Origin of the sequence: Hymenobacter rigui, from assembly GCF_003944715.1 — a bacterium.
Classification (GTDB): domain Bacteria; phylum Bacteroidota; class Bacteroidia; order Cytophagales; family Hymenobacteraceae; genus Hymenobacter; species Hymenobacter rigui.
On the sequence record NZ_RWIT01000006.1, the window covers coordinates 1 to 115,343 of the forward strand.

Genomic DNA, 115,343 nt, shown 5'->3' on the forward strand with positions numbered 1-115,343 from the left:
CCGGGCCTTTCCGAAGGAAAGACGGGGGCGGCTAAAAGGGCCGGGAGGCGAGGAAGACGTTTCGCGCTGGTGGCCCGAAGGTTGGCAGCGGCCCGCTCCGCGTTCCGGATTGGGAGTGCAAAAGTGGCGGGTTGCCGCGGCATTTCCAAACCCACCGGCGAAAAAACCCGTTCAAGGCCGGCGAAGGGCAGCTTTCTGCCAGATTATCAGGTAGATTAATTTACAGACTATTTGTAAGATGGGCTTAGACGCTACATTGATGGTTGCTACGCTGCTTATATGCCCTTGTGAAGGGGTAAAACGGGCTCTTATCATATAGGTATGATGAGGGCCCGATCCACACAAGTGGATCGGGCCCTCATCACCTATATTAAGTATTACCGGGCTTTACTCGGCAATCTTGGTCACCTTGAATTCAGTGCGACGGTTCTTCTGGAATTCGTCTTCTGTTTTGGCGTTTTTGAGCACAGGGCGGCTTTCGCCATAGCCTTTGGCCGTAATACGTGATTTGTCGATGCCTTTTGATACGATGTAGGCTACTGCTGACTCAGCACGTTTTTGCGAGAGAGTCATATTGTAGGCGTCTTTACCCCGTGAATCGGTGTGCGAGCTAAGCTCAATGGTGATTTTGGGGTTATCGTTGAGCGTTTGCACCAGTTTATCCAACTCTACGGCTGCATCAGGACGGATATCTGCCTTGTCATAGTCGTAGAAGATATTCTCGACGACAATGGCCTTATTCTTCACGATTTTGGTGAGCGTGAGGGTTACGGGCACTTTCACCTCGTTCATTAATTCGGGCAGAGCATCCTGAGCGGGCTTGCGGCCAACGGTGCTGACGGAGTTACGGGCGGTGAAATACCCGTCGCGGTCAGCCATAAGGGAGTAGTTGGCGGCAGCAGTATCCAGTTTGATGCTGAATTTACCATCGGTACCCGTTGTTACCTCCTGTAGCTTCTGACCTTTGCTGTCATAGAGCGTAACGGCTTCGTTGGCAACCGGGGCTGTTTCGCCGGTTTTATCGTTGCGTTCCACCAGTGTACCGTCGGCGTGGAAGGTTACCAGTTTAATGGGCTTCTCACGGAACATGTACAGATCGTCGGAGCCTTTGCCACCGGCGCGGTTTGAAGAGAAGACCCCCGCTTTTTTATCCGTGAAAAAGGGAGCGAAGTCGTCGCCGTTACTATTAATAGGAGCTCCGAGGTTGACCACTTTACCTTTCTCTACCTTAAAGATGTCGAGCTTACCCAGGCCGGGATGCCCATCGGAGGAAAAGTACAAGGTGCCATCGGGGGCAACTGCCGGAAAGTTTTCGTTGCCGGGCGTATTGATCTGGTCACCGAGGTTTTCAGGAGTAGAGAAGCGGCCAGGGCTTTCCATGGTTGCTTTATACAGATCGTTGCCGCCGGAGCCGTTTTTACGGGTTGAAGCAAAGTACAACGTCTGACCATCGGGCGAGAAGACAGGTGAAAACTCATCGGCGGTACTACTATTCACCCCACGCAGGATTTCGGGCTCCGTCCAGGCGCCGTTGCGGAAGTAGGATGCCCATAGATCAACGCTGAGATACCCCTTCTTAGAGCCGTTATTGGAGCGGGCAAACACCATCATCTTACCATCGGGCGAATAGGTGGCACTGGCTTCGTGCTTGTCGGCGGAGTTGATAATGGGGTCAAGCTTCCGTACAGTACCACCGGTCATTTTCTGCTCATCATCGAATTTGATGGCATAGAGGTCATTAAATCCCTCACCATTACCGGGGTATATTTTGCCTTCGCGGCCGGAGGCGAATACCAGTTCCTTGGTATCGGGAATGCGCGTGGTGCTAAACTCGGCGGCCGGCGTGTTGATCTGATCGAGCGGCATCACCTCGTTATTGGTGCGCATGGCTACGATGTTGTTGGCGGCCTTGGCGTTTTTAGCTTCTACTTCGGCGCGGGCCGCCAGTGTACGGTTGCCGCCATTTTGCGCGTAGTTCTCGAACAGAGCGGCTGCTTCATCAAACTTTCCGTTAGCCCGCAATGCCTGGGCGTAATAGTAGTTGGCATCAGCATTCTTAACTCCTCCATCGACTGCTGCTTTATAGTATGACTCGGCTTGCTCGATACGATTAGATAAGCGGTATGATTCAGCAAGCCGGTAATTGGCCATGGCAACATTCTTACCCTTGGCCACATCAGCCTTATAGAGGGCAATAGCCGACTCATATTCACCGCGAGCAAAACGCTTGTCGGCCTTACTCATGCCGCCGGAAGCTGCACAGCCGGTTAGCACGGCAGCAGAACCTACGGTAGCACACAGCAGAGTAAAATTTCGCATGGAGGAAAGGAAGGAGGTTTGGACGGAATAGGTGACCCGCATTTTGGCCAACTTGGCGCTAATAATACTACTATTATGCAAATTTTCAGGGTAAATCGACTGTTTTTCCATCACTTTAAAAATATCGAGCAAGCCAAGTAGAAGCAGCAGGTGCCGGCCACCCCGTCTGCAGTTGAGCCTGCGTACCGATGGTATTATCAAAATAGGGAGTGCCGGGGAGCAGCATTCCGGAAGATACGGCCTGCTTTAACTCTCGACGGTCGAGCAATTGAATTTCATCTTGGAGTAGAAAGGCCAGCCGGGACTTATCCAGCAATTCAATCCCAAACTGTTCTTCTACCTGCCGGACAAACCGCACTGAGGCATCAATAGAGCAGCCACTGGCATCGGCCACTGCTTCATCCAGACCGATTACCAGAAACCGATGATGAAAAACGGCAGCAGAGGCGGCCAAGGCACGCCCGTGACTAGTCCAGTCGGCGGCGAAATGCTGCAATGCGGGCTGCAGTGCCTCTACCTCGGCAGTAGTGAAGGGACGATTAGCCTGATAAATCCAGAGCCGGGCAGAAGCTGGCAATTTGGCGAAGGGAACGTACATACGACGAGTAGAATCTGCTTTAATATACAAAGAAACAGCCCCGCTCGGAAGTTCCGGCGCGGGGCTGCTGTTTCGTTATCAGTTGCCAGTTGCTAGTTCAGTTGTCCGGACGATGCTGACAACTGACAACTAACTACGCGTTGAGGCCTTCAGCGGAGGCAATCAGCTCGGCCAGGTCGAATACCTGCACGTCCTGTTCACGCTCTTTATTCTTTACGCCGTCGGCCATCATGGTCATACAGAAGGGGCAGGCCACGGCAATCACGCTGCCGCCGCGGTTGGAGCCGGCGGGCAGCACGGGAGCGGTGCTTTCCACGCCCTGCAGGTTCAGCAGCACGTCGGCGTCGCCGTCGAGGGTGGCCAGGGCTTCCTCGGCGCGCTCCACGTTCACGTCTTTTTTGCCGGGCTCAGGCTCTTTCCACATCTGGGCACCGCCGGCTCCGCAGCAGAGGCCGTTGGTTTTGCAGCGCTTCATTTCCAGCAGGTCGGCGTCGAGCACCTCTAGCACCTCGCGGGGCGCTTCATAGATGTTGTTGGCGCGGCCCAGGTAGCAGGAGTCGTGGAAGGTGATGCGGCGGCCTTTGAACGATTCACCGCCCTTGGCCGTCACCTTGCCCTCGTTGATGAGCTGCTGCAAGAAAGTGCTGTGGTGAATCACCTCAAATTCGCCACCCAACGCAGGATACTCGTTTTTGATGGTGTTGAAGCAGTGCGGGCAAGCCGTTACCACCTTCTTGATGCCGTAGCCATTGAGGGTGGCAATGTTGGTCATGGCCTGCATCTGAAACAGGAACTCGTTGCCGGCGCGCTTGGCCGGGTCGCCGGTGCAGGATTCCTCCATGCCCAGCACGGCGTAGCTCACGCCCACGTGCTCCAGAATACGAACGAAGGCGCGGGTTACGCGCTTGTACCGGTCGTCGAAGGCGCCGGCGCAGCCTACCCAGAACAGGATTTCCGGCGACTCACCCCGGGCGGCCAGGTCGGCCATCAGCGGAACAGATACGGGACGCTTGGCAGTTTGCTCAGCCATTATATTGAGGTGGTTAGGGTCGTCATGCAGAGGCGGAGCCGAAGCATCTCGCGTGCTGATGTCTGATTAGGATTACAACGCCAGCCCGCGAGCTGCTGTGCTCTGCGTGGCGCGGCGGTCTGCTTGTACTAGGCCGTTACCGGCGTTTTTTCCGTCACGAACAGGTCGTCGGCCCAGTTGAACCGGTCGGAGGGCGAGAAGGCCCACGGCGCGCCGTTGTTTTCGATGTTGCTGAACATCACGTTCAGAGAGTTGGGGGCGGCTGACTCTTCCAGCACCAGGAAGCGGCGCATCTCGATGATGCTTTCCAGAGGATTGATGTTCACGGGGCAGGCTTCCACGCAGGCGTTGCAGGTGGTGCAGGCCCACAGCTCCTCGGGCGTTACGTAGCCACGCAGCAGGGTGTGGTTTTCCTTGTCGAGCTGCTCCTGGGGGTTGTGCTTGGCCTCGGGGCCGTACAGGCTGGGGTGGAAAATCAGCGGCGAGTTGTACTTCTCCTCTACCCTATCCCGGGTATCCATGATGATTTTGCGGGGTGAGAGGAGCTTGCCGGTGAGGTTGGCCGGGCACACCGAGGTGCAGCGGCCACACTCGGTGCAGGAGTAGGCGTTGAGCAGGTTGGTCCAGGCCAGGTCGTCCACGTCTTTGGCCCCGAAGGGCGTGGGTGCGGCGGCCGAGCCATCGGGGTTGGTGGCCGGGGCGGGTACCTGGTAGCTGGGGTCCATCATGGCTTTTACCTCGTGGGTGATGCTATCCACGTTCGAGAACTGCCCCTGCGGCACCAGCCGGGAGTAGAACACGTTCGGGAAGGCCATGATGATGTGGAAGTGCTTGCTGCTGGGCAGGTAGTTCAGAAAGCAGAGGATGCCTACAATGTGCGCCCACCAGCCCACACGCTCCAGTACGGCCAGGGCTGTTAGGTTATCCGGGAACAGGCCCGTGAGCAGGCTGCTGATGGGAAACGCGCCGGGCAGAGCCTTGCCTTCCAGCTGGTGCAGCTTCAGGTCGGCGGCATTCATGGTGAACAGAGCCACCATCAGAATAACCTCCACGTAGAGAATCACGTTGGCGTCGAGCTTGGGCCAGGCCCGTAGCTCGGGGCCGGTGAAGCGGCGCACCACGCCCACGTTGCGGCGCCACCAGAAGGCCACCACGGCCAGCACCACCAGCGCGCCCAGCACCTCGTTGGTACCAGTCAGGGCCGAGTACAAAGGCCCCAGGAACTGCAGAAACCGGTGAGTGCCGAACAGGCCGTCCACCATGATTTCAATGACTTCAATGTTGATGACGATGAAGCCGATGTAGACAATCAGGTGTAAGAAGGCCGGCGTGAGCCGCTTGAACATCTTCTGTTGCCCGAAGGCCACCAACAACGTTTTCCAGAGGCGCTCATTAACGTGGCCGCTCATATCCCGGTCGCGCCCGACGAGGATATTGGCCCGGATCTTCCGCGCCTGCCAGGCAAACAGGCCGAAGCCCGCTACCGCCACCAGCAGGAAGAGGATGTTTTGGATGGAGAAGTGCACGGGAATTTGGGTAGGTTTGGGGTTCAGCCCGAAATATACTCGGTATGCATAACAAATTACAGCTTTTACAACCGTTAGTTTCGCTCCAGAAAAAAAATCACGGGAGTTCTTGCAGGTTGAAAAACCTTTACTACTTTTGTGCTCCCCAAAGGCGGTAACGCTCTTAAGGACGCCCAGAGCTGGTAATGTAGCTCAGTTGGTAGAGCACAGCACTGAAAATGCTGGTGTCGTTGGTTCGATTCCAATCATTACCACTAAAAAGCCCGTTCCTGATCCAGGAACGGGCTTTTTGTTGTTTCACTGCCGGCAGTTATACTGCTCTGCTGCGCCTGCACTCTGGCGGCATTAGCGTAACATTGATTGAAACCGTTACCTTTCTTACCTACTACCCTACTCTTTATGAAATACTTATACACTACCAGCCTGCTCAGCGCCGCATTGCTTCTTACCTCCTGCGGAAAGGATTCGCCCCAGCCAGAGCCCCAGCTGCAGGGCCGCTGGCACGCGGTATCCAATACGGCTTACAACTTTAGTGCGAGCGGTCAGCTCATTAGTCAGGAGGAGACGCCAGATAACAGCTATTACCTAGTGATTACGCCCGATTCCATGCACTATCGGGACATTCGGGACGGTAATTCCTGGGGAAGCAATGCGTACACCCGGCAGGGACAGGAAATTAGCTACGGCAGAGCCCGCGCCACCATCATCGAGCTGACTGACCATACCCTTTCTCTCCGCTTCCAAGACACGGGCCGCACACCGGGCATGCCCTATCAGGAGGTAGAAGACCACTACAGCCGCTAAACGGTTTATTACGCTGTATCCACCAGCGCCTGTGCGGCCGGGGGCAATGCCAGTACCCCTGGCCCGGCGTTGTTAAGAGAGCATGGGCAGGGAAGAATGTATGGCGGAGGAAATCAGCACGCCGCGGCCGCCGTGCCGCTGGAAAAACTTCTCAATTTGCTGGCTGAGCAGCCGAAAGTCGTTGGTTTCCAGTTCAGCCACGATATGCTCCAGGGCAGAAATATGCCGCTCAGTAGTAAGCAGAATCCCTGGTTCCTCCACCCAGGCATAGGCGTACAGACGGGTACCATCGGCAGCCACGGTCTGGTGGAGGTAGCGCACGTCGGTAATCGGGATGAATGCGGCCTCCCCGTTTCCTACCGGATAGTCCCAGGAGCGGTACAGGGAAATTCGTGTAAATCCCAGCTCACACAGATAAGCATCTTTGGTATTGGTAGAGAGCATAGTCCGGCAGAAAACACAGTGAAAAGAAGCGGCACTGCTGGTAGCAGTAGCCACTTATGCAAGGTGCAGGCTTACGCCTGTGGCGTAAAGGAAGGATACCAGCCGTTTGTGACATGTGTTGCGCCCCCCTGAGGCCTGCTCTAGTCTGTATTTTCGGTGCACATACCAGACGGAAAGCTATTTGAGAATCTGTAGAACTCATATAGGCCGTAGTAATGGTACCGAATGTGACATAGCGTGACCCGCATATGCATTCGGCTAACGGCACCGCGCGGAAGCCCGTGGCCGGGGAAAAGTATTTGGAAAATAGCTGGAGTTTCTCGTGCGGAACTGTGTACTTCCCAGCCCATTCCTTTCCCACCTTTCCTGCTACCTGTTATGTCAACTACCGCTGAACTCCGCGCTGAGCGTTTGTCCACTACTATTTACCCAGACTCGGAACTGGCCTCTATTGCCGTAGCCCGGCAAATTGCCGACCTCATCCGGCAGCGGGCTGCCGAAAACCGCACCTGCGTACTGGGCCTGGCCACTGGCTCCACTCCTACCCGTTTGTACGAAGAGCTGGTGCGGCTGCATCAACAGGAGGGTCTCAGCTTTCGGAACGTAGTCACCTTCAACCTCGACGAGTACTATCCCATGCAGCCCGATTCGCTGCAGAGTTATGTGCGTTTCATGCACGAGTACCTGTTCGACCACATTGATGTACGCCCCGAGAACGTGCACATTCCGGATGGAACCCGGCCCCAGGAGCAGGTAGCCGAGTTCTGTCGGCGCTACGAGGAGCAGATCCGGGAAGCCGGAGGCATTGACCTACAGGTATTGGGCATCGGGCGCACCGGTCACATTGGGTTCAACGAGCCAGGCTCGGGAGCCGCTTCTCGCACCCGCCTGATTACCCTCGACCACATTACTCGCACTGACGCAGCGTCGGACTTCTACGGGGAAGAAAATGTGCCCCGTCGGGCCATAACGATGGGGGTCGGCACTATTCTGGAAGCCCGGGAAATAGTGCTGCTGGCTTGGGGCGAGGGCAAAGCCGCCGTGGTGAAGCGCATGGTGGAAGGCGAGCCCACTGACTCGGTACCGGCCACTTACCTGCAACAACATCCCAACGTGCGGGTAATTCTGGATGAGGCGGCCGGAGCCGAGCTGACGCGGGTGAAAACGCCTTGGCTGGTGGGCCGCGCCCTCAACTGGCAGCACGCGCCCACGGTGCGCAAAGCCGTGACGTGGCTGGCGCGCACCCTGCAGAAGCCCATTCTCAAGCTTACCGACGAAGACTACAACGAAAACGGCCTTTCGGAGCTGCTGGCGGAGTCGGGGCTGGCGTACGACATTAACATCCGGGTATTTCGGCAGCTACAGCGCACTATTACGGGGTGGCCGGGCGGCAAACCCAACGCCGACGATACGGACCGCCCCGAGCGGGCAGCGCCATTCCCGAAGCGGGTGCTCATCTTTTCGCCTCACCCTGATGATGACGTTATTTCCATGGGCGGCACCCTGTTGCGACTGGTAGATCAAGGCCACGAGGTGCACGTGGCGTACCAGACCTCCGGCAACATTGCCGTGTTTGATGATGAGGCCATTCGGTTTGCGGAGTTCGTGGCCGAGTATGACAGCATGTTCCGGCTGGATGATCAGCCTGCCGAAACCCTGTATCACCGCGTGGCCGATTTCCTGCGCAACAAGCTGCCAGGCCAGGTAGATTCCGATGAGGTGCAGCAGATTAAGGGCCTGATTCGGCGGGGCGAAGCCAAAAGCGCCTGCCGGTACGCCGGCATTCCTGACCCGAACATTCACTTCCAGGATTTGCCGTTCTACGAAACCGGCCGGGTGCGTAAAAAGCCGATTGGCGAAGAAGACATCCGCCTGACGATGGATTTGCTGAACCAGGTGCAGCCCCAGCAGGTATACGCCGCCGGCGACCTATCGGACCCGCACGGGACGCACCGGGTGTGTCTGACGGCTATTTTTGAGGCCATCCGCCGGCTGAAGGCCGCCGATACCGCTTGGCTCGCTGACTGCCGCGTATGGCTGTACCGGGGGGCCTGGCAGGAGTGGGATGTGGACCAGATTGAAATGGCCGTTCCTCTTTCACCCCAGGAGCTGACGCGGAAGCGGCGCGCCATTTTCAAGCACCAGAGCCAGAAGGACCGCCCGTTGTTTCCGGGGGCCGACCAACGAGAGTTCTGGCAGCGGGCCGAGGAGCGCAACCGCACCACCGCCCGCCTCTACGACCAGCTGGGCCTGCCCGAATACGAAGGTATCGAGGCCTTCGTGCGCTGGCATTTTTAAGTGGGCAGGGCGGAACTGCGCTGGCGTAAACGAAAAATCTATGCTTCGGATAAAGCCGCGCAACCTTTCGGTTTGGCACAGCGACTTTGTGGCCTACACACTGACGTTTTCCATTACCAGACAGGCTATTAGTTCCGCCCTACCTTTCCATTTTTCAGGCTTGTCTGGTCGCAGCCGTACCTGAGTGGGTTTTGGTGCCATTTACGCGCCACAACCGCCCAGAGTGCGGCTGCTGTAGTTAGGAAGTGCCTGCGGCCAACGGCCAAGCCTCGCTCAGCAGTCGGCAATATCGGTGCCTCAACGCCCTTGCTATTCCAAAAAAGCGTTTCTATTGCGCTATCGGGGCTGCTATTGAGGTACTCCCAGGGCGGCAGGTTGAGTCCTGAGCAGCGCGGGCAAACTCGTAGCCCTGCACGATGGCCCGCCGAAAATATTCACACGCCTGCTCCGGCTCCCGCTGCTGCTGCGCCACCCGACCCAACAGAAAATACACCTGTCCACTGCGTGGGGTGATACTAAGTACCTCCCAATAGTCACTTTGAGCGGCCTCATACTGCTTCAGCTTGAATCGGGCCAAGCCTCTGAAAGTAAACAGCTTGCCCCGAAGCCGCTCCGCGACGGGAGCATATTTCAGTCCTTGGCTGAAGAATGAATCGGCCTGCTGATACTGCTCCCGTTTAAACAGATAGTATTCGCCCCGCAACAGCCAGGCGCGGGCCAAAGTGGCGTCCAGAGTCAGGGCGCGGGCATAAGCGGCCTGAGCAGCCTGGGGCTGGCCGAGCGCCGCCCGGCATTGTCCCAGGCGAAGCCACAGTTGACCTTGCTGCCGCAACGGAGCGCTACTCAAAGCCTGCTGAAAATCGTCAAGAGCCTGGGCGTAGCCGTGCTGGGCCAGCTGCTCTATCTCGCCCCGGCGCTGCAGGGCAGGACCATAGCCCGGTTTAAAGTGTAGGGCATCGGTGAAGTAGCTGTGCGCGCCTTCCCAGTTATGCTGTCCGTAGGCCCGTAGGCCCCGCTCGTAATTGCGCACCCCCGATACATGGTCCATGGTAATCTTTACAGATATAATGAACAGCAGAAACCCCGCCACCAGCAGAGCCGCCATCCAATAGTCGCGGCGGGTGAAACTGACTTTCTGGCGCGGAATAGGTCGATAGTGTCGCTCGTGAGCCCCTGCCGGCGGGCGTGTCCGCAGCGGAGCGGGCGGTGGCATGGGCACGCCATACACTCGTTGGCTATGGTTGCGATACTGCTGCTGCCGCCGGGCCTCTTCAGCGCGACGCGCGGCTACCTGCAGCTGGAAATCGTACTGAGCGCGGCGGCCGGGGTCACCCAATACCCGGTAAGCCGCCGCTACCGCCTTAAACAGCTCTTCGTACAGCGTGTTGCCACCGTGCTTATCAGGATGATACTGCACGGCCAGCCGTTTGTAGGCCACCTTGATGTCGTGCGCCGAAGCGGAAGCGGAAACGCCTAATACCGTGTAATGATTCTGGCTCAACGAGTAGATGGTATATAGTAAAAGTACGCCAATTTTCAGACACACCGCGCCCTTTTCCGTAAGAGGTTGCTACCGTGAAACCGGTAGCCAGATCATTTTCCCCTGGTAACCCTGTAACGTTGTTTTCCGCAAATTCTCTCCCAATGGCCCTATTCTCCACTGAAGACGACACGTCCAAAACACCCCGTACCGATAACCTGATGGGAAACCTGATGGGTTACCTCGATACGCGCATTGACCTGGTACGCCTGGAAGCACAGGAAAAAGTAAAGACCGCCTTCGTTGGCACCGTACACGGAGTTACCCTGGGTCTCATTGGTCTGCTGTTCTTTGTATTTCTGAACCTGTTTATAGCCTTGCTGCTCAATGATGTGCTGCATAGCCCTTACTGGGGTTTCGGTATTGTGGCAGGCTTTTACCTGTTGCTGCTGGTCATTTTTCTGGTTGGAATAGATAAGAAGCTCTTCCAGGGCCTGGCCGACAAGCTCCTGAACAACACTATTTACAAATCCGACAAACGCCAAGCCTAACCCTGTATGGCCGATCTGCATAATCCACTGTTCGAGGACGAAAAAGAGTTTCTGGAGCGCCAGAAGCAGGAATACGAGCGTGCCCTGCTGGGCGACGTCGAGGAAATTAAAGCCAAAACCCAGGAAGTAAGCAAGTACGTGGCCATCGGGGCCGGGGTACTGGGCGGTATCTGGCTGCTGAGCAAAGCCTTCGGCGGTAAAAGCAGCAAACACCTGGCTCACGCCGATGAGTACGACCGGCACCGCCTGAAAGCTCCCCGCACCCGCCGCCCACCAGCTGCCACCGCCGTGGATACGGCCGTGGCCGACGATCTGGGCTTTGGCTCCGGACATCATCAGTTTGATCGGGGCCGGACGCACACAGCACCTGCTTCGGAGCGGGCCGATATTGCCCCCGACGTATATCACACGGATGCCGACCCGTTTCAGCCGACCCCGGCGTCGGTGCCGGCCCGCGCTTACCGTCCGCAGCCCCAGCCGCAGCCGCAGTCCGGCGAAGCATCCTCTATTCTTGCTTCGGCCGTGAAATCCTTTCTGCAGTCGGATACCGGCAAGATGCTGGTGGCACAGGCCTCGGCGGTTTTGATGGCCTATATTGCCAAGAAAGCCGGCGACTACTTGCCAATCCTCAAAAATCCCGACCTTGCAACGGCAAGTACGCTTCACGCGGAGCCCGAAACCAAGGATATCGAGTTTACTTATCACCACGACGACGCGGATGCGCCTCACCAGCCTGTATGATGCCCTGAGCAAACGCCGGACAAACGGCCAGAAGTCGTTGGCGGTCCTGCTGGACCCCGACAATCTGGACGAAGCCGGTTGCCAGCGCCTACTAGAGTTGAGTGAAACACATACAGTAGATTACTTTTTTGTGGGCGGCAGCCTGGTGACGAGTGCGCACCAGGCTGCCCTCATTCGTTTTATCAAGAGCCGCTCGGCGGTGCCGGTACTACTGTTCCCGAGCCACAGCCTGCACCTCGATGCGCAGGCCGATGGTATCCTGCTGCTTTCCCTGATTTCGGGCCGCAACCCCGATTTTCTGATTGGTCAGCACGTTATTGCAGCGCCACTGTTGCGCGCTAGTAACCTGCAGATTCTGCCTACCGGTTACATGCTGGTAGATACCGGCCGCCAGACCACGGCCAGTTACATCAGCGGCACTACGCCTCTGCCCTACGATAAACCAAGTATTGCCGCCTGCACTGCTATGGCCGGCGAGCAGTTGGGCCTGCGACTAATGTATTTGGATGGGGGTAGCGGGGCCATGTACCCCATTTCCCCCGCCATGATTCGGGCGGTGCGCCAAGCCGTTGAAGCACCGCTCATTGTAGGCGGCGGCATCAATACCGCTGAAAAAGCCTATGCGGCTCTACAGGCCGGGGCCGATATCATTGTCGTTGGCAACCAGATCGAAAAAGACCCGGGGTTTCTGGCCGACATGTCGCGCACAGTACATCAATTCAATCAGACCACTGATTCCACTGATTTTTCGACGGGTACCGCAGATTTCGTGAATGATTCAGTTGGCGCTTCTGGCCGCAATCAGTAACAGCCCCACCCACCTCGACACAACCCACTCAAAGCACCAAAAGGTAAGGCCACCGTTCTGGATAGAACGGTGGCCTTTTTTCGATCGTCCACAAAATCCGCGGAATCAATAGTACTAGATGTTCATGGCCGATTCGCGGCGGCGCATTTTACCGGCCGGAATACCGAACATCATCTTGAAGCGGCGGCAGAAGTAGGCGGTGTCTTTGTAGCCCACTTCCTTCCCAATATCACGAATGCTCTTCTTGGTGGTACGCAGCAGGAACACGGCGCGCTCCATGCGCTGGTATTCAATATAGTCCTGCGGGTTGATGCCGGTCAGCATTTTAAAGTACTGACCCACGTAATCCTCGCTCACGTTGGCCACGCCCGACAGCACTTTGTTCGATAGGTCGCCGCCAATGTTCTCCTTGATGTAGTTGAACAGGTCAATGAGGCGCGGGTCCTTGAAGTAGGTGCTGTTGGTAGCCAGCTGCTCCACGAACATCTTGTTCTTGAGGATGTAGCGCACAATTTCCACCACGATATTCTCGGTGTAAATCGTAATCAGCCGCTCCCGGCCGGGCAGTTCCTGCAGGCTCTCCTCTACTACCTTAATCACCAGATTAGCCAGCTTGGAATTGCCGGTAATGAGGAAGGCTGGCACATCCAATGAAGCAAAGAAGTTCACCGAATCGAACACCTTCGCCTCAAAGCTCACGAAAGAGTGACTCTCCTCCGCATCGCCAATGAGGTCGAGGTTGGAGTTGGAGTGGAAGAACTTGTCCTTGTTGGTAATCAGATCATCATTGGTGATGCTCTTATTCGAGGTTTCGCCGTAGGTCACCTTCGTGGCCCGGCCGCCCGGAATAAACAGCATTTCACCTTCTTCAACTGCCTGATCTTCATCGCCAAAGGAAATACGACCTTTGTGCAACAGAATCAGGTTATTGCCTACATCGTATGAGTTTTTTACGGTGAAGGGCTGCTGCAACACTAGGTTTTTCGCTTTGATGTAGCGAACCCCCAGTGACTCTATTACTTTATTATAATCTTCCATCTTTGGCGGGTGGTTTGTTTTGGCTCAATGTGGCCGGGAAATAGTACCCCGGACTTATGTAATACAAAATAACATATAAAAATTCACAAAAACACAAAACCCAGCCAATATTTGACTGGGTTTTGTGCAACAAGTCTGACTTTTAGGCAATTCAGATCTTATTTGAGAATTTCCCGAGAGATTACAATTTTCTGAATCTCAGAGGTTCCCTCGTAAATCTGCGTGATTTTGGCATCCCGCATCATGCGCTCTACATGGAATTCCTTGACGAAACCGTACCCCCCATGAATCTGCACAGCCTCTACAGCCGTATCCATGGCCGTTTTGGAAGCGAACAACTTCGCCATAGCGCCCGATTTAGCGTAGTCGTGGTGGCCGTCTTTATCGTGAGCAGCCTGTAGGCACAGCAAACGGGCAGCATCAATGTTCGTTGCCATGTCGGCCAGCTTGAACTGGATGGCCTGGTGCTGCGAAATTGGCACCCCAAAGGCTTTGCGCTCTTTTGAGTACTTCAACGACAGCTCGTAGGCTCCCGAGGCAATACCTAGTGCCTGCGCGGCAATGCCGATACGGCCGCCGGCCAGCACCTGCATAGCGAACTTGAAGCCGAAGCCATCCTCACCGATGCGGTTTTCCTTGGGCACTTTCACGTCGGTGAACATGAGGGAGTGCGTGTCGGAGCCACGGATGCCGAGCTTGTTTTCTTTCGGGCCGATTACAAAACCGGGGGTATCACGCTCCACAATCAGGGCGTTGATGCCGCGGTGCTTTTTCTCGGGGTCGGTTTGAGCAATTACCAGATATACCGATGCGGAGGAACCGTTGGTAATCCAGTTTTTGGTGCCGTTGAGCAGGTAATGGTCGCCTTTATCCTCGGCGGTGGTGCTTTGGCTGGTAGCATCGGAACCGGCTTCGGGCTCCGACAGGGCAAAAGCCCCGATGATTTCGCCGGTAGCCAGCTTGGTCAGGTATTTCTGCTTCTGCTCCTCGGTGCCGTATTTCTCCAGACCCCAGCACACCAGCGAGTTGTTCACCGACATGATAACGGAGCAGGAGGCATCTACTTTGCTAATTTCTTCCATGGCCAGCACGTAGCTCACGGTATCCATACCGCCGCCGCCGTACTCGGGGCTCACCATCATACCCATGAAGCCCAGCTCACCCATTTTCTTGATTTGCTCGGCAGGAAACTTCTGGTGCTCGTCACGCTCAATTACGCCGGCCCACAGTTCATTCTGCGCGAAGTCGCGCGCGGCGGCCTGTACGGCCAGTTGTTCTTCGGTGAGCTGAAAATCCATGCAGTAAATAAGGGGTGGGGTGGGAAAAATGCGACTGGTTGTGCCGAAGCGTAAATTCGCTGGCGACTCAAAATTAACCCGCAGATTTTGCAGATTAAGCAGACACCACAGATTTTTTCTAGGAACCGACCTGTATAAGCCCGGAAGCCGGATTTTTGTTTCGGAGCCCTGGTAACAACATCGGCAGTGGTATAGTGCCGTTTCGGCGCCCACGGAAACAGCCAGGCCGCTTTTGTAGAATTTCAACACTGCCCATTGGTGCATCGTTGGTAAACAGAAGAGCCACCCCGGTTACCCAGGGTGGCTCTTCTGTAGTGTCAAATACTTAGCGGCGACGCCCCATCAGCATGGTGGCATAATAAAAGAGCGTAGCCAGTGAGCCCAAGGCGGCAACCACGTACGTCATGGCAGCCCACCACAGCGCATCTTTGGCCATCGTGTGTTCCTGCGGGGTTACGATGTTGCGCTTGTCCATCCAGGCCAGCGCCCGTTTGGAAGCATCAAACTCCACGGGCAGCGTTACGAAGCTGAACAGGGTAGTGAGGGCGAAGAAGGCCACGCCAATGGTCAGAGGGAGGGCTGTAGTGCGGAGCATAACCACCCCCAGAAACAGCAGAATAGGCATGAACTTCGACACGGCGCTCAACGCGGGTACCATGGTCGAGCGGAACTGCAGGGCGCTGTAGGCGGTGGCATGCTGCACAGCGTGGCCGCACTCGTGGGCCGCTACGGCCGCTGCCGCCGCGCTCCGGTCGTTGTATACAGTCTCGCTCAGGTTTACCGTCTTGTCGGCGGGGTTGTAGTGGTCGGTGAGTTTGCCTTCGGTACTGATGATGCGCACGTCGGTGATGCCGTGGTCGGCCAGCATCAGTTCGGCAACCTGCCGGCCGCTCAGGCCGTTGCGCAGGCCTACCCGGGAATACTGCTCAAATTTACTGCGGAGGCGCATCTGAATGAGCCAACTGGCCAACATCGTGAGTAGCACGATAATCATGGCCGGATTCAGGTGGTACATGGGAAAGAGGTTCGGGTGAAAGTGAATGCCCGACTCCTACCCAAACCGCACCTTCTCGGATGCTTTCGGGGCTAGGCGCCGCGCAGGATTCGCTCAACAATGCGGGTGGTACTGTAGCCGGCTACCAACGGTACGGTGAGTACCTGGCCGCCCTTCTGTAACACCACTTCGTGGCCCACAATTCCACTGATCTGGTAGTCGTCGCCCTTTACCAGGATATCGGGCTGTACGGCTTCAATCAGCGCAAGCGGGGTTTGTTCACCGAAGAGCACTACGGCATCCACGAACAAAAGAGAGGCCAACACCCGCGCACGTGACACTTCGTCCTGCAGTGGGCGGCCCGGCTTCAGGCAGCTTACCGAAGCATCCGTATTCAGCCCGACCACCAGCCGGTCGCCCAAGTGCCTAGCTTTTTCCAGGTAATCCACATGGCCCAGGTGCAGCAGGTCGAAGCAGCCGTTGGTGAACACCACTTTCTCGCCGGCGGCCTGCCACTGCGCCACCATGGGCAACAAGGCCTCGCGGCTCAGTATTTTCTCTTTCGTCCACTGCATTGGTTCAGGGGTATTATCAGATGGATAAGAAAACCGGCACGGACGTTTAGGCAGCTACCTTCGGCAGGGCGGCCGTTTTGCCCGATTTCATCATACTGGCCACAAAGCTGATACCGCCCATCAGCACGACCAGCAGCGTCTGGGAACCGTGCACTACCAGGGCGTACGCAATACCGGCCTCCTTGCTGATACCGTAGGCCAGCAAAATGCCCTGTACCATCACGTGGAACGGCCCGATGCCGCCCGCTACCGGCGCAGCCATGCCAAATGCCCCGAAGGTGAGTACCGCCAACGCCGCCCGCATGCCCAGGTCATAAGTGGCCGGGAAGGCGAAAAATGCCAGGTAGTCCATCAGGTAATACACGGCCCAGGTGAAGAAGGTATGCAGCAGGAAGGCGCCTTTATTTTCCAGCTTCAGAATGCTGAACGCACCGGCCAACACCCCTTTCACAAACGCCACAGCCTTGTTGAACAGCGCATTCTGCCGCAGCCGTTCCAGATTCCGGAACATGGCGTAGGCCAGCACCAGCAGCAGAATCAGCGCAATACCCAGAGCGGCCAGCAGCGGCGTGCGGTTGCGGGCCAGGGCATCGTAGCGGCCGGCCAGCATCTTATCCGTCACGAACGACCAGAACGTGTTGAAATCCAGCAGCAACGTACTACCCAACAACCCCAGCAACACCAGCACATCAATCACCCGCTCCGTTACTACTGTACCCAGGGCCACCTGCACCGGTACTCCGCTGGTGCGCCGCAGCACCGAGCAGCGGATAACCTCGCCCATCCGGGGCAGTACCAGGTTGGCCAGGTAGCCCACCATCATGGCATGATACACGTCCCAGTAGGCCGGCTTGTGGCCGGTGGGGTCAATCTGCATTTTCCACCGATAGGCCCGGCTAAAGTAGCCCAGGGCCGACAGCACCATGGTCAGCACCAGCCACGAGTAATTGGCTTCGCGTACATACTGGCCGATGCGGCTCAGGTCCTGCCCCTGCAGGGCGTACCACATCAGCAGTACCGAAACTGCCAGCAGCAGCACATATTTAAGTATAGTAAGCAGATGCTTCATGTGGTTCTAGGAGAGGCTGCAAGGTATTGCAGCAAAAAGGCTGGCTATTCCGGGGGCAGAACAGCCAGCCTTTTTGCTGAAGTGCAGGCACAGGGCTACACTACCCGGTTATGCTGGTCAGGGAAAATTACGGTGGGCTTATGCGCTTTGGCTTCCGCAAAATCAATCAGGGCGTAAGAAATGATAATGATGATGTCGCCAACAGCCACACGGCGGGCAGCCGGCCCGTTCAGACAAATCATGCCCGAGCCCCGCTCTCCTTTGATGGTGTAGGTTTCAAACCGCTCCCCATTGTTGATATTCACAATGGTCACCTTCTCATTTTCCACCATATTGGCAGCGTCCAGCAGGTCCTCGTCAATGGTGATGCTGCCTACATAGTGCAGCTCCGCCTGCGTAACCTTCACGCGGTGAATTTTGGACTTGAGAACCTCGATGTGCATGATTGAAAAGCGGATGATTTTTCGGTCCGCAAAGATACGGAAGCAGAATCAGTGAATGAGAGGACAGAGAAATACAGATAAGGCTTTATGCACAAGCCCTCTGCATCTCTCTCCAGTCAGCTATTCCACTACCACGTTGTCAATCAAGCGTACGCCGCCCAAGTGAGCAGCTAGGCAAATAGCCACCGGGCTACCGGGCTGCCACTCCGTCAGGGGCTGCAGGGTGTGCGCATCCACTACCGCCAGATATTCCAGGGTAATGGCCGGCTCCGCCCGCAAAAACTCGCCGGCGGCCTGCTGCACCTCTGCCGGCGGCAGATGCCCCTGCTGTACCAGTTGCTTCGCCAGTTGCAGCCCCTGGTATAGGCGTGGCGCCAGTGTACGGGCCTCAGGCACCAGGCGCCGGTTCCGCGACGACATGGCCAGCCCGTCCGACTCCCGGATGGTTGGGAAAGCCACCAGCTCCAGGTCAAACGACAGGTCCCGAACCAGTTGCCGTACAATGGCTACCTGCTGAAAGTCCTTCTGCCCGAAATAGGCCCGGTGCGGCCGGCTCAGGTGAAACAGCTTGCTCACCACCGTAGCCACTCCATTGAAGTGTCCCGGCCGGTGCTCCCCTTCCATTACCCGCTCCAGCATACCAAAATCGAACCGCAGGATGGTGGGCTGGGGGTACATTTCCTCCACCGAAGGCAGAAACAGGGCCGTGCAGCCCGCGGGCCCCAGCAGCGCGGCATCCTCTTCGGGCAGGCGCGGGTACAGCCGGAAATCGTCGGGGTTATTAAACTGAGTGGGATTGACAAAAATGCTGGCTACCACAACCTCACATTCCCGGGCAGCGGCCCGCACCAGTTGCAGATGCCCCTCGTGCAGCGCCCCCATGGTAGGCACCAGCCCGATGCGCTGGCCGGCCCGGCGGGCATTTTCCGTGTAGGCTTGCAACGCGGCGGCGGTATTCAGTATCTCCATAGAGTGAAAAAGGCTTTTCGGCAAGCCGCCGACCAGCCATGGTTGAAATTTCCCTTAAAAATGTTTAATTTTGTGCATCCCAAAGTGTTGCCCTTTCCTAATCACCCCAACTGACTCTCTATGTCTAAGTTGAGAATACTCTATGCTGCCACGGAAATCAACCCGTTTTTGCAGACCACCAAGGTAGCGGAGTTTTTGCGGCGCCTGCCGCAGGGAATGCAGGAAATGGGGATGGAAATCCGCATTTTCGTACCCCGGTTCGGTATTATCAACGAGCGTAAAAACCGCCTGCATGAAGTAGTGCGCCTGTCGGGAATTAATATTGCAGTGGGCGAAGACGAGAAGCCGCTCATCATCAAAGTAGCTTCTATTCCGAATGCGAAGCTGCAAGTTTACTTCATCGACAACGAAGATTACTTCCACCGGAAGTCGGTACTGGTCGACAAAAATGACAAGTTCCACTCGGATAATGACGAGCGGGCCATCTTTTTCTGCAAAGGTGTGCTGGAAACGGTGAAGAAACTGGGCTGGTCCCCGGACATTGTGCACTGCAACGACTGGATGACCGGCCTGATTCCGATGTACCTGAAAACGACCTATAAGAAGGACCCGATTTTCAAAGATGCCAAGTCCGTATTCACCATTTATAACAATGAATTCGACTTCAAATTTGAAGGCGACATTGTGGAAAAGGCCAAGATGCTGGACATCGAGGACGAAATGCTGGCTTCGTTGAAAACGGCCGATTTTGGCGGTTTCATCAAAGTAGGCATGGAGTATGCCGATGCCGTGGTGAAGTCTGACGAGGATTTCAGCGAAAACCTGAATACCCTGTTCACGGAGTATTCAACCAAGAAACAAATTGAGCAGGTAGCCGCCGACGACAACCTGCTGACGTCCTACTACGCTCTCTATAATGAATTGGCCAACTAGCGCCAGCCGACTTGCTTCGGTTTCCCTTGCTGCGGTTTCACTCCTTTCCCTGGCCACCGGCTGTGATAATGCCAATGACCTGGGCCTGGAACTGCCCGGCACCTCACCCATTACCGCCAATTACCTGGATCTACCGGTTAAGGCTTTTACTGTACGGCAACAGCCGATTGAAACAGTAAAAGCAAACCACGTATTGGTAGGCCGGCTGCGCGACACGTACGTGGGCACAACCACGGCCAGTGGCTACCTAAACATAATGGTGGAGCCGATTCTGTCACCCTCGGACTCTTTACCGGCAAAGTTCACCAACGTCAGCCTCGACTCCACGGTATTCAGCCTGGCTTTTGATCAGGTGTATGGGTCGGCCACTCAGCCCTTGCGGCTGGATCTGCTTACGCTGCAGGCGCCACTGGATGAGCGCACGGTGTATAATTCGACCTCCACGGTCGCAACGGGTACCACGCTGCTTACCAATTTCGAGGGTGTTCTGAATCGTACCCGCCCGGTAAAGCGTCGGGTAGCTTCGGGTACAGCCACTGATACTACCACCACGGTTATCACAACGCAGGTGGCCGATCAGGTTGTGCGCATCCGAATGCAGAAGTATCCGGGTACCGCCGCACTGGCTAACACGGTTTTCACTTCGTTATCTGATGCAGCTTTCAACCAAAGCAAGCTGGATGCCGTGTGGAAAGGCATTGCCCTTCGGCCTTCGGCGGGCCATACAGCTAACATCGTAGGCTTTACCCGGTCGGCAAATACCCGTATTACATTTTACTTCCGTGGCACGGATGCCGCGGGTGTCCGCAGCAAATACCGCTCATACTCCCTGTTTCTGGCAAATATTCCAGCCGGTAATACGCTACTGGGCCAGATAGCTGATGGTAAGTATTTCACTCAGCTCAGCACTGATTTGAGTGGCACCCCGCTGGCCGCCCTCACCACTACACAAAGTACGCTGCCAGCGGCAGCTTCCAGTGGCTTTACGTATGCCCAGGAAGGCGTTGGTCTGGGTACCCGCATTGAGTTTCAAGGTCTAGACGACCTGCGGAACAATACTAGTCTGGCTATCAACCGGGCTGAGCTTCTGCTACCGGTCAAGCAATACAGCAATGGTATTTTCCCGTATCCGGAAGGATTATACCTCTACGAAGTGAACAATGCCAATGAGGTACTGACCCGTACTGTGGGAGCCACCACGTATGAGCGAATTGTTCCCGGCGAAGGATTGAACTCTTCTACGCAGGTTCGCCTTACACCTACTTCCGTAGGAGCAGGCAGCTACGCCCGGGCAACGGTACCTGCTGGCCAGGACCCAACCCAATACTTTTCGGTACCTCTGACAGAATATCTGCAGGCCTACCTGCAGAACCGTCTGGATGGAGATTTACCTTCCGGCCTGATCCTGTCCCCGATTCTGCGCTCAAGCTCAACCCTGAACCTGAACCGGGCGCAGTTTGATGCCAGCAACATCAAGCTGCGCGTATATTACTCCAAGCTACGCTAGGCAGCTTTGGCTGCCAGGCTAGCGAACCTGTAAAGGGCGGCACGGCTTTTGCCGTTGCCGCCCGATTTTTCTTTCTCTCGAAAGTTTCTGCTCTGTCACAACTAAACTACTATGTGCGGAATTGTCGCTTACATTGGGCACCGTGAGGCCTGCCCTATCATCATCAAAGGCCTGCGCCGCCTGGAGTACCGTGGTTACGACTCAGCAGGCGTTGCTCTGCTGAACGGTCAGCTTACCGTTTACAAGAAGAAAGGGAAAGTTGCCGACCTGGAAGCCTTTATTGGCGAACAGGATACACACGCGCACATTGGAATGGGCCACACGCGGTGGGCTACTCACGGTGAGCCAAACGATGTAAATGCGCACCCGCACTACTCTACTTCGGAGCGCATTGCCATCATTCACAACGGCATCATTGAGAACTACGCGGCGCTGAAGCAGCACTTGCAGCAGCAAGGCCACGTTTTCCACTCTGACACGGACACGGAAGTATTCGTGAACCTGATTGAGGAAATTCAGAAACAGAACCACTGTACACTAGAAGAAGCAGTGCGCCTTGCTCTGCACGAAGTGGTTGGGGCTTATGCCATTGTGGTACTGAGCAAGGATAACCCCGGCCAACTGATTGCCGCCCGCAAAGGTTCTCCGCTGGTTATTGGTGTGGGCGAAGGCGAGTTTTTCCTTGCTTCCGATGCTACGCCTATCATCGAGTACACCAATGAAGTGGTGTATGTGAACGACTACGAGCTGGCTGTTATTAAGGATGGTCAGTTGGAAATCCGTTCCCGCGAGGATGTAGTGCAGACGCCCTACATCCAGACGCTGGAGTTGGAGCTGGACCGCATTGAGAAGGGCGGCTACGAACACTTCATGCTGAAGGAGATTTTCGAGCAGCCCCGCTCGATTCTCGACTCCATGCGCGGCCGTCTGGAGCTGGAAGCCGGTCACCTGAACATGGGCGGTGTGCGCGCTTACGAGCGGAAGTTTGTGAATGCTGACCGCATCCTGATTGTGGCCTGCGGCACCAGCTGGCACGCCGGCTTGGTGGCTGAGTACCTGCTGGAAGACTTGGCCCGCATTCCGGTGGAAGTGGAATACGCCTCGGAGTTCCGCTACCGCAACCCCGTTATCACGGAGCGCGACATCGTAATTGCTATTTCGCAATCGGGTGAAACGGCCGATACGCTGGCCGCTATTGAACTGGCCAAGAGCCGCGGGGCTACCATCTTCGGTATCTGTAACGTGGTAGGCAGCAGCATTGCCCGCGCTACCGATGCGGGTGCGTACACCCACGCCGGCCCCGAAATCGGGGTGGCTTCTACTAAAGCCTTTACGGCTCAGGTAACGGTGCTCACGCTACTGGCCATGATTGTTGGCCATAAGCGCGGCACCCTCACCGACACGCGCCTGCGCGAACTGATGGTGGAGCTGGACAACATTCCCAGCAAAGTGGAAAAAGCACTGCAGCTGAACGACCAGATTGAGCAGATTTCGGAGACGTTTAAGGACGCCACCAATTTCCTGTACCTGGGCCGCGGCTACAACTTCCCGGTAGCTTTGGAAGGCGCACTGAAGCTGAAAGAAATCAGCTACATCCACGCCGAAGGCTATCCGGCTGCCGAAATGAAGCACGGACCCATCGCCCTCATCGACGAAAATATGCCTGTAGTGGTAATTGCCACCAAGGATAGCTCGTACGAGAAAGTGGTAAGCAACATCCAGGAAGTGAAGGCCCGCAAAGGCCGCATCATTGCCGTGGTAACCGAGGGCGACGACGTGATTCCGGCTATGGCAGAGTTTACCATCGAAGTACCTGCCACCAGCGAAGTACTGATGCCGCTGGTATCGGTAGTGCCGCTGCAGCTGCTGAGCTACCACATTGCCGTCCTACGCGGCTGCAACGTGGACCAGCCCCGTAACCTGGCCAAGTCGGTAACGGTAGAATAGCCTGCCCCAATAACCGAACAGTACCAGCCGCCGCTCCGAATTTCGGGGTGGCGGCTGTTTTTTGCCCCGCATCTGTGCCGGTTTCGGTGTACTTTGCGCGTCTTATTTCTCCACCCTTACTCTCCCTTGTTCATGGCCCATACCGTTGTTTTTTCGCCCCAGGCTCCTGCTCCCATCGGCCCCTACAGCCAAGCCATCCAGGCTGGCGGCACCGTGTACGTATCGGGGCAGATTCCGCTGGACGCCAACGGCCAGTTGGTAGGCGGCGGCGACGTAGCGCAGGAAACCCACCAAGTAATGCGCAACCTGCAGGCCGTGCTGGAAGCCGTGGGTCTCACGCTGCGTCACGTGGTGAAGTGCAGCATCTTCGTGAAAGACCTGGGAAACTTCGGCCTCATCAACGAAATCTACGGCAGCTACTTCGATGCCGACTACGCCCCCGCCCGCGAAACCGTGGAAGTAAGCCGCCTGCCCAAAGACGTGCAGGTGGAAATTTCCTGCATTGCGGTGCAGTAGTGGTGAGCTTGTGAAGTGATGAAGTGGTGAGTCTGACGTTCTGTTGCGCCGCGTCTGCGAATTGTGCAGATTGAGCCTCAGGTTATCTATTTCACAACTTCACCATTTCATTACTTCACTGCTATGCGCGAGTTGGGTATTTTTCTGTTTTTCGCCGGACTGATTGCTATTCTGGCGCCGTATCTATTACCTGCCAATTTCCGGTTTCCACTGCTGGACTGGATGAACAACTGGGGCTCCACGGTGGCCTGGGTCATCAAGGGCGGTATGACGCTGCTGGGCTTGGGGCTGTGGCTGGGTTCCAGAAACCGTACCTGATGCGCCGACCAACTCCTCGCAAACCTGCCAAAGCCCTAGCCAAGCCCACCTACTTCCCACCCGAAAACGTGCTGACCCGTGTCCTGCCGCCTGCACTAGTAGGGCAGCGGGAGTTCGAGCAGTTTCACTTTATCGGCTTCGATTTAAGTCAGGCAGATCTGGCGGGCCGGCGGTTCAGCGAGTGTCTGTTTGAGAACTGTAACCTGGCCGGGTCTTCTCTGACCGGTACCAGCCTGCAGAATGTGGCCTTTGAGGGCTGCAAGCTGCTGGGACTACAGTTCACTTCCTGCCGGGACATACTGTTCGGTGTCCACTTCGACCAGTGCCAACTGGATTACGCCTCCTTCTGGGGCAAAACCATGCCCAATACCCGCTTCGTGGGATGCTCGCTACAGGAAGCCGACTTCACCCGCGCCGACCTGACCAACGCTGTATTTGCAGACTGCCAGCTGCGCGGAGCCATCTTCAGCCAGACCCGCTTGCTGGGCACCGACTTCCGCACCGCCCAAGGCGTAGCCCTCGACCCCGAGCAAAATGAGTTGAAACAAGCCCGTTTCACCCTCCACAGCCTGCCCGGCCTGCTGGGCAAATACGGGCTGGTGGTAGAATAAGTGGTGAGATAGTGAACTGGTGAAATTGTGAGTTTGACGTTCTGTTTACGCCATCTGGTCCGGCAGAATATCAAGCGCACAATTTCGCCATTTCACCATCTCACCATTCGTACCTTTGCGGCACGCTTTCCCACCCCGAAGGCGTTGCGAACTGACTGACATATGGAAAGAGAAGTACGGGTGCGCTTTGCGCCCAGCCCCACGGGGCCGCTGCACATCGGCGGCGTGCGCACTGCGCTGTATAACTACCTGCTGGCCCGCAAGCTGGGCGGCAAGATGCTGCTGCGCATCGAGGACACCGACCAGAACCGCTTCGTGCCCGGTGCCGAGCAGTACATTATGGACTCGCTGCGCTGGTGCGGCATTGAGATTGACGAAGGAATTGAGCAGGGCGGCCCTCATGCCCCCTACCGCCAGAGTGAGCGGAAGCCCATGTACCGTCAGTACGCCGACCAGCTGATTAAGGACGGCTACGCTTACTATGCTTTTGATACGCCCGAGGAGTTGGACGCCATGCGCGCCCGCCTCACGGCCGCCAAGGTGCCTAACCCCCAGTACAACAGCATCACCCGCGCCCAGATGCGCAACTCCCTTACCCTGCCGGCCGAGGAAGTAACGCAGCTGCTGGAAAGCGGCGCGCCCTACGTGATTCGCCTGAAGGTGCCGCGCAAGGAGGAAATCCGCTTTAACGACCTCATTCGGGGTTGGGTAGTGGTGCATTCGTCTTCCATTGACGACAAAGTGCTGATGAAGTCGGACGGCATGCCGACCTACCACCTGGCCAACATCGTGGACGACCACCTGATGGAAATCACCCACGTTATCCGGGGTGAAGAGTGGCTGCCCTCGGCACCGCTGCACGTGCTGCTGTACCGTTACCTGGGCTGGGAAAGCACCATGCCCCAGTTTGCTCACCTGCCCCTGCTGCTCAAGCCCGATGGCACCGGCAAGCTGAGCAAGCGCGACGGTGACAAGCTGGGCTTCCCGGTGTTCCCGCTGGAATTCCACGGCAAGGACGCCGAAACCGGCGAGCCTACCGTGAGCAGCGGCTACCGCGAGTCGGGCTACCTGCCCGAGGCCTTTATCAACTTCTTGGCCTTCCTGGGCTGGAACCCCGGCACCCAGCAGGAGCTATTCACGATGGATGAGCTGATTGAGAACTTCTCGATTGAGCGCGTAAGCAAGTCGCCGGCCCGCTTCGACCAGAACAAGGTACGCTGGTACAACGAGCAGTACCTGCGCGCCAAGCCCGACGCCGAGCTGGCCCAGTACCTCACCGCGGAGCTGAGCAAACAGGGAATTGAGGTTCCCGCCGACCAGGCCGAACAGATTGCCGCTCTAGTAAAAGAGCGTGCCACCTTCCCGGCCGACCTAGCCAAGGAGGCCCAGCTGTTCTTCCAGCGCCCCGCCAGCTACGATGAGCAGGTCATCAGCAAGAAGTGGAACCCGCAAGTATCGACTGCTCTGGCAGCCTTTGCCGGCCAGCTGCCCGCTACCACGGATGCTTCAGCCGACGGCATTAAGGCGCTACTCACGCAGGTGCTGGAAGCTCAGGGGCTGAAAATCGGGCAGGTGCTGCAGGCCCTTCGCGTGGCCGTGACCGGTAATGCTGCCGGCCCCGACCTGATGCACATCATGCACATCCTGGGCCCGCAGGAAACCGCCGAGCGGATTCAGGCGGCCGTGGCGGCGCTGCCCTCTTAAAGAGGTTTTGTTCCGCAGGGCAAAAGTCCGTCTGGCTCTGGCCGGGCGGACTTTTGCATTAGCCGGTAGCCCATTACATCTTTCCCTGGCCGGCTTCCGTACCTAACAGACGCTGGCCATTGGCCGGCATTTGTAAGACGCTCCCAAGCCACTTGTATCATGGCCAAGAAACCGGTTAATCCAAAAAAGAAAAAAGTAGACCCCGAGAAAAAAGCGCGGGTGCATAAGGAGTTGGAAGGCTTCGAAATTAAGGTGAACCCACTGGGCGAAATCACCTCCAACTACTCCATTGAGGACATCAACCAGTTCCTGAACCGCCACGTGCGCGACAAGAAGCTGGTGAACCGCGACGGGCAGTTTGGCGAGAAAGATGAAGACGAGAACTTTCCCCTCGAAGACGGAGCCCAGGAGCCCGAGGAATCGGACGAGGACTTCATGCGTCGTACCAGCCGCGAGGCCAAGAAGAAAGGCCCTAAAGCGGCCTCGGATGACGAGGCAGAGCCCCAGACAGACGACGCAGACTAGCATTTCCACTCCGTTGCACCACGGCCGGCGAAGCAGCGCGGGTACCGAATAGGTACGGGCGTTGCTTCGTCGGCCGTGGTGCATTATGGGGGCAGACTTTATTGAATTGATGTTTTACTATACTTGGGGCATCATTCACGCATTCCTTTCCTTCTCAGCCGATGCAGTCCCACGATGTCGACTATAAAATTCTGGGTAATGATATCCAGGTACTCGAAGTAGAGCTGGACCCCAATGAAACCGTGGTAGCCGAAGCCGGCGCCATGGTGTATATGAGCGAGGCCATTGCCTTTGAAACCAAGATGGGCGACGGCTCGGAGCCGAACCAGAGCATCATGGGCAAGCTATTCTCGGCCGGCACCCGCCTGATTACCGGCGAGTCGCTTTTCATGACGCATTTTACCCACCGCGGCGGCTACGGCAAGGCCCACGTGGCCTTTTCCGCGCCGTATCCGGGCACCATTATCCCCATTGACCTGCGCACCCTGCCACAGGGCTTAATTGTGCAGAAAGACGGCTTCCTGGCCGCAGCCAAGGGCACCAAAATCAGTATACACTTCAACCAGAAGCTGGGAGCCGGCTTCTTTGGCGGGGAAGGCTTTATTCTGCAGAAGATTACTGGCGACGGGAAAGCCTTCGTGCACGCGGGCGGTACCATCATCGAGAAGCACCTGAACAACGAGCTGCTGCGCGTGGATACCGGCTGCGTGGTAGCCTTCGAGCCGGGCATCGACTTCAACATTGCCCGGGCCGGGGGCCTGAAATCCATGATTTTCGGGGGCGAAGGGTTGCTGCTGGCCACGCTGCGCGGCACAGGCCGCGTGTGGCTGCAGTCGATGCCAGTGAAGAAGCTGATTCAGGCCCTGGCTCCTTCCGGCGGCAATGCGCAGAAGGAAAGTGGCGGCATCCTGGGTAACCTGGTGGGCGGCATGCTGGACGAATAATCCGGCGGTAGCGCTACCGCATACGTCAAAGGGCCGGCTGTAGCGAATTGCTACAGCCGGCCCTTTGAACTTAACAAGACGGCCCTTATTGCGCCATACTGGCCGCAATTACGCCCAGACTTGCCAGCAAGGCAATCATCAGCAACCCCAGAAAACCCACCGTGAGTTTGCGGTTACGCGTATCAGAGTCAGTATCTGGCTTATGCCGACGACGGCGCCGCCGATGAGAAGAAGAAGACGCGGGAGTAGAAATGGCCATATGTGGGAATTGAGTAGTAAGAACAGGGCTGGAAATATAAAACACTTTCTAAACAAAATCCAGTTAAATAGCCTTTTTACCGATTAACTACGCGGAGTCCTCGACTAACTTTAAGAACTAACCAGTAAGTAATTAACCTGCGTATTTCTTACCTCAGGGGCTGCAAACATTCCCAAATAGCTATACCTTTTCAGTGCAACTTCCACCATGTTATCATTGGGTAGCGGGCCACGCAATGGAGTCGCCAGCCGGTGTGATGACAAGGGCCGTTGTTTTGCGACCGTTGCGGTAGTATTCGGAGGGCAGGGCGTGGCCGGAGGGCGCGTAGCATTTCCATTCGCCAAACCAGAAAAACCGCACACTTTGCGCCGTTATCTGGTAGCGGGCCTGGCCCTGCTTAGCCAGTTGACCACCGGGGTGATAATAGGCAATTACCACCTGCCCCGCTGGCCGCTTCAGAAACCTCTCCTGGCGCTCCAGCATGCCGGCAGGTGTATAGTATCGCCACCGGCCTACCGGCAAGCCGTGGCGGTACCGCCCCCGGTTAGCAATCTGCTGCTCAGCCACGTCAAAATACTCCCGCCAGGGACCGTGACGCAACGTATCAGACGGATGGTATCGGTTGCGCGACCAGAACCCGATAGGCCCGTGTTGTAGTGCCACACAGCTTACTAGTAGCTGTGTAAAGCTTACCATCAGCAATAGGAAATAAGTGCGTCTCATCGGAATCAGCTAAAGATAGATTCCGGTAGTTACAACTAATTATTTAGTTGATCAAGTATTTCATCCAGCAATTCCCGTGAATTGCTCAATCGGGGTACCTTGTGCTGCCCGCCCAGCTTACCCCGGCGGGCCAGCCACTGCTCGAAAGTACCCGCTGGAGCAACGGTCACCACTGGCGGTGTGAGGGCCAGGTCGCGGTGGCGCTTGGCATCGTAGTCGGAGTTAAGCTGGCGGAGCGTCTGGTCCAGTACCTCGGTGAAATGCGGCAGGTCGACGGTAGTTTGGTTGAACTCAATCAGCCACTGGTGGCCGCCCCGGGAGGCACCGTCGTGCGAGGCGAAGTAGATGGGGGCCGCCGTGTAGTCGCGCACCGTGGTATTGGTGGCGCGGCAGGCCGCCGCAATGGCCGCATCGGCATTTTCTACCACTACTTCTTCCCCAAATGCATTCAGGAAGTGCTTGGTGCGGCCTGCCACCCGAATGCGGTACGGGGCCAGCGAAGTAAAGCGCACCGTATCCCCGATGGCATAGCGCCACAGGCCGGCATTGGTGCTAATGATGAGGGCATACGTACGGCCCAGCTCCACCTGCTCCAGCGGAATGGCCCGAGGCTCCGCCGCGTCCCATTGGTCGGCGGGCAGAAACTCGTAATAAATGCCGTGGTTCAGCAGCAACAGCAGGTCTTTGGAATCAGGCTCATCCTGCAGGGCAATGTAGCCTTCGGAGGCGTTGTACACCTCCAGGTAGTGCATCTGCGGGCCGGGTATCAGCTGCCGGAACAGCTCCCGATACGGCCCGAAGGCCACCGCTCCGTGCAGAAATAACCCCAGCTGCGGCCACACATCCAGAATAGAGGTGGTGCCGGCCAGCTCCAGCACGCGGCGCAGCAGCACAATCATCCAGGTAGGCACGCCGGCCAGCACGCGGACATCAGCTTCCAGCACGTGGCGGGCAATGCGCTCAATCTTCTCCTCCCACTCATCCAGCAGGGCCAGTTCCAGCGGCGGGGTGCGCACGTATTCAGCCCAGGCCGGCAGGTTCTGCATAATCACTGCCGATACGTCCCCAACTCGGGAAGTGGCCTCATCCGGCCGAAACGGGTTGGGGCCGTGCGTGCCGCCCAACGACAGGGTTTTGCCGCCCAGCACATCAATTTCGGGATAGTAGAGGGTGGCCAGCGCCGTCGTGTCGCGGCCGGCGCGGTAGTGGCAGTCGTGCAACGATTCGCGGGTTACCGGAATGTATTTGCTACGGGCGTTGGTGGTGCCGCTGCTTTTGGCAAACCACTCCACCCGACCGGGCCACAACACGTCCGTTTCGCCCCGGAGCACCCGCTCAATTTGCGGGTACAGCTGCTCGTAGCTGCTGATGGGCACCCGCTGCGCAAACTCCCGGGCCGAGGGAGCATCCGCATAACCGTACTGGCGGCCCCAGGCCGTGTTGCGGGCCGTGTGTACCAAGCTCTGAAATACCTGGGCCTGGGCCTCATGCGGATGTTGCCGGATGTGCTCAATGCTGGCCAGCCGGCGCTGCACGGCCCAGGTCAAAACGGTACTAATCACGGGAGCGAGAATGGGTGGGAGGAAAACGAACGGGCTGCAAACGGATACACTGTACCGCCTGCAGCCCGGGAAAGTTACTGAAATGCACCCTGCCATCTCGGCACGGCGAAAATGGAACGCTTATATCTTCCGTTTCAGCTCAAAGTGCTTACCGAGGTACACGCGGCGCACCATTTCATCCTCGGCCAGCTCTTCGGCGGTGCCGGCCTTCAGGAGCTTGCCTTCGAAGAGCAGATAGGCCCGGTCCACGATGCTGAGCGTTTCATTCACGTTGTGGTCGGTGATGAGGATGCCGATGTTCTTGTGCTTAAGCTTGGCCACGATGCCCTGGATTTCCTCCACGGCAATGGGGTCGACGCCGGCGAAGGGCTCATCCAGCAGTACAAACTTGGGGTCTACGGCCAGGGCCCGGGCTATTTCGGTGCGGCGCCGCTCCCCGCCGCTCAGCACCCGGCCCAGGTTTTTACGCACGTGGGTCAGACTAAACTCGTTGAGCAGCTCCTCCACTTTATCACGCTGGGCCTGCTTGGATAGGTCCGTCATTTCCAGCACCGACAGAACATTCTCTTCCACCGTCAGATCCCGGAACACGCTGGCTTCCTGCGCCAGGTAGCCGATACCGAGGCGGGCGCGCTGGTAGATGGGCAGCTTGGTGATGTCCCGGTCATCCAGAAACACCTTGCCTTCGTTGGGCTTCACCATGCCCACCGTCATGTAGAAGGAGGTGGTTTTGCCGGCCCCGTTCGGGCCCAGCAGTCCCACAATTTCGCCTTGCTCCACGTGCAAAGACATGTCGTTCACCACGGTGCGCGACTTGTATTTCTTAACCAAATGTTCGGCTCGTAAAATCATTGGGGCAAAGGTAGTGAGGACGGGGGAAGGAACGGGGCCGCCGCCCACGCCGAAACGTAGCGGCGGTGCTTGCTGGTGTACTACCCTTTGGCCGTGAGTACCTGGCGACGCAGCGTGAGCTGCGCAGGCGTAGCGCCGGGGTTGTTTTTCAGCCGGTTGGTTTCCTGGGCGTCATACTCCTGCGCCGTGCCTTTTACGGTACCGGTCGTAGAGCCCCGTCGGATGGTGAGCGTTACGGGTGCCTCGGAAGTGGTTTCGGAGCCAACCAGAGGGCGCAGCAGCTGCTCGGCGTTGGCCATTGTCACCTCCTGCCCGTCCACGGCCACAATCACGTCGTCGTTGCGCAGGCCGAAGGTGTTCGTCTGGGGCTGTACATCGGCGGCCCGGAACTCCTTTTTGGCCTCATCATACCGGAAGCCAAGCTGCCCGAAGGCGCGGATTTTGACGTTGGCTGTAGCAGCGTAGTCCCAGCCTATTTTGCCCAGATACTCGGCCAGCGGCAGCTCTTCCTTGCCAATAACGTACCGGTCGAAGAACTGCTGCACCTCGGGGTGCGTGAGGGCCACTACTTCCGGAATCAGGTCCTTATCCTCGAAGGAGCGGGTGGGGCCGTACTTGGCACGCAGGGCCAGCAGCACGTCGCGCAGGGTCTGGCGGCCCTGGGTCAGCTCCCGAATGCGGATATCGAGCAGCAATCCGATAAGAGCACCCTTTTTGTACACGTTTTCATACATGTCGTCGTAGGGCTTTTCCAGAATGCGGCGGCTCATTTCGGTGAAGGGAATGCCGGCCGGAAACTTCTGCGCATCCCGGATTTTCTCGCGCATGGTCTGCCGGAACTCGTCTTCGGTAATGAGGCCCCCCTGCACCTGTACCAGCTGGGCCACGTACTCCGTTACGCCCTCATACAGCCACAGATGCTGCGACATCTGCGGGTTACGGAAGTCGAACTCCCCGATTTCGCGGGAGTGAATGTTGAGCGGGGCCAGCATGTGCAGAAACTCGTGCGAGCTAACCTCCAGCACCATGCTTTTAAGCCTCTCGGGGTTGGCTATTTCGGGCAGGAAGTACAACGAGGAGTAACTGTGCTCCATGGCACCATAGCGGCTGTCTTTGCTGCTGAGTGGGGAGCCGCTGGCCGGAAAGTAGAACAGGAATTGGTAGCGCGGCACCGGCATCTGTCCGAAAAACTTGGTCAGCGCCTCCGACATGGGCCGGAGCATCTGGCTTACCTCGGCAGCCTTCACCATCCCGCTTTCCGATAGTACCGCCACCGAAATGCGGGCTCCGCCGGTGCTGAAGCTGGCCGTATCGGGCCGGGCATACAGCACCGGACCATCGGCCAGGGTTACGTAGTTGGGAGCCGTCAGTACGTCCTGGGTGGGCGAAGGGCGGCGCACGTCCAGCGCGGTAGCGCCGTAGAGGTCGGCGGGTTTGGTTACCTGCACCTCATAGGGTAGCATTTTGTAGCCCTCTAGGTAGCCGTAAAAGCCGTAGTGGTTGAGCGTGATGTTGCGGCCCGCGTCAATGTTGGTACCGCCAGGCTGGAAGATGAATGTGTCGTCCTGCTTGGCATCCCAGGTATCATCCACGAGGTATTCCAGCCGGGCCAGTTGCTTAGCCCCGTCGATAATGAACAGGTTAGGGCCGCTGTTTTTCACTTTCAGCGTTTTGCCATTCTTATCAAAGGCTTTGAAACCGGTGATGAAGCGGCCGTAGTCCTTCTTGGAATAAGAACCCGGCACCACTGAAGGCATTACATAGGTTACCTGATTTTCCTGCACAGCAGGCGTATTCACCACCACTTTAACCCGGTCGTTGGTAATCTGCTGCAGGTTGAGGTTGATGTGGTAGCCAGCCGGCTGTTGTGCCAGGGCGGCGGTGGCTGTAGTAAGGCTCAATCCAAGAGCCAGCGAAAAGGATTTCATTCAATCAGATAAGATAGATGCGAATACGGCGCTAACGCCCCTGCCAAGGTACGGAGTATCAGGCTGAGGTATTTAGGAGCAACTCCTTTGAAAACCGATATTTCAGCCTTCCCTATTTACTTCTGAATGACAGCTACCTCCCGTAAAGCTGATCGTAGTTTGCTCTTTCAACAACTGCTTATAAACTGACATCCAGAATACTATATCAGCCAAACGGCCGTGTTACGCGATGCAACACGGCCGTTTGGCTGGTGGATACCCGGAGCAGTTATTCCCAGCGGATATCCTTAATGCGGAGCTGCAGGTTCTTTACACCGCGGTACTCGTTGATTTCCACCGTGTAGCACACGCTGAACGGCTGGCCCTGGCGGATTTGCTCATAGTATTCGCCTAACCCGAAGCCAATGGCATCCACGGTGTGGTGGCCATCCTGAGTGAGGGCAATTTTGAGGTGGGAGTTGCCCACAATCCGGGCCGAATCGGGGGCGGCGTACACCCGCTCGGAGGCGAATACCGGGTTGGGGTTACCGGGGCCGAAGGGCTCCATCTGGCTCAGTAGCCGATAGAAGGAAGGTGTTATGTCGCTGAGCTGAATAGTGCAGTCTATTTCCACGGGTGGAATGAGCTGTTCCGGCAGGATGCGGCCCGCCACAATACGCTCAAACTTCTCGCGGAACGCGGGTACATTCTCCACGGGCAGCGTGAGGCCGGCGGCGTACATGTGGCCGCCATACTGGTCCAGCAGCTCGGCGCAGTCCTCAATGGCCTGGTGTACATCAAACCCCACCACCGAGCGGGCAGAGCCGGTAGCCTTGCCGTTGCTTTCGGTGAGGATGATGGTGGGACGGTAATACTTATCGAGGCAGCGCGAGGCCACAATTCCCACTACGCCCTTGTGCCAGTCCTGTTTAAACAGCACAGTGGTGCGGGCCGAGCGAAGCAGGTCATCCTGCTCAATCATCTCCAGGGCTTCCTTGGTGATGCTGGTATCGAAGCCGCGGCGTTCCTGGTTGGTTTTGTCTACTACCCCGGCCGTGGCTACGGCTTCGGCGGTGGTATCGGCCAGCAGCATGGCTACCGAGCGTTTGGCGTCGCCCATACGGCCGGCGGCGTTAATGCGCGGCGCAAACCCGAAGACCAGGCTACTGATGTTCAGCTCGGCGGTTTGCAGGCCGGCCAATTCACGCAGGGCATCGAGGCCGGGGCGCTGCGGCCGGGTCCGGTCGTTGATGAGGCGCAGACCGTGGTAGGCCAGCGTGCGGTTCTCGCCGTAAATGGGCACGATGTCAGCGGCAATACTCACGGCCACCAGGTCCAGCAGCTCGTACAGCTCCTGCTCGGGTAGGCCCTGCTGCTGGGTAAATGCCTGCATCAGCTTGAAGCCAACCCCGCACCCCGACAGCTCCTTGAACGGATACGGGCAATCCTGGCGCTTGGGGTCCAGTACCGCCACGGCGGCCGGCAGTTCAGTGCCCGGCAAGTGGTGGTCACAAATGATGAAATCAACGCCCCGCTCATTGGCGTAGGCTATTTTGTCCACGGCTTTTACGCCGCAGTCGAGGGCAATGATGAGCTGGTAGCCGAAGTCGTGGGCGTGGTCGATGCCGGCTTCGGAAATGCCGTACCCTTCCTTGTAGCGGTCCGGAATGTAGTAGTCGATGCGCTCCGGGCCGAAAAACTGCCGCAGGTAGCTGAACACCAGCGCCACGGAGGTAGTACCATCCACATCATAGTCGCCGAATACCAGCACCCGCTCACCCAGATGCAGGGCTTTCAGCAGGCGGTCTACGGCCCGGTCCATGTCGCGCATCAGCAGCGGGTCGGGCAGCAGGCTCAGGTCGGGGCGGAAATAGGCGCGGGCCTCCTCAAACGTACACACGTTGCGCTGGCAAAGCAGACTTACAATGGCCTCATTGACGCGCAGCGCGTCAGCCAGATGCCGGACTTTTTCAGCCTCGGGCGCGGGCTTGCGAATCCATCGTTTTTCCATGAGTACAGAGGAGCCTAACAGCGGCAGTATCTTCAAAAGTACAAAAAGAAACGCACGGATTACGCGGGTTGCACGGAGTTAAAGCGGCCTGTCCCTAATGGCCAACATTACGTCTGGGAGCCTCTACCGGGCATCTTACGTTCCGACTGGTTACTCCTTCGCCGCTTCATTTTCTTCCTGAAAAAGCCAACCGCAGCCACCGGTTAGTTTACCGCGTCGCCGCGCAGCTTGCGGAACCGCTTGCGGGCTTCTACCACGTAAATGCTGCCGGGGTATTTGGTAATAACCTGGTTGTACAGCTGTTGGGCTTTCTCCCGGTCCTGCAGGTTTTCCTCCAGAATACTGGCCGCCAGAAACAGAGCATCATCACTTAGCACATCATACTTAGGGTTGGCCGTGATGCGCTCCAGCGTACCGAGGGCCGCGGCATAGTCGCCGGTGCGGCGCTGGAGCTGGGCCTTCAGATACCAGGCCTCGTCCTGCAGGGCATGACCGGGGTATTTGGCCAGCAGCGCATCCAGCCCGCGCATAGCCTCCGGAATCTTGTTCTGGAATACCTGCTGCTCCACGGCGGCATAGTCGCGCAGGGCTACGCCGGCCGTGTCCATGGCTGTGTTATCGGTGATGAGCAGGCTGAGCTGCATGGCGTCGTTGGCAATTTCGCGGCTGGTGGCCTGCTTCAGAATATCCAGGTGCGACTGGGCCAGCTTGAAGTCACCGGCGAAGTAGCTCAGGCGGGCGTTGCGCAGCTTGGCGTCGTAGCCCAGCGGAGTATCCTTGTGCGACTTCTCCACCTGCGAGTACAGCAGCGTGGCTTCCCAGGGCTCGGCCCGCAGCAGGTAGATGTCGGCCAAGTCAATCTTGGCCTGATCCACCACATCGAGGCTGGCACGGGGCATGGTAATTACCTCGTTCAGCAGCTTGATGGCCGGCTCCTTCTCATCCAGCTGAAACGCCAGCAGGGCCGCCATGCTGCGCAATACCGGAGCCGTTTCGGGTGTGCGGCCCAGGTCTTTCAGCACTTGCTCGTACTCCTGCAGCAGGCCGCGCAGCTGAGCGGTGTTAACCGGATAGGTAGTGCGCACCTGGTCCTCGCGGGTTTGTACCAGCCGCTGCCGCACTAAGGCGTAATACGGGCTGCTCCGGTATTCACGCGCCAGGTACTCGTAGCCGGCAATGGCACTTTCGTAATCCTGGTTGCGGCGGGCTATTTCGGCTACTTCCAGCACCCGCTGCCCATCGGTGCGGGCGCGGCGGTCCAGGGCTTTGGCCTGCACCAGCGCGCCGGTAAAGTCGCGGCGCTGCACCTGCAGCCACAGCAGCAGCTCACTGTACACCGGCCGCTCGGGGTTCTTCTGCACCAGGCTCAGCAGCTCCTTTTCCAGCGCGGCGAAGTCCTTATCCTCCTGCAGGCTGTTCTGAAGCATATTGCGCACGAAGGGCAGCTGCTGCTCGTCCGTCTGCACCAGGCGCAGGGTTTCGGCCATCAGCTTATCAGTCTGGCCCTGCCGGGTGTAGAGCTGGATGAGCTGCGGGCCGAATTCGGTTTCGGAGTGCGCCAGCTCCCGGCCACGCAGGTACGTACGCACAGCCCAGTCCGGCAGACCCAGCCGCTGAAACTCCAGAGCCACGGGGGCTACCTGCTCCGCGGTTAGCTGACCGAGCACCCGCTCCCACTGCTTCTGGGCCGCCGGCTGGTCGCCGGCCTGGGCGTATAGCTGACCGAGTGTAACCGGCAGCGCCGCTTCGCGCGGGCGTTGCCTGATGGCTCGTTTTACCAGCTTCTCCGCCTCTTTGTACTGCTTCAGGCCCTGCAGCGCAGCCAGATAGTCGGGCAGGATGTTGGGGGCCGTCTGCTCGTCGTTGCGCAGACGCCCGAACAGGAATGCCGCCTTTTCATGCTCGCCTTTGCGCTCATACTCCCGGGCCAACTGCACCTGGCTATCCTCGCTTACCTGGGCCACAGCCGGCTCTGCAACCAGCACGCTTCCCAGCAGGCTGCCCACCAGCCACATTGAACGCAACGACTTTTTCATGACCGCATAACGAAAAGACCCGACCCGAAGTGCCAAACAAAAAGGGCCGCACCCTAAGGTACGGCCCTTTTACTGGTTCTGCGCTTGTTGCCGCTTAGAAGAACTTCGTGCGGTTGTCCTTCACGTTGGCGTGCTGCTTGATGGCTTCGTAAATGAGGCCATCGGCGCGGGCCGTACGCTGACCGGTGAGCTGCAGCTTGGCGGCTTTGGCATCGGCAGCCGGAGCGGGCGTAGCGGTTACGGGCTCCACAATCAGGACACCCTGCTCACCGGCAAAGGCTTTGGACTTCTGACCGGGCTTCAGGCCGAATGCTTTACCCACAGCCACCGGCTCCGAGCCCAGACCCGGAATCATGCCCTGACCCAACACTACGTTGTCGGCCGTTTTCACTTGGGCGCCGTTGCCGTATGCCTGGGCAATCTGCTCCAGCGTAGTGCCTTTGGCAGCATTCAGCTTGCTGATGATCTGCTCGGCTTTCTGCTCGTTGCGTACCAGGGCAGTTACTTCAGGCTTCACGCTGGCCACGTCGGCGGTGCCTTTGGCCCGCTCGCCGGTCAGTACGGCAATTACATACTGGTCACCAATCTCAAATACCGGCGACACATCACCCACTTTCGTAGTGGATCCGCCCTCGGGGTTTACGCCGTAGGCCCAGCGCACCAGCTGGCGGGCACCCTGCAGGCTGTTCACGGCCTGGTCGCCGCGGCCGAGGCCTTTAGCTTCGGCTTTCTGCAGGCTCTTATCCTTGGCTACAGCGGCCCGGAACGAGGCCAGATCGGTGGCTTCGCCTTTCAGCTGCTGGGCTTTGTTGTAGGCGGCGTCACGCGTCACGTCGGTCGGCTGGATGCTTTTCTGCACGGTAGCCACCTGATAGGTCTGCGCCGTTTTGGGGGCCGTAATCTTCACGATGTGGTAGCCGAACGAAGTCTTCACCAGGTTGGGCAGCAGACCCGCCGAGGTAGCACCGAATACGGCCTTTTCGAACTCGGGTACCATACGGCCCTGCTGGAACCAGCCCAGGTCGCCGCCGGTGGCGGTGGTACCGTCGGTACCGTACTGGCGGGCCATATCAGCAAAGTTGGCACCGGCCTTGATCTTGTTCAGCACCTCGGTAGCCTTGGCTTTGGCCGCGGCATCGGCTTCCGGCGTAGTGCCATCGGCTTTGATGAGGATGTGGCTGGCGCGGGCGGCAGCCTGAGCACCCGCTTTTTCGGCGGTTACCTTGTAGAGCGAGTAAGTGCCGTTTTCGGCGTAGGGGCCGTACACTTTGCCTACCTGCAGGGGCAGCTGGGCGCGCAGCTTCTCGGGCATATCGGCCGGCGAGAGGTAAGCGGGGCGGGTGGGGTTGTCGGAGTTCAGCTTCACGAAAGCCGAATCAACGGGGGCTGTGGCAAACTGGGTAGCCAGTTCATCCACAGTTTTGCGAATGGCCGTGCTGTCGTCGACGGAGGCCGTCACCGGAATGCTCACGTACTCGATGCTGCGGCCATCTTCCACTTTGTAGCGGCCTTTGTTCTTGTCAATATAGGCCTGCAGCTGGTCGTTGGTCACCTTCACGCTTGAGTCGGACAACGTGAAATAGGGCACAAACAGGTAGCGCAGGTTTACCTGAGCCGACTGGCTTTCAGCGTAGCGCTTGGCTTCGGCCGAGGTTACGTAGGTGCTCAGCTTCAGCAGGTTGTTATACTTGATACCCAGGCGCTCGGGGCGCAGGTTGGCTTCGAAGTTGGCAAAGGCCAGCTGGGCCTGCGGATCCTGCTTATCGAGGTTGCGCAGGTATTCTTTCACCTTCAGCACATCGAACTGGCCGGTTTTCGGATCAGTAAAGGCCTGCCGGATGCTGGGGTGAATGTTCACGCCCTGCACCATATCAGTCAGCTCTTCGTCCGAAACCTTCAGACCCAGCTTATCGAATTCCTTCTGAAAGGCAATGCGGTAGAGCGTCTGGTTCCAGGCCTGGTCGCGCAGGTAGCCCAGGGCCTGATCATCGGGCTGGCGCTGCTGCTGCTGAATGAAGGCCTGCTTGGCCTGCTCCAGGGTGTTCTCAAAATCTGCGTACTCCACCTTTTCGCCGGCTACTTCGCCTACCGACGTATCGTTCTTGCTGAAGAAGCTATTCCGGCCATACAGGAAGTCACCTCCCAGCATGAAGAGCAGCAGGCCGATGATGATGGCCCCGACTGCCCAGCCCGATTTTTCTCGAATCGTGTTGATTAATGCCATTTACTTGAAAAAAAGCGCAGTAAGAAAAGGTGAATGAGGCGCAAAATAACCAAAAAAGATGGTCATTAGGTAATATAGAACTGACTGACTGAGGAATCGGGCACCGGACTGGGCCAGGCTGGTAAGGCAAGCGCGCTGTTTCCATCCTTCTGCCTTCTAAAAGCTCAGAGCCCCTACTGCATCCATTCGCAGTAAGGGCTCTGTACCAGCAGTTTCAAGAAGGAGCCAGCACCGACGCCGCCTTGCCAACTTCCACAGCTTATTTCTTCTTTTTCGGCTTTTTTGCCGTGCCAAGTGCTGCCTTGCGAGCGGCTTCCGCCTCGGCGGCCGCAACTTTGTCGCGCTGGCGCAGGTAGCGCAGCCCGATTACCAGGCCGAACGACAGCATGTACAGCCAGTAGTTGGCGTACAGGCCTTCCATCTTGCCAATGGCCAGGGTGCGGTACGTGGCCACCACAAACGTGAAAACGCTCAGTACAAACAGGATGGTGCGGCTAATGCCTGGGTCCCAAAAACGCTTCATAAACAGTTATTTCCGAGTAGAGGCGGTGGGCGCCGCCGTAGGCGCATTCTGCAGGGTGAAAATGCCGGTGGGTGTGAGGATGCGGTAGCGCGAGAAATCCTGGTTGGCCGTAAGGCCCCGGCCCGTAAGCACCTCCGTGGGAGTAGTCACCCGGATTTCAGTTTGCTCCTGGGTGTAGATGATGGCCTTCATCTTGTCATAGAAAGCTTCCTCGGTGTTCATACGCTGCTGCTTGGGCACGTTGGCGACGCGCACGTCACCGCGCATGGTATAGAGGTTTTTGGCTTTCTCGAACTTACCGTAGTGCCCGTCAATGGTGTTGACTACCTCTTCCCCCTTTTCATCCAGAAAAGTGAGCTTCACCCCTTTTGGAAAAATCTGGTCTCCATTCTCGAAATCCTGCTCCAGCGGTGCCGACAGCCGGATGCGGAGCTTGGCCGAGTCGCTGACCAGCATCAGCACATTTTCCGTTTCGATGATGGGGCCTTTGTAGTCTACCTGCTTCACCGGGGCCTCATCGCTTTTCTCGCGGCAGCCCACGGCCAACAGCAGTACTGCCGACAGCAACACGGGCGCAGGTTTCAGAAAAGCAGGTAGCATGGCCACGGCTCTATTCAATGCGGCGCTTGATAAACCACCGGTTGTTCAGGGTCACGCCCAGTTGCATCCGGATGTAGTCTTCCTTCACGTTGCGCTCTGTGGTACCATCGGAATTCCGCAGTACGTCGGTGTTGCCGCGCTGTCCATAGGTGAAGCCCAGGCTGACCACGGTAGCATCGAGCGGAGTGGCGGTGGGCAGCGGCAGGGCGAAGCCCCAGCTCACCGACCGGTCGTAGAGGGTATTGCCGCCGGGGCGGTAGGGCAGTTGCGTTACGTTAATGCCAGCCCGGTAGGTTACCCGTTTGAAGTAATTCTCTACCGATGTGGCGTCGGGCGTCAGCTCACCGCCAACGCCGAAGCGGTAGGTGTCGCTGAGCGCAATGCCCGATGAGCCACCTTGCTCCCCGAATGCCCGGAACTGGGACCATTCCTGGCGGGCGCCTTCTGCACTCAGGCTCCAGCTGCGGTTATTATCGAGGCTGATGCCAATCTGCGTAAGTGCCGGTACGCGGGCCTTGCCTTTGGTATCGGTTTCCACGGCCGTTGAGCCAATGCGGATGCTGTTATAGTCCTCACGCAGCAGGCTGATGCTGCGTGTGCCGTTCAGGTTGGAGCGGAAGCTGTACGTCCCCCCGATGTTATAGCTCAGTTTCTCTTTAATCTGGCCCCGGTAGTGCAGCCCCGTGCGGAACGCAAAATCTGAATAGCGGACGTGCTGCTGGTAAATATCCCGGTTCGACAGGTCCAGTGCCAGCGTGGGGGTACTGATGCGCGTACTGGCCTCTTGGTCGATGCTGCCGAACACGTAGCCCGCCGAAACCCCAGCCGTCAGGCCTTTGGCTACGCGTACCGCGTGGCTCATGTAGGCTTCGGCCAGGCCCCCGGAACCAGTATAGCGTTTTTCTACCTGCGAAGTCGGGTCGCCCTGAATGGTATTGTCCAGCGTCTTGGATTCATAGTCCACCGTGCTGTAAGGCTTCAAACCAATGGCACTGGCCCAACGGCGGTTAATGGGCACCGCCAAAGCCAGGTACCCCAGGGTAGCCGAGCCGGTACGCTGGCTGCTTACCGTATTGCGCAGGGTTTTGAACTGGCCGGTAAACCCCGCCTCAAACGTAGTGCGGTTGGTATAGTACACCAGAGCGGGGTTCAGCTCATTCACGTTCACGCTGTTGGGCGCTGCTACCCCGATACCTCCCATGCCCATCTGCCGGACGCCGCCCGCGTTCAGACTGGCGTCGCCCAGGCCCAGGCGGGAATAAGGCGAGTTGCCGAGGCCCTGGCCCAGTACAGCCGGTGCGGCTGCCAGCAGCCCCAGCAGCGAAAGACCACCGGCGAGGCCGGCGAAGTTAGGTTGAGACATGGTGTACTAAAATTCGGTGGAGCCCAAATAGCACGAGCTCCGGAACAACAAAGATAGGCCGTTTCAGCCGGGTGCGGAAAAATGGCGCGTCGCCGCCGGCCAGCACTACGGCCAGCTGCGGAAATCGGGCCTCGTACTCAGCCAGCATTCCGCTGACTTCCGCAGCGGCCCCGTTCAGCACTCCGCTCCGGATGGCCGCCTGGGTATCGTCACCGGTCAGCGGCACCGGCGCGGCTACATCGGCGGGTTGGTCGATGAGAGGCAGCCGACCAGTAAACGTGTGCAGGGCCTTAAATCGCATGGCCAGGCCCGGCGCAATACTGCCTCCCCGGAACTCCCCCGCCGCCGATACGAAGTCGCACTTGATGGCCGTACCCGCATCCACAATTACCACCGGCCGTCCTGGCAACAGCCAGGCCGCTCCCACTGCCGCCGCCAGCCGGTCGGCACCCAGCGTGTGCGGGGTGGCGTAGGCATTGCGGATAGGCAGTACGGTAGTCGCCGGCGCAAATTCCAGCACCGTACCGGGTATTACCCGCCGTAGCTCCTCCGCCCAGGTGGTAGTGGGCTCTGCCACGGAAGCCAGTATCACGTGTTCGGGCTGCAGCCGCTGCACCGCTGCCCGCACTTGCGCGGCCGTTTGGCCGGTAGCCGATTCCACCAGCGCATTCGCCTCGAAACAGCCGTATTTCACGGCCGTGTTGCCAATATCGAGAGCCAGAGTACGCAAGCAGTGAAACGCGGTAAGGGGAAGATATTGAGTAGGGCTGCCGGTAGCCTTTCGGGCCGCTGGCAGTGGGCACAAAAATGGTGAAGCTGTGTAATGCGAAGCTACTGGCTGGAAGGTTTTATCACTTCCGGCCCAGCTTCGCCCTTGCACAACTTCACCATCAAGAGTCGGCTACGCAACGGGCGGTTGCGTGCTTACATGAAATACTTCAGACGGATAACTTCTTTTTCTGTCAGGAAGCGCCACTTGCCACGGGGCAGGTCTTTTTTGGTCAGGCCTGCGTACTGCACCCGGTCCAGAGTCACTACATCATAGCCCAGGTGCTCAAAGATGCGACGCACGATGCGGTTTCGACCAATGTGGATTTCCACGCCCACAAAGTGCGGGTTGCCAGCTACCACGGCTACGTCATCTACCTCCGCTTTGCCGTCTTCCAGCGTCAGACCATCCGCAATCTGGGCTAGGTGCTCAGGCGTCAGCGGCTTATCCAGCTCTACCTGGTAGATTTTCTTGTTGCGGTGCGACGGGTGCGAGAGTTTTTGCGCCACTTCCCCGTCGTTGGTGAAGAGCAGCAGCCCGGTCGTGTTGCGGTCCAGGCGGCCTACGGGGAATACCCGCTCTTTCGAAGCTCCCTTAATCAGCTCCATTACCGTACGGCGGCCTTCGGGATCCTCGGTGGTGGTGAGGTAGTCCTTGGGTTTGTTCAGCAGCACGTACACCTGCTTCTCGCGGTTGAGGTTGGTTTTGCCGTACTGCACGGTATCCGAGGGCTGCACTTTGTAGCCCATTTCCGTCACCACTTGCCCGTTCACCTTAATTTCCCCGGCCGCAATCAGCGAATCGGCTTCCCGACGTGAACAGATGCCCGCGTTGGCAATGTAGCGGTTCAGGCGCACCTCACCGGTATTCACATCGTCCTCTTCACGACGACGCTTGTTGCCCCGGTTTTTGTCTTCCTCGTAGTGCTTGAGGTTTTTGTACTCGGGAGCTTCCCCAGCCACTTCTCCGTACTTGCGCTTACCGGCCTGGTTGGCATTCGGCGTCTGCGGGCCCCGACCTACATATTCGTCGTGGGCACGTTTGGGCCGCTCTTCAAACGAGCGGGTGTCGCGGCGCTCAGTGCCCCGTGGGCTCTCAAAGCGCCGGTCTTTCTCGAAGGAGCGGCCTTCGCGCTTGTCCCCGAACGAGCCGGGCCGGCTGGTCCGTTTCTCGCCAGATGCGCCGCCACCAAATCCCTGTGGCTTGCGGTTGCCGAAGTCCCGGCGCTCTGAACCGAAGCCGTCCTCGCGGCTGGCTGGCCGCTCCCGGCGGTCCTCCCCTTCAAAACGGGCCGGACGCTCATTCTCCAGATCAGTTGGCCGACCCCGGAAATCGAATGGGCGGGCCGGGCGTACTTCCCGGTCACCTGTAAAGGAACTACGTGTAGGACGTTCCTCCGTATCCCGCGGGCGGAATGCTTCCGGACGGGCGGCCTGCTCCTCGGGGGTTGGATTTTGTTTTACGAATTTCCGGTTCCGCTCCCCGGGCAGGCCACGGGGCACGGCGGGCTTGCCCTCCTGGCGGTATGGCTGGCCCTGCCAGGTCTGGCGGGGTTCAAAGCTGCGAATCGGACGCTCCTCGCGGCTGCCTTCGGTTGAGCGGCGCGAATCATCGCCACCACGGTACGAGCGACTGTCACGGTTGCCACCGCCAGTGGGCGCACCAAACTTCCGGGAGCCGCCGAAGCTGCCGCTGTTGCCAAATTTCTTGGGGCCGCCGAAGCTGCCGCCACCCGAGCGCCCGAACGACGAACGGTCGTTGCCGCCGCCGCGGGTATTGTCCCGGTCGGAGCGCTGCCCAAAGCGAGGCGCATCACCCGAAGAGCGTTCAGTACGCTCCTGGCCCGGCTGAATGAATTTGCGGAATCCATCGGTGTTGCCGGAAGGCCGACCGGAACCAGTGGAGCGGCCCTTGCGGCCGGGCGCATCGCCGGAAAAATGTTTCTTACCCATGGTGGTAGAAGCGTAAGTACCGTATCGCTACGGGAATGTGGATAATCAGAAAAAGTGGAAACCGGCTAACGCCGGGTCTCCGAAAACAGTGCCCGGACTTGCCGCCCGGTCTCGTATTATCTACGAAAGCAGGCAGCAAGTCCGGGCAGTACATTAAGCCGACGACTATTAGTCGCGGCGGGCCATTTTGGCTTCGATGGAATGCTGCGTGTGGGGTACTGCACGCAAGCGTTCTTTCGGAATCAGCTTACCCGTGCCGATGCACACCCCGTACGTACCATTTTTGATACGGATAAGGGCATTCTCGAGCTGCTGGATAAACTTCATCTGGCGGGAGGCCAGCTGGTTCAGGCTTTCCTTCTCGGCCGTGTCGGCACCATCTTCCAGCACCTTCGACGAAGAAGCCGTGTTATCGGTACCCGAGTCGTTTTTACGGCTCAGCGTCTCTTTGATGAACGCTACTTCCTTGCGGGCGGCCGTGAGCTTCTCCTGAATAATTTGCTCAAACTCGGCCAGTTCTTCCCTGGAATAGCGTAAGGGTGCTTCACTCATGTCGTTGCAGGAAGATGTTGTGTAAAAATGATTACTGCCTAGACGGTCTGCAGCGGTTACCACGCTAACGCCGGTAGTTACGCCCAACAGAAGCCCGTGCTAATAAGTTTACCTTTTGCACCCGGCCCTAGTAGTGGGAGTACCCGGCTTTAGCAAAGGCATTCGTCAGCCAGACGTTTTCCGGCCGCAAAGCTACGGTTTTGTCCGCTAATCAGCACGATACCTCACCTTAGCCAGTTGCCGCAAATTTGTTTCTACCGCACCTCAGCTGTGGTGGATTGCTTAGAAGCCCAGCATGTGTATGGCTGCCATGGCTCCTTCTACCCCTTTGTTGCCGTGCTTGCCGCCCGCCCGATCCCAGGCCTGCTCCAGCGTATTGGTGGTTACGAGCCCGAAGATGACGGGCTTGTTGAACTTGAGTCCTACGTTGGTGATGCCACTAGCCACCGCGTGGCAGATGTAGTCATCGTGCTTGGTTTCTCCTTTGATAACTACTCCCAGGCAGATTACCGCGTCTATTTCCTCATGCTGGGCCAGCAGTTGAGCTCCCAGCGTCAGCTCGAAGCTACCGGGCACCGTGTTGCGGAAGATGTTCTCCGGCTTGGCACCATGTTTCAGCAGTGTGTCGTAGGCACCCTGCGCCAGCGTATCGGTAATCTCACGGTTCCACTCAGCCACCACCAAGCCAAAGCGCTTGTCGCTGATATCAATAAAGTGGTCAGAAGTATAGTCGCTCAGGTTTTTGAGAGAAGTTGCCATGAACCGCAGAAGTTATGCGCGTGAAGAAATGCCGGCATCATGCCGCCCGGCAAAGATAGAACACCAACGCTTGCAGCCCGCGCCATACCAAAAGAGGCGACCCGCGGGCCGCCTCTTTCAGATCATATACCTCTGGCTATACTTACTTACCAGCTAAGCCTTCCGCGCGGGCTTTGTACTCTTTGGCTTCGGTTACCTCGGCGGCCGTAGCATAGTCCGTGATAACCTTGTCGTAGGCCGCAATAGCTCCGTCGTAGTCTTTGGCCAGTTCGCGGGCCGTGGCTTCCTTCATGAGGTAGCCGGGCGAGAAGAACTCGTTGGCATTATGGTTGGCGGCCTTGTTATAGAAGTCGGCCGCTTCCTTCGGCTGGTTCAACTCCAGGTGCGCATCACCCAGTAGGGCATAAGCCCGGGCCTGCACGAGGTAGTCGTCCGAGCTGAAGTCTTCTAGGTAGTCAATGGCTTTCTTATACTCCCCTTTTTTCAGCGAAGCTACGCCGGCGTAGAAGTTGGCCAGGTTACCTGCATCTGTACCGCTGTATTCTGCGGCTACTTTCTCCAGACCAAGGTTCCGACCATCCCCTTTCAGCGCCTTGTTCAGCGAGTCCGCTTCCCAATAGTCCACTGCCTGGAATAGAGCAGCCTGTCCTTTGGTGTCCTGAGAACCACGCCACAGATAATACCCAAAGCCACCGGCTACGGCCAGCACCACTACTGCCAGCAAACCTAGTAGCACGTTCTTGTTGCGGCGCAGGAAATCTTCCGATTCGGCCAGGCGCAGAGCCAGGGCATCGGGGTCTTCCAGGAGCGGGTGCTCAGGATTGTAGGCTTCGGCAGGCTGCAGCGGATCCGACGATACTACGCGCTGTTGCTGCTGACGGGCCTGTTGGCTTTTACCGGTGAAGGGAATCTTTGACATGTGGAATACTCGAAAAGGCGGCCGATACCTACGGCCAGATGGGCGTCCGCTTTACTAGTCGCGGATGTAAGGGTAGTCCTGCTGCACGTACACGTCCTTGAACAACTCATCGGCCGTTGGGTAGGGCGAGTTCTCAGCAAACTCTACCGACTCCTGTACCTGAGCTTTGATCTTTTCATCAATAGCTGTCAGGTCTTCTTCGGTGGCCAGCTTGTGAGTCAGGATGGTGTGGCGCACTGCCTCAATAGAGTCGCGGGAACGGTAGTCCTCCAACTCCTCCTTGGTGCGGTACTTGGCGGGGTCACTCATAGAGTGACCTTTGTAGCGGTAGGTTTTAAACTCCAGGAAGGTGGGGCCTTCACCAGCACGGGCGCGCTCGGCAGCACGGGCTACGGCGTTGTGCACGTCCTCTACGTTCATGGCATTCACCGGCTCCGAGGGCATATCGTAACCCCGGCCGATGTGGTAGAGCTCCGTTACGTTGGAGGTACGCTGCACCGAGGTACCCATAGCGTAGCCGTTGTTCTCCACAACGAAGATGACGGGCAGCTTCCACAGCATGGCCATGTTGAAGGCTTCGTGCAGGGCACCCTGGCGCACGGCACCATCGCCCATGTAGGCGATGCACAGGTTGCCAGTCTTGTTATATTTCTCGGCAAAGCCAATACCGGCACCCATGGGTACCTGGGCTCCCACGATACCGTGGCCACCGATGAAGTTCACATCTTTATCGAAGATGTGCATAGAGCCGCCTTTGCCTTTGGAGCAGCCAGTGGCTTTGGCAAACAGCTCGGCCATGATGGCATTTGGCGAGGTACCCAAAGCCAGCGGATGCGCATGGTCGCGGTAGGCGGTAATCCACTTGTCGTCCTTGGTCAGCGCTGATACCGCCCCGGCTACGCAGGCCTCCTGGCCGATGTAGAGGTGGCAGAAACCCTTAATCTTCTGCTGCCCGTACAACTGCCCAGCCTTCTCCTCGAACTTCCGCATGAGCTGCATTTGCTCATACCAGGTCAGGTAGGTTTCCTTCGGGAATTCCAGTTTGGTTGGGGTCGTTGCTTTGGGGGCACCCGTTGCCGCTTTTGCCTCTGCATTAGTGGCGGGCAATACCGGATCAGGCTGCTTCACGGTTGCAGCAGCTTTGCCCTTGGGGGCAGCTTTCGGGGCCGACGATTTTTTCGTCGAATTGGAAGCCTTGGGGGCAGCCTTTACTTTCGTCTCCGCCATCTTGCTTTCGGTTGTTCGCGTTTGGGATGCGAAAGTACGTAAAAGGATTGCAATTCCGAACCTTAAGCATGAACCTCGAAAGCCTCCATCTGCTGTTCTTTAAAAACTATGAAGAAGCGAATCTGCGCTTCTCCTCCCACATCAATTGCTTCGTGGGTGACAACGGCAGTGGCAAGACGAATCTGCTGGATGCTATCCATTACCTTTCTCTTACCAAGAGTGCGTTCACCACTGCTGACACCCAGAGCATCAAGCAGGGGGAAGAGCTCTTCGTCATAAAGGGCCGATTTAATCAGGGGGCTGATGAGAAGTCAGAGACTATTCAATGCAGCCTGCGCCTGGGGCAGAAGAAAACCCTGACTCACGATAAGCAGCCTTATGAGCGGGTATCCAACCACATCGGCCGCTATCCGGTAGTGCTTATTTCCCCTTACGATACCGACCTGATCCGACAGGGCAGTGAAGAGCGGCGTAAGTATTTTGATAGTCTTATCTCCCAGCTCGACCACCAGTACCTGGAGCAGCTGATCCGGTACACGCATCTATTGAAGCAGCGCAACTCCTTGCTGAAGTTGGCCACGGACCGCCAGGCTGGTTATGACCGGGACTACCTATTGGTGTTGGATGAGCAGCTGGCCCCGGTAGGAGAACAGCTGGCGCAGCGCCGACAGGAATTTCTGGTGGAATTCGAGCCGGTCTTCCAGCGACATTATGAGCAGCTTGCTGACGCCCGCGAGCATGTTACTCTTACCTATAAGAGTGAGTTGCCCGGAGCCGACTTCCTGAAGCTGCTACGCCTGCAGGAACGTAAGGATCTGGTGTTGCAGCGTACTACTGTGGGGCCTCACAAAGACGACTTCACGTTCCTGATGGATGGCATGCCGGTGAAAAACTACGGGTCGCAGGGGCAACAAAAGTCCTTTGCCATTGCGCTTAAGCTGGCGCAGTTTGAAACCCTGGCATTACACAAACAGCAGAAGCCCCTGCTGCTCCTCGACGACATCTTCGACCGACTAGACGAGAAGCGTATTACCCGGCTTATGCAACTGGTAGCCAATCATACCTTCGGACAGATATTTCTGACCGATACTCATTTGGAACGAACGGACCGGGTGCTGGCTGATCTGTCGGAAGACATCCGTCGGTTTCATGTTCAGGCAGGCACTATTCAGCAGCTTTAGCCAATCTTCCTATCCTGCCTTACCAGCTGTCGGCTTGGGTTGTGGTATCTTTGGAGTCAGGCAGAGTGGCATTTCGCTACGCGCGTTAATAATCATAATGGCACTCAAAAAACCATACTCATCCGATAATTCCCGTCAGTCAGATATTGTTTCGCTGAAGGACGGAATTACGGCTTTGCTGCGCGCTTACCGTTTGCAGGGCAAGCTCAACGAGGTAACGGTTGTGGCGAGTTGGGAGAAAGTGATGGGCAAGGCCGTAGCTATGAAAACGCAGCAGGTATATGTGAGCAACAGCAAGCTTTTTGTGAGGCTTTCTTCGGCCCCGCTAAAGCACGAGTTGTTCATGGCTAAAACCCGTGTACTGGAGAACCTCAATGCAGAGGTAGGAGAAGATATTATTAAAGAAGTCGTCTTTCTATAAGACCTTTCTCTCCCCTGCTCTGTGGCCCTTTTACCATTTCTGGTATCAGGTATCTACGTAGACAGCTCTTGTTTCTACAGGTATGCTATCCGGCACCGCTCCCCATCCAGTAGATGGGGCTGCTCTTCTACTGCCAGCCGTGAACGAACATTATCGAACTCCTGCCGGTACTGCTCCTTGAACTCGCGGCGCTTGATGGCTTCCAGGAAGCGACGTGAATCATCCGGTGTTTCCAGCTCCAAGCCTGGCACAACTGTTGGCCGACCTTCATCGTCCTTGGCTACCATTGTGAAGTAGCAGGTATTGGTGTGCTTAACCGTGCCACTCCGGACATCCTCGGCAATTACTTTGATACCGACTAGTAGCGAGGTCCGGCCTACATAGTTCACAGAGGCCATCAGAGAAACCAACTCCCCTACCTCCACCGGCTGCAGGAAGTTTACCCCGTCAACGCTCACTGTCACGCAGTAGGTCCCGGCGTGTTTGGAGGCAGCCGCATACGCCACCTTGTCCATCAGGGACAGTAGCGTTCCGCCATGAATCTTACCGCCAAAATTGGCATAGGCGGGAATCATCAACTCAGTAAGGGTTACCCGGGAATAAGACACCGGGCGGTAGTCAGGCATTACACGCATACTATCTTTTGTGGGGTTGCAGTCGCTTGCTATTATCCAAGAGCAGCAGACATTAAAAACATATTGTGTACACACTTCTTAGTGGGCGTGTTACACAATTTCATCGTGCATTTCCCTTTGCTGAATACCTATCCACGGCCATTTACCTCTCTAGCTTTCCACCGCAGTTATACACTCGATTTGACTGTATAGATGACAGATATGTTTCACGTGGAACATATCTGTCACCTGGGACCGTAGACTTTTAACAGCAGGTCATTATAAGCTTCCAGTAGAGCAATGTACTTCTGTTGAAGCTGCATCAGCTGCTTGGCGATATCAGGATCAACTGTAGGCGATGTAACACTACGGTGTAAAACAGGCTTTACAGGGCTATTTGTTACACTATTTGTAACACTATTAACCGCAAATGGCAATACAGATTGTTGTAAAGATGTAAAGTCGCTAGAGAAATCGTGTCCAATAATCTCACCAACCCGCTTTACAAAACCGTAATCCAGCGTATCATCCTTGAATTTACGATAGATGGTGGGGCGTGTAATACCGAGCTCATCCACGATGCGCGTAATAGAAATTCCGCTGTTTTTGATTGCTTCCTGCAGTATTTCGCCTTGATGCGGCATAGTAACAAGCGTAATTTTCAGGTGGATGTGTAAATATACATATGTATTAAATAGTAACAAATTTGAACGCGACACGAACGTATGTATAGTTACAAAATATACAACGATACAGTGTGTAAAGCGTAACATAAACACATATATAACGATACAAATAGTGTTACAGTGTTTGGCACAAGTAACATCAAGGCAGTGGTGTTACAAATAGCAATACCCCGCATAGTAGCTGACGCTACTATGCGGGGTATTGGATTGATTACTTCAGTAAGTCGATGAGCCGGTCAGGATAATCGGTGGTAATTCCGCGGGGCCTGAAGGCTAACATCCTGCGCAAGTCGGGCAACTCGTTCACCGTCCAGGGGACTAGGTGTATCTGCAGGGAATTTAATTCGGCAACCAGACTAGCGGTTACCAGCCGGAAGTCGGGCCCGTATGTTGCCGGTATAAATCCGAGTTCGTGCAGGTGTGCCGTAGGCGGCCGTTGGTCTTCTACTAAGAGGCACAGGGGCAGTTCGGGCACGATGCCATACGCCAACTGCAGGATGCGCTTATCGAAGCATAGCAGGGTAGTACGGGAAAGCAGGTCCAGTGTCCGCAGCTCGTTAAGAACTATTTTCAGAAACTGCGCAGGCTCCGGATGCCAGATCCTGTCCCCTTCCGGCGACGATTTGATTTCAATACTGAACCGCGGCCGGGGCCTGTGCAACTGGTCGGCGAAGATATCGGCGGCGGCCACTACCTCCCGAAGCAATGGCTTGAATGCCGGCTCCGAGTGCTGTTCAGGGAAAAGCGGGTGACGCAGGCTGCCACAATCATATTGCCGGATGGTGGCGTAGGGCATTGCATAGAGGTTGTGGCGGAATTGCTGTTCGGCCGGAATAGGCTGCCCCGAAGGAGTCAGGCAGAAAGCGGCCGACATCCACGGCTCATGGGACACGACAACCTCATTATCGGCCGACAGCACCACATCCAGTTCCAGCACATCAACGCCCAGCAACAGGGCACGACGGAAAGCGGGCAATGTGTTTTCGGGTGCGAGGCCTCTGCAGCCCCGATGGCCGTGAATTTCCGGGGTATAAGGGGCGGGTGCTGGACTTACAGGCATGGGCGCTTGACAAAAGAGGAACTCACCATATTTTCACTGCCAGATACGCAATTGCCCAACTTTTTACCCATTCAATTCGCATGAAAAGAATCGTTTTGCTGATTGCCTTACTTGCCTTGGCGGGCGGTGGCTATCTGTATTATCGCCATTTGAGCACAGGCCCTGAGTACTCGCTGATGCAGGCCTATAAGGCCGTAACCGACCACGATGCGGCGGCCTTTGAGCGGTACGTGGACGTGAGCAGCGTAACGGGCAGCCTGGTAGATCAGGTGGCAGCGCAGAGCTCGGCACTGGGTGTACTAAATCCAGGAGGCTTTGCCATGAAAGGGGCGTTGCGCTTATTGAAGCCGCAGCTGGCCCAAGCAGCCCGGCAAGAAGTGAAACGCTACGTGGAAACAGGCTCACCCCAGGCCGCCGCGGAAGCTGCCGATAAACGCCCGATGAATGTATCCATACTGGGCCTGGCCGATAAAGTGGTGGGCAAGGGCAGCACGTTTAAGGGCGTGAAATACTCCCGGGAAGAAGGTGAGCAGGCCTTCATCGGGCTGGAGTTTACGCAGCCACGCTACGATACCACCGTGGTAGTAGAGGTAAAGATGCAGGACCGGGGCGACCATTGGCAGGCCACCGAAATAAGCAACACCGGCGACATTCTGAAGCACGTTGCCCGCATGGAAAAACAGCACCTGCTGGGCCGGTAGCCGAGAGGTATCGCACAACAAAAAGCCCCGGCACCTGTGAGGTACCGGGGCTTTTTGTTGCATTGAGATGACCCTTAGATGACGCCGGTATTGGACTTACCGCGGCCGGCAAACATGTAGTACAGAATCAGACCTAAAAATGGCATGAAGTATATGATGGCCAGCCAGAGAATCTTTTTGCCAATGGTCCAGGGCTGACGGAAGACGTCGAACATAGCCAGTACATCCAGAACCAGAATAATAATCCAGATGAAGCGTGTGTTGCCATACTGATCATACTTACTGCAACTCGTGAGAGCAAGAGTAAGAGGTAGCAGAAGGGCTAAAGCACGATTAGGCAGAGAAAGGAGCTTATTCATGGTGCAGGGAGCATTTTGGTTGAGAGAGTAATTTGCCCTCTGTACGCAGCATGACGGAAATAGATATACGAAAATCTATATTTTATTTTATAAAACACTGATTATCAATTAATTACCTATGTAATTCTGTACTTGCTGCCAGAAAATACCCCCTACCTTGGGCAGCAGCAGGAACGTGAGCACAACTCCATACAGCGCACCGTAAAAGTGGGCATCGTGGTTGATGTTGTCGCCCCGGCGGCGGCCCATGTAGTAGGAATAGGCCAAGTACAGGAAGCCGAAGAGAAAGCCCGGAATACCTAATTGAGGAGGTAAGGGAAATATCCCAATTTTAGCAGTAGGATTGAACAGGATAGCCGAGAAGATAACCGAGGCTACCCCACCGGATGCACCCAGGCTGCGGTAGCCGGGGTCGTCGCGGTGGCGTAGGTACGTGGGTATGTCGGATACCACAATACCGCCCAGATACAGCAGCAGGAAATACAGGACGCCGGTAGTGGGCCCGAACAGCTGCAGAAAGATGTACTCTACCGTCTGGCTGAAGGAATAAAAGGCCAGCATATTGAATAGCAGGTGCCCGAAATCGGCGTGCAGGAAGCCGGAGGTGATGAACCTATACCAGTCGTTGTGGCGCTTCACGCGGTAGGGGTCCAGAATCCAGCTGTCGTAGAAAGCCGGGTTGGACCAGGCGTAGAGTGAAATGCCGGCGGTGAGGACGGCGAGAACCAGCGTGGGCGAGAGTTGCATGAAGGAGTGCGCTGAAATGGGGTAAGAAAAGGCAGTAAACTGCAGCTGTGGTTACTGCTCCCGCTCCAGCAGCTGCAGGGCCAGCTGGTGCAGGGGCTGTTTACGCGTTTCGGGGGCCGCCACGCGCTCCAGGTGCTGCAGGGCATCGAGGAAGTGGCGGTTGATGAGTTCTTCCGTCTGGGGGCGAATTTCAAGCTCATCGTAGATGGCACGCACAGCCTGCACCTTGGCGTCAGCATCCGTAACGGGCTGGCCGATGTGGCGGGCCATAGTGGCGCGCTGGGCGGCATTGGCCTGGGCCTGGGCGGTGAGCAGGAGGTAAGTCTTTTTGTCGCTGAGAATGTCGCCACCCACGCGCTTACCGAAGGTGGCTGTGTCGCCGTACACGTCCAGCAGGTCGTCGCGGAGTTGGAAGGCCACTCCGATACCTACCCCAAACTGGCGCAGGTGGTCGGCATCCTCGCGGGAAGCGCCGGCCAGCAGAGCGCCCAGTTCCAGAGCGAAGCCCAACAGCACGGCCGTCTTGAGCCGGATCATGTCCAGGTATTGCTCAATACTGACTTCGGTCTCGGTTTCGAAGTTCATGTCCCACTGCTGGCCTTCGCACACCTCGGCGGCGGTCTGGGAGAAGCGGCGCAGCACGTGAGCCAGCAAGTGCGGGGGCACGTCCAGGAACATTTCGTAGGCCCGCACCAGCATCACGTCGCCGGAGAGGATGGCCACGTTGGGGTTCCACTTTTCGTGCACGGTGGCCTGGCCCCGGCGCAGGGGTGCCTGGTCCATCAGGTCGTCGTGGATCAGGGTGAAGTTATGGAAGACTTCGGTAGCCAGGGCGGGCTTCACCACGGCGTCGAGGTCGTCGGTGAAGAGGTGGGCCCCGAGCAGGGTAAGCAGGGGCCGGATGCGCTTTCCGCCCAGGGCCATGATGTAGCGGATGGGCTCGTAGAGGGTGGTGGGCTGCTCGCCGTAGGAGAGGCCCGCGAGGCCGGCCGAGAGTTTACTGGTGAAGAAAGAAAGATCCACGAATGGCGGGGTCAAGGTTGAGACAGGCAAGGTACGGCGGCTTAGGGGAAGGTATGAAAGCAGGACCGGGCTACCACCGGGCCGCGTACTTTCGGGTTGACTTCCCGCGTTCAGCAACCAGACAATTTTCACTAGGCTATGGTTACTGCTACCTACCTCCTGGCCGTCGGGTTGTTGCTACTGACTGCCGCCCCAACCCACGCCCAGAATTCCTACAACTGGTGGGATGCCCGGCCGGCCGCCCCCATTACGCCCCCTCCCCGGCCCGCCCCCAAACCGGCTGCCCCTGCCGCCCCTACTCCTTCACTAGTTATCGACTCGCTGCCGCTTACCACGGGCAAGTACACCTACGTGGAGGTGATGCCGGCTTTCCCCGGCGGGCAGGAGAACATGCTGAACTTTCTCCGAAAAAAACTGCAACGCCCCCGCGGCCCGCGGCAGGGTACTGGTGAACCTGGTTGTGTCTGCTACGGGTGAGGTAACCGAGGTACAGGTAGCACCCGGTCATGGCCTCTCCCCGGCCTACGATGCCGCCGCCGTGGAGTGTGTGCGCCGGCTGCCCCGGTTCATGCCCGGCCGGCGCGAGGGCAAGCCGGTGCCCATGGCCCTTACCATCCCAGTGAATTTCTGAGCCCAGCACGCCGCAGCAAAAAGCCCCTGCCATCAACCGATGCCAGGGGCTTTTGAATAGGTCGAAACCTGTCATGCTGAAAAGGACGGATTGCTTCGGCTCTGCCTCGCAATGACCAGCCGTTACCGGCGGCGCTTATTGCCGCTACCGCCCGACTTGCCGCCGCCGCCGGGGCGGCCGCCTTTGCTGCTCTTCTCGGGGCGGTAGCCGCGGCGGCTTTCCCGGCCGGCGGCGCGTTCCTCCTGCTCCCGGCGCTTCACCGAATCGGGGCGGTTGTCTACCAGCTCGAAGTCGATGGTACGGTCCAGCAGGTTGGCCGATTTCACCACCACCTGCAGCTCGTCGCCGAACTGGATGATGCGCTTGGAGTTCTTACCCACGAGGCGGTAGTTATCCTTGTCCAGCTCGAAGTAGTCGCCGGGGATGTCGCTCACGCGCACCATGCCTTCGCACTTGTTCTCCTCGATTTCCACGTACAGGCCCCACTCCGTCAGGCCCGATACCACGCCGGTAAACTGGTCGCCGATGCGGTCCTGCAGGAACTCCACCTGCTTGTATTTGATGCTGGCGCGCTCGGCATTGGCGGCCAGCTTCTCGCGCTCCGAGGAGTGCTTGCACTCCTCCTCAATGGGCTCCACCTCCATGTTCTTGCCACCCTCCAGGTAATGCTCCAGCAGGCGGTGGGCCATCATGTCGGGGTAGCGGCGGATGGGCGAGGTGAAGTGCGAGTAGTGCTCGAAAGCCAGGCCGAAGTGCCCGCGCGGGTCGGTGGTATAGGTGGCCTTGGCCATAGTCCGGATGGCCAGCGTCTGGATGACGTTCTGCTCGGGGCGGCCCACTACCTCACTGCTCAAATCGTTCAGCTCGGCACTTAGCTTCTTAGGGTTGGAGAGGTCCAGCTGGTGGCCGAACTTCTGGGCGAAGAGGGCAAAGTTCTGGAGGCGGTCCTCGTCGGGAGCATCGTGCACGCGGTACACCATGGTCAGGCGGGGCTTGCGGGGCTTGAGCTTGAACACGAACTCAGCCACCTTGCGGTTGGCCAGCAGCATGAACTCCTCAATCATCTTGTGGGCATCCTTGCGCTCCTTCACATACACGCCCAGGGGCTTACCATCGGCGTCCAGCTTGAACTTGACCTCCTGGGTTTCGAAGCTGATGGCACCCTGCTTGAAGCGCTGCGCACAGAGCTTTTTGGCAATGCTGTTCATCAGTTGAATCTCCTGGGTATAGTCAGCCTCCAACCCTTCGATGCGCTCCTGGGCATCTTCGTAGGCGAAGCGGCGGTCGGAGTGAATGATGGTTTTGCCGAACCAGGAACTGTAGAGCTTGCCGTTCTCGTCCAGCTCAAACACGGCCGAGAAGGTGAGCTTGTCCTCGTTGGGGCGCAGGGAGCAGAGGCCGTTGCTGAGGCGCTCAGGCAGCATAGGAATCACGCGGTCCACCAGATACACGGAAGTAGCGCGGTAGCGGGCCTCTTTCTCCAGGGCCATACCGGAGCGCACGTAGTGGGTCACGTCGGCAATGTGCACGCCAATTTCCCAGTGCCCGTTTTCGAGCCGCTGAATGCTGAGGGCATCGTCGAAGTCCTTGGCATCGGCGGGGTCAATGGTGAAGGTGGTGATGTGGCGGAAGTCGCGGCGGCGCTCTATCTCGCTCTGCGGGATTTCCAGCGGAATGCTTTCCGACTCCTCTTCCACCTCGGCGGGGAATTCAAACGGCAGCCCGAACTCAGCCATGATGGCATTGATTTCGGCTTCGTTCTGGCCGGCCTTGCCGAAGCTGCGCTTAACCTCACCCACCGGCAAATTGCCGGTGTCGCCATCCGGAAACTCGGTGATATGCACCAGCACCTTGTCGCCATGCTGGGCGCCGTGCAACTGTTCCTCGGGCACCATCACTTCAAAGTACACCTTGCGGTTGTCGGGCTTCACGAAGCCTACCGGGCCCTGCATATACAGGCGACCTACCAGCTCAGGGCGCACCCGGTTGGTTACTTCCAGCACGTCGCCCACTGGCTTGCCGTCGCGGGAGCCGCGCAGGCGCAGGCGCACCGTATCGCCGTGCATGGCAAACTTGAGGCGGTCGGTAAACACGCGCACGTCCTGCTCGCTTTCCTCCGAAATCACGAAGGCGTAGGAAGAGGTAGCCAGGGCCACGGTGCCCGTAATAATGTCGCCGCCCCCATCAGGACGGTGACGGCGGAAGGAATTGGTGGGGTCGTCGGCATTGGCGAAGTCGAACCCCGCCTCGCGGCGGCGGTGCACCACGGGGTCCTGGCCAAATTCTGTTTCCATGGGCCGGCCGGCGCGACGGTTGGTGGCGGCAAATGGTTCCCGCTCGTTACGGCGCGTTTTACGGCCGCTGGCGGGCTCCGTAGCGGCGTGGGCAGCATTGGCATCCGAGAGGCGGTACTCGTCGTTCTGCAGCAGCGTGAGCAGGCCTTTTTGCTTCAGGCTTTTCAGGTGAGCGAAGATGTCGTCGCGCTGCTCTTTGGTAGTCACGCCCAGGCGGCGGGAAAGCTGGCGGTAAGACAGGATCTTGCCGGGGTTGTCGCGGAAGATGCGGAACACGAGGTCCTGGGAAATGGAGGGCGCCACAGCTTCACTGCGGCGGGCTGCCTTCGCGCGGGAGGCGCGGGGGGCGGCGGGTTCGTCTTTTTCTTTCATGTAGAAAAGGGGGCCGCCAGAAGATGTCGTTTTCGCAGGCGGCGGGGTTGAATAAGTGGGAAACCGGTAGTACTACGCAGTTCCCGGAGGTAAAGTAATCCAGCCCCTAAACGGGCTTCGGAGAGATAATACGAAATATAGCGCGGAATAACTATTCCGGGGAAGAAATAGGTAGTTACGGTTGCGTTACGCGGGCCAGTTGGTGCAGGACAAGGGAGCCAAAATCGAGCAGGCTCCACTCCTTTAAATCGGACACTTGCCCGTCTCCTACCTCCACTACTACCGGTTGGCCGGCGGCTGTGTACGCCACATCCAGGCTGTAAAACAAACGGGGGCGCAGCAGGTCAAGTACCGGCTGCAGCTCATTGGGCAGCAGGGCAGCGGCAGCACCGTAGGCCACGCCGCTCACCACAAAGAAGCGCCGCTCGGAACCAGCCTGCAACTGAGTGAACTGACGTATGAACAGCAGCTCTGTGGGCAATAGTTCATGCACCCGGCACAGGCGAACCCACTGCTCCGGCGAAGCTACCACAGAGTCGTCGCCAAATGATTTCACCAGCCCCTTCACGAAGTAGCGCTGACCGCCCGTGAAATCGGGCACCGTAGCGGCCGGCCCAAATACACTCGAAAAGGTGAATGATCGGATAGCGTCGTACCAACCCGAAGCCTGATGCGAAGCCAAGTAGCTGGCGGCCGATACCTGCAGGATAAACTGGGCTGCCAATAGCTCGTACTCCTCAGCTGAGAGCATCCAGCCCCGGTACACGGCAGGTTCTGTAACCGGAGAGGCCGGCCAACGACGCTGTGTTTCGCTGTCGTATAAACTTACCCTCCACCCCTGCTCCCGCACCCACGCGCATTCGGGTTCCCACAACGGATCCACTGTGCGCACTTCGTAAGGCAGCGAGGGATAGATAACGTGCATCAGGGGGAACAGCTTACAAAGTGGAGGCACACTATTCGCGTCCTCGTGCTTAAGGCCATTGCCCTATAACACCAGCACGAGGGAGAGCAACATACTGAATCTACAATCGGCCCGCCTCTACCCCCGGCTGGCTACAGCGGCGCGGATATCGGCGGGAGTATCCTTGGGAATGGCGGCCAGCAGCTGCTTCGTGTACTCGTGTTGGGGATTGGCGTAGATATCAGCGGCGGGGCCGCTTTCCACAATCCGTCCCTGGCGCATTACCAGCAACCGGTCGCTCATGAAGCGGGCCACCGACAAATCGTGGGTAATGAAGAGGTAGGTGATGCCGAACTCGCGCTTGAGGTCGTTGAGCAGATTGAGCACCTGGGCCTGCACCGATACGTCGAGGGCCGATACGGATTCGTCGCAGATGATGCATTTGGGCTGCAGGGCCAGGGCCCGGGCAATACAGATGCGCTGGCGCTGCCCGCCGCTGAACTCGTGCGGGTAGCGCATGTAGTGTTCCTCCCGCAGGCCCACTGTGCGCAGCAGCTCCAGCACCCGGTCCTTCTGTTGTTGCCGGGTGCCACCCACACCGTGCACGCGCATGGGCTCAAGAATGGCCTCGCCCACGGTCATCATGGGGTTGAGGGCAGCGTAGGGGTCCTGGAACACCATCTGGAACTCCCGGCGCTTCCGGCGCAGCTCTTCGGCGGGCAGCGTGGCCAGGTCCACCCCTTCAAACAGAATGCTGCCGGAAGTGGGCTCTACCAGCCGCAGCAGCGTGCGGCCAAGGGTGGTTTTGCCGCAGCCCGACTCCCCAACCAGCCCCACGGTTTCGCCAGGGTAAACCTCGAAGCTCACCCCATCCACGGCCCGCACATACTCCCTGGTACGGTTGAAAAAGCCTTTGCGAATGGGAAAGTGCACGTTCAGGTTTTCCACCTGCAGCAGCGGAGCATTGGGGTTTGTCACCGGTTGGCTGTTGGCTGGCTGATGATGAGGCTGCCCTGCATTTTCAACTTCATGTGCCGCCACCGGGCTTACTTCTTCAACCCGGGCAGCTGCACCGGCGCCATCCAGCAGCAACGGCTGCCCCGATTCCAGTCCAGGAGCTGATTCGAGGCCAAATTCCGGTTCCACAGGCCGTGAAACACCATGTTCCACGGGGAACGTTTTGGTGGTCTCAGGCCCGCTTTGAGAGGTTAAAGCAACACTTTCACCTGCAACATCCTCAGCAACTTGCGTACTGGTGGTTTGAGTGGAAATAAAGCCTCCTTCGGCCGTTTCCTGCATAAAATCTGCTACTACAGGAAGTTTTTTTCGCCCGATGGAAAGTTTTGGCCGGCACGCCAGCAGGCCCTTTGTATAGGGGTGTTGCGGATTGGTAAAAATATCCAGCACGGGGCCCTGCTCCACCACCCAGCCCCGGTACATTACCAGCACCCGGTCGGCTATTTCGGCCACCACTCCCAGGTCGTGGGTGATGAAGATGACGGCCGTCTGGTGCTGCCGGCGCAGACCGTCCATCAGGCGCAGCACCTGGGCCTGCACCGTTACGTCGAGGGCGGTGGTGGGCTCGTCGGCAATGAGGATGGCGGGGTTGCAGGCCATGGCCATAGCAATCATCACGCGCTGCTTCTGCCCGCCGCTGATTTCGTGGGGGTAGCTTTTGAATATCTTTTCGGGCCGGGGCAGTTGAGCCATCGTGAACAGCTCGATGGTGCGGGCCTCGGCCTCTTTTTCCGTGAGCGTGGTGTGGAGGCGCAGCGCCTCCACTACCTGACTGCCGCAGGTGTACACCGGATTCAGGGAAGTCATCGGCTCCTGAAAAATCATGCTGATGTCGTTGCCCCGTACCCGCTGCAGCTGTTGGTCCGAGAGCTTCAGCAGATCCACCTCCCCCAGCGCCTCACTCTGAAACCGGGTTTCACCGCTTACAATCTGGCCAGGCGGCAGCGGAATCAGCCCCATCAGCGCCAGCGAAGTAACCGATTTACCCGAGCCCGATTCCCCCACAATGGCCAGCGTCTCGCCCCGGTGCAACTCAAAGGAAATATCCTGCACGGCCCGCGTAGTGCCGCGGTGGCTGTTGAAATCGATGGTGAGGTTGCGAACGGAGAGGATGGGCTGGGACATGAGCTGGAATGCAGGCAAGTCAGTAAAGATACACTACGCTTCATCTGTCATCCTGAGCGAAGCGAAGGACCCCATGATGCATGCACAATATCGGGGCAGAAACTTAGCCCGCAGAGGGCGTTGTGTTTCCCGCAGAGTTGTTTTAGTGGCGCAAGTACAAGTCCCTTCTTCGTAAAATCAGAATGCCAGATAAAAACGAAACGGCCCGCCGGATTGCTCCAACGGACCGTTTTCAACTGATGCAACCAGTTTTCTACGCTACTTCCGAGGCTTCCGCGTCGCGGCGGGCCTGGGCGGCGGCTACATCATCAGCCGCTACCGGATGCGCCGCTTGATGGTGCGCGAAAAACCGGCTCTGGAACAGCAGAATCAGCGCCACGCCCACGAAAATGGCCGAATCGGCAATGTTGAAGATGGGCCAGAGCGAGACATGCGAGCCGCCCACCAGCGGCCAGGAAGCCGGCAGAATGCCCTCGTAGATGTCCACGTACAGCATGTCAATTACCTGCCCGTGGAACCAGGGCGTAGGGGCATTGTAGGGCGCGTTGTTGTAGATGACACCGTAGAAAATAGAGTCGATGACGTTGCCCAGGGCCCCGCCCAGAATCATGGCAATGCACACGAGCAGGCCGTTGGGGGCGCGCTGCTTCCAGAGGCGGTAGATGTAGTAGGCAATGCCCGCCACGGCTACCAGCCGGAAGCTGGTGAGCAGGATTTTGCCGTAGGGTGGCGGCAGTTCCACTCCGAAGGCCATGCCCGGATTCAGTGTGTAATGCAGCTTAAACCAGTCGCCGAGCAGCGGAATTTCCCCGGGCATCCCCATGGGCATGTAGCGGTGCACGGCCCACTTGGAGAGCTGATCAATGACGATGACCAGCAAGGCCACCAGATAGTACTTCCAGTATTTCATGTGGTGTGAGGTGAGAGGCAAGAAGTGAGAAGTGAGACTTCGTGCCTGACACGGTGTCAGGAGCGGTACCTCTCCCCTCTCGTAGCACAAAGTGACGAAGATTTTTGGACTTCGCTGCGCGTGGGCGAAATCCTGCTTCAACACCGTTGGTATATGTTTTTGGTAGCTGTTTGTACCGTTTTTAACCGAAATCAGGAGCCGGTTTCGGGCTTTGTGCGCCGGTGTGCCAACCGCCGTTTCGGGGGCGGCGATTGGCTTATGAGGCTTAGGCAGTTGCGACTTCCAGCTGTACGGGTACCGAATACTCGTCGAATTCCAGTACCGCGCCGCCGCTGATTTCCGGGGCGAAATCCAGGCTCAGGGCCTGCACTTCCTCCCGGATGTAGCTGCCGAACGACTGCACAGCAGCTTCCAGCTCGGGCTGCTGCTGCAGCGTCACGCGTACTTTGTCCTGCACTTCTAGGCCGCTGTCTTTGCGCAGGTTCTGGAGGCGGTTCACCAGCTCGCGGGCCACGCCTTCCTGGCGCAGCTCGTCGGTCAGGGTCACGTCGAGGGCTACCGTGAGGGGGCCGTCGGTGGCTACCAGCCAGCCGGGCAGGTCCTGGGTGCGGATTTCCACGTCGTCGGGGGCCAGGGTGTAGGCTTCGCCGTCGATTTCCACGGCCAGCTGGCCGGTTTTTTCGAGGGTGCTGATTTCCTCGGCGCTCATCTGCTGGATGCGGGCCCCCACGGCTTTCAGCTTGGCGCCGTACTGCTGGCCCAGACGCTTGAAGTTGGGCTTCACCGACTTCACCAGCACGCCGCTGGTATCGTCGAGGAACTCCACGTGCTTCACGTTCACCTCGGCGCAGATCAGGTCTTCCACCTTGCCCACCTGCTCGCGGGTGGTATCGTTGAACACCGGCACCAGGATGCGCTGCAACGGCTGGCGCACCTTCAGCACCGATTTTTTGCGGAGTGAGTGCGTAAGCGAAGAAATCCGCTGAGCCAGTTCCATGCGCTCTTCCAGCGCCTTGTCGATACGGGCTTCGTCGGCCTCTACCAGCAGGGTCAGGTGCACCGATTCGGCGGCCAGCGGGGTGTTGCGTTCAATGGCTTCGGCGCGCATGCCGCCGGTCATGTTCTGGTACAGCCACTCGGCGAAGAAGGGCGCAATGGGAGCCATCAGCTGCGACACCATCACCAAGCATTCCTGCAGGGTTTCGTAGGCGGCTTTCTTGTCCTGGGTCAGCTCACCCTTCCAGAAACGACGGCGCGAGAGACGCACGTGCCAGTTGGAAAGCTGGTCGGTGACGAAATCCTGGATGGCGCGGGCGGCTTTGGTGGGGTCGTACCCATCATAATAGCCGCGCACTTCCTGAATCAACGACTGCAGCTTGCTCAGAATCCAGCGGTCCAGCTCGCTCAGCTCGGCGTAAGGCACCCGGTCGAACTCGCGGGCCTGGAAGCCGTCGAGGTTGGCGTACAGGGCGTAGAACGAGTAGGTGTTGAACAGCGTGCCGAAGAAGCGGCGCTGCACCTCCGTGATGCCGTTGAGGTCGAACTTGAGGTTGTCCCAGGGCTGGGCGTTGGCAATCATGTACCAGCGCGTGGCGTCGGGGCCGTACTGGCTGATGGTGGTGAACGGGTCGATGGCGTTGCCGAGGCGCTTGCTCATCTTGTTGCCGTTCTTATCCAGCACCAACCCATTGGCCATCACATTTTTATAAGCCACTGAATCCTCCAGCATCACGGCCAGCGCGTGCAGGGTGAAGAACCAGCCGCGGGTCTGGTCCACGCCTTCGGCAATGAAATCGGCGGGGAAGTTTTTGCGGAACTGCCCTTCGTTTTCAATCGGGTAGTGCCACTGGGCGTAGGGCATGGCGCCGCTGTCAAACCACACGTCGATGAGGTCCGTTTCACGGTACATGGGCTGGCCGCTGGGGCTCACCAGGAACACGTCGTCCACGTAGGGGCGGTGCAAGTCAGTCATTTCCCCGCTGGCAATGGGGTTGTGCGTCATCACCTGCGCGGCCACGGCCTTATCGATTTCGGCGCTCAGCTCGGCGATGCTGCCGATGCAGATTTCCTCCGAGCCGTCCTGGGTGCGCCAGATGGGCAGCGGGGTGCCCCAGTAGCGCGAGCGGCTCAGGTTCCAGTCCACCAGGTTTTCCAGCCAGTTGCCGAAGCGGCCGGTGCCGGTGCTTTCGGGCTGCCAGTTGATGGTTTTGTTGAGCTCGATGAGCCGGTCCTTCACCGCCGTGGTTTTAATAAACCAAGAGTCCAAGGGGTAGTACAGTACGGGTTTATCGGTGCGCCAGCAGTGCGGGTAGGTGTGCTCGTACTTCTCCACTTTGAAGGCCGTGCCGTCGCCTTTCATGCGGATGGCAATGCTTTCGTCGAGGGTTTTGTAGTCGGCGCCGCTCTGGTCGAGGCCGTCGTAGTTTTTCACCCAGCGGCCCCCGAATTCGCCCATCTGCTGCACGTAGCGGCCGGTGCGGTCCACCACCGGACCCAGCTTGCCTTCGTCGTCGGCTACCAGCAGGGCGGGCACACCGGCCAGCTGCGCGGCCCGGAAGTCGTCGGCACCAAACGTGGGCGAAATGTGCACGATGCCGGTACCGTCTTCGGTGGTTACGAAGTCGCCGTTGATAACGCGGAAGGCGTTTTCCTCGCCCTCAAACGCCGGATAGCCCTTGTCCTGCCCGAACAACCGCTCGTAGCGGATACCCACGAGGTCAGCCCCTTTGAAGGTACTCTCGATGCGCCAGGGCAGCACTTTGTCGCCGGCTTTGAAGTCGTCCAGCGAAGCATCTTTGCCTTTCTCCGAGAAGTATTTGCCCAGCAACGCCTCGGCCAGCACCACCCGGATCGGGGCGCCGGTGTAGGGGTTGAAAGTGCGCACCAGCACGTAAGCAATGCCCTTGCCCACGGCCAGCGCCGTGTTGGCGGGCAGCGTCCAGGGCGTGGTCGTCCAGGCCAGGATGTATGTCGGCACGTCCTCGTCCACAGCAAACAGCTTCTCCGACGCCTCATCGCGCTGCACCTTGAACTGGGCCACGATGGTCGTGTCCTTCACGTCCCGGTACGTGCCGGGCTGGTTCAGCTCGTGCGACGACAAACCGGTGCCGGCGGCCGGCGAGTAGGGCTGAATGGTGTAGCCTTTGTAGAGCAGGCCCTTGTCGTAGAGCTTCTTGAGCAGGGCCCAGCAGCTTTCAATGTACTCGGGCTCGAAGGTGATGTAGGGGTCGTCGAGGTCCACCCAGTAGCCCATTTTCTCGGTGAGGTCGTCCCACTGGGCTTTGAAGCGCATCACGGTTTCGCGGCAGCGCTGGTTGTACTCCTCGATGCTGATTTTCTTGCCGATATCCTCCTTCGTGATGCCCAGCTCCTTCTCTACCTGCAGCTCGATGGGCAGGCCGTGGGTATCCCAGCCGCCTTTGCGGTTTACCTGCTTGCCCAGCAGCGTCTGGTAGCGGCAGAAGATGTCCTTCACCGTCCGGGCCATCACGTGGTGGATGCCGGGGGCACCGTTGGCCGAGGGCGGGCCCTCGTAGAACACGAAGGTGGGCTGCCCTTCGCGGGTGCTCACGCTTTTCTCAAAAATGCCGTTTTGTTTCCACCACGCCAGGATATCAGTACCAACCTGGCCGTAGTTGAGCGGCTGCTTGAATTCGGGGTAGTTCATTTGTGGGGAGGGTCGTTGTATCAGAACGTCATGCTGAGCTTGCCGAAGCATCTCTACCGCTGGCTAACTCAGTTGTGAGAACGAAGCGGTAGAGATGCTTCGGCAAGCTCAGCATGACGGTGGAATTGATTGGTAAAGGCTTATTAACCGTTCAGTTTCGGCTGTACCTGCATACGGTTGAGGTTCAGTTCCAGGTCGTCGTCTTCCTCGTGGTAGTTGTCGTCGTAGTGCCGGATACCGGTCTGGTCGATAACGTCCTCGTCCTTGCCGTGCTCGAAGGTAACCAGCAAGCAGGGCAGCAGAATCAGGTTGGAGAAGTTGGTAATCAGCAGGCTGGCCGACATGAGCAGGCCCAGCGCCTTGGTGCCGCCAAACTCCGAGAAGGCAAACACCGAAAAACCCAGAAACAGCACAATACTGGTATAAATCATGCTGGTGCCGGCCTCGCTGAGGGTGGTGCTGATGGCAGCCTTCACGCGGCGGCCGTTGGCGGCCATTTCCTGCCGGAACTTGGCCAGCAGGTGAATGGAATTGTCTCCGTCAATACCCAGCGCAATGCTGAAAATAAGGGCCGTGCTGGGCTTGAGCGGAATACCGAAGTAGCCCATAATCCCGCCCGTAAGCAGCAGCGTGAAGAAGTTGGGCAGCAGCGTGAAAAACACCGCCCGGATGCTGCGGAACAAAATCAACACTACCAGGCCCACCAGCACGAAGGCAATGATGAGGCTTTCCTTAAGCGTACCAATCAGGTACTCGTTGCCCTTGGTGAAGATGATGGTGGTACCCGTCAGCCGCACATCCATGCCTGTGCCGTTGAAAATCTTCTTGATTTCGGGGCGGATACGGTTGTTGAGCAGGGTATCGAGGTTGTGGGAGCCGATGTCCGCAATTTTCAGCGAAATCCGGGCCTCGCGCATGGTGCTATCTGTGAAGGAGCGGAGCAGCTTGCTGGTGAGGGCTCCTTCGCTGCTTTTGGCATTCTGGGAGTGAGCCAGGTAGCTGAATACGTAGTTTTTCTCCGAGTTATCGGGCAGGCGGTAGTACTCGGGGCTGCCGTTGTAGAAGGCCTGGGTAGAGGCTTTCAGGGCCGTTACCACGCTCACCGGGGTGGTAAGCACGGGCTGAGTGCGCAGGAAGTTTTCGAGGCGGTCGATGCGCTCCAGGTTCTTCAGCTTCAGCAGGCCTTTGGGCTTGCCGGTATCCACTACCAGCTCCAGCGGCATCACCCCGTTGAAGTGCTGCTCGAAAAATTTCAGGTCGGAGTTTACCGAGGAATCCTTGGGCAAATCATCCACCATGTAGCTCACCGAGCGCACCTTGCTCACGCCAAAACCGGCCAGCACCGCAAACACCAAAGCAGCCGCGTACACCGTCTGGCGGCGCTCCAGCACCAGGTAATCAAAGAACTCCAGCAGCTTCATCAGCGGCTTGGCCTCCAGGTGTTCCAACTGCTTGGGCGTGGGCGGGGGCAGAATGGTGAACACAATGGGCATCAGAATAAACGACACCGCAAAGGCCACGAAGATGTTGAGGGTGGCCACCGCCCCGAACTGGAACAGAATGGCAATGTTGGTGAAGCAAAACACCACGAAGCCAATGGCCGTGGTAGTGTTGTTCATGAGCGTAACCAGCCCGATTTTGCGCACCACCCGCGCCATAGCCAGCACCTGGTTCCCCGATTTGCGGTAGTCGTAGTGGTAGCGGCTCAGCAGGTAGGTGCAGTTCGGAATACCGATAACGATGATAATGCTTGGAATCAGCCCGGTCAGCAGGTTGATTTTGTAGCCCAGCAGCACCATCGAGCCAATGCACCATACCACCACAATGAGCACAATCAGCAATGGGAACACCACCGCCGACCACGTACGGAAAAACATGAGCAGCGTAAGGGCCATCATCACAATGGTGAGGGCCACAAACAGCTTCATCTCGGAAGCTACTTTGGTGGTCATGGTGGCCCGCACGTAGGGCAGGCCGGCGTAGTGCATCTTGATGCCCGTCTTCTGCTGAAACCGCTCGGCGTGGCCCAGGATTTCCTGCATCACCGCCTCGCGCCGGCTGGAGTTCAGGTACTTGGGGTCCATAGTAAGGGCCAGCAGCGTAGCCCCGGTGGTAGGCGAAATCAGTTGGCCCTTATAGAACTCCTGGGAGTTCACCACCCGCATCAGCGAGTCCAGCTCCAGCTGACTGCCGGGGAAGCGCCGGAAGATGGGCTCGGCCCGGAAGGTCTGGGTGGCCGTATCCTTCACCAGCCGCGGCAGGCGCGTTACGCCCAGGATGCCGTTGACACCTTCCACCTTGCTCAGCGTGTCGGTGAGCATGCGCAGCTCGTTGAAGTTGCTGAGCTTGTACACCGAACTGTCCTGCATGCCCAGCACCAGCACGTTGCCATCCTCCCCGAACTTCTGCTTGAAGCGCTGGAAGTACACCATGTCCGGGTCGGTGGGCGACACCACCTGGGCAAAATCGTAGGTCATTTCGATTTTGCGGGCTTCCCAGGCCATAAACACCGTTATAACGGCCAGCAGCCCAACCAGCAGGCGACGGTTCTTAATGACGAATAAGGCGAGGTTTCTCCACATAGGCCGGTAAAATGCAGCAAAGGTACATAACCCCCGGCAGGTAAGCGGTGAGCATCAACGGGTAAACCTTCGTCTTGCACTGGCAGTCATATAACAAGTCCAATTGGAAAACTCATTTATTCTTCAGAATATAGGGAACATTTTATGCCTTATTCTACGTAAACACTGCCATTACAACACGTTGCGCGTATATAAATTTGAATTATTTCGCGTTCAGCTTGTTCTTTTTCTTTTACCATGACATTGTATAATTCCCCGGATGCGTCCCTCACGTACAATCCGGCTTCTGAAACTCTCCACCTGAGCTACAACGCTACCCGCTTATCGGTGTCGTTCGGCCAGGCGTATCAGCGCGCCCTGGAGGAAATGCTGGCCCAGAACGTGGGCAAGCTGCTGCTGGACCTGAAGCGCAACGCTCCACCCACAGATGAGGCCGACGAGCTGCTGGGCCCTTTGGTCGATACCCTGGCCGACCACGCCCACCGCCCGCTGTTTATTGCCGCCGTGGTTTCGGAGGGACAGTACCAGTACCAGATTGGCAACTCCATTGCGTCCTCCACCCTGCCCCCGGCCCGCGTGGAGTTCAACTACTTCACCTCCCGCCGCGACGCCACCCAGTGGCTGAGCGAAAACTAACCGCCCGCTCACACACCACCAGCCTCATACAACAAACGGCCGCCGGATTGCTCCGGCGGCCGTTTTGCTTTTCGCTGATTCTCTGCTGGCTTACAGCTGCTCAAAAATGCGCGAGAGGCTCACGGCCTCGCCAATGTAGCTGCGCAGCTCCGAGATGGGCATGCGGGTTTGCTCACGGGAGTCGCGGTGACGGATGGTCACGGTGTTGTCCTCCAGTGTCTGGTGGTCAACGGCAATGCAGAAGGGCGTGCCGATGAGGTCCTGGCGGGTGTAGCGCGTGCCGATGCTGTCCTTCTCCTCCACTACCACCCGGAAATCGAAGCGCAGCTGGTTGTAGATTTCGTTGGCTTTCTCGGGCAGGCCGTCCTTTTTCACCAGTGGGAAGATGGCGGCTTTCACCGGCGCTACGGCCGGGTGCAGGCGCAGCAGCTTGCGGGTTTTGGTTTTCTGCTCCTCGCCTTCGCCTTCTACAATGGTTTCTTCCTGATACGCCTGGCAAAGCGTGGCCAGGAACAGACGGTCAGCTCCCACCGAGGTTTCTACCACGTAGGGCACGTAGTTGCCGTAGGGCTTGCCGGTTTCGGGGTTGATGTCGTTGTCGAAGTAGTTCTGCTTTTTGCGGCTGAACTGCTGGTGCTGGGTCAGGTCGAAATCGGAGCGGGAGTGGATGCCTTCGATTTCCTTGAAGCCGAAGGGGAACTCATACTCGATATCCACGGCGGCTTTGGCGTAGTGGGCCAGCTTCTCGTGGTCGTGGAAGCGGAGCTTGTCGGCGGGCAGGCCCATTACCTCGTGCCAGCGGCGGCGGGCGGCTTTCCAGTGCTGGTACCACTCTTCCTCGGTGCCAGGCCGCACGAAGAACTGCATTTCCATCTGCTCAAACTCCCGCATGCGGAAGATGAACTGCCGGGCCACAATCTCGTTGCGGAAGGCCTTACCAATCTGGGCAATGCCAAACGGCACCTTCTGGCGCGCCGATTTCTGCACGTTCAAAAAGTTCACGAAAATACCCTGAGCCGTTTCGGGGCGCAGGTAGATTTCGTTGGAGCCCTCGGCCACCGCGCCCATCTGGGTCGAAAACATCAGGTTGAACTGGCGCACGTCGGTCCAGTTGCCGGTTTTGCTGATGGGGCAGAGGATTTTCTCGTCGATGATGAGCTGCTTTACGCCGGCCAGGTCCTCGGCCGTAAGCAGGCGGCCCATTTCGGCCAGCAGAGTTTCGGCCCGGGCCAGCTCGCCGTTTTTCTCGTACTCAGCGGCGCGCTCCTCCAACAGCACGTCGGCGCGGTAGCGCTTCTTGCTGTCGAGGTTGTCAATCATGGGGTCCGAGAAGCCGTCGACGTGGCCGGAGGCTTTCCAGGTGGTGGGATGCATGAAAATGGCCGCGTCGATGCCCACCACGTTCTGGTTGAGCTGGGTCATGGCTTTCCACCACAGCTGCTTCAGGTTGTTTTTCAGCTCCACGCCGTTGGGGCCGTAGTCGTACACGGCAGCCAGACCGTCGTAGATTTCGGAGGAGGGGAACACGAAGCCGTATTCCTTGGCGTGCGACACGATTTCGGCCAGGGTGCCTTCGGTGGTATTGGCGGCGGGTTGCGCGGGTTTGCTCATGCGGAGGATAGAATTGAGAGCTTAGAATTGAGAGCCTAGATCTTAGATAGCCGGGACCTAACCAGCAATTGCCGAATCAGTTCTTGGCTCTCCGTTATAAGCTCTCAATTCTATATAAAGGGCAAAAGTAGCCAAAGCATTTACTACCGTGCTAGCCTGGCTACCAGAAAGGCGGTTGAGCGGCTGCTTTTCAGTAATTTACTGACCTTCACTCCCGCCGCCTGAACCTGCCGCCACATCCTGCGTTTAGCGGCTCAACTCGCCGGCCATCCGGGCAGTGCGGTAACAATTTCATAATCTTGCGCCCCCTTAGGGCGGCAGTACCTTTGGTTGCCGAAAACTGAATCTTCACCAATCCCCCCTTTATGTTTGGCTTAGAGCCTCATGTGCTGTTGCTGCTGATTGCCTGTCTGGTAGCAGCCTGCGCGTTTGAATTTGTAAACGGCTTCCACGACACGGCCAACGCCGTGGCGACGGTGATTTACACCAACTCGCTGCGGCCGTGGGTAGCGGTGGTGTGGTCGGCGTTCTGGAACTTCGTGGGCGTAATTGCCGGCGGCATTGGCGTGGCCATGGGTATTGTGTACCTGCTGCCCGTGGAAAGCCTCGTGGACCAGAATGTGTACCACGGTATTGCCATGGTGGGGGCCCTTATTGTGGCAGCCATTATCTGGAACGTCGGCACGTGGTACTACGGCCTCCCCTCCTCATCCTCCCACGCCCTCATCGGCTCCATTCTGGGTGTGGGCATTGCCTTCTCGCTGCTGCCGGGCTCCGGCGCATCAGCCGTAAACTGGGGCAAGGCTGGCGAAACCGGCCTGGCCCTGTTGGTAAGCCCGCTGTTTGGCTTTTCGCTTACCATCATCCTGATGTTTTTGCTGCGCCGCTTCGTGAAGAACAAAACCATCTTCAAGGAGCCGCACAAGCGCAAGCCGCCACCTATCTGGATCCGCATGATTCTGATTGCCACCTGCACGTTGGTAAGCTACTTCCACGGCTCCAACGACGGCCAGAAAGGGGTGGGGCTGATTATGCTGATTCTGATTGGCATTGTGCCGGTGCATTTTGCTCTGAACTCCAAGCTCAACCCGCTGGATATGCGCGAGTCGCTGACTCGTGTAGAGCAGGTAATGGGCAAGCTGAACGCCGCCGAGCTGAGTGAGGCTGACCGGAAGCTGCTGGGCGAAGTACGCACTCAAACGGCCACACTCGACCAGATTTTCGCGGGTAAAACCGATGTGAAGCAGCTACCTGAACAGTCGCGTTTTGAAATCCGCAAAGCCATTCTGTTGCTTTATAACCGCGCCAAGAGACTCACCGCCAGCGAAAAAATTCCGTTGAGCTCAGCTGACCGTAAACTCTACGAAGACAGCATTGCCAACATGCGCACCTTTACCGACTATGCCCCCTGGCAGGTGTCGCTGATGGTGGCCCTGTCCCTGGGCATCGGAACTATGATTGGCTGGCAGCGCATTGTAAAAACGATTGGGGAGCGGATTGGCAAGGAGCACCTGACGTATGCGCAGGGGGCTTCCTCGGAGCTGGTAGCCGCCGCCATGATTGGGGCCTCCACCGGCTTTGGCCTGCCATCCTCTACCACGCACGTGCTGTCGTCGGCCATTGCCGGTAGCATGGTAGCCAACCGGGGCATCAAGAACCTGAACCCCCAGATGGTTCGCAACATTGCCTTGGCCTGGGTGCTCACGCTACCCGTTACGATGGTACTGTCCGGCGGCTTGTTTCTGCTGTTCCGAACCATTATGCCCTCGTAGGCAACTCTTGAAAAGACACAAAAAAGCCGCTCCAAAATTGGAGCGGCTTTTTTGTTGTCCGGCTGATTATCAGCAGCGTACTAGTATAACTAGCATTGCTCCCGGAATTGGGATCATCTGTTGAAAACTCCCGATTATTAGCATCTTATCCACTTATCAACACCTAAAATGGCCCGTTTTGTGGATAACTCAATACTAAGCGGGCCATTGCACCTCCATATCGTCGTTGATGAACACGCCGAAATTCACGAACTGCAGCTCATCTTCATCGAAATACAGGTCAATCATTTCCTTCTCGTAGGAGATGCGCATCTCGCCAGTGTCCATTTTCTCCACTTCGCTTTGCTCGTGGCCGTGGCGCTTCATCAGCTCCTGCAACTGCTCAGGGCTCATCCCGTGAATCACCTCGCCGTATAGGCGCATGCCGGGGTGGTCGGTTTCAATGCAGCTCAGGCGGTAGTCGTCTTCCCGGTCGAAGTAGAGCGAGTAGCCTTCCTCGAGGTAGTTCCAGGCCTGGTGCTCGAATTCGTCGTCGTCTTCCGACTCTTCAATTTCTTCGGGTTCCCCCATCAAGGCCCGCACTTCATCCATGGAGGCGCCAAACTTCAGGGGGCCCATGCCCACGCCAAGGCTGATTTCGTTTTCTTCGGTGCTGGAAGGTTGAGCTGGTGTCTGCATAGCCAGTTATGGTGAGGGGTGATTGAGAGAGTAAAGGTAAGTTGTGAGACGAGAGTTTTGAGAGTTGATTGATGGGTTATGCAAGATGGGCGAGAACCAGACTCTCTGAAACTGCCCAAATCATGTTGCATCCTTCACCACTTACTTGCCATACCGCTCTTCAAAGGCGACCCGCTGCCGCAGGTATTCGGGATGTTGCTTGGCCTCATCCCACCGGGCTTTAAAAATGGCCGCCGACTCGGCCTTGTCCGGATCTTCCGGAGAGCGGGGCAGTTCGGCCCGGCCGTGGCTGCCGCTCTGGCCCTTTTTATCGTCGGGTACCGGCCCATCGTACTTTTTCCCGCCCTTGTGGTTAGCGTAGCGTCGTGCCCGCGTGAAACCCATCTGCAAGAACTTGCGGGCCATGTCGGCCCCAACAAAGTCATGGTGCTGCAAATAGGCCTCAAACAGCGCGTAAATCTTCTCCGACGACTCCCGGGCTACCGCAGGGGTACGGAAGCGCCAGAAGGGCAGAATCTCGCCTTTATAGGGTTCTACCAACAACACTCCCTGCTCTCCTTTGCCCACCCGATATAGCTCCGGGTGTTGGCGAAAGTCGGTGGTGCGGAAGTCAAGCTGATAATCGAACAGCATACGGCTCAGGCGGCAGATGGAATAACGCTATACGCCGCCCAAGCCCCGGTGGCTATGTATTACTGCCTGGTTTTTCCCGATTTCGAAGGTGCTCTGCCGTTAACATGTGGGTTATCAACCGGTTATCCACATGTTACCCACCTTTTTGTCTATTTCTGCGTGGTGTAGGGATTTCCACACATTGGCGTGGGCACACTTTTCTATTTCAGGCGGATGCGGCGGGCGTTACCGGCTGCCGGGGTTTTGCCGGTTGCGCCAGAGGCCGGAAAGCTATTTTCCATCCCGGAGCAAAATCTGAATCCGGTCCGCTTTTCCACAGGTTAATAACTTTTAAAAAATCTTTTATTTAAAAATCTCTTTTTATCCCTGTCGTTAGGGGTGTTTATAAGTGGATAAAAAAAGGAGGTTATCCACGCCGTGGGTAACATGTGCACAAGAATGGGGTTATCCACCGTCTACCAACAGGGTGTGTGGATATCATTGCGCTGATGAATAGGAAGTTAGCATAGTTTTTAACTATTCACATAGGATAGATAGAAATCCACAATTCACATCCACATGGGTGTGTGGATTGTGGGATTTTCGGGGGATAGTTATCCACGCGTATCCACAGGTTTTGTACATACCCAAGAGCCTGCCAAAACGGGGTCAACGTCCAAATAAAGTTTTCCGCAACTTCTCCACGGGTTATCCCCAGGTTTCCCCAGTATTATCCACAGGTTATGCGGGTTAGCCGGTTTTAGGTGGATAACTGTTGTGGATTGTGATTTTGGAAAAGGTGGAAACCAACCTGGTGAAACGGAAACCCGGTTTTGCTATGTGGATATCTGTACATCAGCTTTTCTATATAGCCCAAAGTTGGACTCTGATGGTATTCCCGACTTCGGGCCCGACAGCACTTCTGGCAAGCTGGGAAGCCGGGGCGCACTACGACATATTCCAGCGCTGCCTGTTGGCGCTCTGCCTTTCGGATCTTGGCCCGGCTTCTCATCGGGTGGTGCCAGTGAGTGCGCAGCCGAACAGTCCGTAGCGACAGGCGTTGCCAAGGTGGCTGTCCATACCAACAATGCCTGCAAAAAAGCCCGGCTCCGCGCACGTTGGCGGAGCCGGGCTTATGCAGGTAAATCCTGTTGGACCGGGTTAGAAGGTCAGCGTCTCGATGTTATCGAAGTTAGAGCGTACCTGGATGGTTTTTGGGAACAGGTATACGGGCTCCGGCAGACGCTTGAGTTGCGGGTCGCCGCCGTCCCAGCGGCCATTCTGGTTCTGGTCGATGAGTACGCGCAGCCGGTAGGTGCCGGGTTGCAGGTTATCGAAACGGTAGCTGCCTTTAGGGCTGTCGAAGGTAAACTGTATGTTGCCATTGGCATCCAGCAACTGTAGCCAGAAGCGGACGGCGGTGGTTTGCAGCGGGCCGCTGAGCGTACCGGTATTGGTTTGTTCCACTACGCGCAGCCGCAGTGGTTTCAGACCCAGGGACTGCCCCGTAACGCTCCGGATGATGGTACTGTCAAGCTGAAACGTGACGGTCTTGCGGGCCGTGGTGTTCAGGTTCAGGCTAAGCGTAGTGCGGTCGGGGCTGAGGCTGCCATCGGCGGGCAGCACCAGCGGGCGGCGCTTCAGGGAATCTTCCAGCAGCGTACCAATGGGTTTGCCGGGCGTCAGCCGGATGGGCTCATTGAATACAAACTTCACCTGTCCCTGGCGGTACACTTCCCTGGGGCTGCCTTCCACGGAGTAGGCCGCGCCGCGCTTGGCCGGCGGGTTGCCCTGGAAGCGCACATTAATGGTGTCACGGCCCACGTTGCCGGCGCTATCGGCGGAGGTAAGCAAGTAGCGGCCTTCCTGTAGTTCGGGCGTGCGGAACAGTACGGCCGTCCGGCCCTTTTCGGTGAGCTGCACGGCCTCGTTGAGAGCAGCGGGAGCCGTAGCAGAGCCCAGCGGAGCCAGACTGGTCTGGACAACGCCTTCGTTGAAGCTGATCCGGAAATCAGTCGGGTTTGTCTTCTGCGTGGTAACAAGGGGGCGACGCGTGTCGGGCCGGGTGAGCAGGAAGCGCAGGCTGTCGGAAGTGGTACCCACCGTGAGCAGGTCCGGCAGGTAGCCAATGCGTTCTGGTTCCTCGTAGCGGTTGTTCTGGTTTTTATCCAGCAGCGCATACGCCCGGTAGCGGCCGGCTTTCAAGTAATTCAGCTCGAAGTGGCCACCCTTATCGGTGCGGGCCTGGTAAGTAGGGCGTCCACGCTGCACGGTGGAGGTATCGGCTTCGGGATAGAGCAGTACCACGGCATTTTCCACGGGCTGCTGACTTAATACCTCCTGCACCACCCCCCGCACCGACGCCGAATCCAACTCCGGCCCGGTACTGAAGCTCACTATGGCTTTGGGAGCCGGGTTGCTTTCGGTAATGTCGCTGATGGCATTCCCGAAGTTGAAGGAATAGGTGGTATTGGCCGCAAACGGCTTCTCATAGGTAAGCGTAATGGCCGTGCGCTCCTCCCGGATTTTGTACGGATTATCGTCGCCGATGATAGGCGCGACAATCAGGTTCTTGGTCAGATCCTTCAGCTGCACCTGCTCCGAGAATTCCAGCCGCACCGACTGGCCCTGGTAGTTGCGGGTGCCGTTGGCCGGCACCGTGCGCACCAGCTTGGGCGGAATAGTATCCCGGATGCCACCTTCCGGCGAGCTGATGGCGGCGCACCCGCTAAGGCCCGCCGCAGCGGCAAACAACAGAAACAGGGACGCGCGGACGGAAGCAGATCGGAGCATTGCGGGGCAAGCAGGTTTGGATGGGTAACAACTTTCGGCAACGGCTCAGGAAGCGTTTTCGAAATCCGAAGGTACACGGTGTAACGCTGCAATGGCCTAAAACTGTCATTCCGACTGCCAACCAGAATCCGGAATACCTAAGCAAGGCGTTCCTGAACTCCGGTCAGCAGTCGGAATGATAACTTTTTCAGCAGCAGTATGGTACCCTCTCCCCTACCCTGCCATGCCGCGCTTGTGGGCCACATAGATCAGGCTGCTGTACTGGCCCTCGTGCTGGGCGGCGTACTGGTTGGATTTGTAGCCGGCTTTGAGCACCGTGAGCATTCCGCCACCCCGCTCGGCCCGGTGCTTTTCGCTGAGCATGCTCACATAGTAAGCATCCAGGGGCATGGGCAACACCTCCTGCACCTGCATTTTATGCTTTTTGAGCAGCTGCGTCATGGTTTTAGGGGTGAAGTGGTACAGATGACGCGGCACATCGTAGGCAGCCCAGTCCTGGCGGTAGTGCTGGGCATCGAGGCTGTCGACGTTGGGCACGGCAATGATGAGGGTGCCGTCGGGCTTCAACAAACTAATGAGCTGAGCGAGGGTTTCGTTCAGGGTATGAACGTGTTCCAGCACGTGCCAGAGCGTAATGGCATCGAAGCTGGCCGGCTGAAACTGAACCAGGCTTTCCACCCCGATGGGCTGGCCCACGCGCTGGCTGGCCTCTTCCCGGGCGCGGGCGTTGGGCTCCCAGCCGGCCACCTGCCAACCGTTGCCTTTGGCGGCGGCCAGAAAGTGCCCCGTGCCGCAGCCGTAGTCCAGCAGGCGACCCTTCTTGGCCCGCTTGTTCAGCAAAGCTACCTTGCGGCGCATGGTGAAAAACCGGGCCACCTTATAGGCATGGTTAATCACCCCCCCTGCCCCGCTGTTGTGCGACACGTACTCGTCCGACTCGTAGTAGCGGCCAATGTGGGCTTCATCGGGGCGGGGGTTGGTAAACTGAAACGAACAGGCCACGCACTGCTGAATGGCGAAGCTTTCCTTGCTCACCGACTTATCCTCCACCACCAGCTTGTTACGGAATTCTGTTTTGCCGCACACCGGGCACTTCTCAAGTCGCTCGTAAATCACAGATGCTCGCTGATTAATTAGATGACGCGGATTGCGACGACCAGCCTGCGCAGAGAAGCCAGCCGCAAGGCGAAGGTACAAAACCAAAGCGGCCGCCGTTTCGGAAAGAAACGGCGGCCGCAGTGAAGCCTGATGACGATGATACCGGTCCGACGCCGGAGGCGTCCGACCGGTTGCCGTTCGCGCCGCCTAACCGAGCACGTCTAAATGATGTAAATGGGACAAGGCCATAGTCAGCACGCGGTAACCGATCGGACGCCGGAGGCATCGGACCGGGCATACAGGCTTACCGCCCCAGGTACACCATCAGCACCGACACGTCGGCCGGCGAAACACCGCTGATGCGGCTGGCCTGACCCAGGGTTTCGGGCTGAATCTTGAGCAGCTTTTCGCGGGCTTCGTGCGAAAGGGCCGGCATGGCGGTGTAGTCGAGGCGGCCCTGAATCACGAAGTTTTCCAGCTCCTGCACGCGGGCGGCTTGCTGGTGCTCCTTCTCCAGGTAAGCCTCATACTTCACCAGAATTTCGGCCTGCTCCAGCGCGTCGGGGCGGTACGGGGCCAGGGCCAGGGTGAGTTCGGGCAGTACGCGAGCCAGGGCCGGCAGGTTGATGCCGGGGCGGCGCAGCAGATTCACGGCGCGGGTTTTCTCGCTGATGACGGCCGAACCGATTTCCGTGAGCCAAGGGTTGATGTCCGCAGCCTCGATGCCGAAGTTCTTCAACAGCTTGGCAACTTCCTTGGTCTGTTGCTCCTTTTCGCGCACCAGCTGCATGCGCTCCTCCGAGGCCAGACCCAGTTCGTAGCCCAGGGGCGTGAGGCGTAGGTCGGCGTTGTCCTGGCGCAGCAGCAGGCGGTGCTCGGCGCGGCTCGTGAACATGCGGTAGGGCTCGTCGGTGCCTTTGTTCACCAAGTCGTCGATGAGCACGCCGATGTAGGCTTCGCTGCGCTTGAGCACGAATGGTGCCTTGCCGTGCACCTTGTTGTGGGCGTTGATGCCGGCCATCAGGCCCTGGCAGGCGGCCTCCTCGTAGCCCGTGGTGCCGTTGATCTGGCCCGCGAAGTACAGGTTCTGGATCAGCTTGGTCTCCAGGGTGAGCTGGAGCTGCGTCGGCGGGAAGAAGTCGTACTCGATGGCGTAGCCGGGGCGGAACATCTTGGCGTTTTCGAAGCCGGCAATCTTACGCAGGGCGCGGTACTGCACGTCCTCGGGCAACGAAGAGCTGAAGCCGTTCACGTACACTTCCACCGTGCTCCAACCTTCCGGCTCTACGAAAATCTGGTGGCGGTCCTTGTCGGCGAAGCGGTTGATTTTGTCCTCCACCGACGGGCAGTAGCGCGGCCCCAGGCCCTTGATGCGGCCCTGGAACATCGGCGACTTCTCGAAGCCTTCCTTCAGGATTTCGTGGACTTCGGAGTTAGTGTAAGTAATGTAGCACGGGCGCTGGTTGCGCAGCGTGGGCGTGTCGAGGTACGAGAACTTGCTGGGCTCGGCGTCGCCGGCCTGCTCCTCCATCTTGCTGTAGTCCAGGCTGCGGCCGTCTACGCGGGGTGGGGTGCCGGTTTTCATGCGGCCGGCTTCAAAGCCCAGCTCAATCAGCTGCTCCGTGATGCCGGTGCTGCCTTTCTCGGCCGCGCGGCCGCCGCCAAACTGCTTTTCGCCGATGTGGATGAGGCCGTTGAGGAAAGTGCCGTTGGTGAGCACCACTGCCCGGCCCCGGAACTCGATGCCGAGCTGGGTTTTCACACCCACGCACACGCCGTCTTCCACCACGAGGCCCGTTACGGCCTCCTGCCAGAAATCCACGTTGGGTGTCTGCTCCAGCGTCAGGCGCCACTCCTCGGCAAAGCGCATCCGGTCACTCTGAGCCCGGGGGCTCCACATGGCGGGGCCTTTGGAGCGGTTCAGCATCCGGAACTGAATCATGGTTTTGTCGGTGATAATGCCCGACTGGCCGCCCAGTGCGTCCACCTCGCGCACAATCTGGCCCTTGGCCACCCCGCCCATGGCCGGGTTGCACGACATCTGCGCGATGGTGTTCATGTTCATCGTCACCAGCAGGACCTTGGAGCCCATGTTGGCGGCCGCGGCGGCGGCCTCGCAGCCGGCGTGCCCGGCTCCTACTACAATGACATCGTATTCTTCTTGCTGAAACATGAATTCGCGGATTTAAGCCAACTGGGCGGTTTGAGCGACACGCTACGAGCAGTCACCTTCTCTGGCTGACCGCCGCCGCATCGTGCAGACCGTTAGCAGGAAACAGCCTGCCCGGGCGGGAAAGTTCGCGCGGCGGCCAAACAGAAAACGCCCGCAGGTGGCAGGCGCTTTGTCAGGAATACCGTGGCCGAACGTTCCACGCAACACGCTCAAAACGTGCACAAAGATACGCAGTGCGGCGCGTTTTTGCGCGCCCTGGTACTTACGCCTCGTCCTCGGGTGCGAAGTCGTCCTCGTTCCAGTCGGCCAGCAGCTCAACGGCCTGGCGGTTGACTTCCGGCCAGGAAAACGGCAGCCACTGCCCGGTCAGGCAGTCGAACACCTCCGTAGCGGCCGGGCACGGGAATAGCTTGTAGTCGAATTTTGGGTAGTTATGCACCAAATAGCCAGGGTAATAATAAAAGTGACCCAGGGCGCGGGCGTGCTCCAGCTTCAGCAGCATGAGTACCTTGCCCAGGCTGAACTTGCGGTACTCCGGGTGGTAGAAGTTCATGATGCCTGCCAGCGTGCGGGCTCCCACATCGAAGATGCCGGCTGCCACCAGCCGCGCCCCATGCCAGATTTCCAGCACCTCCGTGTTGAACACGTTGTGCGTGGAACCGGCCAGCAGAAAAGCTTCCACAGTAGGCGGCGCATCAAAGGTGATAGAGGCCCGGTATGCCGCATACAGCTCCTCCAGCTCGGCCGTGAGCTGGAACTGGCGCCGCCGCACCGTAAACCGCTCGGCCAAGCGCAGCAGGCGGCGCTGCTCGGGGCCGTAATGCACGCGGGCCAGCTCCAGTCGCAGCCAGTGCACCGTGCGCAGCTCGCCTTCAACTGGCAGAAACCGGCAGGTAAACAGGTCCTGGTGCATGCGATAATAACCCTGCCCCAGGTAATAATCCAGCGCCGGGCCGGGGATATAGCGGATAGGTTGCGGGGTAGCGGACATAGTGCAGTAGTCAGAGCATTCAGGATAGTCAGAATACAAAGAACGTCATGCTGAGCGGAGTCGAAGCATCTCTATCGTTTCGTTATGCAGGCATTGATTAGCCAGAGGTAGAGATGCTTCGACTCCGCTCAGCATGACGTTACTTCACTCATCAGCTGGGCAACAAAAAACGCCCACCGGATGGTGGACGTTTCAATTTATGGGAGAAGCATAGGCTAGAACGTGCGCAGGAGCAGGCAGTCGTCTTCCTTCTTACGCATGGCAGTTTGGCTGAGCAGGTCCTTATCGGCGTAGCCGAGTAGGTGCAGCACGCCGTGGATCATCACGCGGTGCAGCTCGTCGCGGAAGGATACGCCGTGGATAATAGCGTTTTCGCGCACCCGATCTACCGAAATGAAGATGTCGCCCTCGATAATGTCAGCGTCGTCAGCATTATCGAAGGTGATGACGTCGGTGTACGTGTCATGGTCGAGATACTCCACGTTTACCTTGTGCAGGTATTCATCGGAGCAGAAGATGTAGGTGAGCTGCACGATTTCGTGCTCGTGGACTTCAGCCACGCGCTCAATCCAGGAAGTCAGCGCCTGCGCATCGGCCAGCTCAAACTCCACATCTTCCACCAGGAACTCAATGCCGTGGCTTTCGCCGCCGAAATCATCTTCGTCCTCAAATTCTTCGTGCTCGGTAGGCAGGTCGCTCATGGCAACAATTGATACTTAATGAGCCGTGGTTTCGGTGCCGTTGATAGCCTGCGTCTGCTCCGTTTCCGAGGCGGGGGTAGGCAGCATGAAGGTGAGCTGCACATGGCGGCCATCCTTCTGGAACTCTACTTCATCGGCCAGATGGCGAATCAGGAAGATGCCGCGGCCACCGGGGTTTTCCAGGTTTTCGGGGGCGGTGGGGTCCGAAAGATTGGTGTAATCGAAGCCCGTGCCTTCGTCCTCGATTTCAAACTTCACACGGTCCGGCTCCACGAACAAAGACAAGAACACATTCTTGTCCTTATCGAACTTATTACCGTGGCGAATAGCGTTGTTGACGGCTTCCGTTACGGCTACCATAATGTTGCCGTAGATGTCGTCGTCGATGTGAAAGGTATCCTTAGAGTTGTCGATAAAGCTTTCTACAACGCGGATATTTTCAACGAGGGAAGGAATCTGAATTTTGACCTGCTTCATAGAAGGGGAAAGAAGTGGGCAGCGGGTAAGGGGGTAAAATTAGCGGAACGCTATTTCATTTTTTGAAAATATTCACTCACCTCGCGCTGATAGTACGGAGTGAGGGTCGGCGGTACGCTCCGAAGCAACTCCGTTTGCCGGTTTTGCTGGCGTTTGTATTGCTGAAACGCCGGCGGAAACACCGGAGGGCGGGTTTGGGCTGTCTGCGCTTCGCGCTTTTCCTCCTGGTCCCGCTCCCGGGCCGATTTCTCGGCTTCCAGCAAACGAGTGAGGATTTGGCGCTGGCGCATAACAGTCTGCTCCGTCAGCCGCTTGTTTACGAGGTCGGTTTCGGTTTGTTCCATCATTTTTTTCACGTCGCCGAGGCCGCCCGCGCCATCCTGGCCCTGGCCGTCTTTATTGCCCTGCTGTTTGCCCCCGCCTTTCTGCTGCAGACGCTCCAGTTCCTGCATGGCTTGCCGGAGCATTTGCTGCTGGCCGGCCAGTTTGGCTAGCTCCTCGGAAAGGGCCCGGCCGGTTTTGCCGCTCTGCTGAAGCTGCTGAATCTGCTGGTTGAGCTGCTGCTGCATGCGGCCCAGCTGGCCTTCGCCGGCACTGCTGCCTTTTTTCTTTTTGCGGCCCGGTTTGCCCCCACCCTGCTGCTGTTGCTGCTGCTGACTTTCGCGCTGCTGCTGCTGCATTTGCTGGAGAGCATCGTTGAGCATGAGGGCGAGGTTGTTCATGCTGGTCATGGCCAACTGCTGGGAGTTGGTAGCGCGGCCCACGTTGCGTTGCCGGATCTGGTCGAGGCTTTCATCCATGCGGCCGTTCATCTCGCCCACCTCGCGGGTCACGAAGCTCTTGATCTGGAACACGCGCTTGGCCAAAGCATACAGCGAATCCTGTACCACGCGGGCGTCGTCCTTGAGCTTGCGCTGGGTCTGGCCCAGCTGCACAAAGCGCGGGTCGCTCTGGTCTACCTGCCGGAACTGCTTCATCAGGTTTTCCTGGTCGAAGCTGAGCTTGAGCAGATTTTCCAGGATGTCGCGCAGGTCGTCGATGTTCTGCTGCTGCTGGTCCGATTCTTCCTGGTCCATCTGCTGCTGCATTTTCTGGGCCATCTGCTGCATCTTCTGGGCAGCCTGCTTCTGGCTTTGGCTGGCTTTCTGGTTCTGGTTCTTGCCCAGCTGCTCCTGGCTTTGCTGCTGCTGCTCGTCCACCTGCTGCTGGTCCTGCTTCATCTCGTCGGCCCCGTTCTGGCCATCGAGCTGCTGGTCCAGCTCCTTCATGTCCTTGAGGTCCTGCTTCAGCTCGTCAAATTTCTGCTGTTGCTCGGACTGCTGCTCTTTCAGTTGTTCGTTTTTGGCTTTCTGCTGCTCGTTGCTGAGCTTGTTGTCGGGGTTTTGCTTGTCGTTCTTCTGGGTTTCCTCGGCCAGCTTCTGCTGCTCCTGGGCCAGCTGCTGGAGCTTTTCGAGGGCCTGGTCCTGCTTCTGCTCAAACTGCAGCTGCTTGAACATTTCGAGGGCCCGCTCCAGCTCTTTCTGCAGGGTATTTTCCTTGTTTTCCAGCTGCTGCAGCAGCTTCTGCATGTCGGGCTGGTTCTGGTCCTTCTGCTGGTCCAGGAGCTTCTGCAGCTCCTCGTAGAGTTTCTTGGTTTCGGGGTCCAGCAGGGTTTCCATCAGCTTCTGCAACTCCTTGGCTTTCTCGGCCAGCTGCTCGTTCTTCTGCGGATCCAGCTGGTTTTGCTGGTCCTGGAGCTGCTCAAACTGGCGCTTCAGCTCATCCAGGGCCTGGTCCATCTGCTGCTTCTGGTCCAGCATGTCCTTGAGTTGCTTGCGGTCCTGGAAGTTGAGGTCACGCTTCACCTTCAGCTTGTCTTCGGCCTTGGCCAGCTCCCGTTCCATCTTCTTGCTTTGCTGGGCGGCCTGGCTGAGCTGGCTCTGCACGGCCTGGCTCTGGGAGGCCAGCTGCTGGCGTTGCTCGGCGCGGCTGGGCAGGCGGAACTCGGCGGTGCGGCTGCGGCCGGCTTTGGGGCCGTGCACGCCGTCGTTGTCCCAAGCCTGCACGAAGTATTCCAGCCGGTCGCCGGGGCGCAGGTTCAGGGGGCGGGTGTCCCACTGGTAGGCGTAGCTCTGGCTGGGGCCGCTGCCGAGAGGCAGGGCTTTGGCCTGGTAGGCCGCGTTGGGCCGGCCCTTGCTCAGCACGCGGTAGTGCAGCTGCAGGCGCGAGAAACCGTAATCGTCCCGAATGGTGCCGCCCAAGGCTAGGTAGCGCTGGGAAGTGGTGTCCTGGAAACTCTCCAGGGCCACTTCGGGCACTTGGTCGGGAATAACGGTAATCTGGTATTCGATGGGGTCCCGGTTGGGGCTCACGGCGTTGCGCAGATGTACGGAGTACGACTGGCTGCGCATGGCCTGGCGGCTGAGCAGGAACTGCTCGTCATCGGGCGTGGCGGTGAGGGTTTCGTCGGGGTTGCGGAACTTGAGCTGGAGCTGGTCGGTGGCTTCGGTGCTGAACTCCCAGCGCAGGTCCGAGCCCTCAGGCACGGTGAGGTTGCCGGTGTTGCGGATGGTTTCGGCGGGCTTGCCCAGGTAGGCGGGGTAGGAAACCCGCACGGCAAAGTCGCGCAGGTTGGGCCGCTCCTTCACGTTCAGATTGTACTCAGCCGACGAAAAGCCGGCCGCCGACAGCTGAAACGGTACGCTCTGGCGCAGCTGGCGGAAATCGAAGCGGAACCGGCCTGCGGACTCGCGCACTAAACGGCGCTGCTTGCCCTCGTACTCAATGCTGATTTCGTTGGGCAGGGCCTCGCCTTCCACCGCCACATGCAACGCAAAATCTTCGCCTTTGAAGGCCGTGAGCTGCTTGTTCTCTACTACAAATTTGAACGGGGCGGGCCGACTGTACTTCCGGTCGTAGTGCAGAATCCGCTCGGTGCCCTGCACGAACAGGCTGGGGTAGATGAGCAGCAGCAGGACTACCACGGCGGCGGGCACGGCCACGTACTTCCACAGCGGTTTGGTCTGGGCCTGAATGTTGATGCCCTGGCTGAACTCCACGCCGCGCAGCTGCCCGGCGCGCTGCTCCAGACTGGCGGCCAGCAGAGCATTTTCCTGGGCCTGCCCGCGCAGCTGCAAAGCATTCAGCAGCTTGTCCTGCACATCCGGGAACAGCTCCCCTACCCGCCTGGCGGCCTGCTCATCGGAAAGCATGCGGCGCAGGTTGGTAAGCGCGGCAAGGGGCTGCCAGATCCAGCGCATAAAGGCGTAGAGCAAGCCGCCCACAAACCCGAACAGCAGCCCGGCCCGCACCCAGGTGGGCAGGTACAGGAAGTATTCGAGTAGGTTGAACACCAGAAACAGGCTGAGCACGAGGCCGCCGGCCACCACGAGGCCGCGCACCAACAGGCTCAGGTAAAACTTACGCTTAAACGCGTCGAGGCGGGCCAGTACGTCGTCCAGGGCCCGAGTCGTTGCGGGGTCTTTCTCCACTACCATAAAAGTGCCGCCTAATCCGGGCATGGGAAAGATACGGATTTCGGCCCGGCGGCTGCATGTAGGCTACACGCCGGGGGGCGCAAGAGGTTCCCGGGCGGGTTGTTGTCGGCCTTAAAACACCTCCCCCAGGTTAAACGCCAGCCCCCGGGAGCCATCGGCCCCCACCCCGTAATCAATGGACAGGTTGGTGCCCGATACTTTATTGAGGTTGAGGCGCAGGCCCGCGCCTACGGCCGGCACCACCCGCTCGAAGCGGGTCGCCAGCACATCGGGCGTCCGGTACGAATCCTCGGACACGGTTTGGGCATTGCCGAACACCACGCCGCCCAGCAGCCGGTTGCGGGTGATACCGAAGCGGTACTCGGCCTCAGCGTAGAGCAGGTTTTTGCCCCGGAAGCGGCCCTGAATGAAGCCCCGGCCCAGGTTGCTGTAGGTATCCCAGCCGGTGCTGGGCAAATCCAGAAACGGCGGGTCGCCGTGCAGCGTCAGGGCCGAGTACGACCATAAGGCCAGCACATCCCGGGAGTAGGGCGAGAGGCGCAGGTACTTGCGGGCATCCACCAGCAGGGTCTGGTAGTTGCCATCGGAGCCCAGCCAGCGGGAGTTGGTGCGGGCCAGCAGGTTCACGTAGCTGCCGCCCTGGGGGTTGATGGCATTACCCCGGGTATCGTAGAGCACGCTGAGCGTGGGCCCCACCGACATAGACCGGCCCGATACCCCCTCGGAGTAGCGCGAAATACGGTGCAGCTCCCGGGTGGGCGTGCGGCTCACAATATCCCAGTGGTAATCGAGCTGCAGTCCGGCGCCGGCGTACAAATCGGGGGCAATGTTGCGCAGCACGCTCTGGTAGAAGCGCAGGTAGTTGAAATCCATCAGCACCGAGCGGTCCAGAGTGGTGTGCATGCCCAGGCCGTAGGTACTCTGGGGGTAGTGCATCAGTCGCCAGTCGCCCACCCAGTTGAGGCGGTTGCCGGGACTCCAGATAGAAGTGGTGGCTGTGAGAATCAGCTGCTTGTTCTGGGTGTAGCTCAGGGCCGAAACCAGGGTGGACATGTTCGCCCCGGGCCGCTGAAATGCCACGTTGCCAGAGAGCTGCACGAGCAGCCGGGTTTGCTGCGTGTAGCCCAAAGCCGGTATCACCCATACAAACTTGTGCCCATCGCCCAGCGCCGTTGAGTCGTGAGCGGCTAACTGGGTTTTGGGAAAGAGGGTGCGGTAAAGGTCCACCACATCCTGCTGAGGCCGGCGGCCCAGGCCAAACAGCTGGATGCCGTGGCGGGGCCGGCCCACGGCGGCTACCGTATCGGGGGCGGCGGGCGTCTGGGCGCGGGCCGTGAGGGCCAGGAGTGCGAAGGCCAGCAGCCCGGCTAGTTTCTTTGCTTGTAACACGTTGGGTATTCACTCCGGCACGGTAGAGCTTGCGCGCGCCGATTGATAGAAACTCAAAATTCCGGTAAAAGATTAGCCCGGTGCTACATTTTCGACCAGCTCCGCCTTTTCCCCGACCTGCAAACGCAAAAAAGCCCGGCTCCTTACGGGGCCGGGCTTTTGGCTGCAACCTATTCAGCGCAGGCTATTTAGCGTCGTCCTTGTCTTTCTTGGACTTGCGCTTCTCCTTTTTGCCGTCGGCATCTTTGGTCTTCACCTTCATCTTCTCCGCTTCCATGGGAGGCGTGAGGGTAGAAGTGGCCGCCGGAGCAGCTGGTGCGGCAGGTGCTACGCGGTTGCCGTCCACGTCCAGCTCCACCACCTCATAGCCAAGCTCCGAGAGGCCGGGGAAGGATTTCGACCGGTCGCCAACTACCACGATGTACATATTGTCGGCGGGCAGGTATTTCTGGGCAATGCCCTGCACGTCCTCCTTCTTCAGGGCCTTCAGAATGTCGCTCTGCTGCTTCACATAGGTGGTGGGCAGGTCGTACTCCAGCAGGCGGCTCAGGAAGGCGGCTTTCTGCTGACCGGTTTCGTAGCGCAGCGCGTCGCTCTGGCCCACCGAAGCCTGCAGGAACTGCAGCTCATCATCCGAAATACCGTTGCGGTAGCCCTGGATTTCCTTCATGAACTCTTTCACCGAGGCGGCGGTGGCATCGGCGCGTACGCCGGCCTGGGCGGTATAAGGGCCCACGTAGCGGCTGCCCTGGAAGCCCGAGCGGGCCCCGTAGGTGTAGCCTTTATCCTCGCGCAGGTTCAGGTTGATGCGCGAGTTGAAGGCACCACCCAGCAGGTAGTTGCTCAGGTAGGCGCGGTAATAGTCGCCGGTGGCATCGTAGGTAAGCGGAGTGAGGTAGCCAATGCGGATTTCCGATTGAGCAGCTCCATCCTTGTTCACGAAGTAGATGCGGGTTTTGTCGGGCTGGGTAGTGGCCATGCCGGCGGGCAGGCTCACGTCCTTCTTCTGCCAACCTTTCAGGAAGCCCACCTGGTTAGTGAGGGTAGCCTGGTCCACGTCGCCCACGGCTACCAGGTAGCTCACGTTGGGGGCATAGTACTGCTGATAGAACTGCTTCACGTCGTCGAGCGTGAGGCCGGTCACGGTGGCGGTAGTACCGCTGCCAGGGGTCTGCATGATGTCGCCGGCACCGTACACGAGGCGGGCAAACGTCTTGTCGGCAATTACTACCGGCTGGGTGCTCTGGTTGGCAATGCCTTCCAGGCTCTGCTTCTTAATGCGGTTGAAGTCGGCCTCATCGAAGCGGGGGTGCAGCAGGCGCTCCTCCAGCAGCTTCATGGTGGCGGGCAGGTTCTTGGTCAGGCTCTGCACGTACACCGTGGTGTTGTCGTCGCCGGTGCTTACCCGGATGGAGCTGCCCAGTTTCTCCAGTTCCGAGCTGAACTGCTCGCCGGTGTACTTCTGGGTGCCTTCGTTCATCATGGCCGCCGTGAGCGAAGCAATACCCGCCTTGTTGGGCATGGCCTGCTCCAGGCGGTGGCCGCCCCGGATGGTGAGCAGCATGGTCACGGTCGGAATTTCGGCGTTGCGGGTGCCCATCAGGCGCAGGCCGTTATCCAGCGAAGCCTGCCATACCTGCGGCACCTGCACCACGGGGTTAGCCCCCGAGCCGGGCTGCTTGCTCCGGTCGAAGCTGTCGGTAGCCTTCACGTATTTCAGGCCGTCGTAGCCGTAGTCGGGAGCCTTGTAGCCGTCCTTCGAAACGGTGAAGTTGTCGGCTTTGGCAGGTTGCACGCTGCCGTTCTTGGGCACCACGCTCAGCACCACGGCGCCTTTGCCTTTGATGTACGTGTTGTACACCCGGTTCACGTCGGCGGGCGTTACGGCGCGCAGCTCCTTCAGCTCCAGGGGCAGGCGGTTGGGGTTGCCGAAGTACGTCTGGTTGGCAGCCAGCTGGCTTACTTTGCCCTGCACGCTCGAGAGGCCGTTAATCATCTGCGCCTCGGTGCTGGCTTTGTAGCGGGCCACCTGCTCGGCGGTAGCGCCGGTGCGCTCAAACTCCTTCAGGGTGTTGCGTACTTTCAGCTCCAGCGAGTCGAGGCCTTTGCCGGGGAAGGGAAGGGTTACGATGGTGAACTCGCCGGCCAGCTCCGAAGTGCTGTTGTAGGCCTGGGCCTGCACGGCCTGCTGGGTTTTGGTCAGGTTTTTATACAGCAGGGAGTTCTTGCCGCTACCGATGATGTCGGCCAGCGCATCGAGGGCAAACTCGTCGGGGTGGCCGCTGGGTACCGTCGGGAACACCATCTGCAGCATGGGGAAGCGCACGTTGTCCTTGTAGCTCACGTACCGGTCGGCGGTGAGCTTGGGGGCGGACAGCTTCTGGGCGGCTACGGCCGGGCCTTTGGCAATGGGGCCGAAGTACTTCTCCACCATCTTCACCACCTCGGCCGGCTTCACATCACCACCCACCGTGAGGGTGGCGTTGTTGGGGCCGTACCAGCGCAGGAAGAAGTTTTTGAGGTCGTTTACGTCGGAGCGGTCCAGGTCTTCGAGGTAGCCAATGGTGAGCCAGCTGTAGGGGTGGCCGTAGGGGTACAGCGTGCGGCTCACGTTTTCGGAAGCCAGGCCGTAGGGGCGGTTGTCGTAGTTCTGGCCCCGCTCGTTTTTCACCGTCGAGCGTTGGTTCTCGAACTTGGGCTGCGTCACGGCGTCCAGCAGGAAGCCCATGCGGTCGGCCTCCAGCCACAGTGCGGTTTCGAGCTGGTTGCTGGGTACGGTTTCAAAGTAGTTGGTCCGGTCGCGGTTGGTGCTGCCGTTGAGCGTACCGCCGGCGGCCGAAACCGTTTTGAAGTGCTGCTCGTCGGCCACGTGGTCGGAGCCCTGGAACATCATGTGCTCAAAGAAGTGCGCAAAGCCCGATTTGCCAATCTGCTCCCGGGCCGAGCCCACGTGGTAGGTCACATCCACGTGCACCAGCGGGTCGGAGTGGTCTTCGGCCACAATCAGGGTGAGCCCGTTGGGCAGCACGTACTTTTCGTAGGGAATTACCAGCTCGCCGGGCTTGCGGGTGATTTTCTCCACCAGCCGGGCACCGCCGGCCGTGGCCGTGGGCGCTTTGGTGACGGTGGCAGGTTTGGTGGTTTTTTGCTGGGCGGCAGCCGGCTGCATTGCCAGTGAAGCACCCAGGCCCAGCAGCAACAGTTGATTGCGGGTCATTGCGGTGGATAAGGGAATACGGAATGAGAAAAATGGAACCGGAAGGTACGCCCCGGAAGGCAAATGCGCCCGACCCCAGGGGCCGGGTTCCAACCAACCGGACGGTTTCAACCGTCAAAGCCCGAAAACTAACCGCCAACGGGTGCGCAGTGTAGCCGAATCCTACAGACTACTGACCGGCAGAAACGCGGCGCGTTGCATCCGGTAGCTTCATGCCCATTTCATGTACTTGTTGAAGCTTCGCTGCATCCTCCCGGTCAAAAGAAGCGTACCTTTGTCCGCCTGCCTGTCTTATGCCCGCACCGCCTACTCTCGATTATCTGCGCCTCTCCTATCGGCCCGACTTGCAGCTGCTATTTCTGCGCTGGACGCGGCCGGCTACCTCCCAGGAGCACCGGGAGGGCTACCAAACGGCCCTGGAACTGGCTCGGCAGGAGCAGGCCGGCCGCTGGCTGATTGATCTGCGTAGCCGGGGCCTGGCCGATCTGGCCGACCTGCACTGGGTACTGGAAGATTTCCGGGCGGCCTTTGAAGCAGCCCTGCCCGGCACCACCCGCCGCATTGCCTACCTCACCACCCCCTACCACGCCGATATCCTGCGCCCCCGCCTCACCGAGTTCGACCACGACCCGAATAATAGCACCCGGCTGCAGGTATTCACCGAAGAACTTCCGGCCCAGCAGTGGCTGCAACACGGATAAACTTGGGATTGATAACGCCAAACGCCCCGCCGCACCTGAGTGCAGCGGGGCGTTTGGCTGTTAGGCTATAAGCACAACTCACACGCGCGGGTCAGCTTCAATCGTGGTGTCGTAGGCGGGGGAACTGTTTTGCAGCGTGGCATCGGCCGACAGGCGTACTTCGTCGGCGTCGTGCACGCGCAGGGTCAGCAGGCCCGAGATAATCATGGAAACGCCGCCCAGTACCAGCGTGTACACTGATTCGCCGCCGAATACCGACTTGGTGAAAAAGCCCAGAATCAGGCCCGCCACTACCTGCGGAATCACAATGAAGAAGTTGAACACGCCCATGTAGTAGCCCATTTTGTTGGCGGGCAGGGCCCCGGCCAGCATGGCGTAGGGCACGCTCAGGATGGAAGCCCAGGCAAAGCCCACGCCCACCATCGATACCAGCAGCATCTTGGGGTCCTGAATGAAGAAGATGGAAATCAGGCCCAGGCCGCCCAGCGTGAGGCAGATGAGGTGGGTAAGGCGGCGGCTGGTGGCGCGGGCAATAACGGGCAGCAGCAACGCCGCCACGGCCGAAACGCCGTTGTACACGGCAAAGCACACGCCCACCCAGTCGGCACCTTCGTTGTAGATTTTGGAAGTAGCGTCGGTGGTGTGGTAGATGTGGCTGGTCACGGCCGGGGTGGTGTAAATCCACATCGAGAACAGCGCCAGCCAGCTGAAAAACTGCACAATGGCCAGCTGCGCCATGGTTTTGGGCATGTGGAAGATACCGGCAAACGACTCCCGGATGCCGTTCCAGAAGCCCGCCGTGCGGCGCTTTTCAGCCTCAAACTCGGCCATGTCGGCCGGGGGATATTCCTTGGTGGTCAGCACCGTCCAGAGCACAGCCGAGAAGAAAGCAATGCCGCCGATGTAGAACGAGTACTTCACCGAAGGCGGAATCTGGCCGGCGGGGGCCGTATTGCTGATGCCGAACCAGTTAGTAAACATCCAGGGCAGCATGGAGGCTACTACGGCCCCTACCCCAATGAAGAAGGTTTGGGCGGCAAAGCCGGTGGTGCGCTGGTCGCCGGGCAGCAGGTCGCCCACCAGGGCCCGGAACGGCTCCATGCTGATGTTGATACTCGAATCCATAATCCAGAGCATACCCACCGCCATCCACAGGGCCGATACGTTGGGCATAATCAGCAGCGCCAGCGAAGCCAGAATAGCCCCCACCAGGAAGAACGGCCGCCGCCGGCCCAGCGTGGGGCTCCACGTCCGGTCCGACATGTAGCCGATGATGGGCTGCACCAGCATGCCCGTAAGCGGGGCCGCCAGCCAGTACAGGGCTATTTCGGTGCCGCCCAGCGTCTCGAAAATGCGGCTCACGTTGGCATTCTGCAGGGCAAAGCCGAACTGGATGCCCAGGAAGCCAAAGCTCATGTTCCAGATCTGCCAGAAGCTGAGGCGGGGTTTATTCTCAATGCCGGGGGGAGCGGCTACTACGCTGGTTGCCATGTTGTGGGAATTAGGGGGAGGATTTAGTGCTTAGTTGTTAGTGCCTAGTGCTTAGGTCGTTCTGGCAATAACCAGGGACTAGGCACTGAGCACTAACAACTGAGTTCTACTTTTTGGGGTTGATTTCGAAGATGTAGGCGCTTTGGGGAGCCAGCGTGAGGTTGAGGGTTTGCACCGGCGAGGCCTGGCTGAGCAGCTCCGAGTAGGTGTAGAACTGCTGGGGGTTGAGGCCCATCAGCTGCATCACGTTCGGCGGAATCCGCAGGGTGGGCTTATAGGTTTTATCGGGACTGAAGTTCACCACGATGAGCAGCTTCTGCTTCTCGGTGTAGCGCACGTAGGTGTAGAGCTGGCGCTGGTTGTACTGCGTGTCAAGGTTGTTGGCGTCCTGCAGCTCGTAGAAACGGCCGCGGCGGATGGCGTCGCTCTGGCTGGTGAGCGTGAGCAGGCGGGCGTAGAAGTCGTGGAGCTGGCGCTGCTCGGGGCTGAGGCGGCCCCCGTCGAACTTGCCGCCGTTCATCCATTTCTGGTGCTCGGGTACGCCCCAGTAGTCGAAGATGGTGGTGCGGCCGTCCTCCCCCGAGAAGCCTTCCGAGCCGTGGGCCGGCTCGCCCACATCCTGCCCGAAGTATAGCATCACGGGACCGGTAGCCAGCGTGGCCGAAACCGTCATGGCCGGAATGGCGGCGCGGGGGTTACCGGCGAAGTCCTTGCTGGCAATGCGCTGCTCGTCGTGGTTTTCCAGGAAGCGCAGCATGTGGCCCGAGAAGCCCCGGCTTTCCTCCCGCCACACGCGGGTAATGTCTTCGGTGGTGCCCTCACCGCGCATCAGGCGGCGCAGGCCGTCGTAGAGGCCCACCTTATCGTAGAGGTAGTCGAAGTGGCCCTGCTCGATGTACATCTTGTACGTCTTGGCGTCATAGGCCTCGCCGATGAACACCAACTGGGGGTTCACCTTTTTCAGCTCCGGAATCACCCAGGCCCAGAACTCAACCGGCACCATCTCGGCCATGTCGCAGCGGAAACCGTCCACGTCCTTTTTGGCCCAGAAGATGAGGATGTCGCGCATCTTCAGCCAGGTATCCGGCGTCTGCTCGAAGTGCTTCTTGCGGCCGTTCTGATAATCGACGCCGTAGTTGAGCTTGATGGTTTCAAACCAGTCGTCCACCTTCGGCGCTTCCGAAAACACGTCGTTGCCAGTGGCTTTGGCCGGGTTTTCCTGGAACTTGCTGTCCTCGCGGGGGCCTTTCAGCGCGCCCAGCGGGTTGTAGCCAGCCGGCACCACGAAGGGCTTGCCGGGCAGGTAGTAGAAGTTGTTGTTGGGCGCAAAGGCCACGTTCTTATCGTCCTTCTCCCCCAAATCGGCCACGCCCGCCGGGTGGGCATCCGACTTGTAGGTGCGGGCCACGTGGTTGGGCACGAAGTCGATAATGACTTTCAGGTCGTTGTCGTGGGTGCGCTTCACCAGGGCCTCGAACTCCCGCATGCGGTTCTTCACGTCCACGGCCAGGTCGGGGTTCACATCGTAGTAATCCTTGATGGCGTAGGGCGAGCCGGCGCGGCCTTTCACCACGTCGGCATCATCCAGGGCAATGCCCTGCTTGGTGTAGTCCGTCATGGTGGCGTGCTCAATCACGCCGGTGTACCACACGTGCGAGGCTCCCATTTTTCGGATGGCTTGGAGGGCCGGGCCGGTAATGTCGTTGAACTTGCCCACGCCGTTCTCCTGGAGCGTGCCGTAGGGCTTGTTCACGGCGGTTTTATTGCCGAACAGGCGGGTCATCATCTGGTAAATCACCAGCTTATGATCCTGAGGCTGCTCGTCGGTGGTATTGGGGTCCGAAGAATACACGGTTTCGGCCACGGAAGCGGGAGGTTGCAAAGTGAAGGAAGAAAGCCCGAAGGCGGCCAGCCCCAGCGCACAAGCGGCGGCCGGCAGGAAAGGATATTTCATCGGCAAACAAGATACTCTGGTAATGTGATAGGAATGTGGGAAATGTGAAAATGACTGTCATGCTGAGCTTGTCGAAGCATCTCTACCGCTTCGTTGCCATGCTAACTCAACGAAGCGGTAGAGATGCTTCGACAAGCTCAGCATGACGTTCTATCTTTTGCATTCCGCCCATTTCCACATACTGCACATTACAATTTACCACTCCTGCGTCATGGGGTGTAGCATCAGCTCATCGATAACCACGTGGGCGGGCGCTTCCAGCACGTAGCGTACGGCATGGGCCACATCGGAGGGCTTAAGATGGGTTTTCTCGGCATCCGGATTGCCGGGGCGGGAGTCGTTGAAGTAAGTATCCACCAAGCCGGGGTAGATGGTGCTCACCTTCACGCCGTGTGGTCGCACTTCCTTGCGCAGGGAGCCAAGCAGCGCATCCTGGGCGTACTTGCTGGCCCCGTAGGCCGTGCCGTGCTCGAAGGTGCGCTTGCTCACATCGGAGGTGATGCCCACGATGTGGCCCCGGCCCTGGGCCTTGAAGTGGGGCACCACGGCCTTGCACAGCAGAAAGGTGCCCTTCACGTTCACGTCGAAGATCCGGTCCCACTCGGCCGCGTCGAAGTGCTCCAGCAGGTTAAAGGAGCCCACGCCGGCGTTGCAGACCAGAATATCGAGCCGGCCGAAGCGGCTGAGGGTTTCCGCCACAATATGCGCGGCATCGTCCTCGTCAGCTACGTCGGCCGGAATGGCCAGGCCCTGGGTTTTGCTGTTGAGTTCCTCCAGCTCCTCGGCCGTGCGGGCCACGGATACCACTTTAGCGCCCTGCATAGCCAGCAGCAGGGCAATGGCGCGGCCGATGCCCCGGCTGGCACCCGTTACAATGGCTACTTTATCGGTCAGGTCGGTCATGGTTTTATCAGGGTTAAACTGAAAATACTACCGGGTGGTAGGGTATAAGTTAGCGGGTACCGACGGTGGTTCCCAGTAGTACCCGCTATTCTTATTTTTTCAGTTCTACCACCCAGGCCGTGCGGCCGGGAATTTTGAAGTTTTTCAGGTCAGAAAGCGCCGCGCCGGTCATGATTTCGGTGCCGCCCGTGAAACCGCCAGTGCGCTCCGCAAAGCGGGCTCCGTCCACGGTTTTCTCGTCCTTGTTGCCGTTGAGCAGCACCATCACGGCCTGGCCCTGGTCGTTGTAGCGGAAATAGGCGTACACCCCGTCCTGCGGGATAAACTGCATGAGCTTACCCGTGGCCAGCACCGGGTGAGCCTTGCGGTACTGGGCCAGCTTGCTCACGTAGTTGAACGCCTCGCCGGCCTGGCCGGTGCGGCCGGCGGCCGTGAAGTAGTTGGTTTTGTCGCCGGCAAAGCCGCCGGGGAAGTCCTCGCGCACCTTCCCATCGGGGTTCGAGAAGTTCTTCATCAGCACCTCGGTGCCGTAATACAGCTGCGGAATGCCGCGCGAAGTGAGCAGCCAGGTAATACCCAGCTTGTACTTGCCAAAGTCCTCCCCGATTACCGAGTAGAAGCGGCTCATGTCGTGGTTGTCGAGGAAGGTCACGTTGCGGGTGGCGTCCTCGTACATCCAGTCGCCCTGCAGCGCGTCGTAGAGCTTGCCCATGTTGGGCTGGTCGCCCTTGATGGCATCGTGCAAAGCAAACGTCGACTGGAAATCAAACACCGACTCCAGGTTCGACTTGAAGCCATCCACCGGCTGGAAGATGTTGCGGGCGAAGAACGCCTGCTGGGCCGTGCTGCCCACCCAAGCCTCGCCAAACTTGAACAGGTTCGGGAACTCGTCGTTCAGCGCCTGGCCCCACTGCATCAGGAACTTGGGGTCGGAGTACGGGTAGGTATCGATGCGGTAGGCGTCGAGGCCGGTGTACTCCACCCACCACAGGAAGTTCTGAATGAGGTAGGTAGCCACCAGTGGGTTGCGCTGGTTCACGTCGGGCATGGTGGTGTCAAACCAGCCCTGGTTGTAAAGGCGGCTGTCGAGGTCGGCGCGGTACGGGTCGTTGAGGGCCTGCGAGTTGTAGTTGCTGCGCGTGAAGTTGGGCCACTGGTTAAACCAGTCCTTGGCGGGCTGGTCGAGGAACAGGTAGTTCTTCGAGCCCATGTGGTTGAGCACCACGTCGTGCACCACTTTCAGGCCGGCGGCGTGGGCCCGGTCCACAAACTGCTTGTACTCCTCCAGGGTGCCGTAGCGCCGGTCGGTGTTGTAGTAGTCGGTGAGGGCGTAACCGTGGTAGCTGGCCTTGGGCATGTCATTTTCCACTACCGGCGTCATCCACACGGCCGTGGCCCCCAACTCCTTCAGGTAGTCGAAGTGGTTTTCCAGGCCTTTCAGGTCGCCGCCGTGGCGGCTGTACATCGAGTCGCGGGCCGCTTTGGGGGCGCGCATGCCGGCAATGTAGTCGTTCTTGGGGTCCCCGTTCGAGAACCGGTCGGGCATCAGGAAGTAGATGAAATCCTGCTGGGTCAGGCCCTGCACCTTCTGCTTGTCGCCGGGGGTGGTGCGCTGGCGCAGCTCGTAGGCGAAGGTAGTTTTCTTGCTGCCCTTAAACTCCAGCTGCAGCTTGCCCGGCTTGGCCGTGGGGCTGATGGTGAGGTTGAGCACCAGGTAGTTGGGGCTTTCCAGCTTCTGCACGCCGTCCAGGGTCACGCCCTCGTAGGCTTTCAGGGTGGCGGTGCTGCTGGCAATGCCAGGGCCGTGCACCAGCAGCTGCAGCTTGGGGTTTTTCATGCCCACCCACCAGAACGTGGGGTCGATGCGCTGGATGGGGGCGGTTTTGGCGGCCGGGGCGGCCAGTTCGGTGAAGGTTACGGCCGGGGCAGTGGCTGCGGCGGGCGTAGCGGCGGCCAGCCAGGAGCCGGCCAAGAAGGGCAGAAATCGGAAGGAGCGCATAGGCGGGGTGGAAACGGATTACGGAACTGCCAAGGTACGCACCCCCACCCCTGCTATGCTACTGCTGCGGACCCCGGAAATGATGATGTATTGACGGGTTTTCAGTGCTCCATTGCCGCAAGCTGCGCGGTAAGCCGGTTGGGCCGGCTAATGGCGTTGCAGCGGTACTCCGCTGCCCCGGTTTGGCCGGGGCAAACAAAAAGCCCCGCCGCCCGGCAAAACCGGGCCGGCGGGGCCGTACTGAGCGGGCTCCGCGGAGCGCCGCGGTTATTGCAGCTTAGCCAGCCACAGCGAGGCGTTCAGGTGCAGCTTGGCGTGGCTGGCAATTTCCGTCCAGCCGGGGTACACCGTGTTGCCGGGCGAGCCGGTGCCATCATCAGCCGGCGAGGAGTCGCCGATTACGAAAACACGGCCGGTACCAAAGGTGCTGCTGGCGCACAGGATGTTGGTGTTGCCCTGGGCCGAAGTAGCGCGCCACACCAGCGGGGTAGCCACCGAGCCGCTGGTTTTGGTGATGGTGGCCCCGTTGCTGAACTTCAGCTGGGTAACCGCCCCCTGCGAGCCATTGAGGATGGTGTTGGTGCTGCTGGCCAGCACGTTGGAGCTGGTTTCCACGATGTTGGTGAGGTCGATGCTGAAACCGAAGGGATTGGCCTGCACCGAGTTGTTGGTCATCAGGTCGTTCCAGATGGCGGGCGAGTCCCAGCCGTCGTTGTTGCGGTCCGATATGTCGTGGTCGGAAATCATGCACAGGCCGCCGCCGTTTTTCACGAAGTTGAGGATAGCCGTTTTTTCAGCCGCGGTGAACACCGTGTTAGGCTCATCCACCACAAACACGTTGTAGTTGCTCAGGTCCTGGGGGTTACTGGCGTTGCCGTAGGTGATGGCCGTGCCCACGGGCAGGTTCTCCACCGAGTGGCCCAGCTTCACCAGAGCTACGCCCCAGGCCGATACGGCCCCGGTCCAGTATGTTTCAGCGGTAGTGCTGGTGATACCCGAAGCCGCCGGCGTGGGGTAGCGCGGCACCACGCCGCCGTCCACGTCCAGTACCCAGTCGGCATTACCGGCGGTTTCGGCGTGGGTGGCGTCAAACAGGAACTTCTTGGCCCCGGTGGTAGTACCGCCGCCGCCGGTGCCACCGCCGCTGTACTGCTCCATCGTGATGTTGTCGAAGTTCACGCGGTTGGTGGTGCCGTCGGTTTTGCGGATCTGCAGGCGAATGTTGCCCGTCAGGTTTACCGTGAACGAGGCCGTGCTGAGCGTGGCGCTGCTGCTGGTGATGGTGCTGCCCACTTTCACGTAGCTGCTGCCGCTGTTCTGGCTAACCCACAGCTCCCAGGTCGAACTGCCATCGGTGCCGTACACGGCGTGCTGCACCGTAACGATGCCCGCGCCGGTGGTGGCGTTGAAGTTCATCGTGAGCGAGCCGCTGTTGCGTACCCGGGCCGATTGCGCGCCGGTTTTGGGGTCGGCGGTGGTGCCCGCCAGCAGGGCGTCGTTGAGCGTCCAGGAGCCCGAGCCCAGCGTCACGGAGCCGGTGGTGTAGGCGGTTTTGGTGCCGGTTTCGAAGCCTTCCGGGAAGCCGGCGCTGCTTACATCGGCGGCGGTGGGGGCAGTGGTGGCGGCAACAGGTGAGGGGAGATTATCCTGTTTGGCACAGGATAGCACGGAGAGGCTCAGCAGGGACGCTGCGAACCAGCGCAGGGGGTAGCGCATAGGGGAGTGTGGTTGTGGAGAGTGAGAAAAAGGACTGAAAAACCCTTTCAGCAAAGGTATCGGGCCTCAGAGCGGGAGAAAGGGCAGGGAATATTAAGGAATTATTATCAAATAGTTAGCTCGGGTAAGCTCAACAGTAATAAAGCTGGTTTCGATAGGGTAATTGGTTTTTTGGAAAACGGCCATTCCGAACACAGGAAGTGGAAAAATGATGCTTGTTTGCTTTTTAGTAGTGGTGCATTAACATTTTGGCATTCTAAGTTGAATACAATCCAGTCGGTCCGTTCTTTTCCGCTTTTTTTGGGCTTTCAACCGGCTGATGCCGCCTGCGGGCGGAGCCGGTAAGCTCTCACTCACCGCACACAATCTGCTTCTGATGGCCTTCGAGTTTAACCCCTATACCCCCGCTCCGGAATTCAGCACTCCGGCCGCGTATTTCTCCATGGAATTCGCCCTGGATCAGGCGCTGAAAACCTACTCCGGTGGCCTGGGCTTCCTGGCCGGCTCGCACATGCGCTCGGTATATGAGCTCAAGCAAAACCTGGTGGGCATCAGCATTCTGTGGTCGTTTGGCTACTACGACCAGGGCCGCAACGAGGACCAGACCATGCGCGCTGATTTCCGTCTGAAGCACTACAGTTTCCTGCAGGATACCGGCCTGGTGTTCCCCATCATCATTCACAACGCGCAGGTGCTGGTGAAGGCCCTGTACCTGGCTCCCGACACGTTCGGCACGGCCCCCATGTTCTTCCTCACCACCGACATTCCCGAGAACGACTACCTCTCGCGCACCATTTCCCACCACCTCTACGACGCCGACACGGCCGCCCGCGTGGCCCAGAGCATTCTGCTGGGCGTGGGTGGTGGCAAGCTGCTCGACCTGCTGGGCCGCAGTACCGAGGTGTACCACCTCAACGAGGGCCACGGCCTGCCCCTGGCCTTCTACCTCTACGACAAGCACGGCCGCAACCTGGAGGAGGTGAAGAAGCGCATGGTGTTCACCACGCACACCCCCGAGCTGGCCGGCAACGAGGAGCACCCCGTGAAGCTGCTGCACGACATGTCGTTCTTCGGCAACGTGCCGCTGGAGGAGGTGCGGGCTATGGGCCTGGTGGAGAATGAGCGGGTAAACTATACGCTCACGGCCCTGCGCTTCTCGCGCATCTCGAACGGCGTATCCAAAGTGCACGGCGAGGTGGCCAACGAAATGTGGGGCGGCAACGCCGGCATTTGCCCCATCATTGCCATTACCAACTCGCAGAACGGCACCTACTGGCGCGACAAAGCCCTGCACGAAGCCCTGGAAGCCGGCGACGACAAGGCCCTGAAAGCCCGTAAGCGGGAGCTGAAAAAGCAGCTGTTCGACATCGTGGCCGACCAGACCGGTACTCTGCTCGACCCGGAGGTGCTGACCGTAGTGTGGGCCCGCCGCTTTGCCGGCTACAAGCGCGCCGACCTGATTCTGCGCCACTTTGAGCGGTTCCTGGACATTGTGAACAATGCCGACCGTCCGGTGCAGGTGATTTGGGCCGGTAAGCCCTACCCTAAGGATTTTGGCGCTATTGGTCTGTTCAACAGCATCATCGAGAAGACCAAGAACCTGAACAACTGCGCCGTACTCACGGGCTACGAGCTGGGCCTGTCGGCCGCCCTCAAGAAGGGTTCTGATATCTGGCTGAACACGCCCCGCTACCCCCGCGAAGCCTCCGGCACCTCGGGCATGACGGCTGCCATGAACGCCTGCGCCAGCCTGAGCATTGCCGACGGCTGGATTCCGGAGTTCGTGCGCCACGGCGAAAACGGCTTCATCATCAAGCACACCGACATCAATCAGCCTGATGAGGTGAAGGACAACATCGAAGCCACCAACGTGCTCGATGTGCTCGAAAACGAAATCGTGCCCCTGTACTACGGCCAGCCTGAGAAGTTCCTGGAGCTGGTGAAAACCGGCATGCGCGAGGTAGAGCCCGAGTTCGAGTCGCACCGCATGGCCACGGAATACTACGAGCGGATGTACAACGCCAAATAAGGCACCCCGTCCGACACGAAACAGCCCGCTGGTTCAGGATCTGCCCCTAAGCCAGCGGGCTGTTTTGGGTTGATGCCGCAGGCATTACTCGGCCAGCAGGTGCGGCACAAACTCCGAGAGGTTGGTGATGATGCCCCGGTCACGGCGGAAGCTGAGGGCGCAGGCCGCTCCGGCCCAGAACACGCCGGCCTGGTAGCGGCGGCCCTGGTTATCAGCCGGAAAATCGAGCCAGCGCTGGCGTACCTGGGGCTGGTCGGCGAAGTCGCCGGGCTGCTCCTGGCTGGTGAGGGAGCCGTCCAGCTCAGTCAGGTTCTGGCCCTCGCGCCCGAACAAAGGCTTGCGGACGTGGTGCCCCGGCAGGTCGCGCAAGCTGGCTTCTGCCAGCAATGGGTGATGCGGAAATACGTCCCAGAGGCGGGCTAGCAGCGCCTTGCTCTGGAACAGCAGCGCGTAGGCGGGATTGGCAATTATCAGGTCGCGGGTGAGCAGCAGGTGGGTGAGGTCGGCGGTGAGCTCGGGCTCTTCATCGGCCAGTAGCTCCCAGGGCACCAGCTTGAACAGGAAGTCGAAGCGCTGCCACTGGCTGGGGCCCACCTCGGCCCAGGCACCCCGGTCCTCCCCTTCCACCGCTACGCGCATGGCATCCACGGAGCAGCTAAAGGCGGTTTCGAACCCGGCGGCGCGGGCCGCCTCGGCCACCACGGCGCAGTTGGTTTCATCCTCGGCGCTATCGGGCAGGTACACCAGCAACAGGTGGGGGGCTAGGTCGGAGTTCAGCTCTCGCCAGTGGCGCAGCTGGGCTTCCAGGCCCTCAAACAAACCGTTAGCCTGGCGCTCCTCAGTAGTGCAGCCGGCAGCCATCAGGCTGGCCCACTGCACCACGGCGGTTTCGGGAATACTGGTGGCGGTATCGGCGTTGAACTCCACCAGCTTGGGGCCATTGGGCGTCTGGGCCAGGTCGAAGCGGCCGTAGAGGTGCCAGTGCCGCTCGTCGTTCCAGCTGTGGCGCACAGCTTCCCAGAGGTTCGCAGGAATACCGAGCTGCTGCAGAAAGTCGTCGGGAATAGGGTCAGGAATGGCCTGCACCAACATGTCGTAGAGCGTGTCGGCGGCCTGGAGCAGTTCTTCGGCCTCGGCTTCGGGCAGTACCACGGCCTCGGGGGCCAGGTAGGCGGCGCAGGCATCTTCCACGGCCCAGTCCCAGCCCAGCTGGCGAATGGCCGGCTCTACATTGCCCGACAGCGGCAACAAACGAATCATACAGCGTCGATTTGAACGTCAGATAACTTGACTTTGCACGTCGTGCCAAGACCCACGAAGCATTTCGCGGGCTGAGTTGGCGTGCTGCTTACGCGTGAGCACAGCGCATGCCCTGCTGAGCTTAGCACGCCACGCTTAATTGCCTCCAAACAACGGTTCAACGGGCTGCCTACCCGCCAAAACCCCGGAAGCCGCCCCGGCTGCCGAAGCCGCTGCTGCGGCTGCTACGGGGCGCGGAACTGCGGAAAGTGCTGCGCGACACGGTGCGCCGCACGGTGGGGCTAGCGCTGATGCCCGCGTTGCCGCTGGTGCGGCTGCCCGTGAAACCACGTCCAAAAAAGCCCCGCCGCTCATCTTCCCGTTCCCGGGCAATATTCTGCCGCCAGCCGTTATTTCCCTGGAAAATACCGGGCGAAGCGTAGTAGCCGGGGTTGGGCGTGAGCCAGCGGCCAGCCATGTAGCCGATGCCGCTCCACATGAGCACATCCATCATGCCGGTGCTGCCCACCCGGTTTTCGGGATACTGACGGGTGTACGTTTGCATCTGCTGCTGCAAGGCCTGACCCTGCAGCGTATCCACTTTCCCGTCGAAGTGCCGCAGCACGGCGGCCACTTCCTCCTTGCCGGCAGGCCGCTCGGCCGTAATCTTCCACTGGCCCGGCTGGGTTTCCGTCATTTCGGTGATGACGCCCTGGCTGTACGAGTCCGAAGCGGCGTTGTCCCAGGACGGCTCCGAGGTATCGGTGCGGGTGTCGTTGGAGGAGCAGGCTGGTAGCGCACCGAGGCCCAGGCTGGCCGCCGCTGTAAGTAGGAACAGGTTGCGACGCCAGTCGCCGAGACGGTAAAATGGGCGTTTCATAGCAGTAGATCAGGAGTAGCGGAACGTGTAGCTAAAGTAGCAGAATTCCCTTTCCGGGTCGTTGCTTTAGGGCTGCCGCTCCAATACTGGCTGCAGTACCTGCCACACGTTTGCGGCCAATATTTTCTGGCCCTCGGCGTTGGGGTGTGCACCATCGGGGAGGTTAAGGTGGCGCTGACCCATCACGCCCTGCAGCAGGAAGGGTACGAAATCGACCTGGTTTTTCTCGGCCAGGGTGCGAAACAGGGCTTTAAACTCCTGGGCATAGCGAATCATCTGGTGCCCGCCCAACGGCCCCAGGTCGAAGGGAAACTCCATGCCCACCAGCACGATGCGCGCCTGTGGGTGGTTGAGCTTCACCTGATCAAGGATGCTTTGCAGATTTTGGGTGGTTTCGCGCACCGGAATGCCGCGCAGCCCGTCGTTGGCCCCCAGCTCCAGCACAAACACGTCGATTTTCTCAAAACGCGGCAACACGGTGCTGATGCGTTGCCGGCCCCCGGCTGTGGTTTCGCCGCTGATACCGTAGTTATAGGCTTTGTAGGGCAGGCCAGCGGCGTCAATCTTTTCCTGAATACGGGCCGGAAACGAATGGGCCGCGGGAAGTTGGTACCCCGCCGTGAGGGAGTCGCCGAAGAAAACAATGGAACGCATAAACAGCACGATAAGCCAGAAAAGCCGGCCGGGTCCGGCTTCCGGCTAACGCAACCCCCGGCCTGGGGTTGTAAACAGCCCGGTATCGGCAGTGGTGAGAATTATAGCAGGACTGCCGGTAAATTGGTTATCAGGTGATTATCGGAAAAAGTACAGTGGCTTGGGTGGTAAAACCGTAGCACGCGCCTTGCCGACTGAACGCAAGCTGAACACTATATTTTATTCATATAATTTAATATTTAATTTAAAATTTTTTCAAGTTGAAATAGTACGATAGTTTTGAATTGTCAACTGTGGGCCTGGGTTGCCGGGCGCTGTCTGGTTGCTTTCTTCCATCTTACTATTATCCCCATTCTGCATGCGTAAACCTGTACGCGCCTGGTTGCTGGGCGGAGCATTGCTGCTGGCCAGCGCTGCCCGGGCCCAAACGGGCTCCGTGGGCATTGGCACCACCACGCCCGATGCATCGGCTCTGCTCGACCTCAGCTCCACTTCCAAGGGGCTGCTCATTCCGCGCCTGACCCAAACCCAACGCACTACCGGCATCAGCAGCCCCGCCGCGGGCCTGCTTGTGTACCAATCCGATGGCACCGCCGGCCTGTATCAGTATGATGGTGCCGCCTGGAAGCTGGTGGTAGCCGATAACCTGGGCAACCACACCGCCACCCAAAACCTGAATCTGGCCGATAAGCTGCTGGTGGGCAACGGCGGTACGGCAGGGCTGAGCATCACGGCGGCTGGTAACGTAGGCGTGGGCCTAACCGGCGCGCAGCAGCCCCTGGATGTGCTGGGCGGGCTGGCATTCCGGAACTCCGCCGCCTGGGACCACCTGTACTTTAGCCACGATGGTAGCACGCTGAATGTGCGGGCCGGGGGGGTAGAAACAGGTATTTCCTTTGGATTGGGTACGGCGGCTTCGGGCTCCTACGGCAACCAAGCTTACCAGGAAGTCATGCGGCTGCTGCCTTCCGGCAATGTGGGCCTGGGCACCAGCACACCCCAGGCACGGCTGGAACTGGTGGCCGGGGCCTCGGCAGATGGCAGTGGCGACCCCCGGGCCATGGCGTTTCAGTGGAGCGGCAGCGGCAATGGGTACCGGCACTGGCTGCGCACCCGCCACCAAGCCAACCTGGGCCAGAGCGGCAACGCCTTTGATTTCTTCCTGAACAACAGCAGCACCGGCGCAGGCTCCACAGCTCCCAACACAGGGTCGGTGCTGGCTATGTCGGTGGGGCAGGTGAACGGCAGCCCGCGCGTGGGCATTGGCGTAACCGATGCCAGCACGGCCCTGGAAGTAAACGGTCAGGTGAAGATTTCGGGCGGCAGTCCAGGCGCGGGTAAGGTCCTCACCTCCGACGCCAGCGGCCTGGCTACCTGGCAAACGCCAACCAGCGGCCTCACGCTGCCCTACAGCGGCACTACCAGCAGCAGCAGCAGCGCCTTTGCCGTGGGCAACACCGGTACCGGCCCGGCCCTGTCGGTGAGCAGCGGCGTGGTGGTATTCTCGTCGTCGGCCGCTACGGCGCTGCCTACCACGGCCACCACCCTCAACCCCACCGTGACCATGCAGGCCTACACCGATAATAGCAACACCACCAACGGCACCATCACGCTGGGTACGGGCACGGCCGGGCAACTGCTCATCCTCACCAACCTCGACAATGAGGCCCTCACGGTGATTAGCTCTACGGGCGTGTCGCACACCATACTGAAGGGGTATGGGGTGCAATTTGTGTACCTGAGCGGCACGTGGTACCGCATTTCCTAAAGCCGCGGGCTAATTCCAGATTCTGACTTTCCGCTAGTATGCGTCAACTACTTACTCCGAACGGCTTCGAGCCGATTCCTTTTTCGCAACCTGCTGCCGAGCCGGCCCGCCGGGGCTGGCTGAAACGCCTAGGAGCCTTTATGGGCGGTGGCCTGCTGGCCAACCTGCTGGCCCCCAACAAAGCCGCCGCGTTTGGCACGCAGGCGGACACGCCATTCATCGGCGAGATTATGATAGCGGGCTTCAACTATGCTCCACGAGGATGGGCCATGTGTGAAGGGCAGATTCTATCGATTGCGCAGAATACGGCGTTGTTTTCCTTGCTGGGCACAACCTACGGCGGCAATGGGCAGACTACATTTGCGTTGCCTGACTTACGGGGTCGGGTGCCCATCCACTTCAACCAGGGACCAGGCCTTTCCTATCACTCACTGGGTGAAAGAAGCGGAGCCGAAACCCACACGTTAATTACCACCGAAATGCCGGCCCACATTCATACCGGTAGTGTTGCCCTACCCTGCAATACGGGCCAGGGTACCAGCAACAGCCCGGTAGGGAATGTGCTGGCGGCCGATGGCTCGGGTCTGCCGCAGTTTCACGGTACGGCCAATGGTACCATGGGTGGAGCCGGAAGCGTGACAACCAACCCAGCGGGTGGCAGCCAGCCCCACAACAATATGCAGCCCTACCTGGCTCTCAACTTCTGCATTGCGCTGGAAGGTATCTATCCGTCGCGCAACTAACCAAGCGGCCATGAACCTTACAACTCCTGGAAACCTGCTGGCGCTGGGGCTGCTGCTGAGCACTCCGGCCGCGGCCCAAACCCTGACGGTGCAGGACGCCACGCTAGGGCTGCAGCCCGGGGCGGTGCTTACGGTGCAGGGCGGCGTGCAGCTGAGCGGGGCCTCTACCAGCATCAGCAATAGCGGCACCCTGCGCCTCACCGGCGACTGGACCAACAACGCCGGCCCCGCCGCCCTCAATGCCACCACGGGCACGGTAATGCTGGCGGGAACGGCCCTGCAGCGCATTGCCGGCAGCGCCACCACCACCTTTCACACGCTGGACGCAACGGGTACCACCGGCCCGGTACAGCTGCAGGTGGCCACCTCGGTAGGTGTCAACGCGGGGGGGCTGCAGCTGGGCAACACGCTGCTACAGCTGAACGGCCAAACCCTCACGCTCAACAACCCGGCCCCCACGGCGCTAAGCGTGGGCAGTGGCCGGTTGATCAGTGCCGTGAGTAGCGTGCCAGGTAAGCTGGTATGGGTAGTGGGTACCGCTACCGGCACCTATACCGTGCCCGTTGGCGACGCCACCACTACCGTACCTATGCAGGCCGTTATCGGCACGGCGGGCGTGGGGGCGGGCGGCAGTCTGAGCTTTGCCAGCTACGCCACGCCGCCCTCTAACCTGCCCTACCCGGCCGGCGTAAACCAGGCTCCCCGCCAGGCCACCAGTGCCCTCGACCGGTACTGGCTGGTTGAGGCGGCCGGCTACACCACCCCGCCCACCGCCACGCTCACGCTCAACTATCTTGATGCCGAAGCTGCCACGCCTAACACCTTCAATGAAAGCAGCCTGCGCCTGCTGCGTTGGGATGGGGCGGCCTGGCAGACGGTGACCAGCTCGGTAACTCCCGGTCAGAACCGCCTCACGGCTAACAACCTGGCCAGCTACGGCATCTTCGGGGCGGCTGACCCCGGGGCTCCGCTGCCCGTAACGCTTACCCGCTTTACGGCTGCGGCCCAGGCCGCCAACACCGAACTGCGCTGGACCACGGCTGCTGAGGTGAACAATCAGGGTTTCGGAGTGGAGGCCAGCCGCAACGGGGTACAGTTCCAGCAGCTGCAGTTTGTGCCCAGCCAGCAGCCCAACAGCACGGGCCTGCAGCAGTACGCCTACCAGCACGCAGGAGCCGGCCACCAGGCCCCAGTGTGGTACTACCGCCTCCGCCAGCAGGATCTGAACGGGACGGTAACGTACTCGGCCGTGCAGACGGTGCGCTTTGATGCCCAGGCCCCTACCCTGACGGTGGCGCCCAACCCCTCGGCCGGGCGCTTTACGGCCACGGTGTATGCTCCCGCCGCCCAAGTGGCTACCCTGCAGCTGCACGACGCGCTGGGCCGCCTGGTAAGCCAGCAACCAGCCGCGCTGCTGCCCGGCAACAACCCGGTAGCCTTCGGGGCGACCGAGCGGCTGCCCGCGGGCTGGTACCTGCTCAGCACCCAGGTAGGCGGCCATACGCTGCGCACTCGGCTGGTAGTGGAGTAAGCCCCTCATCAACAAATTGCGAAGGCCCGTAAACTTTTTTCCGGTTTACGGGCTTTACCTTTGTTGCCAGATGAGAATCATTCTCCTCTGTTTTGCCGATTTTTCTACCAACCAACCCCATAATGTCCGTAACGAAAGCCACCGACGCCGATTTTCAGCAGCTGCTTCAGGAGAATGAGAAAGTAGTGGTGAAATACTACGCCGACTGGTGTGGCAACTGCCGCCTGTTTTCGCCCAAGTTCAAGCGCCTGGCCGAGCAGAACGAAGGCATGACCTTCCTGGACGTAAACGCCGAAACCAGCCCCGAGGCCCGCAAACTGGCCAGCGTTACCAACCTTCCCTTCTTCGCGGTATTCCGCAACGGAGAGCTGGTAGATACCGTGGCAGCCAGCAAGGAAGAAGCCGTAGCCAGCCTGATTTCCCGCCTTAACTAAACGCTGCTGCTATGAAAATGCCCGTAATCAAGCGTCTGGTAGAAACCCGGACGCTGCCGGAGCTGGTAGCCGCCGAGGAAGCCCTGCTGGAGGAGCAAACCCCTGCTTTTGAGATAGAAGGCGAAGATGAAGGTGAGCAGCTGACTCACGTATTCGCGGCCATCTTTATCCTCAACCACATGCAGGATACCGGCTCCGACTTCAAAACTGCCCTGCGCGAGTACACTGCCAAAGTACGCGTAAGCATCAGCTAGATGGTGAAAAGGTGAAATGGTGAGTTTGACGTTCAATCTGTACCGGCAAAGCCGGCAGAACGTCAAACTCACCATTTCACTATTTAAGCCGGTACACGCCCGGAGTATTGGTGGCCTCGTAACGGCTGAAAATGGCGGGTATCTTGTATTGCAGCTCCGGCACCAGGCCCCGCTGGTCGATGAGGTAGCGGGGAGGAGCGGTCTGGAAATTGTGCGCCACCCGAAAAATGGCATCATACTCGTTTAAGTGACCGAAATCGGCCTGGGCCAGTTGCCAGTCGAGGTAAGGCGTGGCGAGGTGGTTCTGAGCATATGCCCGCATATCGGAACCCAACACCAGCACCTGTTGATCCTGCAGAAAGGCGTAGCGCGGGTTGGACTGCACGGCGTAGCGACTTTCCAGCGGAATGGGAATAATACCATCCAGAAACAGCGCCGACCGGTACCGCACAGCCAAGACCGCTCCTACCAAAACCAGCAGCAGCAGTTCCGGCACCCAGGCGCGGCGGTTTTTTTGCCACAGGTACAAGCTGAAATACGTGAGGGGCGGTAGTATGAGCACCAGCGTACCGGGGGCTGTGCCTTTGCCGGCCGCAGCCATGGCCCCGGCCACCAGCAGCCACACCAGCATCAGCTGCTGAAACTTCACCTGAAATACCAGGCTGGGTGGAATCGTGAAGCTACGCCCGATGGCCAGCAGCAACAGGGCCGCCGGCAGCACCAGCAGCCGTAGCTGCACCCACAGCGGCAGCCCGTCGGCGCCGGCAACCAGCCCGCTAAGTGTAGGGCGCAGATGAAACTGCGACAAACCCGGCAGCGAATCGGTGTACAGAAAAAATGTGGCCACCACCGCGTACGGGAACAGAAAGCCACACACCAGCAGCAGAAAGCTCCGGAACGAGTTGGCCGCGAAGATGATGACGGCAAACAGCCCCAGCAGCAGAAACAGCGCCAGCGGCAGATAGCACAGAGCCGCCACCCCAATCAGAAACCCCGCCCGAAACAGCCGGCGGTTGTCGTAACCCTCTCGGGAGGTGGGCAGCAGGGCGCTGAATGCCGCAATCAGAAACGTGTGGCCCAGTAGTAGCGGCGAGAGAATATCCAGCTCCGTGGAAACCGAGCCCAGCAGCAGATACACCAGCGCCCCTACGTAGCCACGCTCGGGGTGTACATCGGCCCGGTTGAGTACAAAGTTGAACCGCAGCGCCTGAAACGTGAACAGCGCCAGCGCCAGCAGCCGGTACAGCCACAGCGGCCGGTTGCCTACCAGTTCCGACAGGCCCGCCAGTGCCGCCGCCAATGGGGCGGTGCTGTCGTATACGTCGCGGTAGAGCAGGGCCCCGGCGTGCAGCCGTTCCCCAATCAGCAGGCTGCGTAGCTCCACGGGCATCAATGGAATTCCCCACCACAACAGCGGCAGCCGCAGGGCCAGCAGCAGCAGCAGCAGCACAAACAGGCGGGTAGGCAGGGAGCTTTTAAAGAATTGAAGCAAAGTGGAAAGCCGGTGAAACGTGAGCGGAAGACAAAGATAGGAGCAACTGTGCCGCCGTACAGTACCCCGCTACCACTGGCGGCTGCTCCGGCCCGTCAGGCGTCGTTGCCAGGCCATAGGGCCGGTAAGCAGAAAAGGAATCGGTAGCCGCCTTTTTCTCAGCGTACTTAATCCTGCCTAAACGGTATCTTTGCCACTTCTTATGGAAAGTAAACGACAACAAAAAGTAGCCAGCCTGCTGCAGCAGGACCTAGCCGCCGTATTTCAGCGCGACCTGCCGCACCTGTTTCCGGGTCTGCCGCCGGGTATCAGCCTCGTGCGCGTATCGCCCGACCTGGGTGTGGCCCGTGTGTACCTGAGCGTGCTTACCGTGGGCAACAACGGCTCCAACGCCGAGCAGGAAGCCTTGGTGAAAGACAACACCAAAGCTATCCGGCAGGCCCTGGCCAAGCGGGTGGGCAAGCAGCTGCGCATCGTGCCCGAACTGGTGTTTTTCATGGATGACTCGGCCGCGTATGCCGCTCACATGGATAAAGTGTTCGGCGACCTGCACATTCCCCCGGCTCCCGCTGAAGGAAGTTCCTCGGCCGCCGATGATGCCGAATCCGCGCCTAAACGCCCCAAACTCTTCGCCGACGACGAAGAAAGCAATTAAGCACCTGCGTAGCGGAGTAAGGGTTCGGCTGGCGCAAATACCACCAGTTTGAACAGTTGCTCAGCTATTTGCGCTGCTCCGCTTCTTTTTACCCAGTTACTCCGCTACTCAGTTACTCTCCCTTGTACTACGACCCGATTAAAAAGTCGCTTGGCGAAGTCTTTAACCGCACGCCCTGGCTTCGTCGCCTCTTCTACCATCTGCTTGATTTGCTGCTGCTGCGCACCTGGCACGTACACCGGGAGCTGCGCCAGTGGTCCAAAGGCCGCACCGACAGCCCGTTGAATATCCTGGATGCCGGCTCTGGCTACGGGCAGTACACTTATTGGCTGTCGGGCCTGAGCCGCAAGTGGCAGATTCTGGCCGTGGATGTGAAGGATGAGCAGGTAGCTGATTCCAACCGTTTTTTCCGGCAGATTGGCCGCACCAATGCCCAGTTTGCCGTGCAGGACCTGGTGCTGTATCAGCAGCCCAACTCCTTTGATCTGGCCCTGTCGGTAGATGTGATGGAGCATATCTTGGAAGATGTGGAAGTGTTTCGCAACATCCACACGTCCCTCAAGGACGGCGGGATGCTGCTGATTTCCACTCCCTCCGACCAGGGCGGCTCCGACGTGCATTCCGACGACGAAACCAGCTTCATTGAGGAGCACGTACGCGACGGCTACAACATTCACGAGATTCAGCAGAAGCTGCGTACGGCTGGTTTTGAGCGCATTGAGGCTCGCTACAGCTATGGTGAGCCGGGTCAGATTTCGTGGCGCCTGAGCATGAAATACCCCATTCTGATGCTGGGCAAATCGAAGTTGTTCTTCCTGTTGCTGCCCTTCTATTACCTCGTTACCTTTCCGTTCTGTCTCATTCTGAACTGGTTCGATGCCAACACCACGCACGAATCGGGCACGGGTTTGATTGTGAAGGCCTGGAAATAGACCTTTTTCGCCCGGCGGCGTATCTTGCTCCTGATTATCCCATTGCCCCGCTGTTACTCTACGCCTTCTAACCAGCCCCATCCCGCGCCCCGCACGTGAACGTACCGTTGCTCATTGCCCGGCGTTATTTTCTCTCGAAGAAGAAGCGCAACATCATCAGTATCATTTCCAACATTTCCATGGTGGGCGTAGCCGTGGGAACGATGGCACTGATTATTGTGCTGTCGGTGTTCAACGGGCTGGAGGATCTGGTGCGCAGTCTGTATGGCAAATCGGACCCCGACCTGGTAATTACCGCCGTGCAGGGCAAGTCGTTTGAGCTGAGCGCACCGCTGCTGGTAAAGCTCCGCGCTACCCCCGGCGTGGGCCTGGTAACGGAGGTGATTGAAGACAACGCCCTGCTGCAGTACCGCGACCGGCAGATGGTGGTGAAAATGAAGGGCGTTTCCGACAACTACCACCTGCAAAGCAACATCGACTCGGCCATTGTGGATGGCAGCCACCAGCTGCACCGCGACGGGCTGGACTACGCCCTGGTGGGGGCTGGCGTGCAGCACGAGCTCAGCATCACCCTCGATAACCGGTTCTCGCCCATGCACCTGCTGTACCCGCGCAACACGGGCCGCAAAACGCTGTCGATGAACCCCGAAACAGCTTTCAACGAGCAGAATATTCTGGCCGGCGGTGTCTTCCTGATTGAGCAGCACATCGACGACAGCTACGTGTTCGTGCCCCTGGAATTTGCCCAGAACCTGTTGCGCTACGGCAACCGCCGCACGGCCCTGGAGGTGAAGGCCAAACCCGGCCGCGACATCGGCGACGTGAAGGAGGCCCTGAAAAAGCAGCTCGGCAGCGGCTTCAAGGTGCTGGACTCCGATGAACAACACGTGTCCCTGCTCAAGGCCATCAAGGTGGAAAAGATGTTCGTGTTCATCACCTTCGCCTTCATTCTGCTCATTGCCAGTATCAACATCTTCTTTTCGCTCTCGATGCTGGTGATTGATAAGCGCAAGGATATTGCCGTGCTCATGGCCGTGGGGGCCAGCTCGCGTACCATCCGCAATGTGTTTCTGCTGGAAGGAGCCATTGTGGCGCAGGTAGGTGCTATAACCGGGCTGGTGCTGGGGGTGGGTATCTGCTGGCTGCAGCAAACCTTCCACATCGTAAGCATGGGTATGGCCACCAGCGTAGTGGACTCCTACCCGGTAAAGATGCAGCTCTCGGATATCGTGCTGACAGGTATTGCCATTGTGGTTATCACCATTGGCGTGTCCATCCGGCCGGCCCTGAACGCTGCCAGCCTGGATCTGCGCGAAAATCTGTAGCTAGCAGGTAGTTGCGGCAGATGCTTCCGGATATGGGAAGTGGTGTGGATGTGGGCGCTTCCGGCCCCAGTTTGTCTTCCCGAAATGAATATCGGCCGCTTTATCTGCTCAAACAAGCAGATAAAGCGGTTGTTTCTTTACCAGAAACTATAACTATGAGAAGAGAACTCCGTTACCTTCGTAGACTGCAAAGGGTAGTACAGGTATAGATTTGACTAAGTTGATCTGTATAATGTAATTATTCTTGGATTAAATTTTACTTTTTGGTAGAAAATATAGTATTTGGCAATTCATATTACTTTCAACGCTGCATTCTAGTTACCGACCATGAAGGTCTCTACTTCACAGCCATTTCAAATTGTTTATTCGTTACTCGAGCACGAGTATCTGGGATATCTATTCGAGTCCTATGTGGTGCAGCGTAACCAACGGGGCCAGCTCACGCTCCAGCACCAGACGGTATCCGCCAAAAACGCCCCGGAATTTGCTGACGGACTCGACGAAATTGACTTTGAGCTGATTGCGCTGACCGACCAGATTCAGCAGGATGCCGTTATTAAAGAGTTCTGGTCGAAGAAAACTACGCCCGCTGATTTCTTCCTGAAGATTTACGACGCCGACAAAGGCGACAAGGGGCTACAGGATGCCATTTGCCAGTATGTGCAGGAACGCATGAGCCAGATTCTGGAGCGGCTGCAGGGCAAATGCGTGTTTATTATGGGGAAAGACGGGGAGCCTACCTGGCGTGAAATCAGCGTGGCTCCGGAGCCCGCCTCCGTGCTCTTCCATTTCCGCCGCAACGAGGAAAGCACCCACTACTTTCCCACCATTCAGTACCAGGGGCAGAAGCTTGATTTCCAGTATAAAAACGCGGTAATCATCTGTGAGCAACCCGCCTGGATGCTCCTGGGTGACATCCTGTACAACTTCCGCAATGATGTGGACGGTAAGAAGATCAAGCCGTTCCTGAACAAGAAGTTTATTGTGATTCCCCGGCAGGTGGAAGACAGCTACTTTCAGCGCTTTGTAGCGCCGTTGGTAGAGTCGTTCGACGTGCATGCCCGGGGCTTTGATATTCGTTCGGAACGATACGTGGCCCGGCCTCAGCTTACGTTTTCGGATGCGCCCCGGGCCACCGTGGTTACAACGCCGGCAGCCCGGGCAGCCGTAGCCCGGCGCGGAGCCGCCAGCGCGGGCGGTGGTGTAGCCGTGGCCACCGCTGAGGCCCCCTCCGACCATATTCACTTCGACCTGAGCTTCCGCTACGGCGACCACACCGTGCATACTACGCACGATAAGCGGGTGTGCGTGAAGCTGGAAAAGCAGGAAGACAACTATATTTTCCACCGCCTTATCCGCAACCTTGACCGGGAGCAGGAAATTATAGCCGAGCTGGCCGACCGGGCGCTGGAAGTGCGCAACGGTCGCGCGGTGCTGGAAAAAGCCACCGCCTTCCGCTGGCTGCACCACCATGCCGATGAGCTGGTGCGCATGGGCTTTACCGTGCAGCAGGGCACCAGCTCCGGCAAAGACTACTTCATCGGGGCCGTTACGGTGCAGGTAGGCATCACGGAAACCAACGACTGGTTTGATGTACACGGCACGGTGCGGTTCGGGGAGTTCGAAATTCCCTTTATTAAGCTCCGGCCCTACATCCTCAACAAGCGCCACGAGTTCCGGCTGCCCAATGGCCAGATTGCCATTATTCCGGAAGAGTGGTTTACGCAGTACCTGGAGCTTTTTGCCTTCTCGGAGGAGCACAACCATACGCTCACGCTGCGCAAGCACCATCTGGCCCTGGTATCGGATCTGCAGAACGGCAACCTGGCTACGGTGGTAATGAGCCGCAAGCTGGAAAAGCTGCGCGAGTTTGAAACCGTGGAAGACCGGCCCATGCCGGAGTCGTTCCGGGGCGAGCTGCGGCCTTATCAGAAGGCGGGGTATAACTGGCTGCATTTCGTGCAGGAGTACCAGTTTGGGGGCTGTCTGGCCGACGATATGGGGCTGGGCAAAACCATTCAGACGCTGGCGCTCCTGCTGCAGCGTAAGGAAACTGGTGCTGCGAAAGGAGCAGCTTCGTTGCTGGTGATGCCTACTTCGCTGGTGTACAACTGGATGACGGAGGCCTTCAAGTTCACGCCGGCCCTGCGCCTGCTCATTTACACGGGCACGTACCGGGATAAAAACGTGGAGCAGTTTGCCGATTACGACGTAGTGCTGACCAGCTACGGCATTGTGCGCCTGGATGCGGAACTGCTGAAGACCTATAAGTTTGATTACGTGATTCTGGACGAGTCGCAGGCCATCAAGAACCCCGGCTCCACTACCTCGCAGGCCGTGCGGGGGCTGCACTCCCGCCACCGTCTCATTCTGACCGGCACGCCGGTGGAGAACAGCACGATGGACCTTTGGTCACAGATGTCGTTCATCAACCCTGGCTTGCTGGGTACCCAGGCGTTTTTCCGCAAGGAGTTCCTTAAGCCCATCGAGAAAGGCA

The 115,343-nt window shown here is 58.6% G+C and carries 95 protein-coding genes and 1 tRNA gene (1 of these 96 running past the window's edge); 33 read left to right on the top strand and 63 right to left on the bottom strand.

What is annotated here, in order from left to right; all coding sequences use genetic code 11:
• Window positions 1-387: 387 nt before the first annotated feature.
• The 4 genes from EI291_RS12660 to EI291_RS12675 form a co-directional block, all read right to left on the bottom strand.
• Window positions 388-2,319 carry an OmpA family protein gene (locus EI291_RS12660; protein ID WP_240635534.1) on the bottom strand — a complete coding sequence of 644 codons (1,932 nt, stop codon included), beginning with the start codon at window positions 2,317-2,319 and terminating at the stop codon, window positions 388-390.
• A gap of 115 nt (window positions 2,320-2,434) precedes the next feature.
• Complete coding sequence (locus EI291_RS12665) at window positions 2,435-2,947, bottom strand: hypothetical protein (RefSeq protein WP_240635535.1); 513 nt, start codon at window positions 2,945-2,947, stop codon at window positions 2,435-2,437.
• Between the two features lie 103 nt (window positions 2,948-3,050).
• On the bottom strand, window positions 3,051-3,947 hold the full coding sequence (locus EI291_RS12670) for a (Fe-S)-binding protein (protein ID WP_240635536.1): 897 nt from the start codon (window positions 3,945-3,947) through the stop codon (window positions 3,051-3,053).
• 128 nt (window positions 3,948-4,075) lie between these two features.
• Complete coding sequence (locus EI291_RS12675) at window positions 4,076-5,473, bottom strand: 4Fe-4S dicluster domain-containing protein (protein WP_125420444.1); 1,398 nt, start codon at window positions 5,471-5,473, stop codon at window positions 4,076-4,078.
• Window positions 5,474-5,654: 181 nt separating this feature from the next.
• Here EI291_RS12675 and EI291_RS12680 point away from each other — a divergent pair.
• Both EI291_RS12680 and EI291_RS12685 read left to right on the top strand, forming a co-directional pair.
• A tRNA-Phe gene (locus tag EI291_RS12680) sits at window positions 5,655-5,727 on the top strand.
• Between the two features lie 145 nt (window positions 5,728-5,872).
• Window positions 5,873-6,277 (top strand): hypothetical protein, encoded by a 405-nt coding sequence (locus EI291_RS12685; RefSeq protein ID WP_125420446.1) that lies wholly within the window; start codon window positions 5,873-5,875, stop codon window positions 6,275-6,277.
• A 72-nt stretch (window positions 6,278-6,349) separates the two neighbouring features.
• Here EI291_RS12685 and EI291_RS12690 read toward each other — a convergent pair whose 3' ends face one another.
• On the bottom strand, window positions 6,350-6,721 hold the full coding sequence (locus tag EI291_RS12690) for a hypothetical protein (RefSeq protein WP_125420448.1): 372 nt from the start codon (window positions 6,719-6,721) through the stop codon (window positions 6,350-6,352).
• A 378-nt stretch (window positions 6,722-7,099) separates the two neighbouring features.
• Here EI291_RS12690 and nagB point away from each other — a divergent pair, with 378 nt between their 5' ends.
• A complete protein-coding gene (gene nagB / locus EI291_RS12695; protein ID WP_125420450.1) occupies window positions 7,100-9,019 on the top strand; it encodes a glucosamine-6-phosphate deaminase in 1,920 nt (639 codons plus the stop codon).
• A gap of 328 nt (window positions 9,020-9,347) precedes the next feature.
• Here the strand turns inward: nagB and EI291_RS12700 are convergent, their stop codons facing one another.
• Entirely contained in the window at window positions 9,348-10,520 is a 1,173-nt protein-coding gene (locus EI291_RS12700; protein WP_170172627.1) for a J domain-containing protein, read from the bottom strand.
• Between the two features lie 143 nt (window positions 10,521-10,663).
• Between EI291_RS12700 and EI291_RS12705 the strand changes: the two genes are divergently transcribed.
• From EI291_RS12705 to EI291_RS12715, 3 genes are read left to right on the top strand one after another with little or no spacing between them, the layout of a single operon-like run.
• Window positions 10,664-11,050, top strand: coding sequence for a phage holin family protein (locus tag EI291_RS12705; protein WP_125420454.1), 387 nt, complete (start codon window positions 10,664-10,666; stop codon window positions 11,048-11,050).
• 6 nt (window positions 11,051-11,056) lie between these two features.
• A complete protein-coding gene (locus EI291_RS12710; protein ID WP_125420456.1) occupies window positions 11,057-11,791 on the top strand; it encodes a hypothetical protein in 735 nt (244 codons plus the stop codon).
• Entirely contained in the window at window positions 11,769-12,599 is an 831-nt protein-coding gene (locus EI291_RS12715; protein ID WP_125420458.1) for a geranylgeranylglyceryl/heptaprenylglyceryl phosphate synthase, read from the top strand. Before EI291_RS12710 ends, EI291_RS12715 begins: the two co-directional genes overlap by 23 nt.
• Before the next feature lie 114 nt (window positions 12,600-12,713).
• Here EI291_RS12715 and EI291_RS12720 read toward each other — a convergent pair whose 3' ends face one another.
• The 7 genes from EI291_RS12720 to panC form a co-directional block, all read right to left on the bottom strand.
• Window positions 12,714-13,637 carry a helix-turn-helix domain-containing protein gene (locus EI291_RS12720; protein ID WP_125420460.1) on the bottom strand — a complete coding sequence of 308 codons (924 nt, stop codon included), beginning with the start codon at window positions 13,635-13,637 and terminating at the stop codon, window positions 12,714-12,716.
• Window positions 13,638-13,795: 158 nt separating this feature from the next.
• Window positions 13,796-14,935, bottom strand: coding sequence for an acyl-CoA dehydrogenase (locus EI291_RS12725; protein WP_125420462.1), 1,140 nt, complete (start codon window positions 14,933-14,935; stop codon window positions 13,796-13,798).
• A gap of 325 nt (window positions 14,936-15,260) precedes the next feature.
• Window positions 15,261-15,950, bottom strand: a complete 690-nt coding sequence (locus EI291_RS12730; protein WP_394343380.1) for a zinc metallopeptidase — start codon at window positions 15,948-15,950, stop codon at window positions 15,261-15,263.
• Between the two features lie 71 nt (window positions 15,951-16,021).
• A complete protein-coding gene (rfaE2, locus tag EI291_RS12735; protein WP_125420464.1) occupies window positions 16,022-16,504 on the bottom strand; it encodes a D-glycero-beta-D-manno-heptose 1-phosphate adenylyltransferase in 483 nt (160 codons plus the stop codon).
• A 46-nt stretch (window positions 16,505-16,550) separates the two neighbouring features.
• Window positions 16,551-17,573, bottom strand: a complete 1,023-nt coding sequence (locus EI291_RS12740; protein WP_125420466.1) for a lysylphosphatidylglycerol synthase transmembrane domain-containing protein — start codon at window positions 17,571-17,573, stop codon at window positions 16,551-16,553.
• 95 nt (window positions 17,574-17,668) lie between these two features.
• Entirely contained in the window at window positions 17,669-18,016 is a 348-nt protein-coding gene (gene panD, locus EI291_RS12745) for an aspartate 1-decarboxylase (protein ID WP_125420468.1), read from the bottom strand.
• Window positions 18,017-18,136: 120 nt separating this feature from the next.
• Window positions 18,137-18,985 (bottom strand): pantoate--beta-alanine ligase, encoded by an 849-nt coding sequence (panC, locus tag EI291_RS12750; RefSeq protein ID WP_125420470.1) that lies wholly within the window; start codon window positions 18,983-18,985, stop codon window positions 18,137-18,139.
• A gap of 120 nt (window positions 18,986-19,105) precedes the next feature.
• On the opposite strand from panC, the gene EI291_RS12755 reads away from it, so the two are divergent.
• The 9 genes from EI291_RS12755 (at window position 19,106) to EI291_RS12795 (ending at window position 27,990) form a co-directional block, all read left to right on the top strand.
• Window positions 19,106-19,918 carry a glycogen/starch synthase gene (locus EI291_RS12755; RefSeq protein WP_125420471.1) on the top strand — a complete coding sequence of 271 codons (813 nt, stop codon included), beginning with the start codon at window positions 19,106-19,108 and terminating at the stop codon, window positions 19,916-19,918.
• Complete coding sequence (locus EI291_RS12760) at window positions 19,902-21,425, top strand: DUF4270 family protein (RefSeq protein WP_125420473.1); 1,524 nt, start codon at window positions 19,902-19,904, stop codon at window positions 21,423-21,425. The genes EI291_RS12755 and EI291_RS12760 overlap by 17 nt, the downstream gene beginning before the upstream one ends.
• A gap of 111 nt (window positions 21,426-21,536) precedes the next feature.
• Window positions 21,537-23,372: a glutamine--fructose-6-phosphate transaminase (isomerizing) gene (glmS, locus tag EI291_RS12765; protein ID WP_125420475.1), complete on the top strand. Its 1,836-nt coding sequence runs from the start codon at window positions 21,537-21,539 to the stop codon at window positions 23,370-23,372.
• Between the two features lie 132 nt (window positions 23,373-23,504).
• Entirely contained in the window at window positions 23,505-23,888 is a 384-nt protein-coding gene (locus EI291_RS12770; protein WP_125420477.1) for a RidA family protein, read from the top strand.
• Window positions 23,889-24,011: 123 nt separating this feature from the next.
• On the top strand, window positions 24,012-24,206 hold the full coding sequence (locus EI291_RS12775; protein WP_125420479.1) for a hypothetical protein: 195 nt from the start codon (window positions 24,012-24,014) through the stop codon (window positions 24,204-24,206).
• Window positions 24,206-24,817, top strand: coding sequence for a pentapeptide repeat-containing protein (locus tag EI291_RS12780; protein ID WP_125420481.1), 612 nt, complete (start codon window positions 24,206-24,208; stop codon window positions 24,815-24,817). Before EI291_RS12775 ends, EI291_RS12780 begins: the two co-directional genes overlap by 1 nt.
• Before the next feature lie 162 nt (window positions 24,818-24,979).
• A complete protein-coding gene (gltX, locus tag EI291_RS12785; RefSeq protein WP_125420483.1) occupies window positions 24,980-26,521 on the top strand; it encodes a glutamate--tRNA ligase in 1,542 nt (513 codons plus the stop codon).
• Between the two features lie 159 nt (window positions 26,522-26,680).
• Window positions 26,681-27,046, top strand: a complete 366-nt coding sequence (locus EI291_RS23020; RefSeq protein ID WP_205701599.1) for a hypothetical protein — start codon at window positions 26,681-26,683, stop codon at window positions 27,044-27,046.
• A 161-nt stretch (window positions 27,047-27,207) separates the two neighbouring features.
• A complete protein-coding gene (locus EI291_RS12795) occupies window positions 27,208-27,990 on the top strand; it encodes a TIGR00266 family protein (RefSeq protein ID WP_125420485.1) in 783 nt (260 codons plus the stop codon).
• An 85-nt stretch (window positions 27,991-28,075) separates the two neighbouring features.
• On the opposite strand, the gene EI291_RS22880 is transcribed toward EI291_RS12795, so the two are convergent.
• The 17 genes from EI291_RS22880 to pdhA all read right to left on the bottom strand — a co-directional run bounded on the left by EI291_RS22880 (window position 28,076) and on the right by pdhA (window position 48,228).
• A complete protein-coding gene (locus EI291_RS22880; protein ID WP_170172628.1) occupies window positions 28,076-28,249 on the bottom strand; it encodes a hypothetical protein in 174 nt (57 codons plus the stop codon).
• A gap of 213 nt (window positions 28,250-28,462) precedes the next feature.
• Window positions 28,463-28,849 carry a toxin-antitoxin system YwqK family antitoxin gene (locus EI291_RS12800; RefSeq protein ID WP_148103407.1) on the bottom strand — a complete coding sequence of 129 codons (387 nt, stop codon included), beginning with the start codon at window positions 28,847-28,849 and terminating at the stop codon, window positions 28,463-28,465.
• A 158-nt stretch (window positions 28,850-29,007) separates the two neighbouring features.
• The gene (locus EI291_RS12805) at window positions 29,008-30,534 is read right to left on the bottom strand and encodes a GH3 auxin-responsive promoter family protein (RefSeq protein WP_240635537.1); all 1,527 of its coding nucleotides are present in this window, start codon (window positions 30,532-30,534) and stop codon (window positions 29,008-29,010) included.
• A 120-nt stretch (window positions 30,535-30,654) separates the two neighbouring features.
• Complete coding sequence (gene lptB, locus EI291_RS12810) at window positions 30,655-31,386, bottom strand: LPS export ABC transporter ATP-binding protein (RefSeq protein WP_125420491.1); 732 nt, start codon at window positions 31,384-31,386, stop codon at window positions 30,655-30,657.
• An 80-nt stretch (window positions 31,387-31,466) separates the two neighbouring features.
• Window positions 31,467-33,314, bottom strand: coding sequence for a M61 family metallopeptidase (locus EI291_RS12815; RefSeq protein ID WP_125420493.1), 1,848 nt, complete (start codon window positions 33,312-33,314; stop codon window positions 31,467-31,469).
• Window positions 33,315-33,582: 268 nt separating this feature from the next.
• On the bottom strand, window positions 33,583-35,304 hold the full coding sequence (gene recJ / locus EI291_RS12820; RefSeq protein WP_125420495.1) for a single-stranded-DNA-specific exonuclease RecJ: 1,722 nt from the start codon (window positions 35,302-35,304) through the stop codon (window positions 33,583-33,585).
• A 203-nt stretch (window positions 35,305-35,507) separates the two neighbouring features.
• Complete coding sequence (locus tag EI291_RS12825) at window positions 35,508-37,340, bottom strand: tetratricopeptide repeat protein (protein ID WP_240635538.1); 1,833 nt, start codon at window positions 37,338-37,340, stop codon at window positions 35,508-35,510.
• A gap of 94 nt (window positions 37,341-37,434) precedes the next feature.
• Complete coding sequence (locus tag EI291_RS12830) at window positions 37,435-39,564, bottom strand: peptidylprolyl isomerase (RefSeq protein WP_125420497.1); 2,130 nt, start codon at window positions 39,562-39,564, stop codon at window positions 37,435-37,437.
• A 259-nt stretch (window positions 39,565-39,823) separates the two neighbouring features.
• Window positions 39,824-40,087, bottom strand: coding sequence for a hypothetical protein (locus EI291_RS12835; protein ID WP_125420499.1), 264 nt, complete (start codon window positions 40,085-40,087; stop codon window positions 39,824-39,826).
• Between the two features lie 6 nt (window positions 40,088-40,093).
• On the bottom strand, window positions 40,094-40,687 hold the full coding sequence (gene lptC, locus EI291_RS12840; protein ID WP_125420501.1) for an LPS export ABC transporter periplasmic protein LptC: 594 nt from the start codon (window positions 40,685-40,687) through the stop codon (window positions 40,094-40,096).
• A gap of 10 nt (window positions 40,688-40,697) precedes the next feature.
• Window positions 40,698-42,050, bottom strand: coding sequence for a porin family protein (locus EI291_RS12845; protein ID WP_125420503.1), 1,353 nt, complete (start codon window positions 42,048-42,050; stop codon window positions 40,698-40,700).
• Complete coding sequence (locus tag EI291_RS12850) at window positions 42,037-42,780, bottom strand: type III pantothenate kinase (protein ID WP_125420505.1); 744 nt, start codon at window positions 42,778-42,780, stop codon at window positions 42,037-42,039. The genes EI291_RS12845 and EI291_RS12850 overlap by 14 nt, the downstream gene beginning before the upstream one ends.
• 194 nt (window positions 42,781-42,974) lie before the next feature.
• Window positions 42,975-44,771, bottom strand: a complete 1,797-nt coding sequence (locus tag EI291_RS12855) for a pseudouridine synthase (protein ID WP_125420507.1) — start codon at window positions 44,769-44,771, stop codon at window positions 42,975-42,977.
• Between the two features lie 168 nt (window positions 44,772-44,939).
• The gene (locus tag EI291_RS12860) at window positions 44,940-45,323 is read right to left on the bottom strand and encodes a TraR/DksA family transcriptional regulator (protein WP_125420509.1); all 384 of its coding nucleotides are present in this window, start codon (window positions 45,321-45,323) and stop codon (window positions 44,940-44,942) included.
• A 282-nt stretch (window positions 45,324-45,605) separates the two neighbouring features.
• The gene (ribH, locus tag EI291_RS12865; RefSeq protein ID WP_125420511.1) at window positions 45,606-46,082 is read right to left on the bottom strand and encodes a 6,7-dimethyl-8-ribityllumazine synthase; all 477 of its coding nucleotides are present in this window, start codon (window positions 46,080-46,082) and stop codon (window positions 45,606-45,608) included.
• Window positions 46,083-46,224: 142 nt separating this feature from the next.
• Entirely contained in the window at window positions 46,225-47,001 is a 777-nt protein-coding gene (locus EI291_RS12870) for a tetratricopeptide repeat protein (protein WP_125420513.1), read from the bottom strand.
• A 54-nt stretch (window positions 47,002-47,055) separates the two neighbouring features.
• Window positions 47,056-48,228 (bottom strand): pyruvate dehydrogenase (acetyl-transferring) E1 component subunit alpha, encoded by a 1,173-nt coding sequence (gene pdhA, locus EI291_RS12875; RefSeq protein WP_125420515.1) that lies wholly within the window; start codon window positions 48,226-48,228, stop codon window positions 47,056-47,058.
• A gap of 68 nt (window positions 48,229-48,296) precedes the next feature.
• Here pdhA and recF point away from each other — a divergent pair, with 68 nt between their 5' ends.
• Together recF and EI291_RS12885 are read left to right on the top strand one after the other, a co-directional pair.
• Complete coding sequence (recF, locus tag EI291_RS12880; protein ID WP_125420517.1) at window positions 48,297-49,409, top strand: DNA replication/repair protein RecF; 1,113 nt, start codon at window positions 48,297-48,299, stop codon at window positions 49,407-49,409.
• A 97-nt stretch (window positions 49,410-49,506) separates the two neighbouring features.
• Window positions 49,507-49,830, top strand: coding sequence for a DUF721 domain-containing protein (locus tag EI291_RS12885; protein ID WP_125420519.1), 324 nt, complete (start codon window positions 49,507-49,509; stop codon window positions 49,828-49,830).
• A 74-nt stretch (window positions 49,831-49,904) separates the two neighbouring features.
• Here the strand turns inward: EI291_RS12885 and EI291_RS12890 are convergent, their stop codons facing one another.
• The 3 genes from EI291_RS12890 to EI291_RS12900 all read right to left on the bottom strand — a co-directional run bounded on the left by EI291_RS12890 (window position 49,905) and on the right by EI291_RS12900 (window position 52,190).
• Window positions 49,905-50,456, bottom strand: a complete 552-nt coding sequence (locus EI291_RS12890; RefSeq protein WP_170172639.1) for an acyl-CoA thioesterase — start codon at window positions 50,454-50,456, stop codon at window positions 49,905-49,907.
• Between the two features lie 233 nt (window positions 50,457-50,689).
• On the bottom strand, window positions 50,690-51,088 hold the full coding sequence (locus EI291_RS12895) for a helix-turn-helix domain-containing protein (RefSeq protein ID WP_170172629.1): 399 nt from the start codon (window positions 51,086-51,088) through the stop codon (window positions 50,690-50,692).
• A 253-nt stretch (window positions 51,089-51,341) separates the two neighbouring features.
• Window positions 51,342-52,190: a glycerophosphodiester phosphodiesterase family protein gene (locus EI291_RS12900; RefSeq protein WP_125420523.1), complete on the bottom strand. Its 849-nt coding sequence runs from the start codon at window positions 52,188-52,190 to the stop codon at window positions 51,342-51,344.
• Window positions 52,191-52,270: 80 nt separating this feature from the next.
• Here EI291_RS12900 and EI291_RS12905 point away from each other — a divergent pair, with 80 nt between their 5' ends.
• Entirely contained in the window at window positions 52,271-52,891 is a 621-nt protein-coding gene (locus tag EI291_RS12905; protein WP_170172630.1) for a DUF2939 domain-containing protein, read from the top strand.
• Window positions 52,892-52,965: 74 nt separating this feature from the next.
• On the opposite strand, the gene EI291_RS12910 is transcribed toward EI291_RS12905, so the two are convergent.
• From EI291_RS12910 to EI291_RS12920, 3 genes are all read right to left on the bottom strand, one after another.
• Window positions 52,966-53,250, bottom strand: a complete 285-nt coding sequence (locus tag EI291_RS12910; RefSeq protein WP_125420527.1) for a PLD nuclease N-terminal domain-containing protein — start codon at window positions 53,248-53,250, stop codon at window positions 52,966-52,968.
• Window positions 53,251-53,358: 108 nt separating this feature from the next.
• The gene (locus tag EI291_RS12915; protein ID WP_125420529.1) at window positions 53,359-53,997 is read right to left on the bottom strand and encodes a rhomboid family intramembrane serine protease; all 639 of its coding nucleotides are present in this window, start codon (window positions 53,995-53,997) and stop codon (window positions 53,359-53,361) included.
• Between the two features lie 51 nt (window positions 53,998-54,048).
• A complete protein-coding gene (locus tag EI291_RS12920) occupies window positions 54,049-55,020 on the bottom strand; it encodes a polyprenyl synthetase family protein (protein ID WP_125420532.1) in 972 nt (323 codons plus the stop codon).
• Window positions 55,021-55,158: 138 nt separating this feature from the next.
• Here EI291_RS12920 and EI291_RS12925 point away from each other — a divergent pair, with 138 nt between their 5' ends.
• Window positions 55,159-55,497 (top strand): hypothetical protein, encoded by a 339-nt coding sequence (locus tag EI291_RS12925; protein WP_125420534.1) that lies wholly within the window; start codon window positions 55,159-55,161, stop codon window positions 55,495-55,497.
• Window positions 55,481-55,651 carry an energy transducer TonB gene (locus EI291_RS12930; RefSeq protein WP_170172631.1) on the top strand — a complete coding sequence of 57 codons (171 nt, stop codon included), beginning with the start codon at window positions 55,481-55,483 and terminating at the stop codon, window positions 55,649-55,651. The genes EI291_RS12925 and EI291_RS12930 overlap by 17 nt, the downstream gene beginning before the upstream one ends.
• A 122-nt stretch (window positions 55,652-55,773) precedes the next feature.
• Here EI291_RS12930 and rnr read toward each other — a convergent pair whose 3' ends face one another.
• The 6 genes from rnr to EI291_RS12960 form a co-directional block, all read right to left on the bottom strand.
• Window positions 55,774-58,317: a ribonuclease R gene (gene rnr / locus EI291_RS12935; protein ID WP_125420539.1), complete on the bottom strand. Its 2,544-nt coding sequence runs from the start codon at window positions 58,315-58,317 to the stop codon at window positions 55,774-55,776.
• 175 nt (window positions 58,318-58,492) lie between these two features.
• Window positions 58,493-59,242: an ATP-grasp domain-containing protein gene (locus tag EI291_RS12940; protein ID WP_148103408.1), complete on the bottom strand. Its 750-nt coding sequence runs from the start codon at window positions 59,240-59,242 to the stop codon at window positions 58,493-58,495.
• Between the two features lie 117 nt (window positions 59,243-59,359).
• Window positions 59,360-61,363, bottom strand: coding sequence for an ABC transporter ATP-binding protein (locus tag EI291_RS12945; protein ID WP_125420543.1), 2,004 nt, complete (start codon window positions 61,361-61,363; stop codon window positions 59,360-59,362).
• Between the two features lie 253 nt (window positions 61,364-61,616).
• Entirely contained in the window at window positions 61,617-62,273 is a 657-nt protein-coding gene (locus EI291_RS12950; protein WP_125420545.1) for a lipoprotein signal peptidase, read from the bottom strand.
• Between the two features lie 265 nt (window positions 62,274-62,538).
• Window positions 62,539-65,940, bottom strand: coding sequence for an isoleucine--tRNA ligase (gene ileS, locus EI291_RS12955; protein ID WP_125420547.1), 3,402 nt, complete (start codon window positions 65,938-65,940; stop codon window positions 62,539-62,541).
• A gap of 143 nt (window positions 65,941-66,083) precedes the next feature.
• Window positions 66,084-68,522, bottom strand: coding sequence for an efflux RND transporter permease subunit (locus EI291_RS12960; protein ID WP_125420549.1), 2,439 nt, complete (start codon window positions 68,520-68,522; stop codon window positions 66,084-66,086).
• 237 nt (window positions 68,523-68,759) lie between these two features.
• Here EI291_RS12960 and EI291_RS12965 point away from each other — a divergent pair, with 237 nt between their 5' ends.
• Entirely contained in the window at window positions 68,760-69,158 is a 399-nt protein-coding gene (locus tag EI291_RS12965; RefSeq protein ID WP_125420551.1) for a hypothetical protein, read from the top strand.
• A 90-nt stretch (window positions 69,159-69,248) separates the two neighbouring features.
• On the opposite strand, the gene EI291_RS12970 is transcribed toward EI291_RS12965, so the two are convergent.
• The gene (locus EI291_RS12970; protein ID WP_125420553.1) at window positions 69,249-70,769 is read right to left on the bottom strand and encodes a glycine--tRNA ligase; all 1,521 of its coding nucleotides are present in this window, start codon (window positions 70,767-70,769) and stop codon (window positions 69,249-69,251) included.
• 365 nt (window positions 70,770-71,134) lie between these two features.
• On the opposite strand from EI291_RS12970, the gene EI291_RS12975 reads away from it, so the two are divergent.
• Window positions 71,135-72,541, top strand: a complete 1,407-nt coding sequence (locus tag EI291_RS12975) for an inorganic phosphate transporter (RefSeq protein WP_125420555.1) — start codon at window positions 71,135-71,137, stop codon at window positions 72,539-72,541.
• A gap of 195 nt (window positions 72,542-72,736) precedes the next feature.
• On the opposite strand, the gene EI291_RS12980 is transcribed toward EI291_RS12975, so the two are convergent.
• The 11 genes from EI291_RS12980 to EI291_RS13030 form a co-directional block, all read right to left on the bottom strand.
• Window positions 72,737-73,219: a hypothetical protein gene (locus tag EI291_RS12980; protein WP_125420557.1), complete on the bottom strand. Its 483-nt coding sequence runs from the start codon at window positions 73,217-73,219 to the stop codon at window positions 72,737-72,739.
• 141 nt (window positions 73,220-73,360) lie between these two features.
• Window positions 73,361-73,852: a DUF4385 domain-containing protein gene (locus tag EI291_RS12985; protein ID WP_125420559.1), complete on the bottom strand. Its 492-nt coding sequence runs from the start codon at window positions 73,850-73,852 to the stop codon at window positions 73,361-73,363.
• A 1,140-nt stretch (window positions 73,853-74,992) separates the two neighbouring features.
• Entirely contained in the window at window positions 74,993-76,624 is a 1,632-nt protein-coding gene (locus tag EI291_RS12990; RefSeq protein WP_125420561.1) for an Ig-like domain-containing protein, read from the bottom strand.
• A gap of 213 nt (window positions 76,625-76,837) precedes the next feature.
• A complete protein-coding gene (locus tag EI291_RS12995; RefSeq protein ID WP_125420563.1) occupies window positions 76,838-77,740 on the bottom strand; it encodes a class I SAM-dependent methyltransferase in 903 nt (300 codons plus the stop codon).
• Between the two features lie 286 nt (window positions 77,741-78,026).
• A complete protein-coding gene (gene mnmG, locus EI291_RS13000; RefSeq protein ID WP_125420565.1) occupies window positions 78,027-79,895 on the bottom strand; it encodes a tRNA uridine-5-carboxymethylaminomethyl(34) synthesis enzyme MnmG in 1,869 nt (622 codons plus the stop codon).
• Window positions 79,896-80,157: 262 nt separating this feature from the next.
• Entirely contained in the window at window positions 80,158-80,886 is a 729-nt protein-coding gene (locus EI291_RS13005) for a GNAT family N-acetyltransferase (RefSeq protein WP_125420567.1), read from the bottom strand.
• 215 nt (window positions 80,887-81,101) lie between these two features.
• Entirely contained in the window at window positions 81,102-81,587 is a 486-nt protein-coding gene (ybeY, locus tag EI291_RS13010) for an rRNA maturation RNase YbeY (protein ID WP_125420569.1), read from the bottom strand.
• Between the two features lie 15 nt (window positions 81,588-81,602).
• The gene (locus EI291_RS13015) at window positions 81,603-82,064 is read right to left on the bottom strand and encodes an ATP-binding protein (RefSeq protein ID WP_125420571.1); all 462 of its coding nucleotides are present in this window, start codon (window positions 82,062-82,064) and stop codon (window positions 81,603-81,605) included.
• Window positions 82,065-82,114: 50 nt separating this feature from the next.
• Window positions 82,115-85,564: a DUF4175 family protein gene (locus tag EI291_RS13020; RefSeq protein ID WP_240635540.1), complete on the bottom strand. Its 3,450-nt coding sequence runs from the start codon at window positions 85,562-85,564 to the stop codon at window positions 82,115-82,117.
• 87 nt (window positions 85,565-85,651) lie between these two features.
• Window positions 85,652-86,929 (bottom strand): BamA/TamA family outer membrane protein, encoded by a 1,278-nt coding sequence (locus EI291_RS13025; RefSeq protein WP_240635541.1) that lies wholly within the window; start codon window positions 86,927-86,929, stop codon window positions 85,652-85,654.
• Between the two features lie 184 nt (window positions 86,930-87,113).
• Window positions 87,114-90,146 carry a M16 family metallopeptidase gene (locus EI291_RS13030; RefSeq protein WP_125420573.1) on the bottom strand — a complete coding sequence of 1,011 codons (3,033 nt, stop codon included), beginning with the start codon at window positions 90,144-90,146 and terminating at the stop codon, window positions 87,114-87,116.
• A 293-nt stretch (window positions 90,147-90,439) separates the two neighbouring features.
• On the opposite strand from EI291_RS13030, the gene EI291_RS13035 reads away from it, so the two are divergent.
• A complete protein-coding gene (locus EI291_RS13035; protein WP_125420575.1) occupies window positions 90,440-90,847 on the top strand; it encodes a hypothetical protein in 408 nt (135 codons plus the stop codon).
• 78 nt (window positions 90,848-90,925) lie between these two features.
• On the opposite strand, the gene EI291_RS13040 is transcribed toward EI291_RS13035, so the two are convergent.
• The 5 genes from EI291_RS13040 to EI291_RS13060 form a co-directional block, all read right to left on the bottom strand.
• Window positions 90,926-92,338 carry an MFS transporter gene (locus EI291_RS13040; protein WP_240635542.1) on the bottom strand — a complete coding sequence of 471 codons (1,413 nt, stop codon included), beginning with the start codon at window positions 92,336-92,338 and terminating at the stop codon, window positions 90,926-90,928.
• A 106-nt stretch (window positions 92,339-92,444) separates the two neighbouring features.
• A complete protein-coding gene (locus EI291_RS13045) occupies window positions 92,445-94,292 on the bottom strand; it encodes an alpha-amylase family glycosyl hydrolase (RefSeq protein WP_125420577.1) in 1,848 nt (615 codons plus the stop codon).
• A gap of 195 nt (window positions 94,293-94,487) precedes the next feature.
• Window positions 94,488-95,195, bottom strand: a complete 708-nt coding sequence (locus EI291_RS13050) for an SDR family oxidoreductase (protein ID WP_125420579.1) — start codon at window positions 95,193-95,195, stop codon at window positions 94,488-94,490.
• A gap of 91 nt (window positions 95,196-95,286) precedes the next feature.
• Entirely contained in the window at window positions 95,287-97,194 is a 1,908-nt protein-coding gene (locus EI291_RS13055; RefSeq protein ID WP_125420581.1) for an alpha-amylase family glycosyl hydrolase, read from the bottom strand.
• Between the two features lie 267 nt (window positions 97,195-97,461).
• Window positions 97,462-98,910, bottom strand: coding sequence for a hydrolase (locus EI291_RS13060; RefSeq protein WP_125420583.1), 1,449 nt, complete (start codon window positions 98,908-98,910; stop codon window positions 97,462-97,464).
• A gap of 376 nt (window positions 98,911-99,286) precedes the next feature.
• On the opposite strand from EI291_RS13060, the gene glgP reads away from it, so the two are divergent.
• Entirely contained in the window at window positions 99,287-100,939 is a 1,653-nt protein-coding gene (glgP, locus tag EI291_RS13065) for an alpha-glucan family phosphorylase (RefSeq protein ID WP_125420585.1), read from the top strand.
• 84 nt (window positions 100,940-101,023) lie between these two features.
• On the opposite strand, the gene EI291_RS13070 is transcribed toward glgP, so the two are convergent.
• From EI291_RS13070 to EI291_RS13080, 3 genes are all read right to left on the bottom strand, one after another.
• A complete protein-coding gene (locus EI291_RS13070) occupies window positions 101,024-102,199 on the bottom strand; it encodes a glutathionylspermidine synthase family protein (protein ID WP_125420587.1) in 1,176 nt (391 codons plus the stop codon).
• Between the two features lie 169 nt (window positions 102,200-102,368).
• Window positions 102,369-103,058 (bottom strand): hypothetical protein, encoded by a 690-nt coding sequence (locus tag EI291_RS13075; RefSeq protein ID WP_125420589.1) that lies wholly within the window; start codon window positions 103,056-103,058, stop codon window positions 102,369-102,371.
• Between the two features lie 66 nt (window positions 103,059-103,124).
• Complete coding sequence (locus tag EI291_RS13080) at window positions 103,125-103,712, bottom strand: arylesterase (protein WP_125420591.1); 588 nt, start codon at window positions 103,710-103,712, stop codon at window positions 103,125-103,127.
• A 358-nt stretch (window positions 103,713-104,070) separates the two neighbouring features.
• Between EI291_RS13080 and EI291_RS13085 the strand changes: the two genes are divergently transcribed.
• The 5 genes from EI291_RS13085 to EI291_RS13105 all read left to right on the top strand — a co-directional run bounded on the left by EI291_RS13085 (window position 104,071) and on the right by EI291_RS13105 (window position 108,442).
• Window positions 104,071-105,480, top strand: a complete 1,410-nt coding sequence (locus EI291_RS13085) for a hypothetical protein (protein ID WP_125420593.1) — start codon at window positions 104,071-104,073, stop codon at window positions 105,478-105,480.
• 38 nt (window positions 105,481-105,518) lie between these two features.
• Window positions 105,519-106,223: a phage tail protein gene (locus tag EI291_RS13090; RefSeq protein ID WP_317127655.1), complete on the top strand. Its 705-nt coding sequence runs from the start codon at window positions 105,519-105,521 to the stop codon at window positions 106,221-106,223.
• A gap of 10 nt (window positions 106,224-106,233) precedes the next feature.
• Window positions 106,234-107,754 (top strand): T9SS type A sorting domain-containing protein, encoded by a 1,521-nt coding sequence (locus EI291_RS13095; RefSeq protein ID WP_125420595.1) that lies wholly within the window; start codon window positions 106,234-106,236, stop codon window positions 107,752-107,754.
• A gap of 122 nt (window positions 107,755-107,876) precedes the next feature.
• Window positions 107,877-108,188 (top strand): thioredoxin family protein, encoded by a 312-nt coding sequence (locus EI291_RS13100; protein ID WP_125420597.1) that lies wholly within the window; start codon window positions 107,877-107,879, stop codon window positions 108,186-108,188.
• 11 nt (window positions 108,189-108,199) lie between these two features.
• Complete coding sequence (locus tag EI291_RS13105) at window positions 108,200-108,442, top strand: DUF6952 family protein (protein WP_125420598.1); 243 nt, start codon at window positions 108,200-108,202, stop codon at window positions 108,440-108,442.
• 79 nt (window positions 108,443-108,521) lie between these two features.
• Here EI291_RS13105 and EI291_RS13110 read toward each other — a convergent pair whose 3' ends face one another.
• Entirely contained in the window at window positions 108,522-109,934 is a 1,413-nt protein-coding gene (locus EI291_RS13110) for a hypothetical protein (protein WP_125420600.1), read from the bottom strand.
• Window positions 109,935-110,136: 202 nt separating this feature from the next.
• Here EI291_RS13110 and EI291_RS13115 point away from each other — a divergent pair, with 202 nt between their 5' ends.
• The 4 genes from EI291_RS13115 to EI291_RS13130 form a co-directional block, all read left to right on the top strand.
• The gene (locus tag EI291_RS13115) at window positions 110,137-110,589 is read left to right on the top strand and encodes a ribosome-binding factor A (RefSeq protein WP_125420602.1); all 453 of its coding nucleotides are present in this window, start codon (window positions 110,137-110,139) and stop codon (window positions 110,587-110,589) included.
• A gap of 122 nt (window positions 110,590-110,711) precedes the next feature.
• A complete protein-coding gene (locus tag EI291_RS13120; protein ID WP_125420604.1) occupies window positions 110,712-111,521 on the top strand; it encodes a class I SAM-dependent methyltransferase in 810 nt (269 codons plus the stop codon).
• A 95-nt stretch (window positions 111,522-111,616) separates the two neighbouring features.
• The gene (locus EI291_RS13125) at window positions 111,617-112,846 is read left to right on the top strand and encodes an FtsX-like permease family protein (RefSeq protein ID WP_125420606.1); all 1,230 of its coding nucleotides are present in this window, start codon (window positions 111,617-111,619) and stop codon (window positions 112,844-112,846) included.
• A gap of 327 nt (window positions 112,847-113,173) precedes the next feature.
• Window positions 113,174-115,343 carry the 5' portion of a DEAD/DEAH box helicase gene (locus EI291_RS13130; RefSeq protein ID WP_125420608.1) on the top strand. It continues 806 nt past the right edge of the window, so only the first 2,170 of its 2,976 coding nucleotides appear in the window; it begins with the start codon at window positions 113,174-113,176; its stop codon lies off the right edge, out of view.

What these genes read in the sequence shown, in the direction of transcription:
- EI291_RS12725 (WP_125420462.1), bottom strand. Translation starts at nt 14,935, where the DNA reads ATGGATTTTCAGCTCACCGAAGAACAACTGGCCGTACAGGCCGCCGCG.
- EI291_RS13045 (WP_125420577.1), bottom strand. Translation starts at nt 94,292, where the DNA reads ATGAAATATCCTTTCCTGCCGGCCGCCGCTTGTGCGCTGGGGCTGGCC.
- EI291_RS12775 (WP_125420479.1), top strand. Translation starts at nt 24,012, where the DNA reads ATGCGCGAGTTGGGTATTTTTCTGTTTTTCGCCGGACTGATTGCTATT.
- EI291_RS12895 (WP_170172629.1), bottom strand. Translation starts at nt 51,088, where the DNA reads ATGCCGCATCAAGGCGAAATACTGCAGGAAGCAATCAAAAACAGCGGA.
- EI291_RS12685 (WP_125420446.1), top strand. Translation starts at nt 5,873, where the DNA reads ATGAAATACTTATACACTACCAGCCTGCTCAGCGCCGCATTGCTTCTT.
- EI291_RS12710 (WP_125420456.1), top strand. Translation starts at nt 11,057, where the DNA reads ATGGCCGATCTGCATAATCCACTGTTCGAGGACGAAAAAGAGTTTCTG.
- ribH (WP_125420511.1), bottom strand. Translation starts at nt 46,082, where the DNA reads ATGGCAACTTCTCTCAAAAACCTGAGCGACTATACTTCTGACCACTTT.
- lptB (WP_125420491.1), bottom strand. Translation starts at nt 31,386, where the DNA reads ATGATTTTACGAGCCGAACATTTGGTTAAGAAATACAAGTCGCGCACC.
- EI291_RS12965 (WP_125420551.1), top strand. Translation starts at nt 68,760, where the DNA reads ATGACATTGTATAATTCCCCGGATGCGTCCCTCACGTACAATCCGGCT.
- EI291_RS12925 (WP_125420534.1), top strand. Translation starts at nt 55,159, where the DNA reads ATGGTTACTGCTACCTACCTCCTGGCCGTCGGGTTGTTGCTACTGACT.
- recF (WP_125420517.1), top strand. Translation starts at nt 48,297, where the DNA reads ATGAACCTCGAAAGCCTCCATCTGCTGTTCTTTAAAAACTATGAAGAA.
- EI291_RS12830 (WP_125420497.1), bottom strand. Translation starts at nt 39,564, where the DNA reads ATGGCATTAATCAACACGATTCGAGAAAAATCGGGCTGGGCAGTCGGG.
- panD (WP_125420468.1), bottom strand. Translation starts at nt 18,016, where the DNA reads ATGCACATCGAGGTTCTCAAGTCCAAAATTCACCGCGTGAAGGTTACG.
- EI291_RS13105 (WP_125420598.1), top strand. Translation starts at nt 108,200, where the DNA reads ATGAAAATGCCCGTAATCAAGCGTCTGGTAGAAACCCGGACGCTGCCG.
- EI291_RS13040 (WP_240635542.1), bottom strand. Translation starts at nt 92,338, where the DNA reads ATGGCAACCAGCGTAGTAGCCGCTCCCCCCGGCATTGAGAATAAACCC.
- EI291_RS12960 (WP_125420549.1), bottom strand. Translation starts at nt 68,522, where the DNA reads ATGTGGAGAAACCTCGCCTTATTCGTCATTAAGAACCGTCGCCTGCTG.
- EI291_RS13050 (WP_125420579.1), bottom strand. Translation starts at nt 95,195, where the DNA reads ATGACCGACCTGACCGATAAAGTAGCCATTGTAACGGGTGCCAGCCGG.
- ybeY (WP_125420569.1), bottom strand. Translation starts at nt 81,587, where the DNA reads ATGAGCGACCTGCCTACCGAGCACGAAGAATTTGAGGACGAAGATGAT.
- EI291_RS12905 (WP_170172630.1), top strand. Translation starts at nt 52,271, where the DNA reads ATGAAAAGAATCGTTTTGCTGATTGCCTTACTTGCCTTGGCGGGCGGT.
- EI291_RS13070 (WP_125420587.1), bottom strand. Translation starts at nt 102,199, where the DNA reads ATGATTCGTTTGTTGCCGCTGTCGGGCAATGTAGAGCCGGCCATTCGC.
- EI291_RS12795 (WP_125420485.1), top strand. Translation starts at nt 27,208, where the DNA reads ATGCAGTCCCACGATGTCGACTATAAAATTCTGGGTAATGATATCCAG.
- EI291_RS12945 (WP_125420543.1), bottom strand. Translation starts at nt 61,363, where the DNA reads ATGTCCCAGCCCATCCTCTCCGTTCGCAACCTCACCATCGATTTCAAC.
- EI291_RS13075 (WP_125420589.1), bottom strand. Translation starts at nt 103,058, where the DNA reads ATGAAACGCCCATTTTACCGTCTCGGCGACTGGCGTCGCAACCTGTTC.
- EI291_RS12980 (WP_125420557.1), bottom strand. Translation starts at nt 73,219, where the DNA reads ATGCAGACACCAGCTCAACCTTCCAGCACCGAAGAAAACGAAATCAGC.
- EI291_RS12670 (WP_240635536.1), bottom strand. Translation starts at nt 3,947, where the DNA reads ATGGCTGAGCAAACTGCCAAGCGTCCCGTATCTGTTCCGCTGATGGCC.
- EI291_RS12885 (WP_125420519.1), top strand. Translation starts at nt 49,507, where the DNA reads ATGGCACTCAAAAAACCATACTCATCCGATAATTCCCGTCAGTCAGAT.
- EI291_RS12860 (WP_125420509.1), bottom strand. Translation starts at nt 45,323, where the DNA reads ATGAGTGAAGCACCCTTACGCTATTCCAGGGAAGAACTGGCCGAGTTT.
- EI291_RS12915 (WP_125420529.1), bottom strand. Translation starts at nt 53,997, where the DNA reads ATGCAACTCTCGCCCACGCTGGTTCTCGCCGTCCTCACCGCCGGCATT.
- ileS (WP_125420547.1), bottom strand. Translation starts at nt 65,940, where the DNA reads ATGAACTACCCCGAATTCAAGCAGCCGCTCAACTACGGCCAGGTTGGT.
- mnmG (WP_125420565.1), bottom strand. Translation starts at nt 79,895, where the DNA reads ATGTTTCAGCAAGAAGAATACGATGTCATTGTAGTAGGAGCCGGGCAC.
- EI291_RS12780 (WP_125420481.1), top strand. Translation starts at nt 24,206, where the DNA reads ATGCGCCGACCAACTCCTCGCAAACCTGCCAAAGCCCTAGCCAAGCCC.
- EI291_RS13035 (WP_125420575.1), top strand. Translation starts at nt 90,440, where the DNA reads ATGCCCGCACCGCCTACTCTCGATTATCTGCGCCTCTCCTATCGGCCC.
- EI291_RS12690 (WP_125420448.1), bottom strand. Translation starts at nt 6,721, where the DNA reads ATGCTCTCTACCAATACCAAAGATGCTTATCTGTGTGAGCTGGGATTT.
- EI291_RS12715 (WP_125420458.1), top strand. Translation starts at nt 11,769, where the DNA reads ATGCGCCTCACCAGCCTGTATGATGCCCTGAGCAAACGCCGGACAAAC.
- recJ (WP_125420495.1), bottom strand. Translation starts at nt 35,304, where the DNA reads ATGGAAAAACGATGGATTCGCAAGCCCGCGCCCGAGGCTGAAAAAGTC.
- EI291_RS12985 (WP_125420559.1), bottom strand. Translation starts at nt 73,852, where the DNA reads ATGCTGTTCGATTATCAGCTTGACTTCCGCACCACCGACTTTCGCCAA.
- EI291_RS13095 (WP_125420595.1), top strand. Translation starts at nt 106,234, where the DNA reads ATGAACCTTACAACTCCTGGAAACCTGCTGGCGCTGGGGCTGCTGCTG.
- EI291_RS13015 (WP_125420571.1), bottom strand. Translation starts at nt 82,064, where the DNA reads ATGAAGCAGGTCAAAATTCAGATTCCTTCCCTCGTTGAAAATATCCGC.
- lptC (WP_125420501.1), bottom strand. Translation starts at nt 40,687, where the DNA reads ATGCTACCTGCTTTTCTGAAACCTGCGCCCGTGTTGCTGTCGGCAGTA.
- panC (WP_125420470.1), bottom strand. Translation starts at nt 18,985, where the DNA reads ATGGAGATACTGAATACCGCCGCCGCGTTGCAAGCCTACACGGAAAAT.
- EI291_RS13100 (WP_125420597.1), top strand. Translation starts at nt 107,877, where the DNA reads ATGTCCGTAACGAAAGCCACCGACGCCGATTTTCAGCAGCTGCTTCAG.
- EI291_RS13020 (WP_240635540.1), bottom strand. Translation starts at nt 85,564, where the DNA reads ATGCCCGGATTAGGCGGCACTTTTATGGTAGTGGAGAAAGACCCCGCA.
- EI291_RS23020 (WP_205701599.1), top strand. Translation starts at nt 26,681, where the DNA reads ATGGCCAAGAAACCGGTTAATCCAAAAAAGAAAAAAGTAGACCCCGAG.
- EI291_RS12730 (WP_394343380.1), bottom strand. Translation starts at nt 15,950, where the DNA reads ATGTACCACCTGAATCCGGCCATGATTATCGTGCTACTCACGATGTTG.
- EI291_RS12975 (WP_125420555.1), top strand. Translation starts at nt 71,135, where the DNA reads ATGTTTGGCTTAGAGCCTCATGTGCTGTTGCTGCTGATTGCCTGTCTG.
- EI291_RS13080 (WP_125420591.1), bottom strand. Translation starts at nt 103,712, where the DNA reads ATGCGTTCCATTGTTTTCTTCGGCGACTCCCTCACGGCGGGGTACCAA.
- EI291_RS13055 (WP_125420581.1), bottom strand. Translation starts at nt 97,194, where the DNA reads ATGCGCTCCTTCCGATTTCTGCCCTTCTTGGCCGGCTCCTGGCTGGCC.
- EI291_RS12890 (WP_170172639.1), bottom strand. Translation starts at nt 50,456, where the DNA reads ATGCCTGACTACCGCCCGGTGTCTTATTCCCGGGTAACCCTTACTGAG.
- EI291_RS12760 (WP_125420473.1), top strand. Translation starts at nt 19,902, where the DNA reads ATGAATTGGCCAACTAGCGCCAGCCGACTTGCTTCGGTTTCCCTTGCT.
- glgP (WP_125420585.1), top strand. Translation starts at nt 99,287, where the DNA reads ATGGCCTTCGAGTTTAACCCCTATACCCCCGCTCCGGAATTCAGCACT.
- EI291_RS13115 (WP_125420602.1), top strand. Translation starts at nt 110,137, where the DNA reads ATGGAAAGTAAACGACAACAAAAAGTAGCCAGCCTGCTGCAGCAGGAC.
- EI291_RS12970 (WP_125420553.1), bottom strand. Translation starts at nt 70,769, where the DNA reads ATGAGCAAACCCGCGCAACCCGCCGCCAATACCACCGAAGGCACCCTG.
- EI291_RS12870 (WP_125420513.1), bottom strand. Translation starts at nt 47,001, where the DNA reads ATGTCAAAGATTCCCTTCACCGGTAAAAGCCAACAGGCCCGTCAGCAG.
- EI291_RS12990 (WP_125420561.1), bottom strand. Translation starts at nt 76,624, where the DNA reads ATGCTCCGATCTGCTTCCGTCCGCGCGTCCCTGTTTCTGTTGTTTGCC.
- glmS (WP_125420475.1), top strand. Translation starts at nt 21,537, where the DNA reads ATGTGCGGAATTGTCGCTTACATTGGGCACCGTGAGGCCTGCCCTATC.
- EI291_RS12950 (WP_125420545.1), bottom strand. Translation starts at nt 62,273, where the DNA reads ATGAAATACTGGAAGTACTATCTGGTGGCCTTGCTGGTCATCGTCATT.
- nagB (WP_125420450.1), top strand. Translation starts at nt 7,100, where the DNA reads ATGTCAACTACCGCTGAACTCCGCGCTGAGCGTTTGTCCACTACTATT.
- EI291_RS22880 (WP_170172628.1), bottom strand. Translation starts at nt 28,249, where the DNA reads ATGGCCATTTCTACTCCCGCGTCTTCTTCTTCTCATCGGCGGCGCCGT.
- EI291_RS13005 (WP_125420567.1), bottom strand. Translation starts at nt 80,886, where the DNA reads ATGTCCGCTACCCCGCAACCTATCCGCTATATCCCCGGCCCGGCGCTG.
- EI291_RS13085 (WP_125420593.1), top strand. Translation starts at nt 104,071, where the DNA reads ATGCGTAAACCTGTACGCGCCTGGTTGCTGGGCGGAGCATTGCTGCTG.
- EI291_RS12740 (WP_125420466.1), bottom strand. Translation starts at nt 17,573, where the DNA reads ATGAAGCATCTGCTTACTATACTTAAATATGTGCTGCTGCTGGCAGTT.
- EI291_RS13090 (WP_317127655.1), top strand. Translation starts at nt 105,519, where the DNA reads ATGCGTCAACTACTTACTCCGAACGGCTTCGAGCCGATTCCTTTTTCG.
- EI291_RS12845 (WP_125420503.1), bottom strand. Translation starts at nt 42,050, where the DNA reads ATGTCTCAACCTAACTTCGCCGGCCTCGCCGGTGGTCTTTCGCTGCTG.
- EI291_RS12815 (WP_125420493.1), bottom strand. Translation starts at nt 33,314, where the DNA reads ATGAAATCCTTTTCGCTGGCTCTTGGATTGAGCCTTACTACAGCCACC.
- EI291_RS13030 (WP_125420573.1), bottom strand. Translation starts at nt 90,146, where the DNA reads ATGACCCGCAATCAACTGTTGCTGCTGGGCCTGGGTGCTTCACTGGCA.
- EI291_RS12940 (WP_148103408.1), bottom strand. Translation starts at nt 59,242, where the DNA reads ATGCACGTTATCTATCCCTCGCTGCCTTACGAAGTGCGCACAGTGGAT.
- EI291_RS12705 (WP_125420454.1), top strand. Translation starts at nt 10,664, where the DNA reads ATGGCCCTATTCTCCACTGAAGACGACACGTCCAAAACACCCCGTACC.
- rnr (WP_125420539.1), bottom strand. Translation starts at nt 58,317, where the DNA reads ATGAAAGAAAAAGACGAACCCGCCGCCCCCCGCGCCTCCCGCGCGAAG.
- rfaE2 (WP_125420464.1), bottom strand. Translation starts at nt 16,504, where the DNA reads ATGCAGTGGACGAAAGAGAAAATACTGAGCCGCGAGGCCTTGTTGCCC.
- EI291_RS12900 (WP_125420523.1), bottom strand. Translation starts at nt 52,190, where the DNA reads ATGCCTGTAAGTCCAGCACCCGCCCCTTATACCCCGGAAATTCACGGC.
- EI291_RS12910 (WP_125420527.1), bottom strand. Translation starts at nt 53,250, where the DNA reads ATGAATAAGCTCCTTTCTCTGCCTAATCGTGCTTTAGCCCTTCTGCTA.
- EI291_RS12755 (WP_125420471.1), top strand. Translation starts at nt 19,106, where the DNA reads ATGTCTAAGTTGAGAATACTCTATGCTGCCACGGAAATCAACCCGTTT.
- gltX (WP_125420483.1), top strand. Translation starts at nt 24,980, where the DNA reads ATGGAAAGAGAAGTACGGGTGCGCTTTGCGCCCAGCCCCACGGGGCCG.
- EI291_RS13060 (WP_125420583.1), bottom strand. Translation starts at nt 98,910, where the DNA reads ATGCGCTACCCCCTGCGCTGGTTCGCAGCGTCCCTGCTGAGCCTCTCC.
- EI291_RS12835 (WP_125420499.1), bottom strand. Translation starts at nt 40,087, where the DNA reads ATGAAGCGTTTTTGGGACCCAGGCATTAGCCGCACCATCCTGTTTGTA.
- EI291_RS12825 (WP_240635538.1), bottom strand. Translation starts at nt 37,340, where the DNA reads ATGAAAAAGTCGTTGCGTTCAATGTGGCTGGTGGGCAGCCTGCTGGGA.
- pdhA (WP_125420515.1), bottom strand. Translation starts at nt 48,228, where the DNA reads ATGGCGGAGACGAAAGTAAAGGCTGCCCCCAAGGCTTCCAATTCGACG.
- EI291_RS12855 (WP_125420507.1), bottom strand. Translation starts at nt 44,771, where the DNA reads ATGGGTAAGAAACATTTTTCCGGCGATGCGCCCGGCCGCAAGGGCCGC.
- EI291_RS12770 (WP_125420477.1), top strand. Translation starts at nt 23,505, where the DNA reads ATGGCCCATACCGTTGTTTTTTCGCCCCAGGCTCCTGCTCCCATCGGC.
- EI291_RS12720 (WP_125420460.1), bottom strand. Translation starts at nt 13,637, where the DNA reads ATGGAAGATTATAATAAAGTAATAGAGTCACTGGGGGTTCGCTACATC.
- EI291_RS12660 (WP_240635534.1), bottom strand. Translation starts at nt 2,319, where the DNA reads ATGCGAAATTTTACTCTGCTGTGTGCTACCGTAGGTTCTGCTGCCGTG.